The following is a 115,343-nucleotide window of genomic DNA, read 5'->3' as shown; positions in this document are numbered from 1 at the left end:
GAGGCGCCCGCTACCAAACCGGCGATATCAACAAATTCCATCGTGGTCGGTAAAACGCGTTCTGGATTTACTATAGCTGCCAGTTTATCCATACGTGGATCAGGTACGGGAACGATGCCGACATTAGGCTCAATAGTACAAAAAGGATAGTTCTGCGCATCGATACCGGCTTCAGTCAATGCATTAAACAAGGTTGATTTGCCAACATTAGGTAAACCGACGATACCGCACTTAAATCCCATGAGAAATCCTATTGTGAATGTAGCCAGTTCATAGCCTTATCCATATTTCCGGATAACACCTCTGGCAAAATACGTAAAACATTATCGATGGCTTGCTCTATCTGTTGGCGATCGGTCGGTGACGGTTTACTGAGAACATAATCAGAAACCAGCTTGCTATGACCAGGATGTCCTATTCCCAAACGACAGCGCAGAAATTGCTTGCCACCCGTCTGAGCAATAATATCCCTGAGTCCATTATGCCCACCATGACCGCCATCGCGTTTCAGTTTAACGGTTCCGGGAGACAAATCTAATTCATCATGAATAACGAGAATATTCTCTAACGGAATTTTGAAGAAATTCGCTAACAGGGCAACAGACTGACCGCTTCTGTTCATAAAAGTCAGTGGTTTGAGCAAAAAAACTTTATGACCATCCAGAGAGCATTGAACCAGCTCCCCGTGATATCGGTTTTGAACAGTGAAGTTCACCCCGAGCTCACGAGCCAGCTGGTCCAAAAGCCAGAACCCGACGTTATGCCGGGTTCCTTCATACTGGGAGCCGGGATTACCTAAACCGGCAATGATCCAGCTCCCCATCTAAAGATTACTCTTCAGTTGCTTCTTCATCACCCTCTGCGTCTTCAGCTTCATCATCCACTGAATGTACGCGAGGCATATGAATATTGACCACTGCTTGGTCATAAGCAGAACGTTCACCTTCTTCAAGGTGCTCTTCCTGACCGTGTGACAGTGCAGGTAAGCTAACGCCTTTAGGCAGAACAAGTTCTGATAAGTGAATAGCGTGATCTAATTCCAGCTTGCTGATATCTACCTCAATGAACTCTGGCAGATCAGCTGGTAAACAAGCAATTTCAACCTCAGTCATCACGTGAGAAACCACACCACCGGCTTTCACACCTACGGCTTTTTCTTCGCCGATGAAGTGAAGAGGAACAGTCATTGTCATTTCATGTTTTGCATCAACACGCAGGAAATCAGCGTGAATGATTTTGTTGTCATTGGCAGGATGACGTTGCAGGTCTTTTAATACAACTTGCTCTTTTTTCTTGCCAATGTTCAGCGTCAGAATGTGAGCATAAAATGCTTCTTCAGCTAAATGACGAATGAATTGGTTGTGATCTAAAGCGATCGAAACTGGCTCTTTTTCAGCGCCATAAACAACAGCTGGTACTTTACCCGCATGACGAAGGCGGCGGCTCGCACCTTTCCCCTCATCAGTACGCGCTTCAGCTTGTACTTCAAATAAGTTTTCCATTTTTTTCTCCAAAAACAATGGACTTTTGCCCATCAAAAATGCCGCTTTTTAAGCGGCGTAAGCCTCCCCCGCGACCAGGTTCGGCACGTAAAAGTCAGCCGTAGCTAACTAATCCATATACAAGGAGCTGACTGACTCCTCGTTGCTAATTCTGTACATCGCTTCTGCCAGCATTTCTGCAATGCTTAACACGCGAATTTTTTCACATTCCTGCGCATGCGGCTGCAATGGAATGGTATCGGTTACCACTAGTTCATCCAGTACTGAGTTGCTGATATTTTTTATAGCTGGGCCCGATAAAACCGGATGTGTTGTGTAGGCGACCACACGGGTAGCGCCATGTTCTTTTAGTGCAGCAGAGGCCGCACATAATGTACCGGCAGTATCCACCATGTCATCAATCAACACACACACGCGACCATCCACATCACCAATGATATTCATCACTTTGGCTTCATTAGCGCGGGGACGACGTTTATCGATAATGGCTAATTCAACACCGAGATGTTTCGCTAAGGCACGCGCTCTGACTACACCACCCACGTCAGGCGAGACGACCACTAGGTCTTCGTATTTATGCTTCCAGATATCACCCAGTAACACCGGTGAGGCATAAACATTATCAACAGGGCAATCAAAAAAGCCCTGAATTTGATCAGCATGTAAATCGACGGTTAAAACGCGGTCTGCACCAACGCCAGTCAGCATATTCGCTACGACTTTCGCGGTAATCGCTACACGCGCTGAACGAGGACGACGATCTTGTCGTGAATAACCAAAATAAGGCACAACCAGCGTAATACGCTTTGCTGATGCACGACGGATGGCATCGGTCATCACCATCAATTCCATCAGGTGATCATTGGTTGGCATGCAGGTAGGTTGAACGATAAAGACGTCTTTACCACGTACGTTATCAAGGATTTCAACCATGATTTCGCCGTCACTGAATTTTTCCACCGTGGCTTTGCCAAGGGAAATATTGAGGAAATTGGCGATGCTTTGAGCCAGCTTACGATTGGCATTACCAGTGAATACCATCATACGGCTGTCGGCTGTTCGTTGTTGTAACTGGAGAAGTCGGTTTTGTGTCACGGTAGAGGCGCCGAGTTTTCTATCAAAAAAACAAAAGAGTGGCTGGGGTACCAGGATTCGAACCTGGGAATGCTGGGATCAAAACCCAGTGCCTTACCGCTTGGCGATACCCCAACTGACAAAACTCATTCTATCATCTTGCAGTCACATCTGGCTTATTTTTCTGCCAGTGCTCTTGCAGTGAGTGGCGACTGATTACAGCCTTTTGCCACAAAACCCTGCCAGTGTGAAGGCAGTTTATCTATTACGTCTTGTGCTTGTTGCTGACTTTGAAAATCAGCGAAAACACATGCTCCTGTACCAGTCATTCTCGGAGGCGCGTATTGTGCCAACCATTCCAGTGCATTTGCAACTGCCGGATAGTGTTTTATCACTACCGCTTCGCAGACGTTTCTGCCTTCCCCAGAAAGGAAGCGCGGTATTGTGATAGGTTCGCAGTCTCGTGTCAATTCCACCGATGAAAATATTTCTGCAGTAGACACATGACAATCAGGACAAATCACCGCAAACCAAGGTTCTATCGGGGATATTGGCGTTAAGTCTTCGCCGACGCCTTCTGCCCAGGCAGCGTGACCAGCGATAAAAATCGGCACATCTGCCCCCAAACTGAGTCCGATTTGCGCTAATTTTTGCTGTGACAAACCACATTGCCATAGCTTATTCAACGCGACTAATGTTGTAGCGGCATTTGAACTACCGCCTCCTAAACCGCCCCCCATGGGTAAGCGTTTTGTGACGGAAATATCCACCCCATGATGTGTTTCAGTAAAGGGTTTTAATAATGTTGCCGCTTTAACAATCAGATTATCTTCGCTGGGCACACCTGCAAATTCAGTTTGTAGATCGATTTTGCCTGAGTTATTGGTATCAAAAAACAGACTATCGCCAAAATCCAGAAACTGAAATGCGGTCTGAAGGTTGTGATACCCATCTTCCCGCCGTCCGGTGATATGCAAAAATAAATTTAATTTTGCCGGCGCTGGCCATGCTTTCACTCAGCTCGACTCCAATCTGCAATCACTAATCTAATATTCAAATCAGGGTGTTTGATAAAAATTTTAGCGGGTACCACCAAGCCATTAAATGGCACATAGCGCAGATATTCCACCTGCCAACCGGCTTGCTCTAAGGTTTTAAGACGCCCATTTTCATCCAGTTGATACTTATCTACTGCAGCGTCTTTATAAGGCACGCCTCTCACCCAATCACGTAATGCACTAACCGGTAAAAGCCAGCCTAAAGTTTTGGCTAAAAGTTGCTCGGGTGTCTGCGCCGAATATTGCTCACCATTATCCAGCGTTAAGGTAACTTGTTGTGCATCACCCATTAACTCAGCCCCACCTTGGGAAAAAGGGCCTGATAATTTGATATCAAAACCATCACCTTGTTGTTGCCAAGTGATTCCCGCGTTCCAGCCTTCACGACCTTGGGTGATCGCCGTACGACCTCGAAACCGCCAGTCTTTCAGTGACGCTATTTCTTGCTGCTGCTGTTGCCATTTTTGCTCTGGCGACTCAGTAGTCGTTTTTGCTTGCCATAAAGGCGCACAGGCGGTCAGCAACAGACTCAGTGCTGCCAACCAGACTAACCTCATAGGCCAAACCTGCGCATGGTTTCAATTAACAAGGTATTGTCAGGATCTTGCAACAGACCCTTATCCCAGATTTTTTTCGCTTCTTGTTTTTTGCCGCGCTGCCACAGTACTTCACCTAAATGGGCAATGAACTCCGGATCAGGATTGGCTTCCGTCGCTTCCCGCAGGTATTTTTCCGCTTTTTCTAAGTCACCCAGGCGATAATAAACCCAACCCAGACTGTCGAGGTAGAAAGGGTCACCTGGCTTAAGTTCTAAGGCACGTTGAATCAGCTTTAATGCTTCCTGATGACGATCAGTACGGTCCGTCAATGTATAACCCAGTGCATTTAATGCCTGAGAATTATTAGGATCATTGGCCAGAATCTGTCTTAAATCGGCTTCCAGCACATCCAGCTTATCCATCGACTCAGCAATCATCGCTCTGCTATAGAGCGCATCTTCATTTTTTGGGTAATGCTTGATGGCTTTTGTTAATAAGTCAAAAGCCTCTTGTTTCATGCCGTGGTCGCGTAACAAACTGGCTTCGAATAAGTAATACTGCAGGGCTTTATTCGGTAATTGCTGTCTCAACTGTGCCAGATGTTCACGGGCTTTTTCGATGTCATCGCGACCCAGCAATAAATTAATGTAATGGGTCTGCGCCAAATCAAAACGACTGCTTTGCACCGGTACTGAGGCAAACCAAACCAGCGCGGCATCGACATTGGCATTCAATTCTTCAGCAATCCCCATAAAATACGCAGCCTGATTGGTGGGATCACCCAGTCTTAGTAAATCACTGAAATACGATTTGGCTTTCTCGCCATCTTTTTCTTCCAGCGCTAACAAGCCAAGCGCAAAAAGCACATCCCGATTTTCGGGGTTATCCGCCTGAATGGATTCAAAAATAGTGCGTGCTTTGTCCAGTTGGCCGTCATCACCTAATAATTTGCCATAGGTAAAACGCAGTTCATCACTGGCATCCGCTTTTGCTGCAGGTTTGGCTAGCAGTTTCACACCTTCTTTGGTTTTGCCCAATCGCTGTAAGGTATCGGCTTTTAACACGAGATAGCTTTCATTCTCAGGATCGGCTTTTAATAAAGGATCAATTTCAGCCAGTGTTTCTGGGTATTGCTGATAGAAGAACGCTAAGCGAGCATAGGCATAATGTGCATCAGGATGGCCTTGCTTATACAGATCCAGCTTCTTCAATGTGGCAAGCGCTTCTTCCGGTGAAGCCACTTCAGCCAGATTTTCTGTCGCTCTGGCTAAATAAATCTTTTGATTCTCTGGCGCTAAAGATAATGCTTTGTTTATGGCTTGAACCGCGCCGTCATAATCTTTCTCCATCATCAAAAATGGCGCGCGCATCATATAGACATCAGCATTATTAGGATCCACTTCCAACCAGCGATCCAGAGCGTGATTAATTTTTTCTTCGTTTCGGGAAAGTGTCGCCACCTGTGCACTTCGGCCAGCTAGTTTAGGCGACTTGACCATATCCGCAGCACGCTCGTAAAGCTCGACAGCGGCTCCGACTTCACCACGCTGACCCGCCACTTCCGCAGTAAGGATGTAGTACATCAGTTCAGGTGACATTGGCATTGTGACTTCGGGCTTTTTTTCCTCTTTCACTTCCGGTGCAGCTTTGACGACTTTTTGTGCCTCATCAACTGTGGCTTTACTTTGCTGTGCGGGGGTTGCAGCACAGGCAGTAATGAGTGAGGTAAGTCCGATCAGAGCAAAATATTTAGTATGTTGCCCTACATTCATCATGAATGATTTCATTGAATCCATATTAAAACGACCTGAACGTTTGATTTTGATAGAATGGCGAATTGTTTTCACTAATAACAGACGATTGTAATAATGGCTGTAAAGTTTAACAGCATTTAATAACGACTTTTTCTTAATATGCATCTTGTCACCTATGGCATCAACCACAACACCGCTCCGGTTCATATCCGTGAGCTATTTGCGTTTGATGCGAGCATGCTTCCAGCAGCTTTATCCACTTTACATGAAGATGATTCCATACTTGAAGTCGTTATCTTGTCGACGTGCAATCGTACTGAAATCTACTGTTGTGTTGATGCAGAGTCTGACAACCAAATCCTCGCTTGGTTGCATCAGTATCATCAGCAGGAAGATGGCACTATCACCCCTTATCTGTATCACTACCAGCATGCCGACGCCATTCGTCATCTGATGCGCGTGGCCTGTGGGCTGGATTCTATGGTGCTGGGCGAACCCCAGATTCTGGGTCAGCTAAAAGATGCTTATAGCCAATCACTTAATGCTAATACCCTTGGAAAATCACTAGGCCGTTTGTTTCAACACGCATTTGCTGTTGCCAAACAAGTCCGTACGGATACCGCGATTGGAAACAGTCCTGTTTCGGTAGCTTTTGCTGCCGTCAGTCTGGCGAAACAAATTTTTAGCGAGCTGGCTGACTCCACCGCCTTATTAATAGGTGCAGGCGAGACCATTGAACTGGTCGCACGCCATCTCTATGACAATGGTATTAAACGTATCATCATCGCCAACCGCACGATTGAACGGGCACATAATCTCGCCACTCAAGTAGATGGTTATGCCATTAGTCTGAGTGAACTGCCGGCACATTTGGCCGAAGCCGATATTGTGGTCAGCTCAACCGCCAGCCAACTGCCAATTCTCGGTAAAGGTGCTGTTGAAAGAGCCTTAAAAATCCGTAAACGTAAACCAATTTTCATGGTCGATATCGCCGTACCACGCGATATTGAAGCCGAAGTCGGATTATTGGATGATATATACCTTTATTGTGTTGATGATTTGAAAGAAATCATCGAAGAGAACTTACAATCTCGTCGTGATGCCGCCTTACAGGCTGAAGAAATTATCGATACACAAGTGGATCATTTTCAGGCCTGGCTCAGAACCCAAGATGCCGTCCCTGTAATTAGAGCCATACGTGACAATGCTGAAGAGATAAGTAAGCATTCACTGGAAAGAGCAATAAAACAACTTGAGCAAGGTATGCCTGCCGAACAGGCCATGACTGAGCTCGCACGTACATTGACCAACCGTTTACTGCATGAACCGAGTCGCCAGCTCCGTCAATCCGGATTTGATGAAGAAGGCCATTTACTCAGCGCAGCACGGCGTCTGTTTAATATCAAGGATCCCAAGTGAAAGATTCGATCAAACATAAATTAGAATCACTCGTTGATCGTCATGAAGAAATTAGTGGTCTGCTCGCTGATCCTGACACCATGGCCGATCAGAATAAATTCCGATCACTGTCGCAGGAATACGCTCAATTAGAGCCTGTTGTCAGCAATTTCAACGCATATCGCCGCACAATCAGCGCATTAGAAGATGCCAAGCAGATGCTGAATGAAGATGATGCTGACATGCGTGAAATGGCAAAAGAAGAAATTAATGCTGCAGAAGAAAAAATCGAAGAGCTCGAATTAACCCTGCAAAAGTTATTACTGCCTAAAGATCCTAATGATCAACGCAATATTTACCTGGAAATTCGTGCCGGAACCGGTGGTGATGAAGCAGCGATTTTCTCTGGCGATTTATTCCGTATGTACACCAAATATGCCGAGTCTCGTCGCTGGAAAGTCGAAGTGATCAATGCGCAGGAAGGTGAACATGGCGGTTATAAAGAAGTCATCTGCCGCATTGTCGGTGAAGGGGCATATTCACGTCTGAAGTTTGAATCAGGTGCTCACCGTGTTCAACGGGTTCCGGAAACCGAATCACAAGGCCGTATTCATACCTCGGCCTGTACAGTGGCCATTCTGCCGGAAGCGGATGAAATTGATGAAGTCGATATCAACCCGGCCGATTTAAAAGTCGATACCTACCGCTCTCAAGGCGCCGGTGGTCAGCACGTTAACACCACAGATTCTGCGGTGCGTATTACTCACATTCCAACCGGTATCGTCGTCGAATGTCAGGAAGAGCGTTCGCAACATAAAAATCGTGCAAAAGCGATGTCCGTTTTACAAGCGCGCATCATGGCTGCGCAGGTAGAAAAACAAGCGGCCGAAGAAGCTCAAACACGTAAATCACTGGTGGGTTCAGGTGACCGAAGTGAACGTATCCGTACCTATAACTATCCTCAGGGACGTGTTACTGATCACCGTATCAATCTGACCTTATACAAACTGGTTGAGATCATGGAAGGTGAGCTGGAACAAGTGATTGAACCCCTGATCAACGAATATCAGGCGGATCAACTCGCCGCCTTATCCGGCGAATCTTAAATCCAGTCGCGTGGCGGCAGAAAGTCCGTGTATAAACGGGCTTCTGCTGATCCGGCTTCCGGAATCCAGTGATACCGCCATTTCACCAGTGGTGGTAGCGACATCAAAATCGATTCGGTGCGGCCACCCGACTGTAATCCAAACAATGTGCCGCGGTCATACACCAGATTAAACTCAACATAACGTCCACGACGGTATAACTGAAAGTCGCGTTCGCGTTCACCAAACTCGGTGTCCTTACGCTTCTGCACAATCGGGGCATAAGCCTTGATATAACTGTCGCCAACCGATTGCATAAAGGCAAAACAGCGATCAAAGCCCCATTCATTCAGATCATCAAAAAACAAACCACCGACGCCACGGCACTCATCACGATGCTTCAGGTAAAAATACTCATCACACCACTTTTTAAAGCGTGAATACACGTCAGCACCAAAAGGATCACACGCGGCTTTAGCGATGGTATGCCAATGAATCACATCTTCTTCATTACCGTAATAAGGCGTTAAGTCATAGCCACCGCCAAACCACCAGATAGGATCTTCACCGTCTTTTTCAGCAATAAAAAAGCGGACATTGGCATGTGATGTTGGTACGTACGGATTATGAGGATGGATAACGAGTGACACCCCCATGGCGCGAAAACTTCGACCCGCTAACTCAGGGCGGCTGGCCGTTGCTGAAGCCGGTAAATCATCTCCACTGACTTCAGAAAAATTAACACCACCTTGTTCAAAGACGGCACCATTGGTTAAAACTCGAGTACGACCACCACCGCCAGTTTCACGTTTCCAGTCATCAATTTCAAACGATGCTTTACTATCTATTAATTCAAGTTCATTGCAAATACTTTCTTGTAGGCGAAGTAGGTATTCACGAACGGCATCAATATCCGGTCTACTCATCGTAAAATTTCTCCTGTTTGTGCATCTCTGATTTGGCTTGGTTTTTTGGCGCCGCCCAAACTACCCGCTAACACATAATCCAGCTCAGGCAATTGCCAGCGAACCTGATGCACATTCATCGCTGGTCGTAAGCCATTGAGGTTGGCACTGGTAGAGACAATCGCTCCACCAAAGGCTTCACACAAAGCACGGGTTTGTGGGTGCGCCGTCACTCGCACGGCAATGGTATCGTGTAAGCCCGTTAACAACATCGGGACTTCTTCACGCACTGGCAGTAACCACGTTACCGGGCCGGGCCAGGTTTTATTCAGTTCGGCTAACACTTTGGCATCAACGGGTTTAATAAAATCTTGTAACTGATTAAAGTCTGATGCGATGAGGATAAGGCCTTTATGCCAGGGACGTTGTTTCAACTCTAATAAACGCAATAATGCTTGTTCATCCCAGGGATCGCAGCCCACACCAAACACCGCCTCTGTCGGGTAGCCGATAACGCCACCGGCATTCAGGGTTTTTACCGCTTCTCGTAATCGCCAAGTATTTGTCATGTTCTCGCCTCTATTCAGACCACAGTGATTGAATACCCTAATGTCACTCAATAAAAAGGGGTTAACCAGTAACCCCTTTTTTACCTTCTTAAGCCGTCAATTTAGCCCTGCTCACGTGCCACAGCGCGGTAGGCTATATCGGTACGGAAATACGCATCTTTCCACTTAATGTGATCCAATGCCTGATAAGCCGACTTTTGCGCTTCTGCCACGGTATTACCCAGTGCGGTCACACATAACACACGACCGCCAGCCGTAACCACATCATCACCTTGACTCGCTGTGCCAGCATGAAACACTTTGCTGCCATTTTTCTCAGCGTCGGCAATACCAGTAATCACATCACCTTTACGATAACTATCGGGATAACCACCTGCGGCCATCACGACACCGATAGCTGCACGAGGATCCCATTCAGCTTCGACTTCATTCAAGCGTTTATCTAAAGCTGCTTCACATAAGGTGATAAGGTCAGATTGCAAACGCATCAAAATAGGCTGGGTTTCGGGATCACCAAAACGGCAGTTATATTCAACCACACGCGGCGCACCGGCTTCATCAATCATCAAACCGGCATACAAAAAGCCGGTGTAAGGACGACCATCAGCCGCCATGCCTTTAACAGTAGGCTCAATCACTTCGTCCATAATGCGTGTAAACACTTCATCGGTGACCACTGGAGCTGGAGAGTATGCGCCCATACCACCTGTGTTCGGACCTTTATCACCGTCATCACGTGCTTTGTGATCTTGCGAGGTTGCGAGTGGCAGAATATGTTCCCCATCGACCATCACAATAAAGCTGGCTTCTTCGCCTGTCATAAATTCTTCAATGACCACGCGGCTACCGGCGTCGCCAAAGGCATTACCAGACAGCATATCTTCTACCGCAGCAATGGCTTCGGCTTCGGTCATCGCTACAATCACGCCTTTACCCGCAGCTAAACCATCGGCTTTTACCACAATGGGTGCGCCCTGCTCTTGAATGTACGCTTTGGCTTCATCAACCTGAGTAAATACTTGATAAGCCGCGGTTGGAATTTGATGACGAGCCAAAAAGTCTTTGGTGAAACTCTTTGAGGCTTCTAATTGTGCCGCCGCTTTTGATGGACCAAAACAACGTAAACCCGCTGCTTCAAACGCATCGACAACGCCCATGGTTAATGGCACTTCCGGCCCGACCACGGTGAGATCAATCGCATTGTCCTGAGCAAATTTCACCAGCCCGGCGATATCTTCGACTTTGATATCCACATTGCTGATATTGCTTTCACTGGCCGTGCCGGGATTACCGGGTGCGACAAAGACTTGAGAACATTTTGGAGATTGATTCAGTTTCCAGGCGAGTGCATGTTCGCGCCCACCGCTACCGATGACTAATACTTTCATAGATGATTGCCGGAGATGCTTAAAAAAGAGGCTAATAATACCGTAGATAACGGCTTTTCCAAACCATCAAAATCGATGATTTATATAGGCAAAGCGATTCTTTTTCTCCACTCATCAGTCCGTAGCCAGCGCCAGCTTTGATCCAGGTCAAGATCTGTTCGGATATTAAAACAGCACAAATCCTCGCTGGTTATACTTTGCACACATTATTTAGGAACAAAACCATGACTGATGCGATTGAATTTAATGCCGAATTAATCCGCCGTTACGACAAAGCTGGCCCGCGTTATACCTCTTACCCGACGGCAGTCGAATTTCATCATGGTTTTACTGCCGACACTTATGCCCAGCATATTGCCTTATCAAATCAGCGTGGCGGCCCACTGTCTTTATATTTCCATGTGCCATTCTGCGATACGGTTTGTTTCTATTGTGCCTGCAATAAAATCATCACCAAAAACCGCCAGCATGCTCAGCCTTACCTGGAAAATCTCTATGAAGAAATTCGCATGCAGGCTGAGTTGTTTGACACAAACCGTGTGGTAGAACAATTACACTGGGGCGGCGGCACGCCGACGTTTTTAACGCATCAACAAATGCGTGAACTGATGGCGCAGACACGGAAATATTTCACCTTGGCAGATGATGACAAAGGCGAGTTTTCAATTGAAATTGATCCCCGCGAAGCGGATGACGCCACCATCAAACTGTTAAGAGAACTGGGTTTTAACCGCATCAGCCTCGGTTTACAGGACTTCAATCCTAAAGTGCAGAAAGCAGTTAACCGGATTCAAACAGAAGAACAAACATTCTCCATTCTAGACGCCGCCCGTCGTGAAGGTTTTCGTAGCATCAGCCTGGATTTGATCTATGGCCTGCCACATCAGACCGTGGAAAGTTTTAGCGACACCTTAGACAAGGTGATTGCTGCCAGCCCGGATCGTTTATCTGTGTTTAACTACGCACACATGCCTGACTTGTTTAAAACTCAGCGCCAAATCGCCACGGCCGATATCCCACCACCACAAGTGAAGTTACAAATTCTGCATCGCACCATCGATAAACTCACTGCCGCAGGTTATGTATATATAGGTATGGACCATTTCGCCAAACCTGATGATGAACTCACACTAGCCCAACAAAACAAACAGCTCTATCGCAACTTTCAAGGTTACTCGACCCGCGCAGAGTGTGATCTAATTGGTTTGGGTGTGACCTCTATCGGCAAAGTCGGTGATGCCTATGTGCAAAATGTGAAAACACTGCCGGAATACGATGAGGCGATCAAAGCGGGAAAATTGCCGGTATTACGTGGTGTAGAGCTGGATGAGGATGATAAATGTCGTCGCGATATCATCACCCGTCTTATCTGTGATTTTGCCCTGGACATACCCGCCATTGAAAAAGCCTATCAGATCAACTTCAACGACTATTTTTCAGATGCCATTGCCGACCTAGAACAATTTGCCCAAGACGGCCTGTTGCAGTATAAATGGGACTCTATAGAAGTCTTACCCGCTGGCCGCTTGTTAATACGTAATATCTGCATGGTGTTTGATAAATACTGTCAACAAGCAAGGCAGCGATTTTCCAAAGTTATATAGGGAATATGCTGGAAAAAATCCGACAGTACTTTATCTTTGGTCGACTGGGCGTCAAGCTTTATGTGCTTGCGGTCATCACCGGTTTACTGTCGAGTCTGGCCATCATTCTGTTACGCCTGACCATTGATTCTGGTCAGATGCTGCTATTCCCTTCTGGTGAAGTCGATAGTTATGACTCTTTGCCGTGGTACTGGTTACTTGCCATGCCGATTATCGGCGGTTTATTGATTGGTCTATTATTTCGTGGACTGGATGCAGAGCAACGCAATACCGGTATTTTGCATGTGATCGAACGGCTGTCCTCCTATGAAGGCCGGCTTCCCTGGCAAAATGCGGTTCGCCAATTTATCGGCACCAGTATCGCCATTATTACCGGCCACTCTGTGGGTCGTGAAGGTCCGGGGGTTCATCTGGGTGCTGCCAGCGGCAGTTTACTCGCCAGTGGTTTAGAACTCCCCAATAACAGCGTGCGTATTCTGGTGGCCTCAGGCTCTGCCGCCGCCATTGCCGCCTCGTTTAATACCCCCATCGCTGGTGTGATCTTCGCAATGGAAGTCATCATGATGGAATACCATATCGCCAGCTTTATTCCAGTCATTCTGGCAGCCGTCACTGGCGCGGTGGTTTGCCGTCTGACCTTTGGTGATGATACCGTTTTCGTCAATCTCGCTACCCAAATGCAATCGTTATGGGAGCTGCCCTACATTATCTTTCTCGGCATCATTATTGGTGGTTTAGCCACTTTATCGTTAAAAAGTCTGCAATTTTTCTCTGGCACATTCAGTAAACATCCAGCCTGGATACGTCCAACCTACGCGGGCATTTTGATGGGTATTTTTGGCATGGCTGTGCCCGAAGTAATGGGCATGGGGTACGGCATTATTGGCAGTATTTCTGCTAATGAAATCGCGATTGGCAGCCTGGTGATTATTCTGATTCTTAAACTTGTGCTGTCTTCTGCCTGCGTTGGTTTTGGCATTCCCGCCGGCATGGTGGGCCCTACTATGGTCGTTGGTGCATGTGCCGGTGCTATTCTGGGTTATATCGGTAATTTAGTCATGCCGGAATATGCTTCATCCATGACCTTTTATGCGGTTATCGGCATGTGTGCGATGATGTCGGCCACACTTAAAGCCCCGCTTGCTGCGTTGATGGCCATGTTGGAATTAACCGGTAACCCTGAAATCATCCTGCCAGGGATGTTGGCGATTGTATTCTCCAGTCTGATTATTCATGACTACTTTAAGCTCGATGCGCTATTTGTCAGTATTCTGCGTTATCGCGGACTCGATTTTCAAAACGACCCCATTTCACAAGCCTTACGCAAAGTCAGTGTTGGGGCAGCTATGCAGCGTAATTTTGTCACCTTAAATCAAGTGATCAACGCTCAAATGGCGATGCAAACCCTAAAAAACAGTCCTGAATGGATCATCATCACCCGTGATCGCATCCCGGTCGTGATGATGCCTGCCAGTGATCTGGCAAGAGCGGTCAGCGTCAAAGAGATGGGCGAAAATAGCGAAATAGACTTAATGCAGATCCCAGGCACACGTCGGGATGTACACAAAATTTCCTTACATACCAGTCTGTTCGAAGCGTATCAGGCCTTGAATGAACATCATGTAGAGGCCCTTTATGTCAGCCGTCAGAACGCCCCGATGATCGAACGAATTTACGGCATTCTGACCCGCGAAATGATCGAAGCCCACTACCAATTACCCAAATCTGTAACAAAATAGTAAAAAGGGTAGTGAACAAATCGAAAATCTTCGTTATAATGTGCGGCTTGTTGCCCAGGTGGTGAAATTGGTAGACACAAGGGACTTAAAATCCCTCGCCCTAATCCGGCGTGCCGGTTCGATTCCGGCCCTGGGTACCATAAGAATATGAAAGCCTTGATACTGCAAAGTATCGAGGCTTTTTTATTTCTACAACATATTATTTTCTTTCACTGTTTCCCAGCACGATAAACCTAAGCTAGTTTAAAGCGACTGGCTAACTGACTTAAGTGCTGACTTTCATTACCCAAAGCTAAACAAGCTTGTTCGGTTGATTTCGCACTGTCAGCAATACGATCAGAAGCTTGGTAAATAGTCGAAACACTCTCACTTAAATTTTTAACAACGGAAGTTTGCTGTTCCGTGGCAGTGGCAATCTGACTACTCATACCGGCAATTCTGTCGGAGACCTGCAATATATTGTCGAAAGAATTGCCCATATTACGAATCTGGCTGAGACCTGAACGCATCTGTTCCTGACTGCTTTGCATCATATCGGCCGCTTGAGCCGCATTACTCTGAATTGAGGCAATCACATCGGCAATTTCCCCCAAAGATGACTTGGTTTTCGTCGCCAATTTACGCACTTCATCAGCCACCACCGCAAAACCTCTACCCGCTTCACCGGCTCTGGCAGCTTCAATAGCCGCATTTAAGGCAAGTAAGTTTGTCTGCTCTGTAATACCGCTAATCACTTCTGAAATAACACTAATATTGTGACTGTCATATTGTAATTTAGTCACCACTTCAGAGGTATTACTTAACGCCGTCGCCATATCTTCCGTCTGCTGTATCGACTGCTGAATCATCTCGCCACTTTCCTGCGCTTCATGGCTGGCTTTTTCGCTCTGCTGAGAAGCATCCACGGTACGTAGCGCTACCTCTTCAAATCCCACCTGCATTTGCTCAGTCGCTGTGGCGATTTGAGAAATTTCGTTACGCTGTGTCGCCAGATTTAACGTCGTTTCCTGCACTCTATTATTTAACTGTTCACTGGTCACTTCCAATGATTGCACACTGTCGTTGATTTCCTGAGCTAACTGCGCCAGACCACGCTGCATTTGATCAAAATAATAAGCTGCCGATCCCAGCTCATCCTCAGCAAACTCTGAGAGCACTAAGTTTTTGCTCAAATCTCCCTGCTCTACCGCCTGCATTTGTTGGATCAATTTATCGAGAGGCACGGTCACTTTACGTGTGATGAAGAAGATCATCAGCAACACAAAGGCCACAGAAATAATGCCCGTCACAGCACTCTGTATGACCAATGTCTGAATGTGTGCCGCCTCATGTTGTTTGATCTCAATCGCTTCAGCCTGCAAGTCATGTTGTAAATCGCTTAATAACTTAACAATCGCATTAAATGGCGCCAGCATCGGACCCAGCATTTCTTGTCTTGCTTCATCAATTCGGCCTTGATCAATAAGCTCGATATACTTGTTCTGCATGGCAACATAATCAGCTATTTGCTGCTGAAAACTTTCTATATTTTGGCGAATGACAGGCGTATCGGCTAAGGAAAGCATGTGCTTCATAGCTTCAGACATCTTCTGATTGTTGTAATCAATCGTCACCAATATCTTCTGGTGCTCGTCTGCATCATTGGTCAACCCATAATCTAAAGCAAAGCGACGATAAGTAACGGTGTAATAACGTAAATCAGAAATCGTGGTTAATAAGCTGACATTTCGATCCACCACAGAGACAAATTTATTTTGCAGATCATGAATAGCGAATAGAGGATAAATACCCACAGCAATGATAATCGCTATTGATGCGCCGAATGCTAACTGCAGGGCCTTAGGTATAGAAAGTTTCTTAAACATGGCAATTCCCTTATATAGGCAATATGAGCGAAGGGCCGACGCTGACTCACACATTTGCCATGCCCCTGAAATTCAGCCACAGTTTAATTTAGAAGCAATAATTTAATACAACGATTATTTCCTGTTAATTTAATCGTTAAAACAGATTAATAAATTTTGTTAACTGCTTCCAGAAAACACGCTGATTTCTGCCTTTAAGCTCAAATTTGCTGTACCATTTTTTCCGATGTGATGGACCATAAGAGAACGACGTCTGAATGACCGCTTCACCCACTAAAATAAGCTGGCTTTTCCTAGCCCTGGCCGCCCTATTCATTTTTACAGTTCCTCAGGCCGAAGCAGGTTTGATCTCTGGTTTAGCCAAATTAGGCAAAAAAGTGGATGCGCCGGACACACATCACGCCTCATCTTTCCGCTTTGCTGATGAATTAGCTCATTATCCAGAAGGCAGTGTCGCTGAAATTAGCTTCAATCACAGCCAAAACCAGTGGATGGCAAGAACGCCAGATGGCAAAAACGTGCCTGTGCATCAATTCACTGAAAATGCAGTGGATGCAAACAAACAAGCCACCTTATTACTTTCTGAAAGCAATCTCCCCTACTCTCTGGATGCCTTTAATAAACTGCCCGCAGACGTTGCCATCAAACTCAAATCACGGCATGGCAAAACCTATTCCTTAAGCACCAGCCCGACGGCAACCCAACTGATTGATAACCATATCAGTATCAACATTAGCGATATGTCTTCATTAAAAACGGCACTGTGGCAGTTACAACGGCCAGTTACCTCGGCAAATATGCGTTTGATTCAATTAGCCGATAATCCTGATCTGACGCTGCCCAAACAAAGCTACGGCTCAAAAATACTCGTGGATAAAGTCGGAACAAACCAGTTACTAAATGCACTCAAAACAATGCGGCAGCAAAGCTTTGTTATTTCAGCCAAGGTAGAGGATGGCTTTATCATTCAAGGTAAAGAAAAGATCGCTGTAACGGATTTGGAAAAAGTCGCTGCTGATAGAGATATCAGCCTGATCATTCTCGGCTCAGACAAACCCAAAAAAACCTTAGATCAATTGGCTAAAGACTGGCAAAAACGAAAAGATGCTGGCAGTTTAAGTTCATATACCGCTGGTGACTTTTATAATACCTTTGCACCCAAAAACACCTCATCACCTGTCCCGGTAGAGATTGATTCATCAGGGAAATTACGTACTGCCCTGCATTTTGATCATAGCATCTCTGCCACTAAAGCCGTCCAACCGCAAAGCAGCAACCTCGAGCTCGCCTTACTGCCACTCCATGTTTTAACAAAATCCGTCATGCTATTTCAGCCCAATGAGGCTCGAGCGAAAGAACTGGATGATCGCATCCACCCAGCTATCCCGTCATGGGTTCATCTTTCATTAATCGCTTCACTAGTGATTGGCCTGGTCGCCTACAAAACATCCTGGTTCTTATACCTCAAACTCTGGGCCTCACCACTCAGAGTTAATTACCGTCACTGGTTTCCATTCACCCTTCGTTATCTAGTACACCGGCTAAGTTTTGTTCTTTTTTATCTGCCATTACTCGGCTTTATAAGTCCGCTCTATATATTGATAACCTGGACTTACAGAATTATTCACTTTTTACTGATTCGTCCCGCTTATTGGATTTTTAATAAATTAGGTTAGCGTGATTGGTTTGCAAAGCGGACTGTTAAGAAATGTAAGAGATTTTTTACAAAATTAGTTATTATCCGAAAAATACAGAAATAATCATTCTCAATAAGGATATATAACCATGTTCAAACAGACCCTTCTTCTAGCAATTACAATGACTTTGACTACCATTACCCCCGTCGTACATGCAGACTTCATGGATGGTATTCGTGATCTGAAAAATGCGGTTTCCGATGTCAGCAGCAGTTCGAAAGAAGTCAGTTCTCTCGGCAAAACAATGGGGTTTGGTAATAATGAGTCAGAAGATACCAGCGGCGCTCTTGAAGCAGGCGATGTATTAGTTGCTAAAATCAACAAACTGAAAGTCTATAAAGATCCGAGCAAATCATCAGAGACCGTCTCGCTCGTTGATAAAACCAGCAGTCTGGTATTTATGGGTGAACAAGCAAACGGCTTTTATTTTGTCACCACCGATGACGGTGCTGAAGGCTGGGTCCAACAAGCACTAACAGCGAAACAGTAAGAGTAATTGCTTCATCGATATTTTGACTATAAATAAGGGTCAGCCTAATCAAGTTGGCTGACCCATAATTTCCCGATTGTTTCCATTTCTCCCTGATTCATCCTGCTTATTGGGTTTTGAGTAAGTTCAGTTAAATGTTAACGTAGAACTTCACCTGATTAAGCCAGTCATACTGGTGAAATCAAACACTCTGACACTATTGATAAGCCCTCAAAAATATGACTTCAGAAGTCTCGACACTCGACGACCTTGCACAACTCACAAGCTATTCGCTCATGGACTCACTGAATTGTGATCCTGACGCAACCTCAAATGGCGATGACCATTATCCAAGACAAGTTTTCTCGGGGCATTATGTTCCGGTAAAACCGACGCCCATCGAAAACCCCGTTTATGTGACGCACAGTAAAACCTTTTTCGATGAACTGGGTTTCGCAGACAGCCTGGCGACCTCGGAAGACTTCATTCGACTGTTTTCCGGCGATCTCACTTATGTTCCAGAGCCTATCCGTAAAGTCGGTTGGGCGACGGGTTACGCCTTATCTATTTACGGTACGGAATACACACAGCAGTGTCCGTTCCAAACCGGTAATGGCTACGGTGATGGTCGAGCGATTTCCGTATTAGAAGCCGTTATCAAAGGCCAACGCTGGGAAATGCAGTTAAAAGGTGGCGGGCGAACACCCTACTGCCGCGGTGCAGATGGTCGTGCCGTTTTACGATCCAGCATCAGAGAGTTTCTTGCTCAAGAGCACATGCATGCACTCGGTGTGCCCACATCACGTTCATTAAGTTTGTATGCCTCGACAACGGAGCGGGTCAGACGGCCCTGGTATTCGGAGGGTTCAACAGCAGCTGAACCGGATATTATTATCACCGAACCCGTTGCCATCTCAACCCGCGTTGCCCCGTCTTTTATTCGGGTGGGTCAACTTGAGCTATTTGCCCGCCGTGTTGTGAATCATGCACATGAAAATGCCATGGATGAGCTGGAAAAGATCGTCTTGCACGTGATCGATCGAGAATATGCTGACGTTATCGATAACAACCTGAATATCGAACCAAAAGCCATTTCACTTGCCAAGGCGTTTCGTGAACGCCTCACCTCGCTTATCGCTAACTGGATACGCGTCGGTTATTGCCAAGGCAATTTTAACAGTGACAACTGCGCGGTCGGCGGTTTTACACTGGACTATGGTCCTTTTGGCTTCTGTGAAGCGTTTGATCCTCTATACCAGCCATGGATCGGGGGCGGACGTCATTTCTCATTCTTTAACCAACCCGCCGCGGCAGCACGTAACTTCGCCATGTTTTGTAAAGCCTTACAGCCTTTGCTTAAGGGCGATCCGCATTACCTATCAGAGCTTGAAGACGTTCAACACGGTTTTGCTAACGTCATCCAAACGCAATTAGAAAAGATGTGGGCAGCTAAACTCGGGCTTGAAGATTATAACGAAGCATTGTTTAGCGAGCTCATCAGCCTGATGACACTGACACCCGTCGATTACACCATTTTCTTTCGTGAGCTCTCAGAGGTGCCTGACAACATCGAGCCACTGAAAAAAAGCTTTTATGGTGAATTAAATCCTGCTGAAAATGGCATTAACTCAACGTCTCCAAACACTCAGGACATTGAAAAACACTGGTCAGCGTGGTTTGATAAATGGCAAACGCTGCTAGGCATCAGTGATAATAACGATGCAAACTCTACCCGTTCCCGTGAAGCGATTTCTAATCAAATGAAACGGGTTAATCCGAAATATATTTTGCGAGAGTGGCAGCTCGTTGCTGCTTATAAACAAGCCGCCGAAGGTGAATACACACTTCTTCGTGAATTACAGGATGTGATGACACAACCCTACACAGAACAGTCAAAAGACATCGAGGAAAAATACTATCGGCTTATGCCGACGGAGCTGAGTGATATCGGTGGTATATCGCATTATAGTTGCTCGTCATGATTCGAAATCTGACGCTTTTTATTCTTAATTCAAACTAGATTAGAGACTTTAATGCAGACTGAATTTCTAGTACAGGCAACTCTGTTGTTTGAATCCCAAAGGATGCTCTAATCGAGCTACTGATCCTATCTGAGCTGTAACCCATGGCGGTTAGAACATGAGAAGGTTTGTAGCTGTTCGAGGTGCAGGCAGACCCGTTTGATACTGCGATAATTCCTTTAAGTTTTACCATAGCAGCTTCTGAATTCACTCCAGGAATAGAGAAATTCACAATATAAGGCGAGGTATTCTGGCCGTTAATTTCCGCTCCAAGCTTTGTAATCACATCAATAAAACTATGCTTCACTTCTTTCACATGAGACAACCATTGATTTTTATTCTTTGAAGCTAATTCACAAGCCAGCCCAAAGCCTGCAATCAGAGGTGTAGCATGCGTGCCTGGTCGCAAGCCTTTTTCTTGCTCCCCTCCAAAAAAGATTGGTTTCAATGGCGGTTTAAGGAATCCTCTACGGCGCATGATTAATGCACCTATACCTTTAGGTGCATACAACTTATGCCCACTAGCACTTATAAAATCTATTCTGGGACTCTCAAGGTCAAAAGGATATTTACCAAAACTTTGTGCAGCATCAACGTGAAAGTATGCGTCATGTCCCTGCAAAATTTGGCAAATATCAGCAATTGGCTGTATTGCTCCAGTCTCGTTGTTAACATGCATAATAGAAACTAGGACAGTGTCATCACGTAATGCTGATTTAAGTTGAGATATATCAACTTGACCACCAGATGTAACGTCAAGGTAAGTTACATCAAACCCTTGTTCTTCTAAATGAATTACTGGCTCCAATACAGCTTTATGCTCTATTTTGCTCGTAATAATATGTTTTTTTCCATTTTGCTCGGCAAATTCACGCAAACCTAAAATAGCAATATTATTACTTTCAGTAGCACCACTGGTAAAAATAACTTCATTCTTATCAGCTTCAGCTATGTTTGCAACCTGACTTCTTGCAAGTTCAACGGCTCGTTTTGCCGCAACACCATATTCATGTGTTCTACTACCAGCATTACCAAACTCTTTAACCATTAACGTATAAACCAACTCAGCAACTTCAGGAATGACAGGCGTAGTAGCACTAAAATCAAGGTAAGTAGTCATAAAGATTTCTGCCTCTAAATTATGGTGTGGACTAGATATAGGCCAGAACTTAAATAAATGGATATTGCAGGTGTTTGTACATACAAGTTAAAATGATTGTACAAACAAGCTTAAGCTATACAGGTGTTTAACGTGACAATTATAACCTCTGGAACATCATTTCCAGCTATTCGTGGAATCCAAGCAGGTAGTGAATATTATATTGTAATGTGTCCGTTAAAAAGACTGAGAAAGATATTTACATTTGATGAAAGCAGTTTACCAGTTGAAGCAAGAGCACAGCGTATCTTAAACGAAGAACGGATCCCCGAAATTACAAACTATATTCTCTCACAACGTGAAGACTACGCTTTTTCAGCCATCACAGCCTGTATAGAAGGAGACAGTTTTTTTGTACCAATAGGAAAAAATGTCCACGAGGCTCACATTGGAACACTGAATATTGATGCTGACGCGGAAGTTTATATCACTGATGGACAGCATCGAAATGCAGCAATCATGGAAGCTTTAAAAAAAGACCCTACCCTTTCGGAAGAAAGTATTTCTGTAGTGTTTTTTGCCGATAAATCTTTGGAAGAAAGACAGAAAATCTTTAAGGATCTTAACCTCTATCCCAAAAAAGCTGATAGATCACTAGGCATAACTTATGACAATAAACCTTATGCATTGCTTTCAAAAGAACTAATCTATTCCAACCTCGTTTTTCAAAAACTTATCGATCTAGAAAAAAATAACTTAGGCCCTCGATCTAAGAAGCTTCTTACTCATAGCGCATTTAATAAAGCAACACGAGAATTGTTCGATAAAGTCACTATAGATAACTATAAAGAGTTAATTCCTATTGCCGCACAGTATTGGGAAAACGTATATGAAAACCTCAAAGAATGGCAATTTGTATTTCATGACAAAGTCTCTTCAGGCGACACTCGCAAGCACTCTGTAAACGTTCACTCAGTAACATTACAAGCCTTAGGTATTGTTGGAAAACAGTTAATCCAAACCCCAAATTGGGAAAGTAAACTCAAGAGACTCAAAGATATCAACTGGGACAGGAGCAATAAAGCTGATTGGGAAGGTCGGTGCATGATTAATGGAGAGATGAGTAATAACTTAAGTAGAGCCAAAGCAACAGCAATAAAAATTAAAATGTTGCTTGAACTCCCACTAACAGATAAAGAACAGCAACAGGAATTCAAGTTATCAGGTGCAGAAGATGAGCAGTGAAAAACCAATTAAAGTCTACTCAGCCTTTGGCGCCAAAGGCCTGAAGAAAACAATTGAAGATGCCATATCGCAGATTAAACAGTTGTATTTATCTGATGAAATACCTTGGGTAGTAGGATACAGCGGAGGGAAAGATTCCACAGCTATTCTTCAACTTATCTGGTATTCCCTGATTGAATTAAAAGAAGAAAATAAATGCCATAAAGATGTACATGTAATAAGTACGGATACACTGGTAGAAAACCCTTTTGTTGCAATGTGGGTAGAAAAATCACTAGAACGCATGAAGGAAACTACTGAGAAACAGAGTTTACCCATACATCCACATCGCCTTACTCCAGAAGTAAAAGATCGTTTCTGGGTTAACTTAATTGGTAAAGGTTACCCTGCTCCTAGGTATAAATTCCGCTGGTGCACCGATCGATTAAAAATATCACCATCCAATACGTTTATTAAAGGACTAGTCGATAAGCGTGGCGAAGCTATTCTAGTTCTTGGTACACGTAAAGCAGAAAGTGCCTCACGAGCAGCATCTATGGAGCACTATGAAAATATAGAAACCAATACACGTAAAGCAGATGGTTTAACGGCAAATGGCAGTTTAGACCGTGTTTGGGTTTACACTCCCATAGCAGAGTGGACAAATGACGATGTATGGATATACCTGAACTCCGTTGTAAATCCTTGGAATTTCCCGAACCAAGATCTAATGGGTATGTATCAAGGTGCTACTGAAGGTGGCGAATGCCCTTTAGTAGTGGATAAAAGTACTCAAAGTTGTGGTGACAGCCGGTTTGGCTGCTATGTCTGCACGATGGTTTCTGAAGATAAATCCATGTCAGCAATGATTGCTAATGATGAAGACAAAGATTGGATGCTGCCATTGTTAGCACTTCGCAATGAAATAGACGTCAATGATCCTAACCATGATAAAAAACTCGACAAATTGCGTCGTGATAAAGCTCGACGTGATTTCCGCCGAATGAATGGGACTCTGACAGTACATATAACCAAGAATGGTGCTGATATAGTCCCAGGGCCTTACATTCAAAGCTTTCGAGAAGAACTATTACAAAAAGTACTTGAAGCCCAAGTCGCAGTTCAGAAAATGGGGCCAATTGAAGTCAAAAATCTTGAGCTCCTTCCCCTGGAAGAATTAGAAGAAATTCGTCGTATCTGGCTGGAGGAAAAACTTGAGGTTGAAGATAACTTACCAGGCATATATGAAAAAGTGATGGGTAAACATTACCCAGGAGAAAGACGAGCACATCACCCCGTTCTAAATAAACAGGTTTTAAATAAATTAAAAACATACTGTGCTGAACATAACGATGATGAAGGCCTGATGTACCAGCAAGTCCGTGCTGTGATAGCCATTGCAGATAAGCATAAAAATCAGCTGCGCCGAGCAAACTTATCTGCTGAGTTAGATGACAGTCTAGAAAAAGGGGCATTTTCATCACTAGAAGAGGCCAAGATTTTTGCATTAGAACGCAAGCGGCATGAACTGCAAATTCAGCATGACAACTCACCTAACTTGTCAGATAGAGAAAAAAAAGCAATTGCCGAAGAAATCGCCATTATTACCCGTTCAATTAAAGAAAAAGGATACAGCTCATTGCTGATTGAAGCTGAGGAAGTCAGTGATGATATTTAAAAAGTTGCAGATTAAAAACTTTGGTATTTATCAAGGAGAACACAAAATTGATCTCTCAGTAAAAGAGGGAAAGCCAGTCATTTTGATAGGTGCACTAAACGGAGCCGGAAAAACAACCTTTCTTGATGCCATACAGCTCGTGTTGTATGGAAAACATGCAAAATGCTCAAACAGAGCGAGTATTGCCTATAGTAAGTTTTTAGTAAGTTGTAAAAATCGTTTTGCAAAAGAAGATGATGAAGTAATACTAAATCTATCCTTTACACATCGTACAGATAACCTTGATAGAAATTATGAAATTGAACGACGCTGGTTGGTAAATGGTTTAGAAACAAAAGATAAAATCAAAGTATGGGTTGACTCTGTTTATGACCAGCACCTGAGTCAATATTGGGACGATTTTGTAAATGAATTTATTCCACTTAGCTTGTCAGATTTATTCTTTTTTGATGGAGAGAAAATTGAAAACTTTGCCCATTCACAACGCTCTTCAGAGCTTGTAAAAACAGGTATTGAAAACCTGCTAGGACTGGATTTACTATCCCAACTACAAATTGATCTCAGCCAAGTTGACAGAAAACGTCGTTTGCAAAACGTAGATAAAAGCATCTTGATAAAAGTAGAAGCTTGTGAAGAAGAGATAGGGCAACAAAATGTAGTGATGTCAGCTCTGAAAAAAGAACTAGTTGAAATCGAACAGCAAATTGTTGACACCAAGATAGCCATCAACAAAACACGCCAAACAATGCGAAACACGGGCGCGCATCTCATAGAAAAACGTGATGAACTCAAGTTTGAATTAGGCGCCGTTGAGGCTAAGCTAGACCTAAATAAAACTGAACAAGTCAGGCTTGCTGGTGGAGTTGGTCCGCTAGGGTTGGTGAAAGACTTAATTGAGCAAACTAAAGCACAAATACGACTCGAGACTGAGGCAAAACAGGCAAAAATACTAGACGAAGCAATCAGCGCCTACGATGATAAAATTCTCGCCACCCTAAAAACTAGCGCTGCACCGAGCGATACGATATTAAAAGTAAGCCAAACCATGACTGAACAAGCACAAGCTCGCCAACAACTAGCAAGTGTTGAGTGTTATCTAAATACCGACCTTGGTATTTTTAATGGGCTAGATGAGCGTATTATCCAAGAAGAGGAGCAACGAAAACATCTTAAAAATAAACAGGCACAATTACTTGATCAGAAAAATCTAATCCAAAAACAATTAGATAGCATCCCATCCAATGATTCGGTTCAACATTTACTGACCGAACTCACTCAGTATGAAACGATATCTAAAAATCTGCATATTCAGCACAAACAGAAGCAGGTATTACTCGAGCAAGCTACAGTTAAAAATAACTCGTTATCACAACGCTATACCAATCTATTAGCACAACAAAACAAAGATACCTTTGAACAAAAGCGTTCAATGCAAATAAGTGAACACATTAAAAAACTAAAATCCACATTACAGGGTTTTTCTGAACAGCTAATTAGTGAAAATATCGAGCACTTACAAACCTTGGTTAAGGAGAAGTTTGATGCCTTGGGACGAAAATCCCTGCTTCTTAGCGATCTAAAAATCTGCCCCAACAGTTTTGCTATCACTTTGTATGATATTACTGGTAATGCCCTTGAACCAGCCAAACTATCTGCAGGTGAACGTCAGTTACTTGCCATTGCTATATTATGGGGTCTAGCTGAAGCATCAGGTAAAGAACTCCCAACGGTTATTGATACACCTCTTGGCCGATTAGATGGAAAACATAGAAGCAAATTAATCAACAATTACTTCCCTGAGGCAGGACCGCAGGTCATTTTACTATCTACCGATGAGGAAATTATTGGAGACTACTACAAACAGCTAAAACCCTATATTTCTAGAGAGTTCCATATTTTTTACAACGAACAAAGCAAAACATCCATTCTTAATGAAGGTTACTTTTAACAATGCATGGCATCGAAATTATTCGTTTATCAGAAAAGCAAAAGCAGCAGCTGATTATTCTGAAGCGTAAAACCGGTATAGAGAACTGGAACGTTCTATGTCGTTGGGCATTATGTACTTCATTAGCAGATAACAGTCCTCCACCAAAAGAAAATATCCCTTCAGATAGTAATATTGAGATGTCCTGGAAAACATTCTCTGGCGAACACAGCGATCTTTATTTGGCTTTGATTTTGCATTCATACAAGAATTACTCAAACAGAGATTTAGTTAACCTCTATGCATACATAAAATCTCATATAAGCCGTGGAATATCATCTTTGTTAACATCGAATATTTAATTACATCAACGATGAAACCGACGAACAAATGTTACTAAAAATAAACTAGTCAACAATAAACCGGATAAAGATTGACATGAAGCTATTAATTTTCCCAAACCTGTACATGGTGAGAAGTCACCATATCCCAACGTTGAAAAGGTTACTACACTGTAATAAAGTGAATCCCAGAAAGATATTGTTCCACAATGATTATTGTTGTTTATATCGGTAAAAAAATACAAAGCCGCACAGCCGAAAATTAATACAAATGCTGAAAGTAAAACCCTCCAAGGTGATTCACCATAATTTGAAACCCATCCATACAGTTTTCTGAACAATTTTGAAAGACAGTTTGCTTTTCGGGTTATTAGCTCACACTCTTTGATATATACTCGCGACTCGGCTTCACCATTTAATGCAGAACCGTACTGGCTTCTTGCAAGTCTGCATAACTCAACACATTCAGTAAAAATTTTTTGCCTTTCTTCGTTATCTGTTTCTAGTTCTAAGGTTTCAATTTCCAAACGTTCAAGTGCAGACTCATAAAATTGACCAGATTTAGCATGATCATTGTTTAAAGAATAATATTTGGCTGCTTTTTCATGCCACATGTGTGTTTGTTTAATCTTCGCTTTTGAAGAGCTGATTACTACGCTCTCCCACCATTGAGCAATTGTGCTATTTAGTTCCGTATTCTCTTCGTGCCAATTCGCGATTTTTAAAGTTAAATTATAAATTTCTGTAACGTCATCAGTATTTCGATACTTTGATAAAATTTTTTCTAGACTGACAATTTCATCTTCATTCAATACTGCCTTATTCTTTATTTGTACCTCATCCTCAGAAAGTAAATTAAGATTCTCTGGGATTTCCTTTGCTTGCAAATTATTTACCGCAACCTTAGATTGCCATTTATAACGATTTCCAATTTGTACTGTATCTTCAGCATTTTCTTGTAGCCAGAGCTGAAAATCGTCGATGACTTCTCTTACATATGCTTGAACACCGTCAACACCATCTTCTGAATATGTAAAATCATCAACTGGATTATCAATAAAAAAGTCCAATAAAAAAGTATTTCCTTGAATCACACCGGATTTAGATTTGTGTAACTCTGTTTTCAATTGTTCATATGCTGAAGAGTACCACTCTCTATTCATTGGCGAGTCTCCAGTTCAGATATAATTCCACTAAGATTTTGGTATAACTTTATCAACTCTTGTTTATCAATGGTGGTAAGTTTTGTTTGAGAAGATTCAAGATTTTCAATAAATTTTGAAAAGTTCAAAATTACTTTTTTACAAACATCTGGTTTTTCATCTAAAGGTGGTAAGTCTCTAAGCGGTATGCCTTTACTAATTAAATCAATGTGTGTTGGGCTTTCTAGATATTTTTGGAAGAGTCTCGCATCACCAGGATTCTTTATTTCTGCTTCATTACCATTATCTGTGCATAATGCTTTATATAATCTTTTCCTATTATCTGTATTTTCAAATCCTATGTTGTCATTCCATTGCAGCCAACTGCGAGCGACTTTTGAGCCACCTAAAAACTCTAAAAGTAATGCATAGTGATTTGTCACTATTTTAGAGCCAAATTCAGGGTCTTCTTTCATTTGCTTAAAAGCAATATAGCCTCTCCACCGTCTTCCTGCATCCTTGTCAGTAATACCGAGTAACTTACCAATTTCTCCAAGACTCTTTCCTGTAACTTTCATGTCGTAGATTAACTTCGCGCTCTGGAGACCAGCCCATTTTTTAGGTCCAGATACATGTCGGATCCCCATTAATGTGTTCGAATAATCTGTTATTTCTTCTGAGGTACCATCAACACAAATAACTCCTATTGATCTAGACTTCTCAATTAACTCCGAATCCAAATCAACTAAACCGTCCCGATAATCTTCTAATAATCCTTTTAAGGCAGCAGCTCGACGGTTCCCTTCGATGATTAAGTAAAATTTCTTATCTCCTGGAATATTTAATTTTCTAACGACGATACGATCTACCTCTAAGAAACCATTTTCTAAAATTGAATCTCTCAATTCACCGAGGCGCTCTTTTTCTAATCTCTGTAAGGTCTCTCCTTGTAAGATAAGCACTTCATTATCATCGTATTTTTCAGATTCACCATCATAATTTAATCGATAATTCCCAGGATCTAGCATCAACTGGTCAATCGAAACTCTAATGTCAAGCAACTTCACGCTTAGACTCATATTTAATCCTTATTTGGCTTAAAAGGAATGAAATCTTTCCCAAGTGTTGGAATACATGTTCATCTGATTCATTCTGGTACAACAGACCTTGTTAGAACAGGCCACGAGCTTATTCATATCTCAAATTCATGCAAAATCATCGGGTCAGAGTAATTGATTTTCTTTTCAGTCACGATTTCACCAATAGCTTTTAAATTATTTAGCGTCGAGTAAAAATAGACCCTCCATTTTGAAGGGCTTTTAGCCATTAATAGAAACGTATTTACTATAACTCAAAATTCAACCTTTTCTATCAATCGATAACTAGTACTCCGTCCACCGCCTGGGTTTTGTATAAAGAGTTCTCGAGTAACTAAATCCTGAATATCGCGTGATGCTTTATCGTTTGAGCACTTAGCTAACTTGGCATAATATATCAAGGTGTCAGCCAACTTGATAATTAAACCAGAACATCAATAGGGTCAAAGAGTTTGATTTTAAGTTGGATTAGGGGTCTGCTCAATAAAATCAAGTTAGCTGATCACATGATTGTGTAATGGAGTCTGTCGAATCTATTCCTTCCAAGTTCAGGTATGAAGCCCCAGACATCCAAGAGCTGTCCAATAATTGTTGAATTTCTAACGCCATGGCTCCTTCCTTATGGTAATAAGGTTTTGCTAATTAAATTCTCTATCCGAACAAGGACATCTGGTGAGCTTTCACACAAAGCAACATTTCCCCCGCCAGCTCCAGTGAATTTGCCCAGAAATTGTTCAGCCCACCCCCCCATAAAAACCAATTGAGTATCAGTTGCTAATATATTTTGTAGCTTTATATCTTCGATTAAGTATTTCTGGTAACCATATTTTCCATTTTTCAACTCAAACTCTTTTTTTATGAGATATTTACTTTTTGGTGAGATATCATCTTTTCTGACAATCTCACCCCCATCTTTATAATAACCATAACAAATTGATTTATAATGACATTCCTCAACATAATCATAGCCATATTTTTTAATCATATCTACATTAGCGTACCCCATAAAACCTTTGACATTATTTGCAACATGGTAAATTTTTAAGCCACCTTCAGACCCACACATCTGCTTTAACTTATAGCGCCCATACACTGCATCAGCTGTCGGTAATAAAATAGCTATGATGAACATAAGCAATTTAGCCATCATCGATTTTGCCTTTATTAGCAAGAAAACAGTTAAAGCTATATAGAAAACAATAATTAATAATATGCCTAGTCCACCCATGTAAGGCCCTTCCTGAAATTTGTATTAGAATCAATGGGGCAGCCTGTTTGATTCCTCTTTTAAAGTATCCGCTTTCCAATCGCTTTAATTTTTTTGCCAAATTTTTTCGAATCGCCTTTAAGGCATACAACAAAAATGGGGAAATCCAAATTTAAAGCATTTGCTAATTTCTGTGCAGCGTTATCGGTACGAGTAAAGATGCCCTTTGGTGAAAAGGCAATAATATAAACGGGTACAGACGTATCCAGCTTTAAGACTTTTTCGGCTAACCAGACTGAGCCAACATTTTTCTGAGACTTTAATCGCTTCTTCAGATGAGCGAGTGTTTCATCGCCAATTTCTGGCCACTTAAAGTGATCATCGATGGAGATATTTTCTCGCTCTTCATACACTTCTTGGTGAAATTTATATGCATCGGCTGCGTCTTGCCACCACTTTTCAGCTTTCTCCTGTTCGCCTAGTTCTATGAGAAAGGAGTAGCCTAAATTAGCTACTTCCGTTAATAAGTTTGGACTTCTAAAGGCCACTCTTAATTGTGAAAGCCCCTCTGGACGATTGTTATTGAGCAAGTATTTACCAACATAATAAGCGGCACCAATACTGTCAGGATGTCTTTTTTGATAAAGGCTAAACAGTGAATAGGCCGCCTCAGCATCTTCAAACTCGTTCGTGTAACTGGCGTATTCCCATAACTCATCATCGGTTAACTCATCAGGCTGTTTTGTTTTGAAGTCGACAATTGATGCTCTGGCATTTTGTACATAGTCATAGCGGTTTTTCCAAGCCTGACGATTATCCTCATACCATTTCTTATCGAAGTGAGTTAACACCGATTGATAACGATCGCCCAACCAAACTTCAGCGGCATTACGTTTAACTGGCTCGGGTATAACAAATTCACTGGTCAAGGATCTCACCCGGTCATTCAGGCTTGGATGGGTGTCTGAATAATGCGTTTTAACCTCTAATTCTTTTTCAATACGCTTTACAAATTCATCTCGTGCAATTGGGCTATGTTTTAAAAAATTAGCCAAATCTTTAAATGGGGTCTTCGGTGGGCTAGCGCTATCATCGGCACTTTTGATCAATTTACTCCAGTAATCCTGCTCAATATAAGGCGCAGAAACATAGACATTAACTAAGGCTTTTGCAGCCGTTTCTGGTGATGTGAGCTCAGCTGAAATGTCATCTGCCTCATATTCATTATTACGAGCAAGTGCAAATGAATAGGCGGAAAACTTTGGGGCATACCAATCAAAAAACGCTCGCATCATCGAAGCACCAAATGAATCCGTATTTTCATAAGAATTCATGATGCGACTCCATGTAATGCGAACCCGGTAAATCCAGCCTGAAAAACGACTATGATTACCTGATAAATGGCCGAACTCATGAGCAAGCACTGCACGCATCTCTGTGGGGGATAAAGCTAATAACAGGGGAAGACCTAGAATTAAGGTGTTCTGCTGACCACCAAAAATGCCGTATTTAGGGCTTTGTACTACAGCCGCATTTAACTCATCCGTCACTAATACTTGATGAATTTTTAATGACTTCAACGATCGGGTTAACTGATCTATCTCGCTAAAAAGCGCTGGGTACGAATTCCTTTCTAAGCGATAACCCGTAGGTGGTTCAAATTTCACCCACAACGCTTTAAGAAAAACCCAAATTGCCGCGAGAATCATAAAGATCAGTTTCTTCTTAAGTAATAGTAAGAAAATACTACTACTCAACAGCGCGATGCCAACCGTGCCGCCCACCAAAATAATCAACACAAACAGCACTGAAAAAATAACGACATAACCAAGCAATGCAAATAATGCTAATTGAAGCTTGTATTTACCCGGACTCTTAAATGAATCTCGCTCAGCTTTTTGCACCAACTCAATAAACTGCTCTTCACTAAGACGTCCCATTTATCTAATTCCTTTTAGTTAATCATGTCGCGATTTTTGAATACTACAACAAAGCCAAGAATCAAGGGGTCGTAATTTCTTTAATAACAAACCCCACTAATCTATCTCAGCTGTTAGCCTATAACTCGTACTCCGTCCACCGCCTGGGTTTTGTATAAAGAGTTGTCGCGTAACTAAATCTTGAATATCTCGTAATGCCGTGTCGTTTGAGCACTTAGCTAACTTGGCATATTTAGAGGTATTCATGTGTCCCTCAAAATCATCTTCAAGCATACGATTGATAATACGGCGCTGTCGTTCATTAACCGGGTTTTGGTTAACTCTATCCCATAATCTGGCTTTGAATAACACATTACTTAGCGTGTCATTTGCATTGGTAATAGCCCGGCCCAAACAATCTAAAAACCAGCTTAGCCATTCTGTGATATCCGGTGTTGCTCGTTGTTGTTTTTCGAGATGTGCGTAGTACTGTTTTCGTTCACTCTCAATTTGATTAGACAGACTATAAAACCGCTCGGGCATCTTATCTGCTCTCGCCAATGCCATATCGGCAATCGCTCGAGCAATTCGGCCATTGCCATCTTCAAAAGGGTGAATAGTCACAAACCAGAGATGAGCAATGCCAGCTTTTATAACGGGGTCGATATCAGCTTTACTCTCAAACCACTTTATAAACGTACCCATTTCTGCATTCACTTTTTCAGCGGCTGGCGCTTCAAAATGAATCTTTTCTTTTCCGATTGGACCTGAGACGACTTGCATAGGATCATTCTCAACTAAGCGCCAGTCGCCCACTGTGATGTGGTGCATACCGCTTCGCCCAGTCGGGAAAAGTGCGGCGTGCCAATCAAACAAACGTGCTGTTGTTAAAGGTTTGGAGAAGCGTTGTGTCGCATCCAGCATCATTTCGACGATGCCCTCGACATCACGACTAGCTGGAATCAAACCGCCAATATCCATACCCAAGCGACGAGCAATGGAGGAACGTACTTCCTCAGGATTTAGAGTATGGCCCTCGATGGCTGAGGATTTCACCACATCATTAGTTAATGTTCTGAGGCTGGCTTCTCTTCTCAAGTCAAAGCCGATTGCTTCCATTCTGCCAAGTAAACGGCCCTGCTGATGACGAATATCAGCCAGCTTGGCAGCTAGGACGTCTACATTCCACGAAAAGTCAGGCCAGTTCTTGTGTTGGTATATCCACATATTAATCACCGCAAATTATGCAGTGATAATAATCTTTATTCACCGCAAAAACAAATTATTTACCGCATTTTATGCGGTGATTAATCACGTTATTCACCGCAGATAAATAAATACTCGCTCACAAGAGCTCCTTGGGAATCAGAATAAAAAAGGCCAAACAAATCAAATTGTTTGGCCTTTTATGATGGATAGAAAATACGTTCTTAGTGGGATTTCATGCGTTCAATCGTGGTGCTTAGTACACGTTTGATTTTATCGGTGGCTCCGGTAAACGCTTGTTTGACAGAGGCAGCGTCATGGGTGACCACATTGGGTTGATGGCCTTCTATCCGAGCTTCAATCAGGCAGCGAATATCATCCGCTCCGCCTCGATTTTCACTGTTTTGATCACTTAGATGGACTTCGATGCGGGTGACATGTTCATCGAAGCGTTTGAGAGCATGTTGTAATTCTTCACGAATTGAATCAGTGAGCGTGTCATCACCTGGAATATGACGATCGGTATTTACCTGAATTTGCATGTTATCTCCTTGAAAGGTGAATAAACCGCTTTTTATGACAATGTGAATTATTAAACAATTCCAAGGTCATTTTTTATTGATGATAACGTTGATCCATTTCAAGCAATTATCCTTTAACCCAAAGCAAGTCATTGGTATGGTCAATATTGTTAGACTCGAATATTGATTCTTCAAAAATGTAGCTAAGTCTTAGCTTTCACTCAAAGGAGCACACTATGCAGCACCTTTATAAATACAGCGCCGCAATAAGTATTATGGCCCTTAGCCTGAGTGGCTGTGGCGATACGTCTAAAATTGCATCACAAGCGGATTTCGGACCTGCTCCTGTATTGGTCGCACCAGAATCATCGCTCATCCCCACTTTGAACATTGCCCCGGCTGATGGCTGGCCGATTGATGCCAAACCCACGGCTGCTGAAGGACTGATGGTGAATCGATTTGCTGTGGATTTAGATCATCCTCGCTGGTTGTATGTCTTGCCCAACGGTGATGTATTAGTAGCTGAATCAAATGCACCAAAGAGTGAAAGTACAGATTGGAGTATTAGGTCCTGGATTAAAGGCATGGTACTAGAAGATGCCGGTGCGGCAGTACCCAGTGCCGATAGGATTACCTTACTTCGTGACAACGATAATGATGGTGTGGCTGAAACACGGCATGTGTTTTTAGATAATTTGCATTCCCCTTTTGGTATGGAACTGATTGGCAATGACTTTTACGTCGCTAATGCTGATGAGATTGTGCGATTCCCTTATAAAGAAGGACAGACTCAAATCACCGCTAAGCCAGAACATGTGACAGATTTACCGGGAGGACCGATTAACCACCATTGGACCAAGAATATTATTGCAAATAAAGATGGCACAAAGCTTTATGCCACTGTGGGTTCAAACAGTAATGTCGGTGAAAACGGCATGGAAGCAGAAGAAAATCGTGCAGCCATTCTGGAAGTGAACCTGCAAACCGGTGAAAAACGTATATTTGCCTCAGGTTTACGCAACCCTAATGGACTGGCTTGGCAGCCACAGACCGGCGAACTTTGGACCACGGTCAATGAGCGCGATGAAATTGGGAGTGATCTGGTGCCGGATTATATGACCTCAGTGAAAGACGGTGCATTCTATGGCTGGCCTTATAGTTACTACGGACAACACGTAGATACCCGAGTGCAACCGAAACGACCTGAGTTAGTGAAAAAAGCCATCAAACCCGATTATGCATTGGGCGCTCATACTGCATCATTGGGCCTGACGTTTTATGAAGCAGATTTGCTGGCAGAGAAATATCATCATGGCGCGTTTATTGGTCAGCACGGTTCGTGGAACAGAAAACCATTAAGCGGTTATAAAGTGATTTTTGTACCGTTTAAGAATGGTAAGCCTGATGGCCTTCCTCAGGAAATCCTAACCGGATTTGTCAATGAGGATGGTGATGCAAGAGGACGTCCGGTCGGTGTTGTGGTCGATAAAATGGGTGGCTTATTGGTCGCCGATGATGTCGGCAACACAATATGGCGTGTTAGCCCCCAATAACACTTAAGTCACTCACTGCTTGTAGCATTTTATTGTCGGCTGAAGCACAGGTCAGGAAAGATCTGTGCTTTTTGCTGTCTTATCGTTTTAAGATAGCTATCATTAATCAATGAATATCTCGGGAGCGTTTTTCAACGATGAGAAAAAAGCCTATCTCTGTCTTTTTATTACTCACCATTGCGTCGGGTTCTATGCTCTATTCCGGGCTGAGTCAGGCGGACGAATCCGCAAGCAATACAACGGATTGTAAAAATGTGAGTGTGGATTATCTGGATAATCCCGCGTTGACCCGAGCAGAAAAACTGGCGCGTATGGAACAGGCGCTGAGTGATTCTCTCAATCGCTTTGAGTTATGTAATATCTCCATCTCATCCAATTCATCCTCGGCTAATAGTGGTAATGGCTCAGGTGCAGGCGCTGGCTCCGGTTCAGGTGGCGGCGGTGCTGGTGACACCGGCAATGGAAGTTCAGCAGGTGGTGCCAGTGGTACCGAGTCAGTAGCCAGTGACATGATACAAGGGACAGAACAAGCGCCTTCTAACGAAGCTATGGCAGCGACATCAGATACACAAGAATCAACTGAATCGGGTTCAGGTAAGATATCTGCCTCAGGCAATGTCGCTGAGAATGGTAAGATTCCGGAAGATATCCCACCAGCGGATAATGATGATGCCATTGCTGCTCAGATTCGTGTCGCTGCTGAGGCAGAAACCGACCCAGAGATACGCAAAAAGCTCTGGGATGAATACAGAAAATATAAGGGTATGAACGTTGAACATTGATCGTTTTAGAAAACCATCCAAGTTTCTGGTCTACCTGCTGGTCATGCTGCATGTGCTGACAGGCTGTGCTACTACATCCGGATCAGGTGTGAATGTCGGACCGCGATCGTCTTCAAGCTTTAGTGAAGATATGTCGAAAACGGCTTACAGCGGCCCAAAAATGGACGTGGTTATTCCAGTGTTCTCACCCGGTCTTTCTGACAAAGCGGCCAATTATGAAAAAGAAGGTGTATGGCCGGAACTGCGTCGGGCTGAAGCAAATCGTTTCGCCTATAAACTTAAAAAAGCGCTCGATGATACTGGCAAGTTTGGTGCGGTTCGAGTCACACCTGATAAAACCGCTTCGGGTGATCTGTATGTTTTAGGCAATATTGTTGAGTCAAACGGCCTGGAAGTCGAGTTTGATATGCAAGTGGTCGATGCCAGTGGCAAACAGTGGCTGAATGACAATATCGACTACGAGGTGGGAGATGGCTTTTACAAAAACCCCAGAAATACCGATAAAGATCCTTATGATCCGGCATTTGATAAAGCAGCAGCTGATATCGTCAAAGCCTTACTCAAACAAAAACCATCCGACTTAAGCACGGTAAAACATATTGCTGATTTACGCTTCGGTGCCAGCTTTAACGATAAAGCCTTTGATGAATATATGGATACCAGCTCCACGCCAATTAAACTTAAAGGCATGCCGAGTGAAGCGGATCCGCTTTATGAACGGGTGAAAGCGATTCGCGTTAAAGAACAATTATTTGTTGATAACCTGCAACCTAACTACGCCGCTTTTTCACAGAAAATGAATGACAGTTATCTGACCTGGCAAAAAGCCAGTGCGACAGAGCTGAAACTACAGCAGGAAGCTCAGAATAAAAGCCTGATGAAAATTATTGGGGGGGCTTTATTAATTGCTGCGGCGGTGGCGGTAGGTTCAAATGGCAGCCGTTATGACAATAACTTGGGCAGGGATATGGTCACTATCGCCGGAGGGATTGGCGGTGCGGTGTTAATTACCAGTGGTATTACTTCGCGTGAAGAAGCCAAATTCCATCAGGATGCGATCAATGAGCTGGGCCAGTCACTGGATTTGGAAATGTCGCCTCAGGTGGTTGAGTTTGAAAATCAAAGCACCAAGTTGACCGGTAATATGGAGCAGCAGTTCCAGCAATGGCGTGCCTTTATGGCGCGTATGTATGAGCTTGAATCGACACCTGATAAAGCGCTTTAAACGCCGTCATGATCAACGAAGAAATACGCAGAGCCAAGCAGGCGAAACAACAGCGCCTGCTCATTGGCGTGATTATCGTGCTCTCACTTATTCTGGTGACAGGGCTAGTGTTGTTCAGCCTTAATAATGTTCGATTTAACAGTACACCATCGACTGAAGAAACACTGTCAGACACACAAACCGCACCACAAAAAGTCGAAGAACCGAAAAACGAAGAAGATATTGCTGCATTACGCCAAGCCTATCTGGATGCGTTTTCTTTTTATGAAAATACACTGAAACCGCAGCTGGAAAAAATCGATATTGATAGCTGGGATAAAACCCTCGCCGAGACCATAAAAAACCAGGAAAAAACCGCGGTTGATACCTTTGGCACCGGGCAATATGCCAAAGCGAAACAAGCCATTGATACGCTGACGCAAACCGCTGAGAAAACCCTGGCTGACAGCGAAGCGGCTTTTGAAAAAGCCATGCAGGAGGCGCAAAAGGCGTATGACAATTATGATTATCAAACCGCCCGTCTGGCGATAGATAACGCGCTGATTCACAAGGCAGATTCAGCAGATGCTCAGGCCTTGGCCAAAAAAATAGAAAACATCCCCCAAATAGTCGAGCTGAATGAAGCGATTCGTGTCGCTAAAAATGAAAACAATCCGAATAAAGAGCTGTCTCTGATTGAAGAATTACTAAAAATCGAACCCGATCGAGAAGAGATGAAACAGCGCGCCCAGGTGCTGCGCACGCAGCTGGCCGAGTCACGCTTTAACCAAGCCATATCTCAGGCGTATCAAGCCATTGAACAGCAGCAGGTTGAAAAAGCCAGACAGGCACTGAGTCAGGCAGAAAAAATTTACCCTTCCCGACCTGAAAATAAAGAAGTGAAAGCGGCGTTAGCTCAACTGGAGTCACAGTTGCGTTTCAACCAGCATATTGTCGCGGCAGAGAAGGCAAAACAAGCCGATAACTGGGAAACTGCCAAACAGGAATTAAGCGCTGCCCTAAAAGAACGGCCAGCTAATAAAGACCTTATCGACCGCTTAAATCAGGCCAAACGGATTGTGGAGATCGACCAAAATATTCAGGGCTTATTGCAAAACCCTTATCGTCTAAGTAATCCAGCGGTAAAAGCTACGGCTGATATCAATGTGATTCAGGCCGAGTCTTTTGCTGCTCAGAGTCCATCTCTGGCGAAAGCGGCTCAACAGTTGAAGTCCACCATCAATGCCGTGAATACCCCGGTGAACGTGAATGTGATTTCCGATGGTAAAACCTTCGTCTCCGTTCGCGGGGTGGGGAAAGTGGGCGAAACCACAGGTAAAACGATTCAGCTCAAACCTGGCACCTACTCTTTTGAAGGCAAACGCGAGGGTTATCGCTCCAAGCTGATTGAGGTGCAGATCCCTTTGAACCGTAGCGATTATCAAGTCACCGTGATTGCTGATGAGCGAATTTAATCAGGCCATTGAGGCTGCTAAACGTCGGCAGCGGCGTATGCTGTTATGGCTCAGCCTTGGATTTATCGTTGTTGCCTGTATTGTTTTTGCGACACTCATTGCTTCGCGAGCCACCCCCATTCAAGTCTTGCCTGAGGCCATCAGCACTGAAGCGAAGCTGAGCACCAACAGTGGCATCGCTCTGATACTGGATCATCATTTATATAGTTTGTCTGACACCGCTGAGGTAGAAGCCTCTGCGCCTGGCTACCAAACGACAACACAGCTGATTTCTCAATCCGGCTTTGGCAAAGTAACACAAATCACCTTGCAGCCCTTACCTGCTGAAGTCATATTGAAAACCGGGTTGGAAGACAATAAAACCCGCTGGTATATCAATGACAAACTCACCACAGTGGCCAATACGTTTGAACAATCATTTGAGAATGGTGACTACACCATCAAGGCCAGTCACCCTTTTTATGAGCCTGTTACCCGGCAATACAGCTTAGCGCCCGCGCAGAAGATTGAAGAAATAATTAACTTAACCCCCATCATGGGTGAGTTATCACTGAGCAGCACACCCGCTCAGGCAGATGTTTCTATCGATGGAAAAGCACAGGGGCAGACACCTTTAACCTTATCCCTGCCCGGCGGCCCACATCAGCTCGACATCACTAAACCGGGGTTTGAGACCGTCACTGATTCTGTCGAAATCAATCAGACAAGCACACAGATAAACAGGCAATATCGACTGCAGGCAGAGCGTGCAAAGGTCAATCTCACCGCATTACCTGAAGGCGGCACACTGACCGTCAATGGTATTGATACGGCGCTACAAAACATCATCAAAGTGGAACCCAATCAAAATAATGTACTGACGTATAAAAAACCGGGCTATTTCTCCCAGTCCAAGCGCGTTAATCTTAAGCAGGGTGAAACTAGTGAACTGCTGTTCAACTTAGAAAAAGAAATGGGCAAGGTGGTGATAGAGTCCACGCCCCAAGCGAATATCACCATTAATAACAAGCCTGTTGGACAAACGCCATTAAGCTTAACGCTGGATGCGCTGCCACAGACTATCAGGTTTAGTCTGGACGGCTACCGAGCTGAGACTCGCACGATAACACCGACAGCAAAATCGACCAGCAGCGTCTCAGTGAATTTACTGACTGAAAAACAAGCCCGGCTGCAAGAAGCCTCCAGAACCTATAAAACCCGTGTCGGCGGCGAGATGATGTTATTCACCCCAAACGACACCATTATTATGGGCGCTGAACGCAGTGAGCCAGGACAACGGGCCAATGAGTTTATCCGCAAAGTCACCATTAACCGCCCGTTTTACGCTGGGGTGCATGAAGTGACGAATGGCGCCTATGCCCAATTTGATAAAAGCCACAAAGGTGATCCGAATTTGCCGGTCACATCCGTTACCTGGTTAGATGCTGTGCGTTATGCCAACTGGTTGAGTCAGCTTGAAGGCCTAACAGTGGTGTATAAGATCAATGGTAATCAGGTCACGCAAATCAATGATGAAGCTGATGGCTATCGCTTGCTGACAGAAGCGGAATGGGAATGGTTAGCCAGAAAAGCCGGCCGTCCTGCTCAAACGCTTTTTGTCTGGGGTAATGACAAAACCATTCCCCCTAAAGCAGTGAATATAGCGGATGAATCAGCTAAAGGCTCGGTGACTCATTATGTGCCACGCTATAACGACGCTTATGCTGGCATGGCACCGGTGATGTCGATGAACAGAGAGTTATCAGGTTTGTTTGATTTGGGCGGCAATGTCAGTGAATGGACACATGATAATTACTCACTTACTGTACCTAAACCGGGGCTTGTTTATACTCAGACGCTGGATAAATCAGCCGGTGATGAGCATGTTGTGAAAGGCGCTAACTGGCGTTCAGGCACACTCTCAGAATTAAGGGCGTCGTATCGGGATGGCGCCAGTCAGGGCCGCGATGACTTAGGTTTCCGGCTGGGACGTTATGTTTACGGAGGTCATTAATATGGCAACACTTAAAAAATCGTTGGTGATTGTATTATCCATTGCCCTGTTTTTGCTGGCATTGATGATGGTGAAGAATGTCTATGCCGGCAAACCTATTATTAGTCTGAACTCCCCTGTTTCCTTTCCCGTGGATATCTAAACCATGAAAGATATGCTGAAAAGTTTTGCGGCATTACTGATTTCTATCGTTGTCGTGCATTTGTTTTACATTGGTTATGTTCGCCCAGAAGCAGCACAACTGATTGAGTTTGCCGTCAGTCAGGGACAAACCGCACCGCGCGATATTGCCGTGATCATCAAAGATTACGAGCAGGAAATCTGTTTTATTCTGATGTTGTGGGGCTGTTATCTGATCCTCAGTGCCTACCGAAATATTCTCAAAACCAAGTATTTGTTCAGCGTGGATCTGATTAAAGATGCCCATTCACAAGCTGAGGATACTGATGCAAAACATACTCTGGATGTGAATGCGATTATTCATCGGCTGGATACTGAAATCCCAGCGGACTGTATGCAATCACCGCTGGTGCGGACTTTACGCTCTTCTCTGTGGCGCTACAGCTCAACCAATAATGTGCAAAACCTGTCGGATGCGATCGAAAGCAACCTGGAAGCGTTAGCCGTCAAACAAGATTCTGAAAATACCATGATTCGTTATTTGATCTGGGCGATTCCTTCGATTGGTTTTATCGGTACCGTTCGTGGTATCGGTCAGGCTTTATCTCAGGCGGATAAAGCATTGGCAGGCGATATTTCTGGTATGACAGACAGTCTCGGTATCGCTTTTAACTCCACCTTAGTCGCCTTACTGATCAGTATCTTTTTGATGTTTTTATTCCATCAGTTACAACGCCTGCAAGACAGCCAAATCGTCGATACGCAGGATTATTGTGATAAGTTTTTGCTTCGTCGCATTCGGTGATTTTCGTTGGCCCGTAAAAACCGACAAGCTGAAGGATTAAACCTCGCCTTTCTGGATATTATGTCCTGTGGTTTGGGGGCAGTCATCCTGGTTTTTATGCTGGTTAAACAGAATATCGAGTCATCGCCCTCAGAAACGGAGAATCTGAAAAAAGATATCAGCAGTCTGGAACAAGCGCGTGATGACGCTCAGAAAGGCTTGGATGAACTCACCTCGCAACTGAAAAAAGAGAATATCGATTTGGCTGCTTTAAGCCAGAGTCTGCAACAACAGCGAGCCGATCTCAACGATAAAAGCAGTGAAATTCAAACAGCACAGTCCAATCTCGACCAACTCAAGAAAAGTATTACCGAGATCAAAGTGCCGAAAAAAGAAGATCTGGTCGAAACACAGCAGGTTAATGAAGAAAATTATCTGCTCGGTCTGAAAATGGAAGGCAGTAAGATTGCGATCTTAGTCGATGTCAGCGCCTCAATGACCAATGAAAAGCTGCTCGATATCATCAAAACCAAAAGTAGCTCTGATCAGACAAAAGTCTCAGCCGCTAAATGGCAACGCACCAAGCGAGTGGTGGCCTGGTTATTAGCACGTGCGCCGAAAAATAGTCAGATTGCCGTTATCGCCTTTAGTGAAGATGCCAAGCAGTTAGGCGGCACCGGCTGGATGCCCGCCAGCAGTAACAACGTGTCGGGCATTATGAGCAGTTTGAATCAAGTTATTCCTACCGGTGCGACCAATCTGCAGAAAGGCTTAAACACCGTTAACAAACTGTCACCCAGCGATATCTATGTCATCACCGATGGTTTGCCCACCAAAGGCGAATCCAACTATAAGAGTCTGAATCCGTTTTCTGGCTGTAGCTCTTTGACCAGTAATGCCAAAACCATTTCCGGTGAATGTCGAAAACGGCTGTTTCGCCAGACCATTAACGAGAGTGGTCTGACCCAGGCGAAAAAGAATGTGATCCTGCTGCCACTGGAAGGTGATCCGGAAGCAGCTTATGAGTATTGGGCCTGGGCCTCCAGTTCGGATGGTTTATTAATCAGCCCGGCGAGTAACTGGCCATGAGACGTCGCGATAAAGGTATCGACATTTTCAGCCTGTCATTTCTGGACATTATTTCCTGCGGCTTTGGTGCGGTGGTGATGTTGATTCTGATCTCCAAAACCGACGTCGATGTCGCTCCCACTGCTGGCACAGAAGATGTCAGTGCGATGCTCTCGCAGTTAGTCACACTGCAAAATTCTGTCAGCCAGATTCAACAGGAAATGAATCAAAAACTTGAGGTTCTTTCGTCAATTTCTGAGCAAAAACAATCAGCCGCTGCTGCCTCAAAAGCCTTGCAGCAGCAATTAAAAGCATTAAATCAAAAACAAGCTGCTACTGCAGAAAGCATTGCCGGGCTGGGTTTAGTGGAAGAGCGTTTAAAACAAGCCTCATTAAAAACACCGCAAAAGCCCAATAAAACCCGCGATGAAGATGTCGGCGGGATTCCAGTTGATAGTGACTATGTAGTGTTTATCGTCGACACCTCGGGCAGCATGAAAAACATCTGGGGCAAAGTGTCTCAGGAAATCGTCAATGTGCTGAATATTCACCCACAAGTGAAAGGTTTTCAAATTCTTAATGATATGGGGCAGTCGTTGATCTCCGGCTACGATGGTCAATGGATGCCGGATACGCCGGCCAGACGCAAAAGCGTGATCGAATTGTTTAAAAAGTGGAATGCGGTCTCTAACTCCAGCCCGGTAGAAGGCTTAACCGCTGCGTTAAGAAAATATGCCAAAGCTAATATCACCACATCCATTTATGTGTTTGGTGATGATTACACCGGCTCCAGTTATGATCCAGTCATTGATGCCATTACTCAGCAAAACAAAAAACTGCCATCCGGCAGACGGCTGGCAAAAATTCATGCCATTGGTTTTATTTCACCTGGTACAACCGACCGTTTCAGCGTGTTGATGCGTGAAATGACCAAACAAAATGATGGCACGTTTATCGCCCTGCCTCGTTGATGGATTGAATCAAAGCAATCAACGCTTTGTAGAGCGCTAGTTTCGCCTTAATGGCGAGTCAGGGAGATGCTTGCTTATTTTAAATGTAGGTTGGGTTGAACCGGTGAAACCCAACAAATTTTTTCTAGCTTAAGTTAGAGCATTGCCTCAAACACTATTCTATTTTTCACTTCACACGCTGCCGCTGGGGCGTTCATTTAATTGGATTTCGTTCTTCATCTTAAGCTGCTAGCTTTTTTAAAATCTAGTTTCGCCTCAATAGCGAGTCAGGGAAATGCTTACCCATTTCCCTAACAACCCTAGGGCACCCCACAGTGCTGGCCTGCGGCGTCACTCGTCATAACATTGATTCAGGTCGGCTAAAACTCGCTCCGCTCACAAATTTGTCTGGAACAAATTTGGACGCCGAAGGCGACCAAAGGGTGAGTGGCATGGATGCCACGAATCAAACACTAGCCTCCCTCTGACCTGAATAAATGTCACTCCTCGTCAGCACAAACGGGGATAAAAAAGCCCCTCATTGTCCCGTCGATTGAATTTAAACATGACTTCAGACAAGTGTAGCTAGAACAAGCTTATCCCTTAAAGTCTATCCGGTTGTTGGGTTTCGCTAGGGCTCTACCCAACCTACTTAACTTTGTAGTTTGGGCAAAGTGCCAGTTTCGCCTTAGGAGATACTTGCTCATTTTAAATGTAGGTTGGGTTGAACCTGTGAAACCCAACAAACATAGCTTCAATCTTGAATGTTGGGTTTCGTTCCTCTACCCAACCTACTTCACTACTTCACTCTCCCTAATGGTAGAGTGAGAAATATCAGCATGTGGTTGAAACAAAACGTGTCAGAAAAAAAGAAGGAAAAGCTATGACGGAACATCACGGCGCATGTTTATGTGGCAAAGTGACCTTTGAAATCAAAGGCGACTTTGAACATTTTTACCTCTGCCATTGCAGTCATTGTCGAAAAGATACGGGCTCAGCACATGCTTCCAATCTGTTCGCTCAATCTGCCAAACTGATCTGGCTGTCGGGGGAAGAAAACATCCGTACATACACCTTACCAGGCACCCGTCATACAAAAAGATTTTGCAAAAACTGTGGTTCAGCCTTACCGCAGATACAAATGAATGGTCATTTATTAGTGGTGCCTGCCGGTTGTTTAGACAGCAGCTTAGCTATTCAACCCGACGCTCATATCTTTATGGCCAGCAAAGCTGAATGGGACAACACGTCAGATCAATTACCTCAATTTGAGCAGGGGCCAACATAACCAACCGTAGGTTGGGTTGAAGCATGAAACCCAACAAACAGACTAACAATTAGATCATGGCTTAAGCAGCAGCATCATTGCGCCCAAAGAATTAAACTTCAATTCTTCTAGTTTTTTCAACAATGATGGTAGGTATTTAGTGTTATGCGAGATAAACCGCTCATAGCTTTGTATTAATTGCAGAACATGGGCTGTATCAATATTCTGATGATAACTGGCTATTCCTATCAACGTGGTTTGAATATTGGTAAAGCAGGTAATCAATCTAAGGTAACTATCAAATAAACCATGTTGGCTTGATACAGGGAAATCAGAATGGAACAAGTGGGAGATTAAATAATTTTCCAGAAAATAGCCGCGTTCTTGTAAAAAGTCCTGATAATATTTCTGGTCAGCACTTTGATACTTCTCAAGTATCTTATCTATCTCAAACTCATCGTAGTTAATATCCAAGCCCTCATTTAACCAGTCCAGGCATTCTGCCAAACGAGGATTAGCCGCTCTTGGATAATCAGTAAGCAACATTGTAAGAGAGTACTCAAGCTTCAGGCGTGGATTTGAGTTGAATTGTCGATATGGTTTTAATAGTTCGTCTGGGTAGTCAAGCGCCTCGATGAATTCAACGATAGTTTGATTCATCAAAATATAACTGTTTGTTTTTGAACCCGCATCAAGCTTATCTAAGAAGAAACCCAAGAGAAATAAGCGTTCGTCCAGGGTGATTTGTCGCATTTGTATGATGTGGAATGAGACGGTCCTTATCGCTTCATAGGTTTCCTCAGCATTAGCTGGTAGATGTGCGCCTATTTTTAACTCAATTGATTGTAGTCTTTGGCTGTGAACACTGGCCATATCAATATCAATTAGTTGTACAGGAGCTTCAGGTAAAATAGCCAGGCGTGTGACTTCAGGGCAAGCTAAGCTCAGAGCGGAGTGTGACTGATTAAAAACTTTGGTTGGTCTGCGGGGAAAGACTGTGCACGTATCGGACAAGTAAGTTTCACCACATTTTTTATAAATATTACATAACTTGTCTTCATTCAAAAAAGGACACGAGCCATCATCATGTAGCTTGATTTTATATTCTGCGCCGGTGACCTTTTGTCTGTCCGGGCCGATATTATTAAGCACTTCTTTCCGGAATTTTTGATCGGAAATAGTTTTATATTTTCGATATGTTTTTTTATCGATACTGACTTGCCAGCCACTACAACAGGTATCCTCACAATCAGAACCAATGCATTCGAACTTATCGTAGTAGTCCAAAACCTTCATAAGGTAGCCTCTAAAATAAAATCTATTAATCTGTACTGTACAGATTCATCTAAAAATATAAAACTTTAAAAAGCAGCAAACACGGCTAATATCATCATCTCTGACAGTACCTCTATGTATTTCTATGGTGATGATTAATCTCATTCATCAGAACAGTTCATGGCTTGGTAAGGCCTTGATAATGGCTCCCTATAAAATCCAAAGCACCGTTGGGTTTCGCCTAAGCTCTACCGAACCTACGAGTCATACTCAAGCATGAGGCAAGATAATCATCCGTAGCTTGGGTTGAAGCATGAAACCCAACATCAGACTGGAACAATTTAGATTGCGCACAAGTCATTATCTATAATCAATCTAACTCGATGAGGTCATGATGAAAGTCCATACGCTTTTTCTTGCTGTTGTTAGTCTTTTATTTACAACGCTTGTGTATGCCGAAGAACAGAACTATCAACAATGTCTGTTCAATCCAGCTAATGAAACAGCAGCTGAGAAGGCGGGACAATCGACAGCGGTATTTTGTGCATCACGTCATTTTGATACGGCACCAACGGCATTTCAGGCTAAAGTATTAAACCAGGATATCGAAGGATTTAAACAACGTGATCCGAAGTTCAAAGCCTTTTACGACGGTATTCGTCAGCATGGATCAAATGATATCTATACCGATCGACAAATCATTTTAATGTTTATTGATAAACGCGAAGTGAATAAGGATTAATTGACTCAAGGCAATTGTTTCGCTATGTCAGCAGCTAACGTGTCCAGATTCGTCGCTAAGGCTCGGATGAGTACCGGATACCCTTCTGCCGGTAAGTCTTGAGTCAGGCTGAACCGCTGTGTATTGAGTGTTTCTCCAGCCGTATTCATCAATTGCCACTGACCACTGGTCACCGCTTTGCCATCAAAGCGTCCCTGAAATTGGTCAAATTCCAGTTGCAACTGATAGGTGCTTTGTTTTGCGAATGACGGCAGGTTCACAATCCGATAATTTGACTGTGCCGCCTGTAGTCTGTCCCGTAAAGCGCGGCTCAACTGGTCTGTTAACGGCTCAGCCCATTGATGATACTGAGCAGAATGAATGGTGATGTCATCGAGTTGTAAAACGACTCCATTGTTGCTGAGAAAGTCAGCCAGAATAACCGGTTTAATAAAAACCGTTTTATCAGACACCACCTGCTCTGACGCCTGAGTCACAGGCAGAGTATAGAAATTTGTCTGGGTCACAGGCTGGCTGGCACATGCGGTCAGCAATATGAATAACATCCCAATAAAAAATCGTTTCACAACAGACTCCTGAATTTATGGCTGAGCAGCAGGTGGTTGTGGGTCCGTCTGCTCAGTACGATTAAAAATAAGTGCGTTGGGCTGCTCATTCAACGTCCGCACCAAGGGCTGTATGTCATTAATCAAACCTTCCAGGCTCTTAATACTTTGCGATAAGTTCTGATATGCCGGTGCATCGGGTGACAATCCTTTCAGCGTTTCTCTAAGTTCAGTCAGCGTCTGATTAACATTACCCGGAATGGTTTGTGTCTGAGGATTATTCACAAAGTTATCAATACTGACTGCCAGTTTTTGCACTTCTTGCAGCAACGCCTGAGAAGTTTTCAAGTTAGCATTCACTCCATCTAAAACAGGCTGTACATCGATACCATTTAACTTATCGAGTAAATTAGAGACTTTCATTTCCATCTGCGCGAGCTGTGATGACTTGGTCGGAATCACCTGTCGCTCTCTGAACATGGCGGTTTTAATCTCAGGCATGCCGGGTGTTTTGTCGATATTGATATCCACAAACATCGCACCGGTAAGTAAATTACCCGGTTTTAAAGTAGCGACCAGACCACGTTTAATCAGTCGATCAATACGCTCTTTCCACTCTTCAAGCAGACCATCATGGAAATCACCCAGCCGCTGAGGCTCGAGTCTGATAAGCACCGGAATAGCAAAACCATCCTTACCATTTCGCATTCTCGAGTTATATTCCCAAGGCACACTTTGTACTGTACCAATGCGCAGCCCCCTGAACTCTACTGGCGCACCTTCTGCCAAACCACGCACAGTATCCTTCACCATCAACACATATTCGATGTAGTGATCATAGCTCGCTTGTTGGGCTGCGGTCTGATTCGGGTATAGAGTGAACTCATCACCTGACTCCGCCGCTTTGTCATTTTCCATTTCCTGTAAAACACCAAAGCTGACACCACTGCTTAATAAGGTCTCAAGTGACGCCAGGTTGATATTAAAGCCTTTCGAATCAAGGCTGATATTGACACCAGAAGAAGACCAGAAGCGGGTGCTTTTGGTGACCAACACATCATAGGGTGCTTCGATAAATAACTCATGGTGCATATGTTGATCACTGGCCGAGAACTCAGCTTTCTCCACCCGACCAACAATCTGGCCCTGATAACTGACCGGGTCACCGGGATTCAACGAAATTCCCAGAGGGCTGTCGAGACTGATACGAATTCCATCGCCGCTCAGTGACACCGGTGGTTGATCCAATACCTCAAAGTCACGCTTTTCCTGCTTTGACTTACCAGGTTCAAGTTGAATATACGCGCCGGACAGCACGGTATTTAAACCACTGATACCTTCACGTCCAATACGCGGTTTTACCACCCAGAAACGTGTGTCCTCAACCAGGGTTGATGCTGCATCGGGGTCAATCCGGGCTTTGACCACAGCGTATTGCAAATCGTCCGAAAGCTTCACTGATTCAACATGCCCAATTTCCACATTACGTGTTTTAATCAGCGTTTTGCCAGCAGCAATGCCCTCAGCATCACTCATCGTCAGATTAATCAGTGGCCCGGTGCTGAGATAATCATCCACAACCAACCAGGCACCGATTAATACTGCGACAATCGGAAGAATCCAAATCGGTGACCAGCTTGATGCTTTGCTGGCTCGCGCAGTATCTAATTCGTCTGTTGTGTCAGTATTAGAGATATCTTCCGTCATACTTTATTGCCCCGCATAGGTCGTAACTCAGATTGAGGGTTATCCCAAATTAATCGTGAATCAAAGGTGATCGCTGCCAACATGGTTAGTACAACCACACTGGCAAAGGCCAGAGCGGCTGAGCCGGGGGTGACAGAAATTAAGTCACCAGCATGAATCAAGGCCACCAGAATCGACACCACAAACACGTCTACCATAGACCATCGACCGATAAATTCGGTAATCCGATACAATTTCAAACGCGTCATTTGGCTTAGCTGATGAGCATTATTGACGGTCAGGCATAACCACGACAAGACGAGTAATTTGCCTATCGGCACCAAAATACTGGCAATAAAAATCACTAGTGCAATCGGCCAGGATCCATGTTGAATCAGATCAATCCCCCCCCCCATGATGGTACTGTTTTTTTCCTGACCGAAGGTGGTGGTAGTCATAATGGGATAAACATTGGCTGGAATATACAGAATAGTTGCGGTGATGAGTAATGACATCGTTCGTTGCAGACTTTTAGGTGCACGCGCATGAAGAGGCTCACCACAACGGATGCAATGATTATCGCCATTTTCATTAAGCGTATGAATCAAACCACAGGTCGGACAGCCCGTCAGCCCTTGTTCAGAGGCCCCTTGCCCGGTTCTGGTCTGCGCCGGTGCACGCGGTTCGCCAGCAATCGCAAACCACATCCAGTCGGCATCGATAGAACGTGTTGTCATCAATAATAAAAACGCAAACACCGCGTAGGCCCAAAAGGCGATACCCAGCTGAATATCGGCCATGCCAGCAATTTTGAATAAGCTTACCAGTGCACCGATAATAAACACATCGGCCATCATCCAGCTATCCAGATGTTTTAAGGTCCGCGCAATTTGTCGGTGTTTTATTTTTGGTTCTGAAAACAGCAAGACCAGTTGTAACCAGATCACTGAAAAAAGGTACAGCGCAGGAAGAATGATAATGGTCAGTGCCACCACAATGGCAACAATAGGCTGCTCAAAACTCAATAACATCGAAGCGGTTTGTTCAATTTCGATACTGTGGCCAATGCCTTTTATCGAAAAACTGACAAAGGGAAAGCTCACCGCGATCAATAATGCGATGACAGCACTGATGGCTAAAGCCAGACTGCGTTGGGCCGGACGGTAATGGCGTCTGACCAGAATATGTTGGCAACGTGGACACTGTGCGACTTCTCCGGCATGAAGTCGTGGTAAAGCAGACACCCAATCACATTCGTGACACGCCCGTAACCGACGTTGTCCGTTAATGTTCTTATCAAGCTTCTGTAGAGATACCGCTTGTTTCATGGCGTAATAACATCGCGTCTATTTGCTGCGTTAATCGAACCTGCTTACACATATTGCCCTGCACACCAGCCACTTGACCATGCCCATTGGAAATTAAATCCGCCCAACCAGCCAGTCACATCCAGCACTTCACCTATAAAATATAAGTTTTCTGTGGTCTTGGCTTCAAAGGTCTTTGACGAAATGCCGTCCGTATCGACACCACCGCGGGTGACTTCCGCTGTGCGATAACCTTCTGTTCCGGAAGGCTTGATTGTCCAGTGGTGGAAAAACTGTGACAGCTTGTCTATTTCCTGATTTGATAACTGCTTGACCAGTTTATCGCCTAAATCTGCAGCAATCGGTCCTAACCATGTCAGCACAAATCGTTTCGGTAAATAATGCCCCAGCAATGTTTTCAGTGTGGCTTTTTCTCCAGCCGTTTTCCATTGTTCAATTAACTCTGCCACTGATTGCGTTGGTAAGAAATCTATCGTGATCTCATCTGAACTGTACCAGTAGTTTGAGATCTGCAAAATGGCTGGCCCACTTAAGCCTCGATGGGTAAATAACAAGGCTTCATTAAAGGTTTGCTGATGACAAGTTACACTGATATCTATGGATACCCCGGCTAACTCCTGCGCCACGGTTAACCAGGCATCACTTAGCGTAAATGGCACTAAAGCCGGTTCGGTCTCTCTCACTTTCAGGCCAAATTGTCTGGCAATTTTATAACCAAAGCCAGTGGCCCCCATTTTAGGAATAGACAAGCCACCCGTTGCAATCACCAGTGAATGACACTGGTACTCACCTCGTGGCGTATCGATGACAAACGATTGATTGTCTTGTTTGCTGATGGCTGTAATGGCGGTATCAGTTTGAATGGTGACACCGCCCGTTTCACATTCTGCTAATAAAATATTCAGGATATATCTGGCTTTATCATCACAGAATAATTCGCCCGCACCTTTGTCGTGATAGGCCAGCTGATAGCGCGAGACCAGCTCCAGAAAATCATACTGGGTGTAACGACTTAAGGCTGACTTACAAAAATGGGGGTTTGCCGACAGATAATTATCCGGCTCCATGTACAGATTAGTGAAATTACAACGGCCACCACCCGACATTAAAATTTTCTTACCCACCTTATTCGCATGATCTAATACTAATACCCGGCGTCCGCGTTGACCGGCGGTGGCGGCGCACATCAGACCTGCTGCACCGGCACCAATCACAATACAGTCGAAGAATTGAGGACTCGTCAAAACTTACTTCTCTTTATCATCCAGTGACGGCCAGCTAAAGCCCTCAAGATCATTTTTCTTTGGGTGAAATTTCAATTGCAGGCCTTGTAGAAAGTTACGTAACACTTGGTCTTTACAGGCACGGAAATGTTTATGATCCGGCTTTCTGAAAAACGCACTTAACTCATGCTTGCTCAGGCTGAAACCTTCCAGCTGCAATACATCTAATATTTCGTCACTTTGTAAGTTAAAGGCTATCTTCAACTTTCTGAGGATAATATTGTTATTCAGTGATTTTTCCGGCTTCGGTTGCTCGCCTTCTTTTTTACCACGCAGATGGTTAATCAATCCGTTCAGAAAGGTCGCCATCTGTTTGTCATTCAGTGATTGGTATTCAGGATCATCGTCTTTCTTCAACCACTGGCGTACATCGTCACGGCTCACCGTCATATCGGCTTGTTCAAAAATCGAAATCATCGTCGCGTCATTGACGTCGAGGATGTAACGGATTCGTCTTAAAACGTCATTATTCGTCACACATTTTTCCTAAAGGCGGGAGCCAACTAACAGGCTATTAATATCAGTGCATACTTTAACAGGATGCCGTATGAAACGTGGCATAGACATCTTCTAAGTCAGCTTTTAAGCCTGTAAATCGCTGTACAATTCTCGTCTCTGTCGTGTTTGATTTATTGCGAGCGCAAATCAAAGCGCATCACGACTTCATCGTCTTTGGCCTTAATCGCGCTGATAGCATCAGCATGCAGCTGCGCATCACTGAGTTTTGCCTGCTGTTTGATATAGGCCATCACGGCATCTTGTCTGGCTTGTGCGAGCTGCTTCAGATCGGCTTCAGAAACCGTTTTTTTGGCGACTAAAGCGGTTTTGAGTTTGCTGTTATAGGCGAGTAGATCAATAGATGGATCTTGGTCGTCAGCCGCCGTATTTTTAGCCATCACTTCCAGTTTCAGCACCGATAAGTCAGGGCTTATAGCTTGTTCCGTATACAAACGCTCTAATACGGTTTTCCGACGTTCTAATAATTGCTGTTCAGCATCCGTTTGTTTTAAACCTGTATCGATGTCCTGTTCCACCGCTTTTAACTGAAGTTGCTGACGATCAATACTTTCTGCATAGGGGGCAGGAATTTCCAGTGTTAATTGTGGGCGTTGTGCCAGGGCTTCTGTGAGTTTTAATAAGGCTTCTTTTTGTGGGGGTGTCAGCTCCGCTCGTCCGGCAGCAAAACGAATATCAGTCACCGGCTGCTCATCGCCTCCGATCAGGTTAGCCAAGAAACGGAAAGGCGAGGTCACAATATTACGAATCGCATTAAAAATGGCTTTACGTATGGCCGGCCCCATCTCAAACTGAGGATTGTTCACATCCCCGGTCACCGGAATACTTAAATCAATCACTCCATCACTGTTTTTTAATAAGGCCACCGCCAGATCCAGCGGCAAATCCACCGCATTCGGCGATTCCACCCGTTCACCTAAACGAATATCACGAATCACCAGACTGTTAGTGGCATTTAACGATCCATCCTGGATGGCATAATTGAGTTTCACATCCGCACGTCCATCAGCAATTTTTCTACCCGCAAATTTGATGGTGTAGGGACTCATCGCTGGTAAGTCGAGATTGCTAAATGACAGCACCACATTACTTTTCTCCGTAATATTAAACGGTGCCAGACTGCCTTTGATTTCGACCATGCCAAACTCTTGTACCTGACCTTCCAGGTTCAACTCGACGGCTTGGTCGGATTGGGTAGAAAAACCACTGATTTCACCATCCAGCGAACGCATTTGGGTATCAAATACAATCGGTAGACTTTCATCGGTAAAGCGTGAACTGGCATCTTTAATGCTCACCTGTCCAATCGACACTTTGTAAGGGTCATCCTTAGCGTTAGTTTCAGCGGTGGTCGCTGTTGTTTTAGTCGGCTGCTCTTTTAACAACATACGTAAATTAGTCACGCCTTGTTGATTAATAAAGATACGGCTATATAATTTATTGACTTCAATATCTGAAATTGCCAAGTCTTTATTTTTCAGAGAAAAATCGATGGTGTTAACGGATAATTTCTCCAGACTGAACAGTTTCTCTTTCAGGTTTTGATTATCTATCTGCAGTGAGGATAAGGCTAAGTCGCCTTTGACCAATAAAGCATCATCGGTATTACTTTTGAGTGAAGCATTGGCGGATATCTGCCCATCCTGCAGGCTGACATAGGCATATTCATGGATATAAGGCTGCAGCGGTTTCAATGATAGCTGGTCGACTTTCGTGTCTGCGGTCACCGTCAGCACAGGGAATAGCTGCAGCTCACCATCAGCAGATAGCTCACCACCAGAACCGACTTTAATACGGCTGGTAAAGGGCATTTTCTGATTATCTGCCAAACTCAGATTCTTCAGGCTGGCCGCCAGATTTAATGTGATATTTGAGGCTACTTCCGGCTGCTGGTCTTCAATAGACAGAGCAACATCTTTCAGTTCGACTTCAGAAACCGCTAATTTGAATGCGGGTGTCTCTTCTGACGACGCTGTCTCTTCGGTGTCAGATTTGGGCAAGGCTTCGATGAGTTGCAACCAGTTAATCTCGCCCTGTTTGTTATGCAAAGCAGCCAGTTTGGCATTGCTCACCACGACATTATCCATCGTTAATTGATTTTCCGGATATTGATAATGCCCGTTCTCAACGTTTAACTGACCGTCAGTGATTAACGCTTTGGTGATGCCCGGCTGATATACATCCAGCTTAGAAAGCTGAATAGTGGTGTTGTTAATATCGACGTTGGGCTGTTCTCCAGCCAGGTTCAAATCGTAGTCAAGTTTAATATCCACCAGCCCCTGCTTTAACTCAACAGGTAACTGCGCTTTAAAATAACGATACGGTGTCTGCAGGTTAAACTGACTTAAGCTGAGCTGACCCGATAGGCTCAGTGGCGATAAGGAAAAATCACCTGCTATGGTTAAGTTGGCTTTATCTTCAAGCGCAATAGCTAAGCGGGTGTTTGCTGTCTCACCTGCTTTGGTAGAAAAATTCTTTAATTGGAAATTAATGGGTGACAGTTCCGTTTTAAACGTTTCGGCTGGCACATTATCGACATAATGCAGCTGACCCTCTTCAAAACTCAGCGTATCTAAAACGACATTAAATAGCGGCTCACCTTCTTCTGAAACCGCTTGCTCAGTGGAAGTGGGTTCAACATCCGGCTCTGGAGCGGTTTCCTGCCATGTAGTGGCTAACTTTGTCAGCGTATTTTCTGTATCTGAATCACGCTCGAAATAGAGGTTAACGCCATCAATATCAATGTTACGAATAAGAATATTGCGTTTAACTAACTGGCTCGGATCAACATTGATATAAACCGACTCCCATGCTGCAAGCGGCTCATTTTCTTTGGTTTTAATATCCAATCCCGTCACACTTAATTCGAAAGTATAGGGATTAAAACGTATCTCCTGCACTTGAGCCTGCAGGTGTAAGCGTTGAGCTAATGTACTTTTCAACTGCTTTTCAGCCAGCCAGGGCAGCAGATAAAAACCGGCTAGCGTGTAAATCACGCTCAAACTCAGCAGGCTAATAATCAGGCGGCGGTGACGAAACAGAAACGTCTTAACTGATGACATCGGAATCATTCTTTACTTGATGGGATAAATTAATAGTACACAATTCAGTTCGCTGCACCAATTTATCTCTACTTGCCAGGCAAAGCGTATCAGGCATTTCTGAGCCGTTCCCGGGTGTCAGCAGCCCCCATGGCATCAGCCAACATTAAGGCTGTTTTGCCCTCATCCGTCATCATACTGGCATCAGCCCCATGCGTCAGAAGACACTCCACCACCTCGAGTTGGTTAAACATCGCAGCAAACATCAGTGCGGTTTTGCCATCCGGTGTGGTCGCATTGACATTAGCCCCATGCTCAATCAATAACTCAGCAATGTCTTTGTAGCCTTTAAAGGCCACGCCAGCTAACGGTGTTTGCTGACGATCATTGGCAAGTTCTGGGTCGGCGCCATGCGCCAATAATAGTTTTGTCATGTCGTAGTGACCGTTGTAACTGGCTAACATCAACAAACTATCGCCGTTGCCAGTTCGGATATTCACCGGCAAGCCCATTTCCAGTGATTTCTTTAACTCGTCCGCTTTGCCATCGCGCACTAACTGAAACACCAGCTGAGCTAATTCATAGGTTTTTTCATCCATTTGCGGATTTGCATCATTTTCTGCCATCACATCATCCTCTTATTCTGTTGGTGTCAGTCAGTATCACCCTTACATGGCTTTATATACTGGCCCACTACCACCTTCTGGTGGCACCCAGACAATATTCTGGGTTGGATCTTTGATATCACAGGTTTTGCAGTGTATGCAGTTCTGAGCATTGATCTGTAATGAGGGTTCACCTGCCTGCTCGATAATTTCATACACCCCAGCCGGGCAATAACGTTGCTCTGGTGCATCATAGTTAGTGAGGTTAATCGTGATCGGTACCGTTTTGTCTTTTAACTGCAGATGGCAAGGTTGATTATCATCATGAACAATATTGCTTAAGTCGATTGACGACAGCCGATCAAAGGTCAGTTCACCATCCGGTTTCGGGTAGTCAATTTTTTCCGCCTGGCTTTTTGGCTTAAGACTGTCGTGGTCGGCTTGCTGATGGTTTAAGGTCCATGGAAACTTAATATGTAAAGCGCTTAACCACAGCTCAACGCCAGCCAATGCGCCACCTACCAAATTACCAAACCGTGACAATAATGGTTTAAAGTTGCGTACCTTTTCCAGCTCTTTCCAAACCCATGAGTCATTTAACTTAATGGGATATTCCATAAGTAAATGCTTACCACCCTCACTCTCGGCAGCAAAATAATCAAAAGCGGCTTCTGCCGCTAACATGCCTGATTTCATCGCATTATGGCTGCCTTTAATCTTGGCTACATTCACCATACCCGCACTGCAGCCAATAAATGCACCACCCGGAAAAATCAGATCGGGCAGAGATTGCAAACCACCTTCACTAATCGCTCTGGCACCATAACTAAGACGCTTACCACCCGTTAACATCGACCGTATCTCCGGATGAGTTTTAAACCGTTGAAATTCTTCAAAAGGAGACAGGTAAGGGTTGCTGTAATCTAAATGCACCACCATCCCGATAGACACTAATTGCTCACCGTAGTGATACACAAATGCCCCACCGCCGGTATCGTCAGATAATGGCCAACCAAAACTATGACTCACATAACCTGGCTGGTGTTGCTGCTCTGGAATACGCCAGATTTCTTTTATGCCTAAGCCGAACTTGGCTGGTCGGTTTTCATCTCGCAACTTGAAATGTGACTCTAACTGACGGGCCAGCGACCCTCTGGCTCCCTCTGCAATAAAAGTAAAAGGCGCCTGAATTTCAATGCCGGCAACAAACTGTGCTGTTTCTTGACCCTGGGCATCTCTACCCATGTCCCCGGTAATGACGCCAATCAGATTACCTGCCTCATCATATAAGGCTTCTTGTGCAGAAAACCCGGCATAGATTTCCACACCAAGCTGTTCAGCCTGCACGGCTAACCAACTGCATAGTTCACCCAGACTACCAATATAGTTACCATTATTTTTCATCAAGGGCGGCATCAGCCAGTGGGGAATCGTCCAGGCTTTATTGCCCGTCATAAACTGAAACTTATCATCGCTTACTGGTGTTTTTAATGGTGCGCCCTTTTCTTTCCAATCCGGTATCAGCTCATTTAAAGCGATGGGATCAATCACCGCGCCAGACACAATTTGTGCACCGACTTCTGCCGCTTTTTCCAACACACAGACGCTGAGCTCTTTTCCTGCATCATTGGCTAATTGTTTAAACCGGATAGCCGCAGCCAGCCCTGCTGGCCCAGCCCCGACAATCAATAAGTCATAATTCATTACATCGCGTTGCATGATTTATTCCTTAATTATTCGCGTTAAATTAACCTCGTCACTACGAGAGACATCGGCGGTAATCGATTTACATAAAGCCAAAAACTCACGCATGCCGGTGGTCTGATATTTCTGCTTATGCCAGAGAAAATAAAAGTAGCGCCCCAAATCTAAGGCGGGTGTATTCACCGGCACTAAACTGCCACGGCGGAAAGCATCTTTTAATGCCAAACGAGAAATACAGCCGATGCCTAACCCCGATTCAACCGTACGTTTCACCGCTTCGGTATGCTCCAGCTCCAGACGAATATTGAGCTGAGAATGATAATTATGAAAAGCACGATCAAAGGTCTCCCGGGTGCCCGACCCTTTCTCCCGTAAAATCCACGGCTCGGCCAGCAACTGCTGCATAGTCACTTTCTTCTTAGTTGCCAGCGGATGCTGCGGAGCACAAAACACCACTAATTCATCAGCAATCCAGGTTTCCACCTCAATATCCGGATGATGACAGCCGCCTTCGATCAGACCAAGATCAAGTTCATGATTAGCAATCTGTTCAATGATAGTTTTGGTGTTGTGAACCTGCAGCTCAATACGGCTATCGTCATGCTCATGTAAAAACTCAGCGACCAACAACGTCGCCAAATAATTGCCAATGGTCAGTGTCGCGCCGATTTTCATCAGACCGTAACCGGCATGACCTTCCATCAGGTTATGAATCTCCTGGGCGCGGTCTAATAACTCCACGGCATGCGGTAACAATTGCTGACCCGCCTGGTTAATTCGTAAGGACTTACCGACCCGGTCAAACAGTTGCACATTATATTGTTTCTCAAATTCCGCCAGCGCCGTACTTGCTGCAGACTGTGAAAGAAACACGGCCTGAGCCGCTTTGGACACACTGCCTGTTCGACTGACGGCAACAAAAATTTCAAGTTGTCTTAGACTGAATTTCATGTTTTTTCATATCTATTTATTAGATAGATAATATCTAAATAATCAATTTAACAAATATTGTACGCCACTATAAAATGCTCAGCAAACCTTAAGAGGAAATGTGATGAAAATTTTAGTCGCGATAAAACGTGTAGTGGATTACAACATCAAGGTCGGCATCAAAGCCGATGGTTCCAATGTGGATATCGACGGCGTCAAAATGAGTGCCAATCCCTTTGATGAAAATGCGATTGAACAAGCTATTCGCCTGAAAGAACAGGGAAAAGCCACTGAGATTGTTGCTGTATCGATAGGCTCAGCCGCTAATCAGGATGTGCTTCGCCATGCACTGGCGATGGGGGTAGATCGTGCCGTCTTAGTCGAACATGAGACTGAAGTGCAATCGCTGGAAGTCGCCAAACTATTAAAAGGCGTTGTAGAACAGGAACAGCCAGACCTTATTATTCTCGGCAAACAAGCCGTTGACGATGATGCCGGGCAGGCAGGGCAAATGCTTGCCGCATTATTGAATTACCCTCAGGGCACGTTCGCCTCGGCTTTAGACATTGAAGCTAATGAAGCCATCGTCACCCGTGAAGTAGATGGCGGTACGGAAACACTGGCCTTGCAGTTGCCGGCGGTGGTCACTGCTGACTTACGCTTGAATGATCCCCGTTTCGTCAAATTACCGAACCTGATGCAGGCGAGGAAAAAACCCATTGAAACACTCGTGGCAGCAGATCTGGTATCGAATCTCAGCACCAGATTGTCTTTATTACAGGTGGCGGAACCACCCGCACGTAAGCCTGGCGTCAAAGTCGATAGTGTGGATGCTTTATTGCAGCAACTACGCGCAAAAGAAGGAATTGAACTATGAGCACATTAGTCTTAGCAGAACATAATGGTCAGCAACTACATAACGACGTTCGTCATGCTGTGACTGCAGCTCAATCTTGGGGACAGCCGGTTCACCTGTTAGTTTTAGGCCACCAATCTGAAAAGATTGCTGAACAGGCCGCCACGATTCATGGCGTCAGTCGAGTATTACATGTCGATGCGCAGCAGTTTGCCCATCCGATCGCAGAAGATGTCAGCAATCAGATTAACTCGATAATCACTGATTATCAGGTCCTTATTGCTGCCCATTCTTCATTTAGTCGCAATGTTTTACCTCGAGTAGCGGCACTCAATGATGTAGCGATGATATCCGATGTATTGGACATTCAATCTGACAATCGTTACCTGCGTGCTATCTACGCAGGTAATGTACACACCACTATACAAAGTGGTGATACACGCCAAATTCTGACAGTGCGTGGCAGCAAGTTTGCCGCGGCTGAATTAAATGGTCAGGCTGAAATAACGACTATTACAGCAGTAGCGCCTTTCACTAAAACACGCTGGATCAGCGAGTCACGTATTAAGTCAGACAGACCTGCTCTGAACTCTGCCAAAGTGGTGGTATCAGGCGGACGCTCATTAGGCAGTGCAGAAAAATTTGATGCCTTGCTTAATCCATTGGCTGAAAAACTCGGTGCGGCACTGGGCGCAACCAGAGCAGCGGTAGATGCCGGTTATGCACCGAATGAAATTCAGGTCGGTCAAACAGGTGTGACTGTAGCGCCTGAACTGTATTTTGCTGTCGGCGTATCTGGTGCGGTGCAACACACGGCCGGTATGAAAGACAGCCGGATTGTGGTTGCCATCAACCAGGATCCTGACGCACCGATTTTCCAAGTGGCTGACTACGGTTTGGTCGCTGATTTGTTTGATGCCGTGCCGACTTTAACCAATGCCCTTTCATAAAAAGAGATAACGATGAGTACATTTGCAAGCGAACGCGTATTAAGCGTACATCACTGGGATGACAATCTGTTTAGCTTCAAAACTACCCGTGATCCGGGTCTGCGTTTTGAAAATGGTCAATTTGTGATGATTGGCCTTGAGGTCGACAATAAGCCATTAGTCCGTGCTTACAGTATTGCCAGCCCGAATTATGATGAAAATCTAGAATTTTTCAGCATCAAAGTCCCCAACGGACCACTCACCTCACGCCTGCAACATTTAAAGGTCGGTGATGAAGTGCTGGTCAGTAAAAAACCGACCGGCACCTTGGTGATTCATGATCTCAAACCGGGTAAAAACCTGTATTTGTTTTCAACCGGCACCGGACTCGCACCTTTTCTCAGCGTGATTCAGGATATTGAAGCCTATGACCGCTTTGAAAAAATTATTCTGGTACATGGGGTGCGTTATCTTAGTGAGCTGGCCTATGCCGACTTTATTGAAAAAGAATTACCTGAGAATGAATTCTTTGGTGAGCTGGTCAGAGAGAAATTGATCTATTATCCCACCGTGACACGTGAACCCTTCCGAAATGAGGGGCGACTGACGGATCTGATTACCAGTGGCAAACTATTTGAAGATATTGGCTTACCGCCGCTTGATCCTGCCCACGACAGAGCGATGATCTGCGGTAGCCCACAAATGTTAAATGACACTGCGGCATTACTAGATGAAAGAGGATTTGTGGTTTCCCCTCGTATCGGTGTGCCTGGCGACTATGTAATTGAGCGTGCTTTTGTTGAAAAATGATGGGCGGTGAAGCGCATCATTTAACGAAAACCTCATCACCAATCTGGATTACACCGGCTTCAGCAATCACGCCATAAACGCCCAGATTCTGATCAGCCTGCTTCACAATGGTCCGAAGCATGCCAGTATCTATGGGAATATGGCGCTGTTGTCGGGTGATCGCCCCACAACGTGGTGTTGTGCCACAACATTGCACATAAGTCTGACCAATCTGAATCGTTTTATCTAACCAGGCCTGTTCAACCAAGCCTTCCATCCCCGGTAAGGTTTCAATAACAATATTGGGACGAAAGCGTTCCACAGCCCAATCAGACTCTGGCTTAAGCTGTTTCATATAATCCAGTGTGGCCGTAGTGAGCAGATGAAAAGGCGTGACTAAGAAAAATGTGCCGGGCAAGGACACATATTCCTGGGCTTGTTCTGGCAAGTTATCCAAATCTGGTAAAGCTTCTCCCGGCTCTCGATCAAACGTGGCTTTTAACTCTTCCAGCCAGGTGTGATCGTCTTGTTTATAACGTTTGTAGAAATCCTGTTCTTCAATGGGTTTAAGCGGCTGCAGAGTAGAATCAAACCCGGTCAACAGAGTCAGCAACTGATTCACCTGCGGCTCATCACTGCCAATCACTGCGCCGTCAGGAAAAGTAATATCGACCTGATCGTCGGGTCTGGTCGCATCACCACGCCGGCACTTCGCACTGCAACGCAATAATTGAGGCCGAAACTTACAACTTTGAATTTCCTGTCGCTGTGTATCCTGCAATGCCCAGATACGATCACCGGTTAAACCATTTTCGCCTAAATAACCTTGTTCAAGCTGTTCTCCCGCCATCCCTTTGACCGGATACCGCCAGATTTGTTTGACTGTGCCAACCTTGAGCATAAAACCACCCTGTCTTCATCATGCAGAAACTGATGCTCAGCTTAGGGTCTATCTGAATTCATGTATATCAGGAAATTTACGTAGATAATTTTTCTGCAGGCATAAAAAAAGCCCCAACTAGTGGGGCTTTTTTGCTCTCGATTTGAGAAACTATTATCTGTTGCAGATGTACATAGTTACTTCGAAACCGAAACGCATGTCTGAATATTCTGGTTTAGTCCACATGATAATCACCTCGCTTTGTGTTTGTTAGTACGGTTCCTATGTTACGAGCCTGTAACAAATCGCAATAGCGTATTTTTCTTTTGATCACTCAGGATTTTCCTGAGTGCAGATAAAATATCCACCTTTCATTCACGTCGGTAAAAGCAAAGAAGCCAGGCTTAGAAATATCAGAAACCCCAGAGTATCGGTCATTCCGGTGGTAATAATGCTGCTGCCGAGCACCGGATCCTGTTTCAGCTTTTTTAAAATCAATGGAATACTGACCCCAATTAATGCCGCCAACACCATCGTACATGACATCGCTAGCATCATCACAAAAGCTAAACCCAGGTTGTGATACAAAAATAAGGTTAACAATCCGGTCAGACTTCCCCATATCAAACCGTTAACAGCAGCCACGGAAAACTCTTTTATATATAGACGCCGCAGATTATTAGCATCAAGTTGTTTTAATGCCAGACCACGAATCACTAATGCCACCACCTGATTACCCGTATTACCACCAATATTCGCCGTGATTGGCAATAATGCAGCTAGCGCCACCATACTGCTGATGGTGGTCTGGAACTGATCAATCACACGCGAAGCAATCAATACAATCACCAAATTAAGCGCAATCCAGGGCCAACGGTTTTTTGCTGACTTCATCATCGGGTCAAACAGATTTTCTTCTTTCGATAAACCGGCTTGAGCCAGAAACTGACGCTGGGACTGTTCTTCCAGTAAATCCATCAAAGAGCTGACGCGCAATACGCCAACCAGTTTCTGATGCGCATTAATGACCGGAGCAACCAATAATTCATAACGCTCAAAATCACGTGCCGCTTCATCGGCGGAGTCAGTGGTATGGAAAATATGGACCTGTTTCAGCATACTGTCCGCCACCCGCAACTCACCAGATTTGATCAATAAATCCGAGACAAGCAACAATCCCTGAAATAAACCTGCCGAGTTAATCACCAGAATAAAACCCGACTCATCGGGTAACTTCCCTTTCTGCCGTAATTCACGTAACACTTGATCTAAGGTTTGATGATCAAATACCACGGTAAAGTCATATTCCATCCATGCACCGACACTTTCTTCAGGAAAAAGTAAGGTGGACTGGACATTTTCACGCTGCTGTTCTGGTAACGAAGATAAAACACTATGACCGACTTCATCGGGTAATTCTTGCATTAAATCGGCGATTTCATCGGTATCAAGATGTGATGCTGCCCGAATTAAATCCGTCGGGTTTAATTCTGCTAATAATGTTTGCCGTAAACTGTCGGATAACTCGAGCAATACGGCCCCCATATGCTCGCTATCAAGCAGCTGCCATATAAAAGAACGTTGCACAGGCGGTAATTGCTCAAGCAAGTTCGCAATATCGTATGGATGTAAGCGATTTAATAATTGCTGAATTTCACCTTGATATTGCTTTACGGTGAGTAATTCGACCAGAGCTTGTTTGCCTTTATTCTCTTGTCGCATTGTCAGGGTTTCTACTAGTTCCTGACGATTCAGCAAGTCATAAATTAAATGGAATATATGCTCTGTTTGCTTGATTTGTTGCACGCAACACGCCTCATCATGTTTATTTGCCGATCCCTTAGTATGCGTCAGAGATATTTCAATCTGATGATCGTCCTGGCTATGGCAGAGCGGGAAAACCTTCCGTTATTTCAATAAATTATTCTTAAAAAGAGTCAGATGCAGTAAAATTACCGATTGCTTTATTTAACGTTGCCTTACATTGTGAACACAAACCACCCTAACCTATTCACTGCGTTGCTCAGACGAATTAAACACTGTTTTCGATCTTCCAGAGACACGTCAGCCGTGGCGATTCGAACAACAGTTCAGTTGCCGATCATTCTGGCTGATGGCAGTGAAGCAATGGCAGAAATGTATAGTTTTTTAGGTTTAGCAGATGGCAAAGAACATTTTGCGTTAAAACTCGGCAGTCCGGATCCACAGCACCCATTGGTTAGATTACATTCTGAATGCGTCACGGGTGATGCATTAGGTTCCGCACGCTGCGATTGCGGACCACAATTGCAGGAAGCCTTAAGTTTGTTTAATAAAGAAGGTGGTTATTTATTGTATCTGCGTCAGGAAGGCCGTGGCATTGGCCTCTATGAAAAGCTGGATGCCTATCGCTTACAAGAACAGGGGCACGACACCTTTACCGCCAATCTTAAACTCGGCCATAACGTCGATGAACGCGATTATCAGGCGGCGGCCGACATCCTCAATGCCTTAGGTCTTAATCAGATTATGCTCATGACCAATAATCCGGATAAACGCCAGCAACTGGAAAATGCCGGTATTCAGGTGCATGGAACCCGGCCCACCGGTGTCTTTGCTAATCGTCATAACCATCTTTATCTGCAATCTAAAATTCAACGGGCCAATCACCAGATCAATATTGACGAGTTATTAACTAAACCCTAAACAATATCAAGTGACTGAAAATATTGATGAATTTCTTTCAGGTTAGTCTGAATATATTCTAAAAAAGCCTGAGTAACAGGCGTCGCATGTTTGCCTTGCGGTGACACCAGACACCAACTGCGGCGTAATGGAAAACCTTTAATAACCGGGCTCACCAATTGGCCCAGACGCAATTCTGACAGTACACTCAATCTCGGCAATACTGCCACACCTAATCCCGCTAAAACCGCATGTTTCAATGCATCATTAGAGCCAAACTGCATGGTCACATTGAGTGATAAACGCTGCTGCTGACAGTGTTGCTCAAGTGCCAGACGATTGCCCGACCCAGATTCACGACTCAGTAACTTCGCATCAAGAAACTGCTGGGGATGGATATTTTTTTTTGTCGCCAGCGGATGATGAACAGGGACCACGGGTATTAATTCATTATCGAGAAAAGGCAAAGAGGATAACGATCGATCATTAGGGACTAGCCCCATAATCACCAAATCTTCTTTATTGTCATTAAGCCTTTCAATCGCCTGAGTTCGGTTCACAATATTCAGATTGACGTTTACCGATGGATACAGCTGTAAAAAACCGCGTAATAAATGCGGCACCGCGTATTGAGCTGAACTGACCGCACACAGATTTAATTCACCTGACAGTTTCCCCTCAAGCTTATGCAGATCACTTTGCAGACTCGCCACTTGCTCAAAAATGGCTTCAATATGTTCAGCAACCCGCTCCCCCGCACGAGTGCAGTAGAGCTTGCGACCGACATATTCAAATAACGGCTGGCCTAATGCCGACTCGAGCTTTTTGATTTGTGAACTGACGGCTGGCTGAGTCAGGCCTAAACTTTCTGCCCCCTTTCCATAACCTTGTTGTTGGTATACCGCCAGGAATACCTGCATTTGACGGAAAGACAGTCGACTGATTAATTGCTGTAAAGTCAATGACATAAAAATGAAGAAACCTTATACATAAGTAATTACTTATCACTAATCAAAATTATATCAATTTTTCATTATGTATGAATTACTCTAGCCTATTTCCTAGATTCAATCTGGAGTAGCTCATGTTGAAAAAAGTGTTAATCGCCAATCGTGGTGAAATTGCCGTGCGCATTGTCCGCGCATGTGCTGAGATGGGCATCCGTTCAGTTGCTATTTATACCGAACCCGATCGTTATGCCTTACATGTAAAACGTGCAGACGAGTCCTATTCACTCGGCGATGATCCACTGGCGGGTTATCTTGACCCATTGCGTATTGTGAACTTAGCGGTTGAAACGGGCTGCGATGCTATCCATCCAGGCTATGGTTTTTTATCTGAAAATGCCGAATTTGCTCGTTTATGTGAAAAAAATAACATCACTTTCGTTGGGCCGAAATCCAGCGTCATCGAAAAGATGGGTGACAAAACTGCAGCCCGTGACAGCATGCGTGATGCCGGCGTCCCTATTACACCCGGCTCTGACGGCAATTTAGCTGATTTAGACGAAGCGTTAGCCCTCGCTGAAGAAGTGGGGTATCCGGTAATGATCAAAGCCACATCTGGCGGCGGTGGTCGTGGTATTCGCCGTTGTGACAGTGCCAATGAGCTGCGTCAACAATATCCACGTGTCATTTCTGAAGCAACAAAAGCTTTTGGTTCGGCTGAAGTCTTCCTTGAAAAATGTATCGTGAACCCTCGCCATATTGAAGTTCAAATCCTGGCTGATAGCGAAGGCAATGTGGTGCATTTATACGAGCGTGACTGTTCCATTCAACGCCGTAATCAAAAACTGATTGAAATTGCACCCAGTCCGCAGCTCACTCCTGAACAACGTGATTATGTCGGCGGTCTTGCTGTCAAAGCCGCTCAAGCAGTGAATTATGAAAATGCCGGCACCGTCGAGTTTTTACTGACCGGTAATGAAGTGTATTTCATGGAAATGAATACCCGCGTTCAGGTAGAACACACCATTACCGAACAAATTACTGGTATTGATATTGTGCGTGAACAGTTGCGCATCGCATCTGGTCTACCATTAAGCTACCGCCAGCAAGATATCGCCTATCGCGGTTATGCCTTACAGTTCCGGATTAACGCCGAAGATCCAAAAAATGATTTCCTGCCCAGTTTCGGACGTATTACGCATTACTATGCACCAGGTGGTCCGGGTGTACGTGTTGATACAGCAATATATACCGGTTATGAAATTCCACCTTATTTCGACTCCATGTGTCTGAAATTGGTGGTCTGGGCACTGGATTGGGAAGATGCGATTAGTCGTGGTCAACGCGCCTTGGATGATATGCGTTTGCACGGCATTAAAACCACAGAGAATTATTACAAGCAGATTCTCAATCATCCCGATTTCCGCTCTGGTCATTTCGACACAAGTTTTGTGCCTAACCATCCGGAATTACTCAACTATTCGAATAAACGACGTCCCAGCGCAGTGGCGCTGGCTTTGGCCACTGCAATTGCAGCCCATGCAGGCTGGTAAGCCTTAAACACTGCTGGAGATTTTATGAAAAAAATTGAAGTTACTGATGTCATTCTGCGTGATGCTCACCAATCACTTATCGCAACGCGTATGCGCACTGACGATATGCTGCCTATCTGTGACAAACTCGATCAGGTCGGTTATTGGTCACTGGAAGTCTGGGGTGGTGCGACGTTCGATGCCTGTGTTCGTTATTTAAAAGAAGACCCTTGGGAAAGACTCAGACAGTTAAAACAGGCTTTACCTAAAACCCGTTTACAAATGTTATTACGTGGCCAAAACCTGCTGGGTTACCGTCACTACGCTGACGATGTGGTCAGTGCTTTTGTCGAACGTGCGGCTGAAAACGGTATTGATGTATTTCGTATTTTTGATGCGCTGAATGACCTGCGCAATCTGGAAACCGCGATGAAAGCGGTGAAAAAAGCCGGTAAACATGCTCAAGGCACTATCAGCTACACCACCAGCCCGGTTCACACGCCTGAATTGTTCGTAAAACAGGCCAAAGATCTGCAAAACATGGGCGCAGACTCCATTGCCATCAAAGATATGGCCGGTTTATTAGCCCCTTATCCGACCTATGACTTAGTTAAAGCAATTAAATCGGAAGTCGATCTACCGTTAGTCATTCACTCTCACGCCACTTCAGGTCTCGCAGCACAATGTCAGCTGAAAGCAATTGAAGCAGGTGTGGATCGTATCGATACCGCCATTTCGTCATTTGCAGGCGGTACCAGTCATCCAGCCACAGAGTCGCAAGTGGCAGCCTTACGTAATACAGACTGGGATACCGGACTTGATCTTAACCTGTTATCCGAAATTGCTGACTATTTCCGCGAAGTTCGCAAAAAATACCATCAGTTTGAAAGTGAATTCACTGGCGAAGATGTGTCAGTACAGATCAATCAGGTCCCTGGCGGCATGATGTCAAATCTGGCCAACCAGCTAAAAGAACAAAACGCATTGGACCGGATTCGTGATGTATTTGCGGAGATTCCACGTGTCCGTGAAGATTTGGGTTATCCACCATTGGTTACCCCAACCTCACAAATTGTGGGCACTCAAGCGGTATATAATGTGTTAGCCGGTGAGCGTTATAAAACGATCACCAATGAAGTGAAACGTTATTTACAAGGAGGTTACGGTCAGCCACCTGCTCCAGTAAATGCCCAATTACAGAAAAAAGCCATTGGTAACGAAGAAGTCATTGAGTCTCGTCCCGCTGATGCACTATCACCTGAGCTCAATAAGCTGAGAGCCGATATCGGTGACTTAGCGAAATCTGAAGAAGATGTGCTGACTTTTGCCATGTTCCCTGATCTTGGCCGTGAATTCCTGCAACAACGTGCTGAAGGTACCTTGAAACCAGAGCCATTATTACCGGTGACTGAAGCCAGCAATAATAAAGAAGGCATTGCCACGGAATTTAAAGTCGATGTCCATGGTGAAAGCTACGATATCGCCATCACAGGTGTGGGTGACGTCGGTGGCGGTAAACGCAAATTCTACATTTCTATTGATGGCATGCCCGAAGAAGTGACTTTCGAGGCCTTAAACGAGTATGTCAACGATAGCGGTAGTAATGCCGGTGGTCGTAAGAAAGCGACAGATCCTGGACATGTCACGGCACCACTACCAGGCAATGTTGTTGATGTTCTGGTTCAGGAAGGTGACAAAGTGGAAGCAGGCCAAGCCTTGTTAGTCATGGAAGCCATGAAAATGGAAACCGAGTTGCTGGCTAATATCTCTGGCACAGTCAAAGCACTGCATGTGAAAAAAGCCGACCGCGTTACACCCGGTGAAACCTTAATTGAGATTGTCGAATAAGGTTACCAATAGTAACCATCATAATAACGCCATGAAGGGCGTAAGCCTGGCCCGTAATACGGGCCATAGGCGAAGGGGTCATAATAGTACGGATGACCTCGCCAATAAGGATCACGTGAGTAATCATTCTTACTCCAGCGATACAATTGAGTAGCCGTCACTACCGGTAAGCTCATCGATTTTTTATCGATAGTGACTGTCTCTTTGTTTTTAACAATCCCCGCTACCGTGATTAATGTACCGGCTTTATAGATGTAGGGGTCGATAAAGCTATCTGAATGGATTAGAAAGCGGCCCTGACTGACACCATCACTATCGGGTCTTCCAAAACTGTTGAGTGGAAACTGAACGACATGGATGGTGGAGCCGTTATCATTATTCTCCACTTTCACCACTTGTCCTCCCCAGCGAATGCTATCTCCCTTATGCTGTTCTGCTTGCGTAGCCACCTGACTCAATTGCCAATCAGGCGAAGGGGCTTCTTTTATTGCCACAGGCAAATTACTACACGCACTGAGAAGCAACATCACTATTGGAAGCAAAAACCGCATTTTGTTTCACCCTTTTCATTCAAGTTCTGTTGAGACTGAAATTATGATGAGTTAGTTCTGACCAGGCTCTCTTGCTATGAAAAATATATCGTTCTCGATACCGCTAATCATGAACAATAATCGCTGATAGATCTTCTCAAAGTCTTCAACACAAGTTATAGCATCAGACATTTTTTCAGCTAAGGCATACTCTCGCATTTGAGTAGCCAGTGTGTGCCATTCCCGATGTGTTTTCGCAAGTTCATCGAGCCAGGATTCTTCAAATAGATTCTGATTTCTAACACGTTCAATCCATGTACCACAGTGACAGTAATGAATATCCATTATCGGCCATTGTGTTGATATGGCAGAATCAATATTTTGATCAAAATTACTTAAAAATACTTTTCGCCACCGCTCCAGTGTCAGAGATAAAAAACGCAAGGCTTTTTGTCTGGGAGAGAGCAGCAAGTCCACCGCAGCCAGCCACTGAGGATCAGCATGGTAATGTGCTAGCCACGGAAGCACTTCATCACTCGGCATCGGCTTAGCAATGCCATAGCCTTGCGCATTCTCACAGCCGATGAGCAATAGCATCAAGCCATGTTCAACACTTTCTACCCCTTCCGCGATAACCTGTCGATTAAAGGCTTCCGCCAGTCCGGTCACACCATCCACAATGGTGTAATCCTGAGGGTCATCAAGCATGTCACGAATGAAACTCTGATCAATCTTAATGGTATCCGCATTCAAATGACGTAAATGGGTCAGAGAGGAATAACCCGTGCCAAAATCATCTAAAGCGACCGAAACACCAAGAGAGTCTCTGCATTTTCTGATGATCTTGGTGATAGCACCGATATCACCCAATGCCGATGTTTCCACAATTTCCAGCTGTAGGTAGTCTGTGCTGATTTCCGGATACTGATTCAGCATAGCTTCCACATTTTCCACAAAGTAAGCCGACTGCAAGTGGTAAGAAGCAATATTGACACTGATTGAGATGCGATAGCCAGCATGATGTAATAGCTGCAGTTGTTGAAGCGCTTGTTGCAAAACCCACTGCCCCATTTCAATTTCTAATTCACTGTCGGCAATCAGTGGTAAAAACTTCAGCGGCGTTAATAAACCACGCGTTGGATGTTGCCAGCGGATCAAGGCTTCCATACCAAACACCTCGCCAGTCGTCATATTGACTTTAGGCTGGTAAAACAAACGGAATTCATTGCTTTGCAAGCCCTGGCGAATATCATGTAGTAGCTGTTGTTTTTCGATATTCAACTGATTGTCGGCCGGGTTGAATAATTGATAATGATTACGCCCAGATAATTTAGCCTGATACATACTTTGGTCAGCATGACGCAATAAAGTATCAAGATCATCATTTTCCTGAGTGTAAAAACTGACCCCGCTTGATGCACTGATATTCAGGCGTAAATCATCCACGTGGTAGGGTTGAGCAATCGACTGATGAATGCGTTTCAGCATCTCTTCACACTCTTCGACTGACTCAACATCACGAAAAATAATGGCAAATTCATCCCCACCAAATCGTGAAATCGTGTCTTCTTCCCGCACATTGCTTTTTAATCGGTTAGCCACCTCGACCAGCAGTTGGTCACCCACATCATGACCATAAGTATCATTAACGGGTTTAAAGTCATCCAAATCAACAAAACAGATGGCCAGCATGCTGCCAGAGCGTTTGCAGTGTGCCACTGCTTGTGAAAAACGATCAGCAAACAAGACGCGGTTAGGCAGTTTTGTCAGCACATCGTAATGCGCCATCAGCTCAAGAATATCCTGCTGTTCTTTTGCCTGAGTAATATCAGAAAACAACCCGACAAAATGTCGCGTTGTACCGTCATCATCCATTAAGGAAGAGACGGTTAACAGTTCAGCATATAGTTCACCATTTTTTCTACAGTTCCAGACCTCACCCTGCCAATAGCCATGCTCCGTTATTGATTTCCACATGTTCTGAAAAAACTCAGGAGGATGTTTACCGGAACTCAATAAATGAGGTGTATGACCTATTGCCTCTTCACGACTGTAACCTGTGATGTTACAAAACGCCGGATTAACATCGGTAATCACACCTCTGGTATCGGTGATCATGATCGCTTCGTGTGCTTGATTGAATACGCGTGATGAAAACCGTAACTGTTCTTCCGCTTCCTTACGTACAGTGATGTCATATATCACCAGTAACGTTTCATCACCAAAGGTATTTTCAACGACTGAAGAACTAACCAGCACAACACGCGATTTACCTGATTTAGTCTGAATTTCTATCTCAAAGGCATTGCTCATGCTGCTGATATGAGTCATTTCAGTTACGAAATCCTGCTTCAGTTTTTCTCGCTGCTGCTGCACCTGAGCAATTAATTGGCGCCAATTTGGTAGAGACTCAATATCTTCCAGCGAATAACCGAAGGTTTCTTTAAAGGCCTGGTTAATAAACGTCACTCGTTGTTGTTTGTCCATTAACACATAAGGCACTGGTGATGATTGAATCAGATTGCGATATTTATAGTTCGCAATAGATGCCACCAACACAAAGCGAATAATGGCTGCCAACAATAAAAAAACAATGCTAGCAATGCCATAGATCGCTACCACCTGCTGCCAGTAATTTTGGGGTAATCCTGACCAACCACCTTTAGGTTCGGCAGCGAGTATCCACTCTCCCTCTGGCAATTTGAGGGTCTGTATCAGCGTCGGTTGCTGAAACAATGCCGGATCCCCAAAAAACACGGCACCCTGTCTACCAAGGCTGTCTTTACCACGTATTGCCAGTTTAAACGGCATGGGATCCTTCAAACCCACGTGACTAAAAAACTTATCGACATCAATAACTGCTGAAATGAGCCCCCAAAAATATTCTTCACCTGTATTTTCATCGTTTAAGAACACAGGTACACGAGTCACCAACCCTGTTCCTCCCTGCTTTAATTCAAGCGGCCCTGCCAGCACAAGCTCACGCGTGCGTCTGGCCCTGTCAGCAGCCTCAAACTGCTCAGGTTCTTTACGATAATCCAGGCCGATGGCGAGCTCATTGCCTTCCACCGGATACATGTACTTAATGATCATGTCCGGCGCCGCAGCAATGTTGCGAATTTCTGACTCGTTATTCACCAAATAACCGACAGCCTCCGCAAATTGTTTCTGCGTTAAATGCTGATTGACGGCAAACAGGCTTGGTAGACCACGAATAAGTTGAATATGAGTTTGTAGCTCGGTGCTTAGGCGGTTCTGATATTCCGTCAAGAAGTTTTGAGTCTGTGCGTATTGCTCAGAGCGATAATTATCATCTAAACGTTCACTAATAAATGTCGCTACTGAGATGAAGATCACAGCTAGCACAGCCAGTATGCTATAGAATGCCATTCTTGTATAAGTGTTGGTGTACATAACTGGCTATCGCTTTAACGACATGAAATATAAGCTCTTTTCACAAAGAGCGTCCTCGCAATCCTTGGGGAAAAATCGATAGTGACTTATACCACTATCGCTTTTATACACAGGCAAGCTTCTCAACAACACTTGCAACATACGTATTAATGCAACATATTAACGTGTATACGATTGATTCGCATAGCAATATCTATACCCCTAAAAGAGCATAAAGGTATCAGATAATGCGAACTGGTCGGACAAAAGCGAGTAGATTTGAATAACCAGAGCCAATACCGACCCAATATGAAGAAACAAAGCAGTGGAATCCCTCGCTATTTAGCCACTTTCGCTGATCTTATGACTTTGTTACTTTGCTTTTTTGTATTGCTGCTCAGTATGGCTGAAATTGACGCACTTAAATACAAAGTCGTGGTTCGCTCGATGGAGAATGCTTTTGGCGTAAAAAAAGATACGCCCGAAGAGATCGTCAAAGCCACCAGTATCATTAAACAGACCTTCTCCCCATCTCCTACAGATACACCATCACCGCTCTCTAAGATCTTCCAAGAAAGCCTGAACGATGAACGTGTCATCAAAATTCATGATGCCAATTTGTATCAGAGAGCAAAATTGAATAGCCTAATGGCAACGCTACAGAAAAAATTCATCAAAGCGATTACAGCAGGGCAGCTGAGTCTGGAAACTATTGATGACCGGGTCATTATTCGCATTAATGAAAATGCTTCTTTTCCCTCAGGACAAGCAACTTTAAAATCCGGGATATTGCCGGTTATTGCTCATATCTCGGATGTTCTGACGGAACTCAATACTACTTTTGTAGTCGCAGGACATACAGATAACGTCCCACTGAGCAATTTAAATTATCGGTCGAACTGGGAGTTATCCGCAGCGAGGGCAACATCAGTAGTGCATGCATTATTGGGTAATAAAGGCTTACAACCGGAACAATTCAGAGTTGAAGCGTATGCCGATACCAGACCTATTCGGTCAAACCTGACCTCACAAGGGCGTGCGATGAACCGTCGGGTTGAAATTGGCATTATTAACCCATAGCGGTAAGCTGAATTATCACTATATAATCAAGTTAACAGAAAACAGATCGGCCCCCTGAAACCAACGGATAAGGACGCATCATGAAAACATCAGACCTACTCGTCAAAGCACTGGAAAACGAAGGGGTCGAATATATCTTCGGCATTCCCGGCGAAGAAAATCTGGATTTTCTTGATTCATTAAAGCATTCCTCTATCAGGCTGATTATTACTCGCCACGAACAAGGCGCAGGATTCATGGCTGCCAACTACGGGCGGCTAACTGGTAAACCTGGTGTATGTTTATCGACACTTGGGCCTGGCGCAACCAATCTGGTCACCCCTGCCGCTTATGCACAACTAGGTGGTATGCCGATGTTGATCATTACCGGGCAAAAACCCATCAAAGAAAGCAAACAAGCCTTGTTTCAGATTGTGGATGTGGTCAATATGCTGCGCCCGATCACTAAGTTCACCAAACAAGTCGTGCATGGCAGCACTATCGCCGCCACTGTTCGTGAGGCTTTCCGTATCGCCGTCGAAGAACGACCCGGCGCAGTTCATATTGAACTTCCGGAGGACATTGCTGCGGAAGAAGCTCATCAGCGTATATACACGGTTGAAACTATCCGCCGTCCGGACGCCGATAACCGCACGATTCAACATGCTTTGAAAATGATTGAAGAGGCGTCAATGCCTCTACTACTAATCGGTGCCGGAGCCAACCGTAAACGAGCCAGTGCTGCTTTAACAAAATTTGTCGAACATACCGGTATTCCCTTTTTCAACACGCAACTGGGCAAAGGCGTGATTGATGAGCGGCATGATAGCTATCTGGGTACCGCTGCGTTGTCAGAATCGGACTTCTTACACTGTGCTATTGAACGAGCGGATCTGATTATTAATGTGGGTCACGATGAAGTAGAAAAACCGCCTTTCTTCATGAAAGATGGCGGCGCTCAAGTCATTCATATTAATTTCCATGCCGCTGAAATTGATCCTGTCTACTTCCCGCAACTCGATGTAGTCGGTGATATCGCCACCTCCATTAATCGTCTGCGTACGGGTTTAACAGTTCAACCACATTGGGACTTTTCGTATTACTACAGAGTAAAACAAGAAGTAAATGAACGGCTGTCCAAATACAGCGATGATGAACGCTTCCCTATCCTGCCGCAGAGTGCAGTACGCATTATTCGTGAAGCCATGGGTGAAGAAGATATTCTCGCCTTGGATAATGGCGTGTACAAAATCTGGTTTGCTCGAAACTATCCGAGCTATTACTACAATTCACTGCTGCTGGACAACGCCCTCGCCACAATGGGAGCAGGACTATCCACCGCGATGATGGCGAAAATGCTGAATCCGGATCATAAAGTCATGGCTGTCTGTGGTGATGGCGGTTTTATGATGAATTCACAAGAAATGGAAACCGCTGTCAGACTGGGCCTTGATTTGGTCGTGTTGATTTTCAACGACAACGCCTATGGCATGATCAAGTGGAAACAAGAAGGTATGGGCTTTGAAGATTATGGCCTTAACTTTAATAACCCCGATTTTGTCAAATATGCCGATAGCTATGGCGCGATTGGTCACAGACCCACCAGTCATGCCGAGTTCGTCAAAACCCTTGATTACGCTCTCAATGCCAAAGGGGTTCACCTGATTGATCTGGCTGTTGATTACTCGCTGAATTACTCCATCCTTAGTGAAGGCCTGAAACAAAAAATCTGTATTTTATAAGGAGCTTATATAATGACCACGCCCCATTTTCCGTTGAAGATCGCTGGTTTATCAAAAACGGATGCTTCCCGGGCGGAAGTCTTCTCGCCCTTTAATGAACAATTACTCGGCACTGTCGATCAAGCGAATAAAGCGGATATTGATAAAGCCTTAACCACCGCACATTCGCTATTTAAAGACCGATCACAGTGGCTTACGGTTGTTGAACGTATTGCCATTCTCGAAAAAGCCGTTGAGATGATGAAAGCAGAGGCAGACAGTCTCGCTGTCGGTGCGGCTGAAGAAGGTGGTAAACCCCTTATTGATTCTCAGGTCGAAATGAATCGCTGTATTGATAGTATTCGTGCCTGTATTGATGGCTTGCGAAATGATGCACCGCATACGATTCCCATGGGTATTAATCCAGCCTCACAACACCGTTTAACCACAATACGTAAAGAACCGATTGGTGTGGTGGTTGCCATCAGCGCATTTAATCATCCACTTAATCTTATCGCTCATCAGGTCGGTCCGGCGATTGCTACAGGTTGCCCGGTCATTGTAAAACCTGCCGAAAAAACACCTTTATCCTGTTTCCGCCTGGTGGAAATATTCCATAAAGCCGGTTTGCCAGAGGGCTGGTGTCAGGCTTTACTCACCGAAAGCCATGAAGATACAGAACATTTAGTGACGGATGACCGTGTGGCTTTTCTGAGCTTTATTGGTAGCGCTAAAGTGGGCTGGTATTTACGCTCAAAACTCGCCCCGGGCACACGTTGTGCATTGGAGCACGGTGGTGTGGCTCCGGTTATTGTGACTAAAGATGCTGACATTGAAGCGGCTATTCCCGGTCTAAGTAAAGGCAGTTTTTATCATGCAGGCCAGGTATGTGTCTCTGTACAACGGATCTATGCTCATCGCTCTATTGCCAGACAATTGGCAGAAAAATTAGCGGAAGCGGCCAAACAGCTTAAAGTGGGTGATCCGGTATCAGCCGATACGGAAGTGGGCCCAATTATCAAAAAATCTGAGCTAACCCGGATTGATGATTGGGTGAAGGAAGCCATTCGTGCCGGTGCTGAATGTCTGTGTGGCGGGAAAGCATTAGCTGATAACTGTTACGCACCTACGGTGTTATTCAACCCACCAGCGAATGCCAAAGTCACCACATCTGAAGTGTTTGGCCCTGTCGTCAATGTGTATCCATTTGATGATGTTGATGAGGCTCTGGCGGCGGCTAACAGTCTGCCCTTTGCCTTCCAGGCCTCGGTATACAGTCGCGAGTTAAATGCGGCGATGTATGTGGCTGACAAGCTTGATGCGTCGGCTGTGATGATAAATGAACACACCGCATTTCGTGTCGACTGGATGCCTTTTGCCGGTTTAAAACACTCTGGCTTAGGTACAGGCGGTATTCCTTACACGATGGAAGATATGCAGGTTGAAAAGATGATTGTGATGACATCAAAAGGTATTTCTGCCTGAATATGATGAATTTACAGTACAAGGCACTGTTTTTAACAGTGCCTTTTTTCTTGGCCTCTCTGCTAATGTTTGTATCAAAAGCGAATGCTGACACTGACGTTAGAGCCGTAACAAAACCTAGCGTAAATCGTTTTACATCGCTAAATCCTGAAAAATCCTCATCATTGACCCTATCACCCTCGGGCTGCGTCAGAACAACCGAAACAGTGACCTTATCTGGAACGGTGGATAGTCAAGAAAAAAAATGGCTACTCAAGTCTGGTGATGATTGGCTGCCTATAGAAACCATGGCCATTAATAATAAACAGATCTTATTGACGTTACCGGCAACACAGCTTTCAGCAGGTCAGTCTTATCCCTTATTTGCAGTGGAAGGTAAGCATCAAATTGATTCAGGGCTGAGCATCACGATCTGTCCTGCTTTTAGCCAATTACCTTTATTACCCGCCCCTACGCCTAAAACTGATTAATAAATTCAATAATGGTTTGCCTGAGCTTATCATCGCCTCTTAAAGGTTTAGCCAGATGAGAAACCATGGCTACGTGATTTAGCGCTTCAAACTCGACAAGCTGAACCGGACCGTTTTTCCGCTTAATCTCTGCAGCCAGATTAATACTGTTCCTGGGTAACACCGTGTGGTCCTTGTTACCTACCATCAGTAACATTGGCGGGTTTTCACCATCCACAAACTGAATCGGCTGACTTTGCCAGCGCTCTGGTTCAGGGCCAAAGATATGCTTCAAGCGCTGACTCTTTAAAGGCAAGAAATCATAGGGCCCGGCCAAACCAATCATGCCTTGAATATCTGTTGGCTTATAACCGTAGTTAGCCAAATATGATGCATTCAAGCTTAATAATGCTGCAATATGTGCCCCGGCCGAATGCCCGGCAATAAATACCTGTTGTTTGTCACCACCGTAGTCACGAATATGTTCAAACACCCAAGCCATCGACCGTGCGGCATCATCGACAAATTCAGGGAAGACCACTTCAGGATACAAACGATAATCAGGAATGATGACAATATAGCCAGCAGATGTCAGCGCTTCTGCAACAAACTTATAATCAGCTTTATCACCTGAGTCCCAACTGCCACCGTAAAAGAATACGATTGTCTTCAGTGGTTGTTTGAATGTAGCTGCTCCAGGCAGATAAATATCCAGCTTTTGTCTTTGGCTCGTACCATAAGCCTGGTCCGCTATTTTTTGATAACCATCTTCTGGTACCAGTGCATTTAATACCGTCACGGGTGAACAAGCATTACATAGCGATACCATCAGTGCCGTCACTGTCCGTTGAAAAACCTGCCAATAACGCCCTCTGATTAACATCGACAACCCATTTCTGAAAGCCCTACAAATATAAAATAAACCTTTGATTTATATTGTTATTAGGTTCACGTGAAATTCACGTTAAGCGGCAGAGACTCAAGTTAACAATCAACGTCAAAGGTGATGATGATGAAACGTTTTATGATTAAAATCCTTCTGACTTTCTCTCTCATGCCATTCTCTGCTGCCATGGCAAATAAGATAGTCATTAATTATGACTTTGATGCCGTTAGCCCCTTCTATCAAGACACCGCTATTGTTGTACAGAATAAACAAGGCATACCTTATGTTGGTCTTATCAACACGGTTGGTGAATTTATTCTGCCGCCTCAAAAACACACTGAAATAAAAGCGTTTAATGAGGGACTTGCGCCAATCCGCATTGATCAGCGCTGGGGTTTTATTGATACCAGTGGTCAGATAGTCATTCCTGCCATATTTAAGAAACTAACCTCTTTTAATGAAGGCTTAGCAGCTGCATTAGAAGAAGATAAGTGGGGATTCATTAATACAAAAGGTGAGTGGGTGATCTCTACCCGGTTTGATAAAGCTGACATCTTTCAGGAAGGCAAAGCCGCTGTGAAACAATATGGCTCCTGGGGATTTATTGATGAACAAGGCAGATGGGTTGTTCAGGCAAAATTTCGTGACACAAAGCGCTTTAGTGGCGGCCTGGCAGCGGTGAAAACAAATGATGGTTGGGGCTATGTAGACACTCAAGGTCATATGGTGATTACCCCCAAATACGACACTGTTTACTCTTTTAATGAGCAGCGCGCCTTAGTCAGTAACAATCAAAGCTGGAGGTTTATATCTCAAGACGGCACTTTATTAAATGATAAAGAATATGAGCACGCTCAGCCCTTTAGTGAAGGTAAAGCCGTGGTGATGCATAATGGCAAATATGGCTATATTGATATACAAGGAAATGAGCTGGTCAGCCCGGTTTATGATAATGCCTGGTCATATAGAGATGGTCTGGCCAGAGTAGAAAAAGCCGGAAAAGTCGGCTATCTGGATGCAACGGGCAAGCTTGTTATCGAACCTCAATATAAATGGGGCCAGTCTTTTCAGGAAGGGCTGGCAGCCGTCACCTTAGATTACTGGGATTATGGTTATATCAACCAACGTGGTGAGCTGGTCATTCCTCCTCAGTATGATGATGCCAAACCGTTTAATAACGGCTTGGCACCGGTCAAACATGAGGGTAAATGGGGTTATGTCTCTTTTGATTGATTCGCGGCTGCTTCCATCAATTTCACGTCAAATGGTTTACTGGCTTCGCCGAAATAAATCGTACTGTGAGGGAATGGAATTTCAATATTTTTCTCATCAAAGCTCAGCTTGATGCGTCTTAAAAACTCTCGACCAACCGTCCACTGTTGAATGGGCAGCGTTTTGATTCTGCCCTTAATAATCACTGCCGAATTATCGAGTTTATCCACACCAAAAATCTCGGGTGGTTCAAGAATCAAGTTTTTCATATCTTCGTCAGCCATCAGCCCATCAGCGACTTCCCGAATGACTTCTATTACCTCATCGGTATTTTCTTTATACGCCACGCCGATATCAAACACATAAGCTGACCATTCAGTCGTCATATTACTTAGTGTGGTAATCGTGCCATTTGGAAAAAAGTGCACAATACCGGCCAAATCGCGTAATACGGTGGTGCGGAAATTAATGGCCTCTACTAAACCACCGGTACCATTAATCACGGCCACATCACCGACCCGTATCTGATTTTCCAGAATCATAAAAAAGCCTGAAATCACATCCCTCACCAGGTTTTGCGCCCCAAAGCCAATCGCCAAGCCGACAATCCCGGCACTGGCAATAAGCGGTCCGACTTCCACGCCAATTTCTCTTAATATAATCAGGAAAAAAGTAATCCATATTGCCAATAGGCCGGCTTGTTTTAACAATCTGACAATGGTTTCGATGCGCTTTCTGGATTCCAATGAAGACTCGCCCCTCGCGGTCGCCTTCCCGACCAGTCTTACTTCAAAGCGCTGCAGTGCCGATTTCATCAACCACGTCGCCACCCAGGCAATAATAAAGATAAGCACCATTCGCAAGCTGGCAGTAATAATGGCAGACCAGCTGATCTCTTCAATAAAAGTTTTTATTGATTCCATCATTTACTCCGTTAAAAAGGTGAATTCAGACGTCATATCCGAGATAATATTTCACATGTGAATGCGAGTTAACAGCGCTGTTAATACATCGATTCATACTGTAACGACTCAGCAGCCCATCAACGGGTTCCATTCTTTTGTCGTGAGCAATAAATCAGGATTGCTCAATCTCTTATTTTTGACTATCTTTAATCGCAGCCATTACTGGAACGACTATGACCTATTGTATTGCCATATCACTAGATAAAGGATTGGTGCTTACCTCCGACTCAAGAACCAACGCAGGTATTGATCAGGTCAGCACATACAGCAAGATGTTTCGTTTCAGTACAAAGGCTGATCGCTGTATCGCCATTCTAAGCGCGGGTAATCTGGCTACCACGCAATGTGTGATAGAACAGCTCAACCGGGATCTGCGTGAAGATAATGAAACCAGCCTCAATACGACTCATTATCTATCCGATACTGCCGATTATGTAGGGGATGTATTAAGCCAGCGTATCAAACGGTATAGCGAAGACCAGCAGTCCGGCTTTTCACCCGATGCCACTTTATTGATGGCAGGCCAAATCAAAGGCCAACCGCCGCAGGCTTTTTTGATTTATCCCCAAGGCAATCACATCACCACCAGTCGCGAAACACCCTATCTGCAGATTGGTGAAAGCAAATACGGTAAACCCGTGCTGGATCGCTTTCTGACAATGAAAACCTCGTTAACAGATGCCGCCACCTGCTCCTTAATCTCCATGGATTCGACCATGAAGAGTAATGTCAGTGTTGGGCCACCTATTGAAGTATTGATATATGAAACCGATAGCTTAGCGTTTAAACATCACTATCGCTTTGATACGGAAGATGCTTTTCTGATTAATTTACGTCGTGAATGGGGTAATAAACTGAATCAGGCATTTAAAGAAATGCCACGGATTCCCGAGTCTTTTTCAACGGATTCAGCAGCTGATGAATAAATTTCAGTTTTTTTCTCACCGAGGCTGACACGACAAAAGGGTAGGCATCCGTATTACCCACACTTCGGTTTAATGCATTCATTTTCACCACCAGCGACAACCAGTCAGTCATCAATACATCAAAATCACTGGCATAATCAAAATGGTCAATCAGCCCATAAGCCACCGCTGTTTCCATAGTGTCACTCATCATCAGATAATGTGACCACGTTTCTGCCCAGTCTTCCATTGGGTGAGCGCTGGCGTATGCAGACAGATAAAACTCCGGCCAATCCGTCGCCGGCCCATCACTGTAATAGCTATTTAAACTGCTTTGATAATCTTGTTCAGTAAAACCGAATACATCACAGAAAATGGCGTAATGTTCTGTCTCTTTAATCAAGATATCCCAATAGTAGTGGCCAATCTCATGACGAAAATGGCCCAGCAAAGTTCGATAAGATTCATTCATCGCTTCACGGGTGGCTTCCCTGAAGCTACCATCGGCCTCGGCAGCATTGAGCGTAATCACACCTTGGCTATGACCACTCAACACATGTTCAAGGGCTAAGTCAGGATTCGTTCGCTGATCTTCAAGAAAATCAAATACCAGCCCGTGCTCATAACCTTGGTAAAAAGCGTTAATTGGCAAATTTAATCTGAGTAAACCATAAATCATACGGCGTTTGGCTGCTTCCAGCGTCCGCCAACGACGCCAATTATCCGGCTGGGTCAACATCGGTATCGTTCTGGTCAAGGCACAGGAAATACACTGCGTGTTGGGTGAATCAGCCGGGATTAACCAGTTACAAGCCAACTCATGGTCACGGTGAAAACAACTGCGATAACGTTGTAACGGAAAAAGGTCCGTCATCAGCCAGGCATTGTCATCTTCTTGCAGACTGGAGAGTTGTTGCAGCTCAGGAATAAAGCCTAATTGACTGCCACAGACGCCACAGTGCGTGTTTTCAAAAAAGATTTCTTGCCCACACTGGCAAAAGAAACGTCTCATGAGACTGAATAATCCGGATAAAACCAATTACTGGTAATGCTGGTATTCAAACGATTTAACAAAATCTGTAACTCATCCATCATCAGTCGTATGGTTTCCGGTGGATTTTTCTCCGCACTGTAGTCCTGTAATCGTGTCAAAATCTCAATCTGCTGTTCCAGTACTTGTTTTTCACCCGGTAAATACTCCAGGTAATTGCCTATAGAGTTAACCGAAAAACTTAATGAACGAGGGAAGGCTTTATCCTGAATTAAGAACGTGAGTACTTTCTCGCCCTTTAGTGACGAATTATGTGCCTGAATATACATCTGCTGAGCATTTAACACTCTAAGCAAGGTCGCCCACAAAATACCTTCATGCTGCCTTAAAGCATCACTACGATTATCTGACATTAATAAAGTAGCGAGCTCAAGTATTCGGCTTGTCATATCTGCACGCTCAAGATGTTTACCTGCTTGTAGGAAATCATAGGCGTAATTACGGCTCATATGATTAGCAATCATACCCCATATACACTGACAAGACTCCATAATAGTGAGTAATAACTTCTGTCTTCTGCGCCTATTTCCAATAGATGATAATTCGCTTTTCACTAACAGGTGCAGCTCGTTGACTTGCTCCCACACTTCCTCAGGCAGCACATCAAGTGACGTCCGGGCATTTTCTCTGACAGCAGATAAATTATTGATAAGTGAGCCACCATAGCTGGGATCAGACAACAGAAAATGCATGATGTCATATTCATTTTCGCGGGGGTGTTTAGCGTAATAAAGCTGCTCCGCATCAAAAATGGTCACTAAGGTAAACCAGTTCACTTCCATATGTTCCGGTAAGTCCATTAACAATGCGGTATGCACATTAATTAAACGAGCCGTGTTTTCTACACGTTCCAGATAACGTGCTAACCAGTAAACCCTTTCAGCAACACGGGATAACATTAGTCTTCCTCCACAAGCTGGCGGCTTTCATCGACAATCCAGGTATCTTTACTTCCTCCACCCTGAGATGAGTTAACTACTAATGAACCTTTGACCATCGCCACACGGGTTAGCCCGCCAGGTGTGACATAAACATCATCTCCAGAGAGGATGAAAGGCCTCAAATCAACATGACGGGGGGCGATGGTTTCATCACAACAGGTGGGAGATACCGATAAACTCAAGGTGGGCTGAGCAATATAATTTTTTGGATCATTGATTAGTAAATCACGAAACTCTTCCACTTTCTCCGCAGAAGAATGTGGCCCGACCAGCATACCGTAACCACCCGACTCATTCGCAGGCTTGACCACTAACTCAGGAAGGTGTTGAAGCACGTGCTGCAGATCCTCATCATTACGACATAACCAGGTAGGTACATTACTTAAGATAGGCTCTTCATTCAGGTAATAACGGATCATATCGGGCACATAGGCATAAATGACTTTGTCATCAGCCACACCGCAACCAGGCGCATTGGCAATGGCTACCTTACCGGCACGCCATGAACGCATGATGCCCGGTACCCCCAACATCGAATCAGGGCGAAAGACTTCCGGATCAATAAAATCATCATCGATACGGCGGTAAATCACATCAACACGCTCAAGACCATGAATGGTTTTCATATAGACATAGTCGTCATCACCCACCAGCAGATCGGCTCCTTCCAGTAAAATCAAACCTGCCTGCTGAGCCAGAAACGCATGCTCAAAATAGGCAGAGTTGTAGATACCTGGTGTCAACAAAGCCATCGTGGGATTAGATAAATCCGGCCGTAATGAGGCGAGCATTTCAGCTAAGTGCTCGGGATACGCATCAACAGGGCTGATGTTTAATAATTTGAATAACTCGGGGAAAACGCGTTTAGTGGTTTTTCTGTTTTCAAGCATATAAGCCACGCCCGAAGGTACCCGTAAATTATCCTCAAGCACATATAAAGTACCTTCATGATCACGTACCAGATCAGAACCACAGATATTTGCCCAGACTCCATGAGCCGGTGTCATACCATGGCATTCTTTACGGTAGCCTTTTGACTGATACACAACGTCGGCGGGCATAATGCCATCGTTGATAATGTTACCTTCGTTATAAATATCCTGAATGAACTGATTTAAGGCACAAATACGTTGTTTCAGCCCCTTTTCGGTGCGTTCCCACTCAACTTTTGGGATAGCGCGGGGAATAATATCGAACGGCCAAGCCCGGTCTATATTCCCTGCATCACTATATATGGTGAAGGTAATACCACGCTCCAGCATTTCCACTTCTGACTCTTTAACACGCTGCGTAAAGGCTTCTTTTTCCATGCAACGCAAGTATTCAAGTAACTTAAAACTGAATGCTCTGGGCTGATGTTTTGCAAACATGAGTTCATCAAAAAATGATCCCGGATCGTAGTCTTTCCATATGTCCTTCATCAGTCCCCCCATCAGGTTTTAGCAAAAAGAACGTTGTCGTTAATAAAGAGAGCAAAAGTTATACCTGACTTAAAAGCTAGGTTAATTTTCAGCCTCATTTAGGTAATGCTGCTTCAACCATACTGTTGATCAGTTCTGCCGCATTTTCTTCATGTGTACCCCGAAAGGCTGAAACCAGGATTTTTGCTTCATTAAATGCTTGATCTATTTCCCGCCTGAAAAGCTGTTTATAGCGTTCCACGCCTACCAGATAAACACCGCCTGACAAAGTGATTCCCTGCAGTATCTCCTGTTTACTGTCACTCTTTTCCGAAGCGATGAGTTGAGCAACAATCTGACTATAAAGGGGAATTCCCATCACAAAACTTAATAGCTTATTCACTTCTGCAGGATTCCTGTTTTTCCAGTACTGAGCATAGATTGAGATACGTCTTAACCTTAGCCAGTCAATATCAGATATAGCAGCGACGGGACCCGATGGCTGTGCACCGTGAAAGATCAATTCAATATCACTGCAAAACTGATAAAAATCTGGCAGTGACGCTTTACCGAGTTGATCCGCAATAATGGCAATATCGACTTCCAGCGCTTGCATCGCAGTCGGAGCAATATGCTCATAAACAACTTTACTATGGCGCTGTCCATTTTTGTCGGACCAGAACTGGACCGCTCTTGCCAAAGGATGGAATTCAGCAAGCACCGACACAGATGAAAATAATTGTGTATCCGGATTTATCATCTACACACCTCCGGCAAAATAAGCTCAGCTCACTTTTTCAAGCAAAAAAAAGCCCTGTTCAACGTAGTGTTGAACAGGGCTTTGATCGTTACCACACGTCTTAGCTAAGTGCAGATAACGCTTTTTCATAATCAGGTTCATCAGCAATTTCGCTGACTTGTTCTGTGTAAACGACTTTACCGTTTTCATCAATGACCACAACTACGCGTGAACATAGTCCGGCTAACGGTCCGTCTTTCATTAATAAGCCGTAATCCTCAGCAAATGAAGAACGGAAAGCCGAGCCAGTGACTACATTATCAATGCCTTCAGCCCCACAAAAACGAGCCATTGCAAACGGTAAGTCTTTTGAAACACAAACCACAGTGGTGTTATCCAGTGCTGCTGCTTTTGTATTAAATTGTCTGACTGACATCGCACAGGTAGGCGTATCTACCGACGGAAAAACATTTAACACAACGCGGCCAGATAAATCTGCCAGTGTTAATTCAGACAAATCATCTTTTGTCAGGCTAAATTCGGGTGCCTTACTTCCCACAGCCGGTAATTCACCGACAGTCTCAAAAGGTGTACCTTTTAATGTCACCGTAGTCATAAAATCTCCTTTAATTTTAGTTATATAAACAATATAAAACGGGTTTAAAACTATTCTTTTCAAATGGGATGTTGTTGTTTTTCGTAAGACCGTTGTCTGCTTTGTTTGAGTTCACCCAGTGTTTGATAGACTTGGCGGGCATCAGATAAATTCCGCTTAGCAACAGCGACCCGCTTATCTTCAATCATAGCGATCATGGCGATAACACCCACAATACTGATCAGCGTACCAGCAATTCCTCCTGATACCCAAGCCACATAGATTGCCAATAAAATAAGAATGAAGATCTGGATGACCATCCATTGCGACGCCAGTTTCTCTTTTTGGCAGGTCACATACTTCTCATGCCATAAACTCACTAATAAGTTCAGCTCTTCATCACTCAATACGGCCAGATTACTGTAATACTCGAGTCCGATTAATTCATCATTGTAGTTACGGGAGCTCAATTGCGCATCTTCAGCCATTTCCTTTAACGCACTAAATGTATCTTCATCACGCTCAATCATATTCACTCCTTTTGATGCCGCTGTCTCACTATGACTCAGCTCGGCTGACGCTTCCAGAGACAAGATTCCCTAATTTATTTTCTGCGAAGTATCTCTCATTTTCATAAAACTTTAATACTCCAGCCCTATAGTCCACAGCAAATCGCCTTGCTAGACAGAGGCAACTTTGCTTTTTATTTAATCTTAGGTGCTGTCACATGAGTACTAATAACGCTGAAAACATTATTATCTGGCGGCTCACTGATGGAAAACCCGGTCATCAAAGTCAGTCCTTGGGTTTGGTCAATGCTTTGAAACGTAAAATGCCCTGTGAAAGTTTTGATATTCCGGTAAGTGGTCGTCTACAACCTGTGTTTGACTTATTGAGTACGACCTGGCCTGCAGGTCAGGGACTGCCATTACCTGATCTCATCGTCGGAGCAGGTCATCGCACGCATCTTCACATGCTGGCAGCAAAAAAAGTGTATGGCGGGCAAACGATTGTCTTGATGCAGCCCAGCTTACCTGTGTCGTTTTTTGATCTTAGCTTAATACCAGAGCATGACTATTATCAAGGTGGTGGGAATGTGTTGGAAACCCGGGGGGTGCTTAACCCTATCCATGCCGCTGGTGAGCATAAAAAAAACGAAGGTCTGATAATGATTGGTGGCCCATCCAAACACTGTGACTGGAACGAAAGCCAACTTATCTCACAGGTTACTCAGCTTTGTAAACAAAACCCTCGCATTCACTATACGCTGACCACCTCTCCCCGTACACCTGCAAATTTTGCCACTCATATGCTTGGCTTCAAACTGGAGAATCTGACGATTGTGCCGTTTGAAGAAACGGATCGGAATTGGGTCGCACGGCAATTAGCCGCATGTTACAGCGCCTGGATAAGCGAAGACTCTGTCTCAATGGTATATGAGGCACTCACCGCTAAAACGGCCGTCGGTATTCTTAATATGCCTGTTAAACGCGATAATCGTGTGTCGCGAGGACTCAGCAAACTTGTCGGTGATGGCTATGCGGTTCGCTTCGATAGCCTGGGTCATTATAAAAGCCGCCTGCAACCTGTTCCGGGATTTATGGAATCAGAACGCTGTGCTGACTGGATCATGAAAAACTGGTTAGATGCAGCGGTACAACCTCAAACCCTACCTATACCGCAGCTCAGTTAATCCTTAATGACAGAACGTTTAACAGTTGTTCAGGTATTACCTGCGCTTGAATCGGGTGGCGTTGAGCGAGGCACATTGGAAGTCGGACACTATCTGGCAAGCCAAGGCCATCGCTCGCTTGTCATTTCAGCCGGTGGACGCTTAGTTGACACACTCACCAAGCAAGGGAGTGAGCATATCAACTGGAATATTGGCAGAAAATCGCTGGCCACATTCCGTCTTATTCCACGATTGCGCCGCTTTCTGGTGAAAAATCGTGTGGATATTTTGCATGTCCGCTCACGTATGCCAGCATGGGTCTGTTATTTCGCCTGGAAATCTTTACCCAAACAATCACGACCTAAATTCATCACTACTGTTCACGGCACCTATTCTGTCAACGGCTACAGCAGAATCATGACCAAGGGCGAACATGTGTTTGTGGTATCAGAAAAAATTCGCGACTATGTCACCACCCATTACGGGGTCAAAGACAATCTCACCCTCAATTACCGAGGTATAGACAGACGCGATTTTCCTTATGGTTTTGAACCTGATAGCGAATGGCTGAAACATTGGTATCGATGCTTTCCACAAACTCAGGGAAAACTAATAATTACGCTGCCCGGACGTATTACACGCTGGAAGGGCCAGGCGGATTTTATTGAGATTATCGCTGAACTCAAAAAATATTATTCAGATGTTCACGGACTTATCGTGGGTGAAACTAAAAAAGGAAAGTCCGCCTTTTTAGCTGAACTCCAGCAGCGTGCGGCAGAACTTGGTGTAATCAACGATATCAGCTTCATTGGTCACCGTAGTGATCTGAAAGAAATTATGTCTATTTCAAATTTAGTGATGTCACTATCACTGCAGCCTGAAGCCTTTGGACGAGTGACCATTGAAGCATTGAGCCTGGGTGTACCCGTTATTGCCTATGCGCATGGCGGCGTAGAAGAACAACTTTCGATGGTGTTACCGGAAGGCAGAGTGAGAATCGGTGATAAAGCCGCAGTTATCAACTTAGCGACAAAATGGTTACTTGCCCCACCTACGGTGCCGGAATCCCATCCATTCATTTTGCAATCCATGTTAGATACCACTCTATCAGTCTATAAACGCGTTTTACAGCAAAGCGCCGCATCGTGAATATCTGTCAGATCCTATTAAGCAGAGGTGAGGGTGGGCTGGAAAAACATGTTCGCGAACTTTGTATTAGCCTCAATAAAGCCGGGCACACGGTCAGCGTTATTGCTGATCCTCAGTTTTTAGATACCTTACCTGAGCAAATACAGCGTTTTCCGGTAAATGCCCGTCTAAGCCGAAATAATCCATGGCTCTGGTTAAAGGTGCTGTATTTCATCCATCGCTCCCATGCCGATATTGTGCATGCCCAGGCTAATAAAGCCACGGCGGTGTTAAATAAATGTCGCTATTTCCATTCAGCAAAAACGGTGGGAACGCTACACAACATCAAAAGCAAAGTAAAAGATTACGCCAAGCTGGATCAAGCTATCGCGGTTAGTCATACGCTACGCTCTCAGCTGAATACCCCGAATGCAGTGACTGTCTACAATGGCATTTCATCGCCAAAGGTAAAAAAGATTAATCTGTATGAAGAGTTTGGGCTGAATCCTGACTTACCCACATTATGTGCTGTTGGTCGTTTGGTTGAAGCAAAAGGTTTTGATTTATTGCTGGAGGCCATAGACGGCCTGCACTTGAACTTACTCATTATTGGTGAAGGCAAGGAAAGACATCGCCTACAAAAACAAATTCAGGAGCTATCCCCTCATACACACTGTCATCTAACGGGCTACCGACCTGATGTCAGTTCACTGATGCAGTCCTGTGATGGCGTGTTAATCAGTTCCAGACGAGAAGGTTTCTCCTATGTGTGTAGCGAAGCATTACTGTTAAATATGCCAATTTTATCAACAGATGTTCCGGTTGCTAATGAAGTGCTGGATAAAACCTTAATTGTCCCTATCGCTGATAGCAAAGCCTTTCGTCGACGCTTAGAAAGTCTTCTGGAAAACCCAGCTCATTGGCAAAGACTGATGCAGAAGGCGATTGTTTTTGCTCATCAAGCTATGACACTGGAAGCTATGACAGAAAATACGCTTGCTGTTTATCAAGCATTAACCGACGCTTAGCTTATGACGCAGGCTGGCAAATTATTGCTTATCAAACACGGTGCGTTTGGTGATCTTATCCAGGCAGATGGTATCTTCCGTGACATTCGTCAATACTTCAGACAGGCAGAAATTGTTTTATTAACCATGTCTCGGTATGAGTCCTTGATGCAACGTTCACCCTACATTGACCGCATCATCATCGACGACAGACTGCCTCTTAGTCATCTAAAGCAGCAGTGGAGACTTCGTAAGCAACTGATTCATGAGCAATTTAATCTTATTATTGATTTACAAAACTCTGATCGCAGTGCCTTATATCAGCGCTTCTTTTTACCTAAGCTGAGGTGGATAAGTCGACGTACAAAGGCCGCGCCAGAATCAGGACTAAAAGGCTTAGTACAGTTACTCACCGAATCAGACATCCCTCATCATTATGCCTTATCACCAAACGTTAGCTGGATGGTTGAAAAAACATCCGAAACATTGAGCAAATACCCGATTAACAAGCCATATATTGCACTTATTCCCGGTAGCTCGGCTCAGCACAAAGAAAAGCGTTGGCCATACTATCCCGCCTTATCAAAAGCACTTATCGAGCTCGGTTATGGGGTAGTGAATATATTAGGTCCCGATGAATTAGATATGGCAGCGAAGCTGTCCGGTTATAGCCCTAACAGCAAAGACGACTTATTCAATTGGTTTGAACTGGCAGGCATTCTGAAAGAGGCTAGTTATATCATCGGTAATGATACCGGCCCCAGTCATATCGCTTCATGCCTCGGCCGCCCCGGTCTCGCTTTATTCGGACCAACAACCTCTGTGAGCCGCTCTGAAATTGAGCGAGGTCAATTTCAGGCTCTGCAAGTCAACGATTTACATCAGTTAAGCGTTGATCGGGTTCTGAGCTATCTACCGAGGATATAGCTAACACCCAGGCAACCCCTAACCATACCAGTGCCGCCACCCAGTTACTCAGAACGCTGATGCCTCCAGTGAGCGGCCAAAAACTCACCGTTAATACCGAAAAACTCAAAGCGGCCTTTATCCACTGACGCTCAGCCAATAAGGAGCCTAAGACATGTTTGTATAGCAAATACAGCATAAACAAAAATAAACCTAAGCCGATGACACCGGTCTCTGCACCTAACTGCAAATACAAATTATGCGGATGCGTACACATCAAGCCGCTGTCTATGAGTAACTGCTGTTGTTCACATACCGTTTGATAGGTATGTAAACCACTACCCAGCCACCAGTTGTCCCGCCACACCTGCCAGGCTGCCTTAAACACGCTGCCATAATCTGATTCAGCAAATGTTGAGAGCTTTGAACCGATGCTCACGATACTTCTCTCAAACATCTCAGGTGATAAAAATAAGGTGATCATCAATGTGATACCAAGCATAGCCAGCATAAGCAGTAAGCTTTGTTTGTATTGTTTATATTCCAGTAACATGGCGATAAAAACGATGACACAGGCTGAGCTGAACAAGATGAGTGCCATTCTCTCCCCCGTTAGGAAGGTAAAAACAAAACCACTTCCCATCGCCACCATCAGAAACGTTAATTGCCGTAAAACAGACGATTTAAAAAGTGGGATAAAAAAGGCAGCAAATAAGGCGATAAACCACAGTCTCAGTAACATCGTGCCTGGAATAGGACTACGGAATGGACCTGTTAAACGAGTGTCAGAAAAGCGCTCTATACCAAACCAGTCAACATCAAAAAAATATTGCCATAATGTGTCGGCAATAATAAGCAGCATAGTCAGCAATAAACTAATAAGAAAGCGCTGTCTTTTTTTAGCATCATTGAAAACCCAGTATGACAAAGCTACTGCAAATAAAGGCCATCTTATAAAAGTAAGCACATACTTCAAGCTTTCAGATGAATCACTACTCAAAGGCAGATTGACGACAAGAAGGTAAGCATTAAACAGCAAGATTGCTAAAAACCAGGGCTGTTTTACCCAATCCCAATCACATTTTTTAAAACTGAAGATAAGAAAGGCAATCGCTACGAGTACCACAGTTACATCAGCTATTGCCCGCGAAAACAGCAATAACGCAGGTAACAGATAAAGAAACAGGTGTGCAGCAGGAGGAAACCCCAAGGGTCGGTTGATGAGCATGCCTATATTCGCGAAAAACGCTCATCATATTCAACTTATATGACAATTTAATGGCGGTAAGCCAAGCTGCTAATGTCTTGCTTGGCTAAGCCAGCTGGTATCTAACTTATTGTGGTGACTCAGTCGTTTCAGGTTGAGCTACAACAATGGCCGCCTCTGGTGCTTCCACAGACAAACTTTCCATCAGCCTACCCATCGTCTCTGATAACCAGTAACAGGCATAAATATGATCATAATAAGCATTGGTGTAATCGTTTCTGGCCGTCAATAATTCGTTTTCTGTATCCAGTAAATCTAATAATGTTCTTCTGCCTACATTAAACTGTTCGAAATACGCATCCCGCGTTTTTTCTGCAGCAATCTTACGTTGTTCGAGGATAGGTAAACGTCTTGAAAGTGTTTCTACATTAATCCAGGCCAGACGTACATCACGGTCAACATTGCGTTTGATAATCTCCGCATTTTGTTTTGCTTGTTCACTTAGATACTTCGTCTCTTCGATACGCGCTTTGTCGGCACCACCATTGAGCAGGTTGTAATCCATTCGAATCATGGCCTGAGCTTCTTTCTCATGACCACGTGTGCCATCCAGATTATTGTCTGCTCGCGTACTCAGCTCCGCATTCACTTGAGGATGAAACGGCGCTTTAGCCCCTTCTTCCTGAGCTAGTGAGGCCTCATGTTGCGCCATTGCCGCCCACAATGAAGGATGTTGTCTGTAAGCAATTTGTAATGCATCCTCGACAGCAGCGGGCGCAGTATCACAACATGACTTACCGGGATCAGTTAAGGATTCAGGTGCATGACCCACCAAACGCTGATAGCGTGTTTTTGCGTCCTGCAAATTGCCTTCTGTGGAACGTAAATTCGCTTGAGCCAGGGCAGCTCGACCAGTAGTCTGGTCAAGATCAGAACGATTACCCACTCCGGCTTCTGTTCTGAGTTTAATTTTGTCGAAGATTTTTTCGTGCTGCTCCAGACTTTCTTGTGTTTCTTCCAATAACTGTTGGCGTTTAAGTACATCGAGATAACTCTGCACGGTGTTAAGACCGATCGTTTCTGCCATATCTGTGACATCATAACCAGCAGCATCCGCTTGAGCCTGACTTTGCTCTACAGCACTTTTAGTGGCAAATCCATCATAAAGCATCTGCGTTGCTTTAATTTCAGCTTCACCACGATTCAGCGATTCATGATCGGGGCGCGTTGCCGGGTTTTTCGTGCGCTCGTAACCGATGCCCAGCGTTAAATCCACCCGAGGATAATAACCTGCTTTAGCTTGATCAACCGTCTTATCAACACTGTAACGACGATTGGCTTCTGCCAAGACTTCAGGGTTTTGTTTTAGTGTTGCATCCACCGCTTCCTGTATGGTTTCCGCCGCAATATTTGTGCTCGCTATCGCTGCAAGACAGGCAGCAAAAATAGTAGAAAATCGTGATAAGACCATTTTTCTAATTACTCCAGAAATTAACGAACATCAATTTCGACCCGGCGGTTACTCACTTCATCAGTCTCATCAGGTGTAGGCACTTTCAAAACTGTTTCGCCTTTACCTACTGTAGAAATACGAGATTCGTCCACACCAGCGTTGATCAAATCCTGTGCGACTTTTTCAGCACGGCGTTTTGATAATTTATCGTTATATTGTGAAGAAGCGAGTGTATCAGTATAGCCAACGACTTCAATATGACGATTTCTTCTTTCTAAAACCGCTTTATAGATCTTAACGGATTCGCGTAATGAGTCGGGTGTGAAAGTGGTTTTGTCGAGCTCAAAATAGAGCGTTGCGTGATATGGTTCAGGGGTACGAATAACTTTAGGTGTTGTAGTAACCACCATCTCTTCATGACAAAAGGGAGAACCACTATCTGAAATGGTTAGAGGTGCTTGTAATGACTCACGTAAATCTGAGCGGGGAGTATCAGGACCAATAGCATCATGAATCGTGCTACAAGCAGACAGTGCTAAACCCAATAAACTGGTAATAACCAGCCGAAAACCAATAGACATCCTTAACTCCAGCCATCCCTAACGTCATAACAATATTTGCTAATCATAACAACAAAGTATGATTATCACTAATGTAATGATGTCGTTACTGATTTATTTAATAAATACAGGCTACCCAGCAAATGTATGGACTGTTTAATCTTTTTTAACAAGTGACTCGATAGCTTCTACTAGACTGGCATCATCCGGCTCTACAGCACTTGGAAAGTGTTCTAACACATGGCCATCGGCATCGATAATGTATTTGTTAAAATTCCAGTCCGGTGCCTGACTTTGTTTGTTTATCTCCATGAAAATCGGGTTGGCACGCGGACCAGTGACATAGCTAGGTGCCACCATGGTGAAACTTACACCAAAGTTTTCTTTACAGATTCTGGCTGCCTCTTCTTCTGTCTTAGCTTCTTGATCAAAATCGTTACTGGCAAAACCAATAACAAACAGTCCTTTATCCTTATATTGCTCATGTAACTTTTCCAAACCACCAAATTGGCGAGTAAACCCACAATGACTGGCGGTATTTACCACCAATAAGACCTTGTCTTTAGCGATCTCACATAGATTTACGGTGTCATTTGAGTGCAGTTTCGGTAAATCGTAATCAAAATAAGCCGGACAATCTTTAGCATGAACCATAGATGAAAATGCCATTAATAATCCCAGCCACACATATTTTTTCATAATCTCTCTCCTGTTCATTCCAGCCTATTTTCTATATTCGTTATCAAAAAAATGTGATGACCATAATATAACTAGTCTTTTGATAAATTTGGAAATTTAAGACGTTGTTATCAATTAATGAAGCTGTTAAATTTATGTTAGGTATTTCACAATTTTACACAAGGGACGTGTTTTGGAAGCCAGATCATTATCAGAGTGTGGAGTCATCTCAGACTGGGGCATAGTTGAAGTCGAGGAAACCAAAGACAGGCATATTTTTGGTTTCTCCAGCCACTATAATTTCTATGTGATCACTCAAAAAATTATCGACTATCATTATGATGTGAAAACACGGCAAGGATCAGCCCTCACCGAATCAGGTATTCTCTACGCCTTAACCGGCAAACCCGTTTCCTACAGTCCCAACAAGCAGTTACAACTTCAGGAATTCATGGAAAAAAATAACTGTAAGTTAAAGCCTGTGAAAATTGAGCGATTTAATCTCTTTTACTTGAACGCCTTCTTTCAAAAGTTATTATCTATCAATCATTAAGTCTCTGAGACTATCATGCAGCTCACTGCAGTAGTGAAATATCGGCTTGAGTATCAATATCAATGAATATCGACGGCGTATCAATATTCACTGCCTGTACCAGTGTTTCATGAGCTTGGACTATTGTTTTAGCACCTACATCGCCAGTAAGTTGTATCAAATCATCTCGATATTGGTTGGAGAATGCGACTGGGTGCCCTCGTTTGCCATGATAAAAGGGAGCTGATATAGCCGCTCCCTGTTTTAACTCACTAACTAATAATTCCAGTATGTCGGATGTTATCATCGGCATATCTGCCAAACCAATTAACCATCCCTTTGCTTGCTGAGTGGCTTGAATCCCGGCGGCGAGTGAATGCCCCATTCCTAAACCGGACTTATCAGCTTTGATAAAGTTAACCCGGCCTGCCACGGATCGACATACTCCTAATAGCTCTTGGTTATTTATTGGCGTGACGAGGTGAATTTGCTCAAACACCTCTAACCATGGCGCTAAAGCATGCAATATCAGCGGCTGTCTCACACCTTTATATCCAACTTCCGTCAGCAGCTTATCTGCACCAAAGCGCGATGCTTTACCGGCAGCGAGAATAACCGCAGCAATCTCTGCCGTTTCCACCGTTAAACTATCACCTTATCAACGGATGACGTAAGTTGTGGTGTATGTATTCTGTCGCGACGAACGGCAATCAACTCAGCAGAAATCGCTACTGCGATCTCGGCAGGGGTTTTACTGCCTATCTGTAAACCAACCGGACCATGTAAGCGGTCTATTTCTTGTTGGGTGAGATCAAATAATTTCAGTCTTTCCCTGCGTTTATCATTATTGGTTTTGGCTCCTAAAGCACCAACATAAAACGCTGCTGATTTTAGGGCTTCCAACAATGCCATATCGTCTAACTTAGGATCATGTGTTAATGCCACCACCGCGGTATTCAGATCAGGCTGAAGGGACACTACCGCATCATCAGGCATCATGGTGAGTAAAGTGCTCTGTTCATGTTGCCAGGTTTCCTGCATTTCTGGTCTTGGATCGCAGACAAACACCTGGTAATCCAATGCCGTAGCCATATTTGCCAGATAGAATGACGTTTCCGCTGCACCAATAATTAATAGACGTAACCGTGGCCCGTATACAAAAGAGAGTGAGCCTTCCTGCTCGCTGACAACAGGTTCATGACTGATGGCGTGAGCGCATGTGACCTGTAACGAGTCTAACGTGACCTGTCTCTTTATTAACTTCTGAGACTCAATCGCCGTCACCACCGCTTCCAGCCAAGTCCTATCAAGTACAGGCTCAATCAATAATCTGAGCTGACCACCGCAAGGAAGTTTATACCGCAGCTGCTCTTCCTGATTAGCACCATAGATCTTAATCTCGGCAGATGAAGTTGAGAGCTGATGCTGTTTAACTAAAGACACCAGATCATCCTCTATGCAACCACCAGACACTGATCCAAGTAACAAACCATCGCTGCGTAGAGCACACATCGACCCCGGTTGGCGGGGGCTGGAACCATAGGTTCCCACCACCGTAATTAGCCAAACCTTATGCCCCTCTTGCTGCCAGCTCAATAGCTGTCTGAGCACATTCAGATCATGCCCGGTCATACGGCTATGACTCGAGCTGATAACGTATCGGTAACTCACGGATACGTTTACCGGTGGCATTAAAAATCGCATTACATATTGCCGGTGCGACCGGAGGCATGCCCGGCTCACCAACCCCACCTAATGGCTGATTAAAATCTTTTGCCGGTACTAGGTGAACATGGATTTCTTTCGGTGCAGCGTCCATGCGGGTCACCTGATAGCCATCAAAATTGTCCTGAACGGTGACACCATCTTTGAAGGTGATTTCACTTGTCATGGCTAAACTTGCGCCCATAACGCATGCCCCTTCAATCTGAGAGCGGATACGTTCAGGATTCACCTGTGGGCCACAATCAACAGCCACATCGATTCTCGGTATGCTGACCTCACCATCGTCATTAACAACGACCTCCACTACCGTCGCGACATACGTCACGAAACTATAGTGAACGGCTAAACCCTGTCCCGAACCTTTCGGCAAGGTTTTACCCCAATCCGCTTTTTCGGTGACCATATTAATGACGCCTTTCATACGCGCTGTATTGAGAGGGTATACCTCCGGTGACTCACCGTAATTCCAATCATCTTTTAATGACGCCGGATCAATTTCACGATCAGGACCGATCAATGACAGTAAAAAGTCTTTATGATCTTTTTTCTGCTGATGCGCCATCTCAGCGATAAATGACTGAATCGCAAAAGCATGCGGAATATTAGAGACGGAACGGTACCAACCAATACGAGTATGTGCAGCTGCTTCAGGATTTTCAATTTGAATATTCTTCACATCAAATGGAATATTCACAACACCCATGCTTAATTCCATCGGCATTTCATTTTTAGCATCTTTCGCAAAAGTAGAAGCGATAGTTGGTGCAACTGTGCGATGTAACCAGGCCGTTGCATTCCCACTTTCATCAAAACCAGCTTCTAAATGTTCGGCAGAAACGGTGTGGAAATAAGAGTGTTGAATATCATCTTCACGCGTCCATACCGTTTTAACAGCTTGCCCTCCTAAGGCTTTAGAAATTAAAGCGGCTTCGACAAGGTAATCAGGTTTTGATTTGCGGCCAAAACCACCACCAAGCAGAGTCACATTCACCTTAACTTGCTCAGGTTTTACTTCTAACCATTTTGCGACCGTATCGACACCCGCTTGTGGGTTTTGTGTAGCAGTCCAAATCTCACACACATTATCCACAATTCGTGCCGTTGCAGCTGGCGGCTCCATCGGGGCCTGAGCCAGGTGAGGAATATAATAATCCGCAGAGATGGTAGAACTCGCATTCGCTAATTCATTATAGGTTTCACCTTTACTACGAATGACTTTGCCACCTTTCTGTTTGGAAGAAGCCTGTAATGTTTCGCGGAACTTGGCTGAATCATATTCACGGTTAGGACCGGCATTCCACTCAACAGATAATTTTTTTCTGCCTTGAATGGCTGCCCAGGTATTTGAGGCAACTACCACAACCCCACCGAGCGGATTAAATACTGCAGGAGGCGGGCTGCTGGGTAAGGTTAAAACTTTGATCACACCCGGTACTTTCAATGTTTCAGTATCGTCATATGATTTCAGTGTATCGCCATAAGCAGGTGGATGAGCAATGACTGCATAGACCATGTCATCGAGGCGAACATCCATGCCATATGTGGTTTGTCCGGTGGCAATATCGAAACCATCGACTAGCTTATTATCTTTCTTGCCGATGTAATTAAATTCGTCTGCAGACTTATAAATCAGGTTTTGATTTTCAGGCACAGCCATTTCAGCTGCTTTTTGCGCCAACTCGCCAAAACCAAGCGTCTTACCTGTTTTAGCATGAGCAACCTGATGGTTTTTCGCTTTGACTTCTGAAACAGGAACGGCCCACATTGCCGCAGCGGCGGCCTCCAGCATCATTCTGGCTGCAGCACCGACATTACGCATTGGCATAAAGAAATGGCGCATACTACGTGAACCATCTGTGTTTTGGTTGCCGTAGCGCTTTTCATTACCATCGGCTTGAATCACTTTGACTCGCTGCCAATCAGCTTCCATTTCATCAGCAACGACCATCGGCAAGCTTGTTCTAACACCTTGGCCCATTTCAGAACGGTGAGCGACAATCGTCACGGTGCCATCTTCAGCGATGGAAACAAAGACCAAAGGATCATCAACCCAACCATTTGGCATGCCATCACGGCCATACTTTTGCTTTTCATCAGCGGCTAACAACTGAGCCGGCATACCCACCGCCAGAACAAGACCACTTAATGCGAAACCTTTAAGAATACTACGACGGCTAATGTTGGCTATTTGTGGAGCATTATTATCAGTCATTATTTACCCCCCTGCTGCGCTGCTTGTTTGATGGCTGCCCGAATACGTGTGTAGGTACCACAACGACAAATATTTCCACTCATCGCATTATCAATATCTTCATCTGTTGGGTTAGGATTATCGCGAAGCAGTGCTGTAGCAGCAACGATCTGTCCTGACTGACAATAACCGCACTGCGGTACATTGATTGACTGCCAAGCTTCTTGAACAGCCTGGCCGACTTTGTCCTCAGAGACCGCTTCTATGGTTGTGATTTTCTTGTTTTCAGCAGCACTGATCGGCGTAACACAAGAACGAATTGGCTGACCATCCAGCATCACAGTACAGGCACCACATAGCGCCTTACCACAGCCAAACTTTGTCCCCGTCATACCTAGGACATCTCTAAGTGTCCACAGAATGGGGGTATCTGTGGGGACATCAACCTGACGGCTTTCGCCATTAATTGTGAGTTTCATTTGAATAATCCTAATTCTGATACGAGTATGGTTAGTTAATTTCTTCTAACACAGCCACACATAGTTAGCTGGCTAATTATTATTTATTATACATGACTGTTGTTAACAGTATTAGTTCCTATCGATAAACTACTGTGATAAGCGTGATAGCGTCGTCAAGAAAAGGGTTCTCTATTTTTTTAGAGTTGTGGTAATTTTATGCCCTGATAAAAATGTAGGAGCATTTATGAAACCTTTCGCCGTCTTATTATCTATTTGTCTTGTCTTACTTCTGAGTGGTTGTAACACAATGGAAGGTGTTGGCAAGGACGTTGGTGCAGCAGGTGATGCCCTGGAAAAGAGTGCCAGTGATAACAAAGGATATTAATAAAAAAGCCTCAAATTACTGAGGCTTTTTTAGTAACTATTTAGCTTAAAAATTACGTTTCATCAAAATACTGCTTAAAAGCAGACTTGACGATCGTTCTCGCTTCCTGACTGTAGCCAAATATCACACCGGCAGCCAATGTCGTTGCCAGAGACTTTCCCGGATGTTTTTTAATTAAATCCGCAAGCACTGGATCGGAGAGTTTTTCCAGGATCATTTGTAACTCATCGGCTTGTTGAGAACCACTCGTTTGCCCCTCTCTATAACGCAAAGAGGCTTTTTCTGCTGGGCGATTCAATATTTTTGCTACTGCTAAAATCAGTAAGGCCAGCAAAAGGTAAGCAATGGCTGTTAACAGAGCAGCCAACTGTGGCTCAAAGTAGTCGTTAAGAGCGATGTAGGCTGCGACACCAGCAAAACCAAAAGCAAATAACCCCAGAATAATTGCCAGAGCATAAGCTAATGTGGTGATTTGTATTCTTGAAAACAGACTCATTGTTACCTTCTTATCCGCTAGGATGGGTAGCGTTATTTTCTATCCAGTACTTTACCGATCACCAGACCAATACCAAAAGCTACTGCCATACTAGTATAAGGATGCGCTTCAACTTCGCCTTGTGCTTTAGCTAGTGATTCCTTAGCTTGCTGTTGAGCTTGTTGAGCAGCGGCCTTAACTTTATCTTGGCCTTGCTGAGCATATTCTGATGTCAGATTTTTTAGCGTGCTGGTAACCTCTGCAAAATCTTTACGTAATGCATCCAGCTGTTCTTGTAATTCTTGATTTGTCGTTTGTGTAGCCATGTTTATCTCCTGTTGATTTGTTTAAAACGTATCGTCGAGACTATTTTCCGTGGCAACTATTTATCCGTTGCATCTTCAACTTCATCAGCTGAATCTTCAATGGCATCACCAGCATCGTCTGCGGCATCATCAATTGCATCACCGGCATCTTCAACCGTGTTATCAATTTTTTCACCCATTTCTTCTGCTGGACCATCGTTGTCACATGCTGCCAATAAGCCAACTCCGGCAAAAGCAAACATAATAAGTAATGCGCGGCAGATCATTGGAAAAGATTTTGATTCACTCATTGATTTCATACTTACATCTCCATTTAAAGTTAGGTGGAAAATATTGTTTACACCATGATGCTGACAAAAGTTATGCTGCATTTGTTCAACCATAGTGACATTAAAAGCAGTTCATAAGCAAAAAAGTATTTATCGGAAATACTCATTGTTTTGCTGTTTCTTAATCTAAGCTATCGTTGATTTATAATTATCGCCTTAACATATGTTAAAGACGACGCAATGAAATACACATATCGTATTCATTCCCATTCACTATAAAGGAAGATAGATATGTTAAGTTGGGCATTGACGTTTTTAATCATCGGTATTATTGCTGGTGCACTAGGTTTAAGTGGTGTTGCAGGTACTGCAACGAATATTGCTTGGATTCTATTTGTTATCGGTTTAGTGCTTGCTCTTATTTTCTTCATCACTGGTAGACGCCCCCCGATGTAGGCGTATATTCTCACGAAATACAGACATTCTTAATCGGTGATCACTTATTCAAGAAAGTCTCTTTTGAACTACATTATTTAAGTGAGTCTTCATGGAATCTGTTATCAGCGATGCAGACAGTTGTATTGTTCACCAGTTTGAAAAAATGGTTGAATTATCAGAGTCAGAAATAAACCTTCTTGCAGCTCTCGAAAGAGATGCTCGCAAGTTTGACTCTGGTGAGAGATTAGCCTTTGCTGGTGAGTACAGTGATCGTTTTTATACTCTGAGGTCTGGCTGGGCTTGTGCCATAAAAACCATGGCCGATGGTCAACGGCAAATTCTTGATATTTTCTTGCCAGGCCAGATTTTAGGTCTTCGGGAAATTGGTCTCAGTCATTCACTGACTGAGTTCAGGGCTTTAACACCCATTGAAGCCTGCCCGTTCCCAAAACAAAGATTGACAGAAATTTTTGAAAAGTCTCCACGGCTGACAGATTTATTCTTTCTGATCATGGCAAGAGAACAAGCGATGCTGATTGAAAGAATTGTCAATATCGGTAGACGAAATGCTGCTGAGCGTCTGGCTCATTTTATTGTCGAAATGAAGGTGAGACTAAATCAGCGTGCATGTGAATTTCATCTACCCATGAACCAGAGTGTTATTGGAGATACACTTGGTATTTCGTCAGTACACGTCAGTCGAACATTTAAACACCTACGTGATTTAGGTTTAATTGATAATAAAAACGGACAAATCGAAATTAACAATCTGGAAGGTTTAATTGACCTATCTGGTTTTGATAGAACCTACCTTGAAACCTATCCAGACTGGACCAGACTAACTAAACCCTCTAAACGAGGATACTAGGAGATAATTATGAAACTTACAGCTTTATTAATTCCATTAACCTTAACGCTATTTTTATCAGCCTGTAATACGATGGAAGGTGTTGGTAAAGATGTTGAGTCTGCTGGCGATGCTATAGAAGACTCGGCATCAGAAAATAAAAATTATTAATCGCCCTATCCTATTTGTTTTTTACTCTCAGCCCCTCAATTGGGGCTTTTTTTTGCTCAAAAGACTTGGGGCAAAAAAAGCTAGGTAAAAACCTAGCTTAACTAATTAGAAGGAGCAATAAACGTGAGAACTGAAACCAATCACCTCACAATCATGCTAACGTCAAGCTATCAAAAAAGTTAAATTCAAACACGGCAAAGTATGCGCTAGCTCACATTTTCTGATGATTTTTATGGTGCCAAGCGTTGTTTTATCCACTGATTATCAGCGCTTAGTTTATATGAAATGCGATCATGCAAGCGGCTTTGCCTGCCCTGCCAGAACTCCCAATAATCCGGCACCAACCTGTAACCACCCCAATGTTCTGGCCGAGGGGGCGTTAAGCCATACTTCAATGCATATTTGGCTGCTTGTTCTACAATCATTTTTCGATTATCAATCACCTGGCTTTGTGGCGAGGCCCAAGCACCAATCCGATGAGTCAGGGGTCTTGATGCATAATATCGATCCGACTCAACAGGTTCGAGCTTCTCAACCTTGCCCTCAATTCGAATAACGCGTTCTAACTCTGGCCAGAAGAACTGTAATGAAGCAAATGGATTAATGGCTAAATGATGCCCTTTCCGGCTCAGATAATTGGTAAACCACACCAGACCTTTTTCATCAAAGCCTTTAATCAATACTGGTCGACTTGATGGTCGCCCGTGCTCACCGACAGTCGCCAGCGTCATTGCATTGGCTTCATTAACGCCTTTATCTAAAGCCTCAGCTAACCACGCCTTAAACTGACTCAATGGCTCATCTGCACTCTTCTGCTCCTCAAGAGAGCCTTTTTGATAGCTGGTTCTAATATCTGACAAACCCAATTCATCATCCATAAGCACTCTCATACAAGAAATATATTCATACTCTGCCAACCGTTTGTTGGCTTCACAACTACATCTTACTTATAAATGATGATAATCAATATTGCGTGAATTATTTATCAAACATAGAGCAATAAAAAAGCCTTGATACCTGACTGGTAACAAGGCTTTGATTGTATTGGTGGGCCCACTAGGACTTGAACCTAGGACCAATGGATTATGAGTCCACTGCTCTAACCAACTGAGCTATAGGCCCTTTTGACTAGCTTACGAACCTTCTGAATCCAAGAAGCTTCGTAATTGATCAGAACGTGAAGGGTGGCGTAGTTTACGTAATGCTTTCGCTTCAATCTGACGAATACGTTCACGTGTTACATCAAACTGTTTGCCAACTTCTTCCAGCGTATGGTCGGTGTTCATATCAATACCAAAACGCATACGTAATACTTTTGCTTCTCTTTCTGTTAAGCCGTTTAACACGCCTTGAGTCGCTTCACGCAAGCCTTCTATTATCGCAGAATCTGAAGGTGAAATCACATTCACATCTTCAACAAAGTCACCTAAGTGCGAATCTTCGTCATCACCAATCGGTGTTTCCATCGAAATGGGTTCTTTAGAAATTTTCAGCACTTTACGTACTTTATCTTCTGGCATATCAACGCGTTCTGCCAATTCATCAGGAGTAGGTTCACGGCCCATTTCCTGTAGCATTTGGCGTGCAACACGGTTCAATTTGTTAATTGTTTCAATCATGTGCACAGGGATACGAATTGTACGAGCCTGATCCGCAATAGATCGGGTTATCGCCTGACGAATCCACCAGGTAGCATAGGTTGAAAACTTATAACCACGTTGATATTCAAACTTATCAACGGCTTTCATCAAACCGATGTTACCTTCCTGAATTAAGTCCAGGAATTGTAAACCGCGGTTAGTATATTTTTTCGCAATAGAAATAACCAGACGCAGATTCGCCTCAACCATTTCTTTCTTCGCACGACGAGCTTTTGCCTCTGCGATCGACATTTGACGTGAAATTTCTTTTATTTCAGAAATTGACATACCACGACTTTCTGCAATCTCAGCTAAAACTGACTGTGCAGCGATAATTTCATCATGATGTTTCTTGATGGTAGAAGAGTAATGTTTTTTCGCTCTGATATGTTTATCAGCCCAGTTAACATTACTTTCGTTGCCCTGGAATGAATCAATAAAGTCGCGGCGATTCATGCGGGCTTGTTCTACCACGATATCCATAATAATTCTTTCTTGATTACGGATTTCGTTGACGGTTTCGCTCATCAGGTCATTCAGGTAAGCCAATGTTTTTGGAGTAAGTTTAAACTCCATAAACTGTGCACTGGCTTGCTCACGTGATGCCTCAGCCTCTTCACCTTCTGCTTTCAGGTAGGCATTAAAGCTTTCTTTTAATGCTTCAAAGCGAACACGTGCTTCTTCAGGATCAATTTCGCCAGAGTCATCGTCATCACTGACATTATCTACAGAATCATCATCGTCATCATCTGAATCGCTATCAGAATCATCATCTGCGTCATCATCATCTGTATCACTCAGATCATCTTGTTCTTCCACGAGTTCTTCAGCAGAAACAAAGCCTTTTATCAGCTCGTTCAGACGCATTTCACCGGCTTCGACGGCGTCATACAACTCTAAAAAGGATGAAATACAGGCTGGATATGTCGAAAGCATCATCAAGCTTTCACGTAAGCCTGCTTCAATGCGTTTCGCAATGACAATTTCGCCTTCACGGGTCAGTAGTTCTACCGAGCCCATTTCGCGCATGTACATACGTACTGGATCAGTGGTTCGACCAAATTCGCCATCAGAGCTTGCTAGAACAGCAGCAGCTTCTTCATCTGAAACTTCGTCGTTTGACGAAACCGCTTCAGCAAGACGCTCCATTTCATCGGTATCCATGCCATCTTCATGGACCATAATACCGAGGTCACTGAACATGCTGACAATATCTTCGACCTGATCAGCATCTACCAAATCTTCCGGAAGATGATCATTAATCTCACCATAAGTGAGATAACCACGTTCTTTACCTAAGGCGATCAGTTCCTTAACGCGTGATTGTTGATCTTTCATGCAGCCCCTTTAACCCTGTGACGCTATATAGACGTGAACACTTCATTATACTGAAATGACAAATTTATTGCATCAAATTAACATAAACATTTAGCTCTGAGATAACCGTAATTCTGCTTTTTCAGCCTCAGTTAATTCACTGAGCGGCTTTGACTCGAGATAAATTCGTCGTTGTTGTTTTGCCTGTTTTTGCAGTTGCGAAAAAATACCGAGCAACTCGTACTTCAGTTCATCTGCCGATAGACTCAAACTTTGCAGCGCTAGTTTCTGAAGATGCGCACCATTTTCCCTGTTACGCCAACGTTCTAGAAGTGCCGCAGCAGTTAGATGGGGATGCTCATGAAGAGTTTCAAGCAATTCTTTAAGAATATTAACGCCAGGTAAATCAAGTGAACTAATTGACGATGTGTCATCAATTTCACGCGCCAGAATCGGATATTGCAAAAGAATGCTAATAGCCAGCCTGAGTGGCGTCATTGTCGCCATAGTTTGTTTTTTGGCTGGGCGTTGCTGTTTCTGTGCTGGTTTTTCAATATGACGATTTAGCGTTGCCATATTCGTCTGGCTCAATTCCGCTAGGCGTTGCTCCAGCATATCTCTGTAAACCCCCGCCGGAACATGTTTAAGATAAGGCTTTGCTATCTCGACAAGTCTTGCACGCCCATCCATTGATCCCAGCTCGACTTTCTCAGTTAGCCATGCAAAGAAAAAATCAGAATAATTTTGTGCGTGTAAGACTTCTGACTCAAATGCTTCAGCACCGTGTTTTCGTACCATACTATCGGGATCTTCACCATCTGGCAGGAACATAAACTTAAGTTGCTGATTACCTCCTAACATAGGAAGGGCATTTTCGGCCGCTCGCCAGGCCGCTTCTCTGCCTGCACGATCCCCATCAAAGCAAAAAACGACTTCGGGCGCTGTTCGAAGTAACTGTCGCAAGTGATCTGGGGTGGTAGCGGTACCTAATGTTGCAACAGAATTAGTTATGCCGTGTTCGGCTAATGCAATCACATCCATATAGCCTTCTACAATCAGTATGCGTTCGAGTTTACGATTTTGCTTTCTCGCTTGATAGAGACCGTATAACTCAGTGCCCTTATGGAAAATAGGTGTTTCCGGCGAGTTAAGGTATTTTGGCGTTGAGTCATCCAACACCCGACCACCAAAACCGATAACACGACCCCGTCTGTCGCGAATAGGAAACATCAATCGATGACGAAAACGGTCATAGGTCCGCCCAGCATCATTTTTGATTAACAGGCCCGTATCAAGAAGCTGTTTGACCAGTGTCTGAGATGAACCAAATGTCTTTAAAACATTATCCCAACCATCGGGAGCCATACCGATTCCAAAGGTCTCTATGGTGTTTTTGGATAAGCCTCTGGACTTTAAATAATCGACAAAAACCTGTCTGTCTGGATGTGTTTGTAATTGATGGACATAAAACTGACTGACCTTGTCCATCAGGTCATAAAGGTTTTTCTGCTGGGGTGATTGTGAAACATTTTGCGTGGTAGGTACGGTCATGCCAACCTGATCAGCCAATTCCTGAATAGCTTCAGGAAAGCTTAACTGATCATATTCCATCAGAAACCCTATCGCCGTGCCATGGGCTCCACAACCAAAGCAGTGATAGAACTGCTTATCCGGACTGACTGTAAACGAGGGGGTTTTTTCATTATGAAAAGGACAGCAGGCATGCAAATTCTTGCCTGCTTTCTTCAGTGCAACCCGGGTATCAATGATATCGACGATATCGACCCGGGCTAGCAACTCATCAATGAATTGTGGGGGTATTTGACCAGCCATATTAGTTATTATGGCTGAAATTTGCTGTAAATATTAACCATATCTTGATGAGATACGGCAGCGTGGCTGTTTTAATTGCTCAACGCTGATTTAACTTGTCCACTTACTGCGGCCATGTCAGCACGGCCTTGAATTTTTGGTCGCAACACATTCATGACTGCGCCCATGTCTTTAATGCTACTTGCACCCGCTTCATCAATGGCTGATTGAATAGCTTGCGCAATTTCTTCTTCAGAGAGTTGCTCAGGCATAAACTCTTCAATGACCACGAGTTCAGCCTTTTCGATATCCGCCAAATCCGCACGAGAAGCATTTTCGTATTGTTCTAATGCTTCACGACGTTGTTTGATCATTTTGGTCAGGATAACGACAATATCATCGTCAGAAAGGTCAACCCGGTTATCTACTTCAACTTGCTTGATGGCAGCTGAAATTTGACGTAACACTGCAAGACGTTCTTTGTCTTTGGCGCGCATCGCATCTTTGATGCTGTCTTGAATAGTAACTTTTAACGGGCTGGCTTCTGCAGGCATGATATTTAGTTTAGTCTCTGAATATAGCGATTTTAGTAAAGACGGATACGGCTTGCGTTTTCGCGAGACAGTTTCTTCTGGTGACGTTTTACGGCTGCGGCTGCGGCACGTTTACGTACAGTAGTTGGTTTTTCATAAGCTTCACGAGCACGGGCTTCAGCAACTGTGCCAGCTTTCTCACATGCACGTTTAAAACGACGTAGAGCGACGTCAAATGGTTCGTTCTCTTTTACTCTTACTGCAGGCATTCAAAAAACTCCCTAAACAATTCTTGTATGGAAACCCCTAATTGTACGAAATATTCACCAGAAAGCAAACAGTTAAATCACTTTATTTATAAAAAAGGGCATAATAGTCAGGTATTAATGCAGAAGCTTAGGAAAAAAATGCGTGTTTTAGGTATTGAATCTTCATGTGACGAAACCGGTGTCGCTATTTACGACACGGAAAAAGGGTTGCTCGCTCACCGCTTATTTAGTCAGATCGCTATGCATGCTGAGTATGGTGGTGTCGTGCCAGAACTGGCTTCCAGAGATCATATCCGTAAAACATTACCACTTGTTGAAGAAGTATTAAATGCTGCGTCCTTAACCACTGCAGACATTGATGCTGTCGCTTATACAGCAGGACCTGGCCTAGCTGGCGCTCTGTTAGTTGGCGCAGCAATCGGCCGCAGTTTAGCCTGGGCGTTAAATATTCCCGCTTTAGCCGTCAATCACATGGAAGGACATTTGCTGTCACCTTTACTGGAAGAACCTGCACCGGCTTTCCCCTTTGTCTCACTACTGGTGTCCGGCGGCCACACCCAATTGGTGGATGTAAAAGCTATTGGCCAGTACGAATTATTAGGTGAATCGATTGATGATGCGGTAGGTGAGGCTTTTGATAAAACAGCCAAACTTTTAGGCATGGATTATCCAGGCGGCCCATACCTTGCGGCCAAGGCAGAACAAGGTGTCGCCGATCGTTTTGTGTTTCCTCGGCCTATGACTAATCGTCCCGGTTTGGACTTCAGCTTTAGTGGCTTAAAAACATTTGCGATGAATACCTGGATGGAAACAGAGCAATCCGATCAAGATAAAGCCGATATTGCACTGGCTTTTCAAACTGCGGTGGTTGAAACACTGGCAATCAAATGTAAAAGAGCATTGAAACAGACCGGACACAAGCGATTAGTTGTCGCCGGTGGGGTAAGTGCAAATAAAGCATTACGCCAAAAATTAGATTCAATGAAAGGCGTTGACGTTTTTTATCCTCGGCAACAATTTTGCAGTGACAATGGCGCCATGATTGCTTTTGCTGGTGCCATGCGCCATCAAGCAATGAAACATCAGGAAATACCGAGCTTCACTGTCAGACCGCGCTGGCCACTTAACGAACTCAGCCCACCCTAGCTTTAGCCAGACTTTGACTCTTCCTTAGCCAGTAGGCGACGGATATTACCGTGATGACGGGCAATTAATAACAAGGCAGTCAGTAGAATAATCCAACGCGCATTGACACTATCGATAAGCCACAAACTATAAACCGGGGTAAGGGCAGCAGCCACTAAGGCAGATAGAGACGATATACGTGTTACAGCAAACACCACTAACCAAGTGACTAATCCTGCTGCGGCCAGTAGCGGTGAGAGGGCGATAAAGCCACCCAATGCGGTAGCGACCCCTTTGCCACCTTTAAATTCAAAAAAGATCGGAAACAGGTGACCTAAAAAGGCGGCAAATGCTGTTGCGGCGACCCACACCATATCAAGGCCGATGGCATGTGCAATTGCTACCGGGATGACGCCTTTCAAAACATCAAACAGCAAGACAGTTGCTGCCAGTTTTTTACCGCCAAATCGCAGAACGTTAGTTGCACCTGGATTACCTGAGCCCTGAGTTCGTGGGTCCGGCAAGCCTGCCAGCTTACATAAAATGATCGCACTCGATAATGAGCCAAAAAGATAAGCGACCACCAATAAAATGACGGGTAAGGCATAAGTCTCAAGCATGATATGATGCTACCTTTTAAAAACGTTGCGACATTATAGGTCGCGAATCAATGATTGCCACCCTTTGACAGATCGAGACATGGATAAAATTTTTCTTAACGACCTTAAAATCGACACCATTATTGGTATTTACGACTGGGAAAGACACACACAACAAACCCTGACTTTTGATCTCGAAATGGACTGGGATATTCGTCAAGCTGCGGAAACAGACCATATCAGCAACACACTGGACTATGGTGCTATTGCCCAAAAAATAGTTAATTTTGTTAAGGCCAGTGACTATCAGCTTATTGAAACACTGGCTGAAGATCTCGCCCAAATGTTACTCAATGAGTTCTCCATTCCCAAACTCAAACTGACGCTGAGTAAGCCCGTCGCCTTACACGGTCAAAATACGGCTCGAATTGTGATTGAACGTAGCAAATGATGCATAAGGAAAGACACGGCTACCTACTTGGACTGGGCTGCAATATCGATCCGTTTGAAAACTTTTCAAGCATGGTCGCTCTGTTGCTAGCGCATTTTGAGCGTTTTGATATCAGCCGGATTTTGCATATTCCGCCGGTAGGCATGAATAGCCAGCACTTTTTCCTGAACGCCGTCGCTTTTATTGAGACGGATATGCCACAAGACAATCTGAAAGACATCTGTAACGCGATAGAGATGAGACTAGGCCGTGATCGTGAAGATCCTGACCGTAAACACAAAGATCGGCCAGCGGATCTGGATATTCTGTGCTCTCTTACGGTGCCTGACGGTCTGAATACCCCGGCTCGGGAAGTCACAGATGAATATTTTCTGTATCCCTTAATTGATGAATTGTTTAAATTTTTAAGTGATCAACCACTTAACAGCCAAATACAAAATGGCACCAAAATCCAGGTGGGATCTTTATCGTTTGGAGAGTCGGCGACCACCATCCACCGCAATTGAGACACCGGTCAGGAAAGGATTGTCTAACAAACTTTTGACGGCCAGGAAAACAGGCTCTGCACCACCTTCACGTGCTAGTGGTGTTTCAGACATCATCTGCTGACGAACCTCATCAGAATGTGACTCGGTGAACAAGACAGGGCCGGGAGCAACGGCATTGACCTTGATTGCTGGTGCATATTTTTTTGCCAACACCAGCATCATATTATGCAGGCCAGCCTTGGTGGTGCCATAAATATCAAATCGCGGTGTTGGGTTCTCAACATTGATATCGGTGATATGCACAATATCCGCCGGTTTGTCAGCGTCTCCTTTCAGCTTGTTTTTGAGTCCTTCATTAATCAAAAATGGTGCCATCATATGTACATAAAAAAATTGTTCATACTGCTGAGCAGCTTTTTCTAGATCATCATCTGTCGGCGAAAATGAAGAGGCATTATGAATAATCGCTTTTATTGATTCACAACGTTGTTGGCAATCCTCAATAAACGCCATGATAGCTTGTTTGGAGTTAAAGTCTGCCTGAATGGTATGAATACCCATTTCACGCATTTCTTGGACACCATCAGTCTCGGTACGGTAATGTGCAAGCACATTACATCCTTGTTCATGGAATCGCTTAGCCATATGCAAACCGACTCGACGACTGGTGCCTGTCACCAATACAACCTGATGCAATTGCTACTCCTCAACGATGAATAATAAACACACATTATCGACTGTTTCGCCTGAAGCGCAACAACACAGTGATGCTTTAAAAAAATTGATCAAAAAGCAAATACAGTCTGAAGGTGGCTCAATCAGTTTTGCCAAGTATATGCATGCCTGTTTGTACGCGCCAGGTTATGGTTATTACAGTGCTGGCAGCCATAAAATTGGCGAGCAGGGCGATTTCACCACCGCCCCTGAAATCAGCTCTTTTTTTGGTTATAGCATCGCCAACCATATCATCGATGTCTTTGCCCAGAAAACCCAAAAACATATTCTTGAATTTGGTGCTGGCAGTGGGCAACTCGCCATAGACATCATGACCTATCTGGAAAAAAGCCATGAGCTGCCTGAGTTTTATTACATTCTGGAAATCAGTGCTGATTTACGCCAACGCCAGCAACAGTATATTCGACAACTTTTACCCGAACACATAGATCGGTTTGTTTGGTTAGATGAATTACCTGAACAGTTTGAAGGTGTCATTCTAGCCAATGAAGTATGTGATGCCATGCCCGTTAACCTCATCAAAATAAAAGATCATCAGCTATATGAACGTCATGTATGTCTAAACAATAACTATTTTGCCTGGCGAGATATGCCTGTGACTGATGATGAACTCAAGCAGCAGAGCACTCGCCTTCAAACACATATTTCAACAGATATTTACGAAACCGAAATCCATTTAGCCACACAGCAATGGTTACGTACAGTTGCCCAGTCACTAAAAAAAGGCGCTTTTTTCATAATTGATTATGGCTATAGCTTTAACACGTTTTATAACGACGAAAGAAAGCAGGGGACCTTATGCTGCTACTATCGCCATCAGCTGAATGATGATCCCTTTTATTTGCCTGGTTTGCAGGACATTACCGCTCACACGGAATTCACCACACTGGCAGATATCGCCTTTGAACAAGGGCTTCATGTGGCGGGGTTCCATGAGCAAAGCGACTTTCTGATGGCAGGCGGCATTACCGATATTGCTGCAGCGTTTCACACCGACATGCCTTCTGCTGACTGGTTACAACAGAGTGCAGGATTGAAGCAGTTATTAATGCCAAGCCAGATGGGCCAGCAGTTTAAAGTGTTGAGTCTAACTAAAAACCTTGAATTGTTAGCGCGGCTTTCAATAAACGACCGCCGCTATCAACTCTGAATGACAGCAACAAAAAAGGGGCTGAAAGCCCCTTTAATGTTTGAATAAATGCCTGGAATTATTTCTTCAACGCTTCCAGTTCTTTTTGTAATTTATCCATTTTTTCGCTCATATCAAATAAGACTTCTTTGATATTTGCCATGTCATCACGAAGATTGCTGGTTTCTTGCTTATTACGTGCAATATCTTCTTTCAACTCAGGACTGATAAGCGCATCTTTTGAATCAGCTTGACGTTCAGCAATGGTTTGTAAAACCGTCGGAATATCAATCTCAATCCAGTCTGTTCTCTCTTTACCTGTTTCAGGATCAATGTGATACGACATACCATTATCAAGCGCCACTCTTACAGCGGGTTCAGAATCAAACTTTCTGGTACCCGGTAACAGTGGGTTAACGCGGCGGTCAATTTCCTGACCGGTGTATTGGTCTTTGTCACGATAATCTTCGTGTAACAAACCGAAGATAATGTTCAAGCGACCACCACTCATGAAAACACGACCGCTATCACTTTGACGCTCTTTGGCAATCATGCCCTGATGCACACCCAATGTAACGAAGGTAACATCTTCATTTGGCTGAGCACGGCCTAAACCATTCGCTAAACCATTACTTAGAATCTGTAACTCTGCAGGTGAAAATAGCGGATTTTGACGCTGATTAAACAACACCTTTTCATTCACATAAAGCGATTCTAAAACTGAACGCATCGTGTCTGGTGAAATTGAGTAGGGGTGATCATTTGCCACACCCGGAACATCGCGATCAACAATTTTGACGTACTGCAAACCTGTTTCAAATAAGGTTTTACCTTCTGTAGAAATTTCTACATCATCAGACTTTTTCAGTGGGTTACCACAACCACTCAGCCCCAGGCTCAGGGCTAAAGCAACGGTCACTGCCGTGCTGTACTTCACAATGCCTCGCATAGATTCTTCCTCGTTTTAGTTAACCCGTTTAATTAACGGGAGGTGTGAGTTCTGCTTTTTGTTCCCTGCATAATAATGCCTGAACGGATTCTCGTGGATCGTACCCTTCAAACAAAATTTTGCATACTTGCTCCACAATGGGCATTTCAATGTCAGCCTGATGGGCTCTCAACATGACTTCACGTGCAGCATGCATTCCTTCTACTGTTTTACCGACAAACTTAACAGCATCATCAACGCTGAGTCCGCGTCCAATCACCAAACCTAATTGACGATTGCGACTTTGATCATCGGTGCAGGTTAAAATCAAATCACCAATACCAGACAAGCCGAACAAGGTTTCAGTTTCCGCACCCAGTGCTGCCGCTAAGCGTCTTATTTCGGCCATACCCCGCGTAATCAATGCAGCCCGGGCATTCGCTCCATAGCCTAAACCATCAGAAATACCCGCACTAATCGCCAACACATTTTTGACTGTGCCGCCAATCTGCACACCTAACACATCATAAGTTGTGTAGACACGCAGTGTTGGGCTATGAAACAAACCCGCCAGTTGTTTGGCAAAATCACCATCTTCCGATGCTACTGTAAATGCCGTCGGTAAATTAGCCGCGACTTCTGCGGCAAATGAAGGGCCGGAAATCACCGCTAATGGGTGACTTTCACCCAAGACTGAACGAGCCACATCATAAAGCAGCTCACCGGTATCAGGAGCCAAACCTTTTGTTGCCCAACTCACGGGCGTTGTAGCTGCAAGTTCTGGCTTTATCATTTGCAAGCTTTCTACAAAGGCTTTACTGGGAACTGAAATCAACACATGACCACAATTTTGTAGGGCTTTATGCACATCATCCACTACCGATAAAGCATCAGGGAACGCTATACCAGGCAAGTATTTCGCATTTTCACGCGATGTTTGCATCTCTGCGCAATGTAGTTTGTCTCTTCCCCATAACCATGTCTCATGACCATTTCTGGCCATCGCCATGGCAAGCGCAGTTCCCCACGCCCCAGCGCCCAACACCAGTGTTGGTAATAAATTGGCTTGTTCAGACACCGCCGTTTCCTGGATATTAATGCGTCGTTTTTGCTCTTGCTTCTTGAGCTTGTCTCTCAACTTGCTCTTTTTGATGGAGATACATCGCATCAAAATTGACGGGGGCCAATACAAGTTGCGGGAAGCCGCCTTTAGTCACCAGATCAGACACCA

At 44.2% G+C, this 115,343-nt stretch carries 110 protein-coding genes and 3 tRNA genes (2 of these 113 running past the window's edge); 48 read left to right on the top strand and 65 right to left on the bottom strand.

Features of this window, described 5'->3' with window-relative positions; all coding sequences use genetic code 11:
• The 8 genes from ychF to AC13DA_RS03690 form a co-directional block, all read right to left on the bottom strand.
• Positions 1-242 carry the beginning of a redox-regulated ATPase YchF gene (ychF, locus tag AC13DA_RS03725; RefSeq protein ID WP_007144389.1) on the bottom strand. 850 nt of this gene lie to the left of the window's left edge, so only the first 242 of its 1,092 coding nucleotides appear in the window; the start codon lies at positions 240-242; the stop codon falls past the left edge of the window.
• Between the two features lie 8 nt (positions 243-250).
• Positions 251-823 (bottom strand): aminoacyl-tRNA hydrolase, encoded by a 573-nt coding sequence (gene pth / locus AC13DA_RS03720; protein WP_284450857.1) that lies wholly within the window; start codon positions 821-823, stop codon positions 251-253.
• Between the two features lie 7 nt (positions 824-830).
• Positions 831-1,502, bottom strand: a complete 672-nt coding sequence (locus tag AC13DA_RS03715) for a 50S ribosomal protein L25/general stress protein Ctc (protein ID WP_040576141.1) — start codon at positions 1,500-1,502, stop codon at positions 831-833.
• Positions 1,503-1,610: 108 nt separating this feature from the next.
• Positions 1,611-2,546, bottom strand: a complete 936-nt coding sequence (locus AC13DA_RS03710) for a ribose-phosphate diphosphokinase (protein ID WP_177207333.1) — start codon at positions 2,544-2,546, stop codon at positions 1,611-1,613.
• A 90-nt stretch (positions 2,547-2,636) separates the two neighbouring features.
• Positions 2,637-2,711 (bottom strand) — tRNA-Gln (locus AC13DA_RS03705).
• 41 nt (positions 2,712-2,752) lie between these two features.
• Positions 2,753-3,592, bottom strand: a complete 840-nt coding sequence (gene ispE / locus AC13DA_RS03700; RefSeq protein ID WP_273182951.1) for a 4-(cytidine 5'-diphospho)-2-C-methyl-D-erythritol kinase — start codon at positions 3,590-3,592, stop codon at positions 2,753-2,755.
• The gene (lolB, locus tag AC13DA_RS03695) at positions 3,589-4,191 is read right to left on the bottom strand and encodes a lipoprotein insertase outer membrane protein LolB (RefSeq protein WP_284450856.1); all 603 of its coding nucleotides are present in this window, start codon (positions 4,189-4,191) and stop codon (positions 3,589-3,591) included. The genes ispE and lolB overlap by 4 nt, the downstream gene beginning before the upstream one ends.
• The gene (locus tag AC13DA_RS03690) at positions 4,188-6,092 is read right to left on the bottom strand and encodes a tetratricopeptide repeat protein (RefSeq protein WP_284450855.1); all 1,905 of its coding nucleotides are present in this window, start codon (positions 6,090-6,092) and stop codon (positions 4,188-4,190) included. The genes lolB and AC13DA_RS03690 overlap by 4 nt, the downstream gene beginning before the upstream one ends.
• Between AC13DA_RS03690 and hemA the strand changes: the two genes are divergently transcribed.
• Positions 6,087-7,346, top strand: a complete 1,260-nt coding sequence (gene hemA / locus AC13DA_RS03685) for a glutamyl-tRNA reductase (protein ID WP_284450854.1) — start codon at positions 6,087-6,089, stop codon at positions 7,344-7,346. The two genes, AC13DA_RS03690 and hemA, sit on opposite strands and share 6 nt — an antisense overlap.
• Positions 7,343-8,431, top strand: a complete 1,089-nt coding sequence (gene prfA / locus AC13DA_RS03680) for a peptide chain release factor 1 (protein WP_007144381.1) — start codon at positions 7,343-7,345, stop codon at positions 8,429-8,431. The genes hemA and prfA overlap by 4 nt, the downstream gene beginning before the upstream one ends.
• Here prfA and hemF read toward each other — a convergent pair.
• From hemF to purD, 3 genes are all read right to left on the bottom strand, one after another.
• Positions 8,428-9,336, bottom strand: a complete 909-nt coding sequence (gene hemF / locus AC13DA_RS03675) for an oxygen-dependent coproporphyrinogen oxidase (RefSeq protein WP_284450853.1) — start codon at positions 9,334-9,336, stop codon at positions 8,428-8,430. The genes prfA and hemF overlap by 4 nt on opposite strands.
• Complete coding sequence (tsaC, locus tag AC13DA_RS03670; RefSeq protein ID WP_284450852.1) at positions 9,333-9,884, bottom strand: L-threonylcarbamoyladenylate synthase type 1 TsaC; 552 nt, start codon at positions 9,882-9,884, stop codon at positions 9,333-9,335. The genes hemF and tsaC overlap by 4 nt, the downstream gene beginning before the upstream one ends.
• 101 nt (positions 9,885-9,985) lie before the next feature.
• A complete protein-coding gene (purD, locus tag AC13DA_RS03665) occupies positions 9,986-11,272 on the bottom strand; it encodes a phosphoribosylamine--glycine ligase (RefSeq protein WP_284450851.1) in 1,287 nt (428 codons plus the stop codon).
• A 224-nt stretch (positions 11,273-11,496) separates the two neighbouring features.
• Here purD and hemN point away from each other — a divergent pair, with 224 nt between their 5' ends.
• The 3 genes from hemN to AC13DA_RS03650 all read left to right on the top strand — a co-directional run bounded on the left by hemN (position 11,497) and on the right by AC13DA_RS03650 (position 14,755).
• Positions 11,497-12,876: an oxygen-independent coproporphyrinogen III oxidase gene (hemN, locus tag AC13DA_RS03660; protein ID WP_284450850.1), complete on the top strand. Its 1,380-nt coding sequence runs from the start codon at positions 11,497-11,499 to the stop codon at positions 12,874-12,876.
• A 5-nt stretch (positions 12,877-12,881) separates the two neighbouring features.
• Positions 12,882-14,615 (top strand): chloride channel protein, encoded by a 1,734-nt coding sequence (locus AC13DA_RS03655; protein WP_284450849.1) that lies wholly within the window; start codon positions 12,882-12,884, stop codon positions 14,613-14,615.
• A gap of 52 nt (positions 14,616-14,667) precedes the next feature.
• Positions 14,668-14,755: transfer RNA gene (locus AC13DA_RS03650), tRNA-Leu, on the top strand.
• A 93-nt stretch (positions 14,756-14,848) separates the two neighbouring features.
• Here the strand turns inward: AC13DA_RS03650 and AC13DA_RS03645 are convergent.
• Complete coding sequence (locus AC13DA_RS03645) at positions 14,849-16,480, bottom strand: methyl-accepting chemotaxis protein (protein ID WP_284450848.1); 1,632 nt, start codon at positions 16,478-16,480, stop codon at positions 14,849-14,851.
• A gap of 257 nt (positions 16,481-16,737) precedes the next feature.
• Here AC13DA_RS03645 and AC13DA_RS03640 point away from each other — a divergent pair, with 257 nt between their 5' ends.
• The 3 genes from AC13DA_RS03640 to AC13DA_RS03630 all read left to right on the top strand — a co-directional run bounded on the left by AC13DA_RS03640 (position 16,738) and on the right by AC13DA_RS03630 (position 20,628).
• Positions 16,738-18,156, top strand: a complete 1,419-nt coding sequence (locus AC13DA_RS03640; protein ID WP_284450847.1) for a hypothetical protein — start codon at positions 16,738-16,740, stop codon at positions 18,154-18,156.
• Between the two features lie 109 nt (positions 18,157-18,265).
• Positions 18,266-18,667, top strand: coding sequence for an SH3 domain-containing protein (locus tag AC13DA_RS03635; RefSeq protein WP_284450846.1), 402 nt, complete (start codon positions 18,266-18,268; stop codon positions 18,665-18,667).
• Positions 18,668-18,885: 218 nt separating this feature from the next.
• Positions 18,886-20,628, top strand: a complete 1,743-nt coding sequence (locus tag AC13DA_RS03630) for a protein adenylyltransferase SelO (protein ID WP_284450845.1) — start codon at positions 18,886-18,888, stop codon at positions 20,626-20,628.
• A gap of 34 nt (positions 20,629-20,662) precedes the next feature.
• On the opposite strand, the gene dndA is transcribed toward AC13DA_RS03630, so the two are convergent.
• The gene (dndA, locus tag AC13DA_RS03625) at positions 20,663-21,787 is read right to left on the bottom strand and encodes a cysteine desulfurase DndA (protein WP_284450844.1); all 1,125 of its coding nucleotides are present in this window, start codon (positions 21,785-21,787) and stop codon (positions 20,663-20,665) included.
• Positions 21,788-21,919: 132 nt separating this feature from the next.
• Here dndA and dndB point away from each other — a divergent pair, with 132 nt between their 5' ends.
• Genes dndB through dndE form a run of 4 tightly spaced genes read left to right on the top strand, consistent with a single transcriptional unit; the run spans position 21,920 to position 26,957 of the window.
• Entirely contained in the window at positions 21,920-23,011 is a 1,092-nt protein-coding gene (gene dndB / locus AC13DA_RS03620; RefSeq protein WP_284450843.1) for a DNA sulfur modification protein DndB, read from the top strand.
• Entirely contained in the window at positions 23,001-24,668 is a 1,668-nt protein-coding gene (dndC, locus tag AC13DA_RS03615) for a DNA phosphorothioation system sulfurtransferase DndC (protein ID WP_284450842.1), read from the top strand. Before dndB ends, dndC begins: the two co-directional genes overlap by 11 nt.
• Entirely contained in the window at positions 24,658-26,616 is a 1,959-nt protein-coding gene (gene dndD / locus AC13DA_RS03610; protein WP_284450841.1) for a DNA sulfur modification protein DndD, read from the top strand. Before dndC ends, dndD begins: the two co-directional genes overlap by 11 nt.
• A 2-nt stretch (positions 26,617-26,618) precedes the next feature.
• A complete protein-coding gene (gene dndE, locus AC13DA_RS03605; protein ID WP_284450840.1) occupies positions 26,619-26,957 on the top strand; it encodes a DNA sulfur modification protein DndE in 339 nt (112 codons plus the stop codon).
• Positions 26,958-26,962: 5 nt separating this feature from the next.
• Here the strand turns inward: dndE and AC13DA_RS03600 are convergent, their stop codons facing one another.
• The 6 genes from AC13DA_RS03600 to AC13DA_RS03575 all read right to left on the bottom strand — a co-directional run bounded on the left by AC13DA_RS03600 (position 26,963) and on the right by AC13DA_RS03575 (position 34,049).
• Positions 26,963-28,099 carry a potassium channel family protein gene (locus tag AC13DA_RS03600; protein WP_284450839.1) on the bottom strand — a complete coding sequence of 379 codons (1,137 nt, stop codon included), beginning with the start codon at positions 28,097-28,099 and terminating at the stop codon, positions 26,963-26,965.
• Positions 28,096-29,157, bottom strand: a complete 1,062-nt coding sequence (locus AC13DA_RS03595; RefSeq protein WP_284450838.1) for a ParB/Srx family N-terminal domain-containing protein — start codon at positions 29,155-29,157, stop codon at positions 28,096-28,098. Before AC13DA_RS03595 ends, AC13DA_RS03600 begins: the two co-directional genes overlap by 4 nt.
• A gap of 637 nt (positions 29,158-29,794) precedes the next feature.
• Positions 29,795-30,403, bottom strand: coding sequence for a hypothetical protein (locus AC13DA_RS03590; protein WP_284450837.1), 609 nt, complete (start codon positions 30,401-30,403; stop codon positions 29,795-29,797).
• Positions 30,404-30,462: 59 nt separating this feature from the next.
• Positions 30,463-32,322: a M48 family metalloprotease gene (locus AC13DA_RS03585; protein ID WP_284450836.1), complete on the bottom strand. Its 1,860-nt coding sequence runs from the start codon at positions 32,320-32,322 to the stop codon at positions 30,463-30,465.
• A gap of 96 nt (positions 32,323-32,418) precedes the next feature.
• Positions 32,419-33,528, bottom strand: coding sequence for a Fic family protein (locus AC13DA_RS03580; protein ID WP_284450835.1), 1,110 nt, complete (start codon positions 33,526-33,528; stop codon positions 32,419-32,421).
• 203 nt (positions 33,529-33,731) lie between these two features.
• On the bottom strand, positions 33,732-34,049 hold the full coding sequence (locus tag AC13DA_RS03575) for an HPF/RaiA family ribosome-associated protein (RefSeq protein WP_284450833.1): 318 nt from the start codon (positions 34,047-34,049) through the stop codon (positions 33,732-33,734).
• A gap of 215 nt (positions 34,050-34,264) precedes the next feature.
• On the opposite strand from AC13DA_RS03575, the gene AC13DA_RS03570 reads away from it, so the two are divergent.
• The 10 genes from AC13DA_RS03570 (at position 34,265) to AC13DA_RS03525 (ending at position 45,245) form a co-directional block, all read left to right on the top strand.
• Positions 34,265-35,581, top strand: coding sequence for a PQQ-dependent sugar dehydrogenase (locus tag AC13DA_RS03570; RefSeq protein WP_482945850.1), 1,317 nt, complete (start codon positions 34,265-34,267; stop codon positions 35,579-35,581).
• Between the two features lie 137 nt (positions 35,582-35,718).
• On the top strand, positions 35,719-36,363 hold the full coding sequence (locus AC13DA_RS03565; protein WP_284450831.1) for a hypothetical protein: 645 nt from the start codon (positions 35,719-35,721) through the stop codon (positions 36,361-36,363).
• Complete coding sequence (locus tag AC13DA_RS03560; protein ID WP_284450830.1) at positions 36,353-37,588, top strand: hypothetical protein; 1,236 nt, start codon at positions 36,353-36,355, stop codon at positions 37,586-37,588. The genes AC13DA_RS03565 and AC13DA_RS03560 overlap by 11 nt, the downstream gene beginning before the upstream one ends.
• A gap of 8 nt (positions 37,589-37,596) precedes the next feature.
• Positions 37,597-39,042 carry a coiled-coil domain-containing protein gene (locus AC13DA_RS03555; RefSeq protein ID WP_284450829.1) on the top strand — a complete coding sequence of 482 codons (1,446 nt, stop codon included), beginning with the start codon at positions 37,597-37,599 and terminating at the stop codon, positions 39,040-39,042.
• Positions 39,029-41,035, top strand: a complete 2,007-nt coding sequence (locus AC13DA_RS03550; protein ID WP_284450828.1) for a PEGA domain-containing protein — start codon at positions 39,029-39,031, stop codon at positions 41,033-41,035. The genes AC13DA_RS03555 and AC13DA_RS03550 overlap by 14 nt, the downstream gene beginning before the upstream one ends.
• A gap of 1 nt (position 41,036) precedes the next feature.
• Positions 41,037-41,177, top strand: coding sequence for a hypothetical protein (locus AC13DA_RS03545; protein ID WP_007144349.1), 141 nt, complete (start codon positions 41,037-41,039; stop codon positions 41,175-41,177).
• A 3-nt stretch (positions 41,178-41,180) separates the two neighbouring features.
• Positions 41,181-41,960, top strand: a complete 780-nt coding sequence (locus AC13DA_RS03540; RefSeq protein WP_007144348.1) for a MotA/TolQ/ExbB proton channel family protein — start codon at positions 41,181-41,183, stop codon at positions 41,958-41,960.
• A 6-nt stretch (positions 41,961-41,966) separates the two neighbouring features.
• Complete coding sequence (locus AC13DA_RS03535; RefSeq protein ID WP_284450827.1) at positions 41,967-43,028, top strand: VWA domain-containing protein; 1,062 nt, start codon at positions 41,967-41,969, stop codon at positions 43,026-43,028.
• A complete protein-coding gene (locus AC13DA_RS03530) occupies positions 43,025-43,978 on the top strand; it encodes a hypothetical protein (RefSeq protein WP_284450826.1) in 954 nt (317 codons plus the stop codon). Before AC13DA_RS03535 ends, AC13DA_RS03530 begins: the two co-directional genes overlap by 4 nt.
• 862 nt (positions 43,979-44,840) lie before the next feature.
• Complete coding sequence (locus tag AC13DA_RS03525) at positions 44,841-45,245, top strand: GFA family protein (protein ID WP_284451310.1); 405 nt, start codon at positions 44,841-44,843, stop codon at positions 45,243-45,245.
• Between the two features lie 54 nt (positions 45,246-45,299).
• On the opposite strand, the gene fliB is transcribed toward AC13DA_RS03525, so the two are convergent.
• A complete protein-coding gene (fliB, locus tag AC13DA_RS03520; protein WP_273179013.1) occupies positions 45,300-46,520 on the bottom strand; it encodes a flagellin lysine-N-methylase in 1,221 nt (406 codons plus the stop codon).
• A gap of 373 nt (positions 46,521-46,893) precedes the next feature.
• Between fliB and AC13DA_RS03515 the strand changes: the two genes are divergently transcribed.
• Positions 46,894-47,241, top strand: a complete 348-nt coding sequence (locus tag AC13DA_RS03515) for a hypothetical protein (RefSeq protein ID WP_284451311.1) — start codon at positions 46,894-46,896, stop codon at positions 47,239-47,241.
• A 5-nt stretch (positions 47,242-47,246) separates the two neighbouring features.
• Here AC13DA_RS03515 and AC13DA_RS03510 read toward each other — a convergent pair whose 3' ends face one another.
• The 9 genes from AC13DA_RS03510 to AC13DA_RS03470 form a co-directional block, all read right to left on the bottom strand.
• Entirely contained in the window at positions 47,247-47,807 is a 561-nt protein-coding gene (locus AC13DA_RS03510) for a PqiC family protein (RefSeq protein WP_284451312.1), read from the bottom strand.
• A gap of 15 nt (positions 47,808-47,822) precedes the next feature.
• Positions 47,823-49,493, bottom strand: a complete 1,671-nt coding sequence (pqiB, locus tag AC13DA_RS03505; RefSeq protein ID WP_284451313.1) for an intermembrane transport protein PqiB — start codon at positions 49,491-49,493, stop codon at positions 47,823-47,825.
• The gene (locus AC13DA_RS03500) at positions 49,490-50,800 is read right to left on the bottom strand and encodes a paraquat-inducible protein A (protein WP_284451314.1); all 1,311 of its coding nucleotides are present in this window, start codon (positions 50,798-50,800) and stop codon (positions 49,490-49,492) included. The genes pqiB and AC13DA_RS03500 overlap by 4 nt, the downstream gene beginning before the upstream one ends.
• Before the next feature lie 44 nt (positions 50,801-50,844).
• Positions 50,845-52,044, bottom strand: coding sequence for a BaiN/RdsA family NAD(P)/FAD-dependent oxidoreductase (locus AC13DA_RS03495; protein WP_284451315.1), 1,200 nt, complete (start codon positions 52,042-52,044; stop codon positions 50,845-50,847).
• Positions 52,045-52,047: 3 nt separating this feature from the next.
• Complete coding sequence (locus AC13DA_RS03490; protein WP_007144338.1) at positions 52,048-52,560, bottom strand: YehS family protein; 513 nt, start codon at positions 52,558-52,560, stop codon at positions 52,048-52,050.
• Between the two features lie 152 nt (positions 52,561-52,712).
• Entirely contained in the window at positions 52,713-55,661 is a 2,949-nt protein-coding gene (locus AC13DA_RS03485) for a DUF748 domain-containing protein (RefSeq protein WP_284451316.1), read from the bottom strand.
• A gap of 89 nt (positions 55,662-55,750) precedes the next feature.
• Positions 55,751-56,266, bottom strand: coding sequence for an ankyrin repeat domain-containing protein (locus AC13DA_RS03480; RefSeq protein WP_284451317.1), 516 nt, complete (start codon positions 56,264-56,266; stop codon positions 55,751-55,753).
• A 42-nt stretch (positions 56,267-56,308) separates the two neighbouring features.
• A complete protein-coding gene (locus tag AC13DA_RS03475) occupies positions 56,309-57,964 on the bottom strand; it encodes an electron transfer flavoprotein-ubiquinone oxidoreductase (RefSeq protein ID WP_284451318.1) in 1,656 nt (551 codons plus the stop codon).
• A gap of 3 nt (positions 57,965-57,967) precedes the next feature.
• The gene (locus AC13DA_RS03470) at positions 57,968-58,900 is read right to left on the bottom strand and encodes a LysR family transcriptional regulator (RefSeq protein WP_007144334.1); all 933 of its coding nucleotides are present in this window, start codon (positions 58,898-58,900) and stop codon (positions 57,968-57,970) included.
• A 103-nt stretch (positions 58,901-59,003) separates the two neighbouring features.
• Between AC13DA_RS03470 and AC13DA_RS03465 the strand changes: the two genes are divergently transcribed.
• Genes AC13DA_RS03465 through AC13DA_RS03455 form a run of 3 tightly spaced genes read left to right on the top strand, consistent with a single transcriptional unit; the run spans position 59,004 to position 61,474 of the window.
• Positions 59,004-59,756, top strand: a complete 753-nt coding sequence (locus AC13DA_RS03465) for an electron transfer flavoprotein subunit beta/FixA family protein (protein ID WP_284451319.1) — start codon at positions 59,004-59,006, stop codon at positions 59,754-59,756.
• Positions 59,753-60,685 (top strand): electron transfer flavoprotein subunit alpha/FixB family protein, encoded by a 933-nt coding sequence (locus AC13DA_RS03460; RefSeq protein ID WP_284451320.1) that lies wholly within the window; start codon positions 59,753-59,755, stop codon positions 60,683-60,685. Before AC13DA_RS03465 ends, AC13DA_RS03460 begins: the two co-directional genes overlap by 4 nt.
• Positions 60,686-60,697: 12 nt before the next feature.
• Positions 60,698-61,474 (top strand): ferredoxin--NADP reductase, encoded by a 777-nt coding sequence (locus AC13DA_RS03455; RefSeq protein WP_284451321.1) that lies wholly within the window; start codon positions 60,698-60,700, stop codon positions 61,472-61,474.
• 16 nt (positions 61,475-61,490) lie between these two features.
• Here the strand turns inward: AC13DA_RS03455 and AC13DA_RS03450 are convergent, their stop codons facing one another.
• From AC13DA_RS03450 to mgtE, 3 genes are all read right to left on the bottom strand, one after another.
• Complete coding sequence (locus tag AC13DA_RS03450) at positions 61,491-62,354, bottom strand: MOSC domain-containing protein (RefSeq protein WP_284451322.1); 864 nt, start codon at positions 62,352-62,354, stop codon at positions 61,491-61,493.
• A 153-nt stretch (positions 62,355-62,507) separates the two neighbouring features.
• A complete protein-coding gene (pqqA, locus tag AC13DA_RS03445; protein ID WP_081443609.1) occupies positions 62,508-62,579 on the bottom strand; it encodes a pyrroloquinoline quinone precursor peptide PqqA in 72 nt (23 codons plus the stop codon).
• Positions 62,580-62,708: 129 nt separating this feature from the next.
• Positions 62,709-64,139, bottom strand: a complete 1,431-nt coding sequence (gene mgtE, locus AC13DA_RS03440) for a magnesium transporter (protein ID WP_284451323.1) — start codon at positions 64,137-64,139, stop codon at positions 62,709-62,711.
• Positions 64,140-64,403: 264 nt separating this feature from the next.
• Between mgtE and AC13DA_RS03435 the strand changes: the two genes are divergently transcribed.
• Positions 64,404-65,018 carry a GTP cyclohydrolase II gene (locus AC13DA_RS03435; protein ID WP_284451324.1) on the top strand — a complete coding sequence of 205 codons (615 nt, stop codon included), beginning with the start codon at positions 64,404-64,406 and terminating at the stop codon, positions 65,016-65,018.
• Here the strand turns inward: AC13DA_RS03435 and AC13DA_RS03430 are convergent.
• Positions 65,015-65,965, bottom strand: a complete 951-nt coding sequence (locus tag AC13DA_RS03430) for a LysR family transcriptional regulator (RefSeq protein ID WP_284451325.1) — start codon at positions 65,963-65,965, stop codon at positions 65,015-65,017. The two genes, AC13DA_RS03435 and AC13DA_RS03430, sit on opposite strands and share 4 nt — an antisense overlap.
• Positions 65,966-66,081: 116 nt before the next feature.
• On the opposite strand from AC13DA_RS03430, the gene AC13DA_RS03425 reads away from it, so the two are divergent.
• Together AC13DA_RS03425 and oadA are read left to right on the top strand one after the other, a co-directional pair.
• A complete protein-coding gene (locus tag AC13DA_RS03425; protein WP_007144326.1) occupies positions 66,082-67,497 on the top strand; it encodes an acetyl-CoA carboxylase biotin carboxylase subunit in 1,416 nt (471 codons plus the stop codon).
• A gap of 24 nt (positions 67,498-67,521) precedes the next feature.
• Positions 67,522-69,324 carry a sodium-extruding oxaloacetate decarboxylase subunit alpha gene (gene oadA / locus AC13DA_RS03420; protein ID WP_284451326.1) on the top strand — a complete coding sequence of 601 codons (1,803 nt, stop codon included), beginning with the start codon at positions 67,522-67,524 and terminating at the stop codon, positions 69,322-69,324.
• 2 nt (positions 69,325-69,326) lie between these two features.
• On the opposite strand, the gene AC13DA_RS03415 is transcribed toward oadA, so the two are convergent.
• Both AC13DA_RS03415 and AC13DA_RS03410 read right to left on the bottom strand, forming a co-directional pair.
• On the bottom strand, positions 69,327-69,875 hold the full coding sequence (locus tag AC13DA_RS03415) for a Slp family lipoprotein (RefSeq protein ID WP_284451327.1): 549 nt from the start codon (positions 69,873-69,875) through the stop codon (positions 69,327-69,329).
• Positions 69,876-69,926: 51 nt separating this feature from the next.
• Positions 69,927-73,268 (bottom strand): EAL domain-containing protein, encoded by a 3,342-nt coding sequence (locus AC13DA_RS03410; protein ID WP_284451328.1) that lies wholly within the window; start codon positions 73,266-73,268, stop codon positions 69,927-69,929.
• Positions 73,269-73,556: 288 nt separating this feature from the next.
• On the opposite strand from AC13DA_RS03410, the gene AC13DA_RS03405 reads away from it, so the two are divergent.
• The 4 genes from AC13DA_RS03405 to AC13DA_RS03390 all read left to right on the top strand — a co-directional run bounded on the left by AC13DA_RS03405 (position 73,557) and on the right by AC13DA_RS03390 (position 77,982).
• Positions 73,557-74,327, top strand: coding sequence for a flagellar motor protein MotB (locus AC13DA_RS03405; protein WP_007144322.1), 771 nt, complete (start codon positions 73,557-73,559; stop codon positions 74,325-74,327).
• Positions 74,328-74,407: 80 nt separating this feature from the next.
• Positions 74,408-76,048 carry an acetolactate synthase large subunit gene (locus AC13DA_RS03400; RefSeq protein ID WP_007144321.1) on the top strand — a complete coding sequence of 547 codons (1,641 nt, stop codon included), beginning with the start codon at positions 74,408-74,410 and terminating at the stop codon, positions 76,046-76,048.
• A 12-nt stretch (positions 76,049-76,060) separates the two neighbouring features.
• Positions 76,061-77,512, top strand: coding sequence for an aldehyde dehydrogenase family protein (locus AC13DA_RS03395; protein ID WP_284451329.1), 1,452 nt, complete (start codon positions 76,061-76,063; stop codon positions 77,510-77,512).
• Between the two features lie 2 nt (positions 77,513-77,514).
• A complete protein-coding gene (locus tag AC13DA_RS03390) occupies positions 77,515-77,982 on the top strand; it encodes a hypothetical protein (protein ID WP_284451330.1) in 468 nt (155 codons plus the stop codon).
• Here AC13DA_RS03390 and AC13DA_RS03385 read toward each other — a convergent pair.
• Complete coding sequence (locus tag AC13DA_RS03385; RefSeq protein ID WP_007144318.1) at positions 77,969-78,844, bottom strand: alpha/beta hydrolase; 876 nt, start codon at positions 78,842-78,844, stop codon at positions 77,969-77,971. The two genes, AC13DA_RS03390 and AC13DA_RS03385, sit on opposite strands and share 14 nt — an antisense overlap.
• A 141-nt stretch (positions 78,845-78,985) precedes the next feature.
• Here AC13DA_RS03385 and AC13DA_RS03380 point away from each other — a divergent pair, with 141 nt between their 5' ends.
• Positions 78,986-80,080, top strand: a complete 1,095-nt coding sequence (locus AC13DA_RS03380) for a WG repeat-containing protein (RefSeq protein WP_284451331.1) — start codon at positions 78,986-78,988, stop codon at positions 80,078-80,080.
• On the opposite strand, the gene AC13DA_RS03375 is transcribed toward AC13DA_RS03380, so the two are convergent.
• Complete coding sequence (locus AC13DA_RS03375) at positions 80,062-80,982, bottom strand: mechanosensitive ion channel family protein (RefSeq protein ID WP_273179084.1); 921 nt, start codon at positions 80,980-80,982, stop codon at positions 80,062-80,064. The genes AC13DA_RS03380 and AC13DA_RS03375 overlap by 19 nt on opposite strands.
• A gap of 215 nt (positions 80,983-81,197) precedes the next feature.
• Between AC13DA_RS03375 and AC13DA_RS03370 the strand changes: the two genes are divergently transcribed.
• Positions 81,198-81,950: a proteasome-type protease gene (locus tag AC13DA_RS03370; protein ID WP_040576138.1), complete on the top strand. Its 753-nt coding sequence runs from the start codon at positions 81,198-81,200 to the stop codon at positions 81,948-81,950.
• On the opposite strand, the gene AC13DA_RS03365 is transcribed toward AC13DA_RS03370, so the two are convergent.
• The 6 genes from AC13DA_RS03365 to AC13DA_RS03340 all read right to left on the bottom strand — a co-directional run bounded on the left by AC13DA_RS03365 (position 81,892) and on the right by AC13DA_RS03340 (position 87,185).
• Positions 81,892-82,941 carry a zinc-binding metallopeptidase family protein gene (locus AC13DA_RS03365; protein WP_273179089.1) on the bottom strand — a complete coding sequence of 350 codons (1,050 nt, stop codon included), beginning with the start codon at positions 82,939-82,941 and terminating at the stop codon, positions 81,892-81,894. The two genes, AC13DA_RS03370 and AC13DA_RS03365, sit on opposite strands and share 59 nt — an antisense overlap.
• Positions 82,938-83,879, bottom strand: coding sequence for an alpha-E domain-containing protein (locus AC13DA_RS03360; protein ID WP_273179092.1), 942 nt, complete (start codon positions 83,877-83,879; stop codon positions 82,938-82,940). Before AC13DA_RS03360 ends, AC13DA_RS03365 begins: the two co-directional genes overlap by 4 nt.
• On the bottom strand, positions 83,879-85,342 hold the full coding sequence (locus AC13DA_RS03355; RefSeq protein WP_284451333.1) for a circularly permuted type 2 ATP-grasp protein: 1,464 nt from the start codon (positions 85,340-85,342) through the stop codon (positions 83,879-83,881). The genes AC13DA_RS03360 and AC13DA_RS03355 overlap by 1 nt, the downstream gene beginning before the upstream one ends.
• 94 nt (positions 85,343-85,436) lie before the next feature.
• Positions 85,437-86,081 (bottom strand): hypothetical protein, encoded by a 645-nt coding sequence (locus tag AC13DA_RS03350; RefSeq protein ID WP_284451335.1) that lies wholly within the window; start codon positions 86,079-86,081, stop codon positions 85,437-85,439.
• A 100-nt stretch (positions 86,082-86,181) separates the two neighbouring features.
• Positions 86,182-86,676 carry a thiol peroxidase gene (gene tpx, locus AC13DA_RS03345; RefSeq protein WP_284451337.1) on the bottom strand — a complete coding sequence of 165 codons (495 nt, stop codon included), beginning with the start codon at positions 86,674-86,676 and terminating at the stop codon, positions 86,182-86,184.
• A 59-nt stretch (positions 86,677-86,735) separates the two neighbouring features.
• The gene (locus AC13DA_RS03340) at positions 86,736-87,185 is read right to left on the bottom strand and encodes a hypothetical protein (protein ID WP_273179102.1); all 450 of its coding nucleotides are present in this window, start codon (positions 87,183-87,185) and stop codon (positions 86,736-86,738) included.
• Between the two features lie 197 nt (positions 87,186-87,382).
• On the opposite strand from AC13DA_RS03340, the gene AC13DA_RS03335 reads away from it, so the two are divergent.
• The 4 genes from AC13DA_RS03335 to AC13DA_RS03320 are packed head-to-tail and all read left to right on the top strand — an operon-like array spanning position 87,383 to position 91,389.
• Positions 87,383-88,348 (top strand): mitochondrial fission ELM1 family protein, encoded by a 966-nt coding sequence (locus AC13DA_RS03335; protein WP_284451338.1) that lies wholly within the window; start codon positions 87,383-87,385, stop codon positions 88,346-88,348.
• 6 nt (positions 88,349-88,354) lie between these two features.
• Positions 88,355-89,476, top strand: a complete 1,122-nt coding sequence (locus AC13DA_RS03330) for a glycosyltransferase family 4 protein (protein ID WP_284451340.1) — start codon at positions 88,355-88,357, stop codon at positions 89,474-89,476.
• Positions 89,473-90,483 carry a glycosyltransferase gene (locus AC13DA_RS03325; RefSeq protein ID WP_284451341.1) on the top strand — a complete coding sequence of 337 codons (1,011 nt, stop codon included), beginning with the start codon at positions 89,473-89,475 and terminating at the stop codon, positions 90,481-90,483. The genes AC13DA_RS03330 and AC13DA_RS03325 overlap by 4 nt, the downstream gene beginning before the upstream one ends.
• Before the next feature lie 3 nt (positions 90,484-90,486).
• The gene (locus AC13DA_RS03320) at positions 90,487-91,389 is read left to right on the top strand and encodes a glycosyltransferase family 9 protein (RefSeq protein WP_284451343.1); all 903 of its coding nucleotides are present in this window, start codon (positions 90,487-90,489) and stop codon (positions 91,387-91,389) included.
• On the opposite strand, the gene AC13DA_RS03315 is transcribed toward AC13DA_RS03320, so the two are convergent.
• The 4 genes from AC13DA_RS03315 to AC13DA_RS03300 all read right to left on the bottom strand — a co-directional run bounded on the left by AC13DA_RS03315 (position 91,331) and on the right by AC13DA_RS03300 (position 95,287).
• Positions 91,331-92,596, bottom strand: coding sequence for an O-antigen ligase family protein (locus AC13DA_RS03315; protein ID WP_284451345.1), 1,266 nt, complete (start codon positions 92,594-92,596; stop codon positions 91,331-91,333). The genes AC13DA_RS03320 and AC13DA_RS03315 overlap by 59 nt on opposite strands.
• Positions 92,597-92,702: 106 nt before the next feature.
• Positions 92,703-94,046: a TolC family outer membrane protein gene (locus AC13DA_RS03310; RefSeq protein ID WP_284451347.1), complete on the bottom strand. Its 1,344-nt coding sequence runs from the start codon at positions 94,044-94,046 to the stop codon at positions 92,703-92,705.
• A gap of 20 nt (positions 94,047-94,066) precedes the next feature.
• Positions 94,067-94,609: an OmpA family protein gene (locus tag AC13DA_RS03305; protein WP_284451348.1), complete on the bottom strand. Its 543-nt coding sequence runs from the start codon at positions 94,607-94,609 to the stop codon at positions 94,067-94,069.
• Between the two features lie 135 nt (positions 94,610-94,744).
• Entirely contained in the window at positions 94,745-95,287 is a 543-nt protein-coding gene (locus tag AC13DA_RS03300) for a glutathione peroxidase (RefSeq protein ID WP_284451349.1), read from the bottom strand.
• Positions 95,288-95,459: 172 nt separating this feature from the next.
• On the opposite strand from AC13DA_RS03300, the gene AC13DA_RS03295 reads away from it, so the two are divergent.
• The gene (locus AC13DA_RS03295; RefSeq protein WP_273179125.1) at positions 95,460-95,819 is read left to right on the top strand and encodes a hypothetical protein; all 360 of its coding nucleotides are present in this window, start codon (positions 95,460-95,462) and stop codon (positions 95,817-95,819) included.
• 22 nt (positions 95,820-95,841) lie between these two features.
• On the opposite strand, the gene AC13DA_RS03290 is transcribed toward AC13DA_RS03295, so the two are convergent.
• Genes AC13DA_RS03290 through AC13DA_RS03275 form a run of 4 tightly spaced genes read right to left on the bottom strand, consistent with a single transcriptional unit; the run spans position 95,842 to position 100,193 of the window.
• On the bottom strand, positions 95,842-96,438 hold the full coding sequence (locus AC13DA_RS03290) for a nucleotidyltransferase family protein (protein ID WP_273179128.1): 597 nt from the start codon (positions 96,436-96,438) through the stop codon (positions 95,842-95,844).
• A 2-nt stretch (positions 96,439-96,440) separates the two neighbouring features.
• Entirely contained in the window at positions 96,441-97,469 is a 1,029-nt protein-coding gene (locus AC13DA_RS03285; RefSeq protein ID WP_284451350.1) for an XdhC family protein, read from the bottom strand.
• A complete protein-coding gene (locus AC13DA_RS03280; protein ID WP_482945849.1) occupies positions 97,435-99,735 on the bottom strand; it encodes a xanthine dehydrogenase family protein molybdopterin-binding subunit in 2,301 nt (766 codons plus the stop codon). Before AC13DA_RS03280 ends, AC13DA_RS03285 begins: the two co-directional genes overlap by 35 nt.
• Positions 99,735-100,193 (bottom strand): (2Fe-2S)-binding protein, encoded by a 459-nt coding sequence (locus tag AC13DA_RS03275; protein ID WP_007144296.1) that lies wholly within the window; start codon positions 100,191-100,193, stop codon positions 99,735-99,737. The genes AC13DA_RS03280 and AC13DA_RS03275 overlap by 1 nt, the downstream gene beginning before the upstream one ends.
• Before the next feature lie 226 nt (positions 100,194-100,419).
• Here AC13DA_RS03275 and AC13DA_RS03270 point away from each other — a divergent pair, with 226 nt between their 5' ends.
• Positions 100,420-100,560, top strand: a complete 141-nt coding sequence (locus AC13DA_RS03270; RefSeq protein WP_284451353.1) for an entericidin A/B family lipoprotein — start codon at positions 100,420-100,422, stop codon at positions 100,558-100,560.
• Between the two features lie 52 nt (positions 100,561-100,612).
• On the opposite strand, the gene AC13DA_RS03265 is transcribed toward AC13DA_RS03270, so the two are convergent.
• Genes AC13DA_RS03265 through AC13DA_RS03255 form a run of 3 tightly spaced genes read right to left on the bottom strand, consistent with a single transcriptional unit; the run spans position 100,613 to position 101,660 of the window.
• Positions 100,613-101,056 carry a hypothetical protein gene (locus tag AC13DA_RS03265; protein WP_284451355.1) on the bottom strand — a complete coding sequence of 148 codons (444 nt, stop codon included), beginning with the start codon at positions 101,054-101,056 and terminating at the stop codon, positions 100,613-100,615.
• 32 nt (positions 101,057-101,088) lie between these two features.
• Positions 101,089-101,361, bottom strand: a complete 273-nt coding sequence (locus AC13DA_RS03260) for a DUF883 family protein (RefSeq protein ID WP_007144293.1) — start codon at positions 101,359-101,361, stop codon at positions 101,089-101,091.
• 56 nt (positions 101,362-101,417) lie between these two features.
• A complete protein-coding gene (locus tag AC13DA_RS03255; RefSeq protein WP_284451356.1) occupies positions 101,418-101,660 on the bottom strand; it encodes a hypothetical protein in 243 nt (80 codons plus the stop codon).
• A 261-nt stretch (positions 101,661-101,921) separates the two neighbouring features.
• Here AC13DA_RS03255 and AC13DA_RS03250 point away from each other — a divergent pair, with 261 nt between their 5' ends.
• The 3 genes from AC13DA_RS03250 to AC13DA_RS03240 all read left to right on the top strand — a co-directional run bounded on the left by AC13DA_RS03250 (position 101,922) and on the right by AC13DA_RS03240 (position 103,086).
• Positions 101,922-102,086, top strand: coding sequence for a DUF1328 domain-containing protein (locus AC13DA_RS03250; protein WP_007144291.1), 165 nt, complete (start codon positions 101,922-101,924; stop codon positions 102,084-102,086).
• A 91-nt stretch (positions 102,087-102,177) separates the two neighbouring features.
• The gene (locus tag AC13DA_RS03245) at positions 102,178-102,936 is read left to right on the top strand and encodes a Crp/Fnr family transcriptional regulator (protein WP_007144290.1); all 759 of its coding nucleotides are present in this window, start codon (positions 102,178-102,180) and stop codon (positions 102,934-102,936) included.
• Positions 102,937-102,945: 9 nt separating this feature from the next.
• Positions 102,946-103,086: an entericidin A/B family lipoprotein gene (locus AC13DA_RS03240; RefSeq protein ID WP_007144289.1), complete on the top strand. Its 141-nt coding sequence runs from the start codon at positions 102,946-102,948 to the stop codon at positions 103,084-103,086.
• A gap of 230 nt (positions 103,087-103,316) precedes the next feature.
• Here the strand turns inward: AC13DA_RS03240 and pdxH are convergent, their stop codons facing one another.
• The 6 genes from pdxH to rpsU form a co-directional block, all read right to left on the bottom strand.
• The gene (gene pdxH / locus AC13DA_RS03235; RefSeq protein WP_284451357.1) at positions 103,317-103,964 is read right to left on the bottom strand and encodes a pyridoxamine 5'-phosphate oxidase; all 648 of its coding nucleotides are present in this window, start codon (positions 103,962-103,964) and stop codon (positions 103,317-103,319) included.
• A gap of 167 nt (positions 103,965-104,131) precedes the next feature.
• Positions 104,132-104,208, bottom strand: a tRNA-Ile gene (locus AC13DA_RS03230).
• Positions 104,209-104,219: 11 nt separating this feature from the next.
• On the bottom strand, positions 104,220-106,064 hold the full coding sequence (rpoD, locus tag AC13DA_RS03225; RefSeq protein ID WP_284451358.1) for an RNA polymerase sigma factor RpoD: 1,845 nt from the start codon (positions 106,062-106,064) through the stop codon (positions 104,220-104,222).
• Between the two features lie 90 nt (positions 106,065-106,154).
• Positions 106,155-107,876: a DNA primase gene (dnaG, locus tag AC13DA_RS03220; RefSeq protein WP_284451359.1), complete on the bottom strand. Its 1,722-nt coding sequence runs from the start codon at positions 107,874-107,876 to the stop codon at positions 106,155-106,157.
• A gap of 71 nt (positions 107,877-107,947) precedes the next feature.
• Positions 107,948-108,409: a GatB/YqeY domain-containing protein gene (locus AC13DA_RS03215; protein ID WP_007144285.1), complete on the bottom strand. Its 462-nt coding sequence runs from the start codon at positions 108,407-108,409 to the stop codon at positions 107,948-107,950.
• Positions 108,410-108,441: 32 nt separating this feature from the next.
• Positions 108,442-108,657, bottom strand: a complete 216-nt coding sequence (rpsU, locus tag AC13DA_RS03210) for a 30S ribosomal protein S21 (RefSeq protein ID WP_007144284.1) — start codon at positions 108,655-108,657, stop codon at positions 108,442-108,444.
• A 138-nt stretch (positions 108,658-108,795) separates the two neighbouring features.
• Here rpsU and tsaD point away from each other — a divergent pair, with 138 nt between their 5' ends.
• Positions 108,796-109,803, top strand: coding sequence for a tRNA (adenosine(37)-N6)-threonylcarbamoyltransferase complex transferase subunit TsaD (gene tsaD, locus AC13DA_RS03205; RefSeq protein ID WP_284451360.1), 1,008 nt, complete (start codon positions 108,796-108,798; stop codon positions 109,801-109,803).
• Between the two features lie 2 nt (positions 109,804-109,805).
• Here tsaD and plsY read toward each other — a convergent pair whose 3' ends face one another.
• Positions 109,806-110,402, bottom strand: coding sequence for a glycerol-3-phosphate 1-O-acyltransferase PlsY (gene plsY, locus AC13DA_RS03200; RefSeq protein ID WP_284451361.1), 597 nt, complete (start codon positions 110,400-110,402; stop codon positions 109,806-109,808).
• Between the two features lie 79 nt (positions 110,403-110,481).
• Between plsY and folB the strand changes: the two genes are divergently transcribed.
• Positions 110,482-110,832, top strand: a complete 351-nt coding sequence (gene folB, locus AC13DA_RS03195) for a dihydroneopterin aldolase (RefSeq protein ID WP_273179158.1) — start codon at positions 110,482-110,484, stop codon at positions 110,830-110,832.
• On the top strand, positions 110,829-111,338 hold the full coding sequence (folK, locus tag AC13DA_RS03190) for a 2-amino-4-hydroxy-6-hydroxymethyldihydropteridine diphosphokinase (protein ID WP_482945848.1): 510 nt from the start codon (positions 110,829-110,831) through the stop codon (positions 111,336-111,338). Before folB ends, folK begins: the two co-directional genes overlap by 4 nt.
• Here the strand turns inward: folK and AC13DA_RS03185 are convergent.
• On the bottom strand, positions 111,297-112,016 hold the full coding sequence (locus AC13DA_RS03185) for an SDR family NAD(P)-dependent oxidoreductase (protein ID WP_284451362.1): 720 nt from the start codon (positions 112,014-112,016) through the stop codon (positions 111,297-111,299). The genes folK and AC13DA_RS03185 overlap by 42 nt on opposite strands.
• Before the next feature lie 16 nt (positions 112,017-112,032).
• On the opposite strand from AC13DA_RS03185, the gene AC13DA_RS03180 reads away from it, so the two are divergent.
• Positions 112,033-113,205, top strand: coding sequence for a class I SAM-dependent methyltransferase (locus AC13DA_RS03180; RefSeq protein ID WP_284451363.1), 1,173 nt, complete (start codon positions 112,033-112,035; stop codon positions 113,203-113,205).
• A gap of 58 nt (positions 113,206-113,263) precedes the next feature.
• On the opposite strand, the gene AC13DA_RS03175 is transcribed toward AC13DA_RS03180, so the two are convergent.
• The 3 genes in view from AC13DA_RS03175 to secB are tightly spaced (at most 28 nt apart) and all read right to left on the bottom strand, a layout consistent with a single transcriptional unit that may run on beyond the window.
• Positions 113,264-114,133: a hypothetical protein gene (locus AC13DA_RS03175; RefSeq protein ID WP_007144277.1), complete on the bottom strand. Its 870-nt coding sequence runs from the start codon at positions 114,131-114,133 to the stop codon at positions 113,264-113,266.
• Positions 114,134-114,161: 28 nt separating this feature from the next.
• A complete protein-coding gene (locus AC13DA_RS03170) occupies positions 114,162-115,250 on the bottom strand; it encodes an NAD(P)H-dependent glycerol-3-phosphate dehydrogenase (protein ID WP_482945847.1) in 1,089 nt (362 codons plus the stop codon).
• Positions 115,207-115,343, bottom strand: the 3' end of a protein-coding gene (secB, locus tag AC13DA_RS03165) for a protein-export chaperone SecB (RefSeq protein ID WP_007144275.1). The gene runs 355 nt beyond the window's last position; the window shows 137 of its 492 coding nt (coding positions 356-492); its start codon lies beyond the right edge, outside the window — the gene reads right to left on this strand; its stop codon occupies positions 115,207-115,209. Before secB ends, AC13DA_RS03170 begins: the two co-directional genes overlap by 44 nt.

Source organism: Methylophaga sp. F-2 (genome assembly GCF_056859315.1).
The sequence above is the reverse complement of the archived record's forward strand: the minus strand, read 5'-3'. Positions and strand labels throughout refer to the sequence as shown.

What these genes read in the sequence shown, in the direction of transcription:
- AC13DA_RS03430 (WP_284451325.1), bottom strand. Translation starts at nt 65,965, where the DNA reads ATGTCATTGACTTTACAGCAATTAATCAGTCGACTGTCTTTCCGTCAA.
- AC13DA_RS03215 (WP_007144285.1), bottom strand. Translation starts at nt 108,409, where the DNA reads ATGCCTGCAGAAGCCAGCCCGTTAAAAGTTACTATTCAAGACAGCATC.
- plsY (WP_284451361.1), bottom strand. Translation starts at nt 110,402, where the DNA reads ATGCTTGAGACTTATGCCTTACCCGTCATTTTATTGGTGGTCGCTTAT.
- AC13DA_RS03400 (WP_007144321.1), top strand. Translation starts at nt 74,408, where the DNA reads ATGAAAACATCAGACCTACTCGTCAAAGCACTGGAAAACGAAGGGGTC.
- AC13DA_RS03240 (WP_007144289.1), top strand. Translation starts at nt 102,946, where the DNA reads ATGAAACTTACAGCTTTATTAATTCCATTAACCTTAACGCTATTTTTA.
- AC13DA_RS03715 (WP_040576141.1), bottom strand. Translation starts at nt 1,502, where the DNA reads ATGGAAAACTTATTTGAAGTACAAGCTGAAGCGCGTACTGATGAGGGG.
- AC13DA_RS03265 (WP_284451355.1), bottom strand. Translation starts at nt 101,056, where the DNA reads ATGAGTCTGTTTTCAAGAATACAAATCACCACATTAGCTTATGCTCTG.
- AC13DA_RS03175 (WP_007144277.1), bottom strand. Translation starts at nt 114,133, where the DNA reads ATGCGAGGCATTGTGAAGTACAGCACGGCAGTGACCGTTGCTTTAGCC.
- AC13DA_RS03370 (WP_040576138.1), top strand. Translation starts at nt 81,198, where the DNA reads ATGACCTATTGTATTGCCATATCACTAGATAAAGGATTGGTGCTTACC.
- AC13DA_RS03315 (WP_284451345.1), bottom strand. Translation starts at nt 92,596, where the DNA reads ATGCTCATCAACCGACCCTTGGGGTTTCCTCCTGCTGCACACCTGTTT.
- tsaD (WP_284451360.1), top strand. Translation starts at nt 108,796, where the DNA reads ATGCGTGTTTTAGGTATTGAATCTTCATGTGACGAAACCGGTGTCGCT.
- AC13DA_RS03515 (WP_284451311.1), top strand. Translation starts at nt 46,894, where the DNA reads ATGAAAGTCCATACGCTTTTTCTTGCTGTTGTTAGTCTTTTATTTACA.
- dndE (WP_284450840.1), top strand. Translation starts at nt 26,619, where the DNA reads ATGCATGGCATCGAAATTATTCGTTTATCAGAAAAGCAAAAGCAGCAG.
- AC13DA_RS03405 (WP_007144322.1), top strand. Translation starts at nt 73,557, where the DNA reads ATGAAGAAACAAAGCAGTGGAATCCCTCGCTATTTAGCCACTTTCGCT.
- AC13DA_RS03710 (WP_177207333.1), bottom strand. Translation starts at nt 2,546, where the DNA reads ATGATGGTATTCACTGGTAATGCCAATCGTAAGCTGGCTCAAAGCATC.
- AC13DA_RS03595 (WP_284450838.1), bottom strand. Translation starts at nt 29,157, where the DNA reads ATGAGTCTAAGCGTGAAGTTGCTTGACATTAGAGTTTCGATTGACCAG.
- pqiB (WP_284451313.1), bottom strand. Translation starts at nt 49,493, where the DNA reads ATGACGGAAGATATCTCTAATACTGACACAACAGACGAATTAGATACT.
- tsaC (WP_284450852.1), bottom strand. Translation starts at nt 9,884, where the DNA reads ATGACAAATACTTGGCGATTACGAGAAGCGGTAAAAACCCTGAATGCC.
- rpoD (WP_284451358.1), bottom strand. Translation starts at nt 106,064, where the DNA reads ATGAAAGATCAACAATCACGCGTTAAGGAACTGATCGCCTTAGGTAAA.
- AC13DA_RS03340 (WP_273179102.1), bottom strand. Translation starts at nt 87,185, where the DNA reads ATGATTGAGCGTGATGAAGATACATTTAGTGCGTTAAAGGAAATGGCT.
- AC13DA_RS03415 (WP_284451327.1), bottom strand. Translation starts at nt 69,875, where the DNA reads ATGCGGTTTTTGCTTCCAATAGTGATGTTGCTTCTCAGTGCGTGTAGT.
- AC13DA_RS03480 (WP_284451317.1), bottom strand. Translation starts at nt 56,266, where the DNA reads ATGGCAGAAAATGATGCAAATCCGCAAATGGATGAAAAAACCTATGAA.
- AC13DA_RS03555 (WP_284450829.1), top strand. Translation starts at nt 37,597, where the DNA reads ATGATCAACGAAGAAATACGCAGAGCCAAGCAGGCGAAACAACAGCGC.
- fliB (WP_273179013.1), bottom strand. Translation starts at nt 46,520, where the DNA reads ATGAAGGTTTTGGACTACTACGATAAGTTCGAATGCATTGGTTCTGAT.
- AC13DA_RS03390 (WP_284451330.1), top strand. Translation starts at nt 77,515, where the DNA reads ATGATGAATTTACAGTACAAGGCACTGTTTTTAACAGTGCCTTTTTTC.
- hemN (WP_284450850.1), top strand. Translation starts at nt 11,497, where the DNA reads ATGACTGATGCGATTGAATTTAATGCCGAATTAATCCGCCGTTACGAC.
- AC13DA_RS03385 (WP_007144318.1), bottom strand. Translation starts at nt 78,844, where the DNA reads ATGTTAATCAGAGGGCGTTATTGGCAGGTTTTTCAACGGACAGTGACG.
- hemF (WP_284450853.1), bottom strand. Translation starts at nt 9,336, where the DNA reads ATGAGTAGACCGGATATTGATGCCGTTCGTGAATACCTACTTCGCCTA.
- AC13DA_RS03585 (WP_284450836.1), bottom strand. Translation starts at nt 32,322, where the DNA reads ATGGGACGTCTTAGTGAAGAGCAGTTTATTGAGTTGGTGCAAAAAGCT.
- AC13DA_RS03590 (WP_284450837.1), bottom strand. Translation starts at nt 30,403, where the DNA reads ATGGGTGGACTAGGCATATTATTAATTATTGTTTTCTATATAGCTTTA.
- AC13DA_RS03350 (WP_284451335.1), bottom strand. Translation starts at nt 86,081, where the DNA reads ATGATAAATCCGGATACACAATTATTTTCATCTGTGTCGGTGCTTGCT.
- folK (WP_482945848.1), top strand. Translation starts at nt 110,829, where the DNA reads ATGATGCATAAGGAAAGACACGGCTACCTACTTGGACTGGGCTGCAAT.
- rpsU (WP_007144284.1), bottom strand. Translation starts at nt 108,657, where the DNA reads ATGCCTGCAGTAAGAGTAAAAGAGAACGAACCATTTGACGTCGCTCTA.
- dndD (WP_284450841.1), top strand. Translation starts at nt 24,658, where the DNA reads ATGATATTTAAAAAGTTGCAGATTAAAAACTTTGGTATTTATCAAGGA.
- AC13DA_RS03305 (WP_284451348.1), bottom strand. Translation starts at nt 94,609, where the DNA reads ATGTCTATTGGTTTTCGGCTGGTTATTACCAGTTTATTGGGTTTAGCA.
- AC13DA_RS03540 (WP_007144348.1), top strand. Translation starts at nt 41,181, where the DNA reads ATGAAAGATATGCTGAAAAGTTTTGCGGCATTACTGATTTCTATCGTT.
- AC13DA_RS03330 (WP_284451340.1), top strand. Translation starts at nt 88,355, where the DNA reads ATGACAGAACGTTTAACAGTTGTTCAGGTATTACCTGCGCTTGAATCG.
- AC13DA_RS03395 (WP_284451329.1), top strand. Translation starts at nt 76,061, where the DNA reads ATGACCACGCCCCATTTTCCGTTGAAGATCGCTGGTTTATCAAAAACG.
- AC13DA_RS03320 (WP_284451343.1), top strand. Translation starts at nt 90,487, where the DNA reads ATGACGCAGGCTGGCAAATTATTGCTTATCAAACACGGTGCGTTTGGT.
- AC13DA_RS03550 (WP_284450828.1), top strand. Translation starts at nt 39,029, where the DNA reads ATGAGCGAATTTAATCAGGCCATTGAGGCTGCTAAACGTCGGCAGCGG.
- AC13DA_RS03355 (WP_284451333.1), bottom strand. Translation starts at nt 85,342, where the DNA reads ATGAAGGACATATGGAAAGACTACGATCCGGGATCATTTTTTGATGAA.
- AC13DA_RS03335 (WP_284451338.1), top strand. Translation starts at nt 87,383, where the DNA reads ATGAGTACTAATAACGCTGAAAACATTATTATCTGGCGGCTCACTGAT.
- AC13DA_RS03655 (WP_284450849.1), top strand. Translation starts at nt 12,882, where the DNA reads ATGCTGGAAAAAATCCGACAGTACTTTATCTTTGGTCGACTGGGCGTC.
- AC13DA_RS03460 (WP_284451320.1), top strand. Translation starts at nt 59,753, where the DNA reads ATGAGCACATTAGTCTTAGCAGAACATAATGGTCAGCAACTACATAAC.
- AC13DA_RS03180 (WP_284451363.1), top strand. Translation starts at nt 112,033, where the DNA reads ATGAATAATAAACACACATTATCGACTGTTTCGCCTGAAGCGCAACAA.
- purD (WP_284450851.1), bottom strand. Translation starts at nt 11,272, where the DNA reads ATGAAAGTATTAGTCATCGGTAGCGGTGGGCGCGAACATGCACTCGCC.
- AC13DA_RS03470 (WP_007144334.1), bottom strand. Translation starts at nt 58,900, where the DNA reads ATGAAATTCAGTCTAAGACAACTTGAAATTTTTGTTGCCGTCAGTCGA.
- AC13DA_RS03260 (WP_007144293.1), bottom strand. Translation starts at nt 101,361, where the DNA reads ATGGCTACACAAACGACAAATCAAGAATTACAAGAACAGCTGGATGCA.
- lolB (WP_284450856.1), bottom strand. Translation starts at nt 4,191, where the DNA reads ATGAGGTTAGTCTGGTTGGCAGCACTGAGTCTGTTGCTGACCGCCTGT.
- AC13DA_RS03500 (WP_284451314.1), bottom strand. Translation starts at nt 50,800, where the DNA reads ATGAAACAAGCGGTATCTCTACAGAAGCTTGATAAGAACATTAACGGA.
- AC13DA_RS03690 (WP_284450855.1), bottom strand. Translation starts at nt 6,092, where the DNA reads ATGCATATTAAGAAAAAGTCGTTATTAAATGCTGTTAAACTTTACAGC.
- AC13DA_RS03640 (WP_284450847.1), top strand. Translation starts at nt 16,738, where the DNA reads ATGACCGCTTCACCCACTAAAATAAGCTGGCTTTTCCTAGCCCTGGCC.
- AC13DA_RS03645 (WP_284450848.1), bottom strand. Translation starts at nt 16,480, where the DNA reads ATGTTTAAGAAACTTTCTATACCTAAGGCCCTGCAGTTAGCATTCGGC.
- AC13DA_RS03375 (WP_273179084.1), bottom strand. Translation starts at nt 80,982, where the DNA reads ATGGAATCAATAAAAACTTTTATTGAAGAGATCAGCTGGTCTGCCATT.
- AC13DA_RS03245 (WP_007144290.1), top strand. Translation starts at nt 102,178, where the DNA reads ATGGAATCTGTTATCAGCGATGCAGACAGTTGTATTGTTCACCAGTTT.
- AC13DA_RS03270 (WP_284451353.1), top strand. Translation starts at nt 100,420, where the DNA reads ATGAAACCTTTCGCCGTCTTATTATCTATTTGTCTTGTCTTACTTCTG.
- AC13DA_RS03380 (WP_284451331.1), top strand. Translation starts at nt 78,986, where the DNA reads ATGATTAAAATCCTTCTGACTTTCTCTCTCATGCCATTCTCTGCTGCC.
- AC13DA_RS03570 (WP_482945850.1), top strand. Translation starts at nt 34,265, where the DNA reads ATGCAGCACCTTTATAAATACAGCGCCGCAATAAGTATTATGGCCCTT.
- folB (WP_273179158.1), top strand. Translation starts at nt 110,482, where the DNA reads ATGGATAAAATTTTTCTTAACGACCTTAAAATCGACACCATTATTGGT.
- AC13DA_RS03250 (WP_007144291.1), top strand. Translation starts at nt 101,922, where the DNA reads ATGTTAAGTTGGGCATTGACGTTTTTAATCATCGGTATTATTGCTGGT.
- AC13DA_RS03450 (WP_284451322.1), bottom strand. Translation starts at nt 62,354, where the DNA reads ATGCTCAAGGTTGGCACAGTCAAACAAATCTGGCGGTATCCGGTCAAA.
- oadA (WP_284451326.1), top strand. Translation starts at nt 67,522, where the DNA reads ATGAAAAAAATTGAAGTTACTGATGTCATTCTGCGTGATGCTCACCAA.
- AC13DA_RS03565 (WP_284450831.1), top strand. Translation starts at nt 35,719, where the DNA reads ATGAGAAAAAAGCCTATCTCTGTCTTTTTATTACTCACCATTGCGTCG.
- AC13DA_RS03255 (WP_284451356.1), bottom strand. Translation starts at nt 101,660, where the DNA reads ATGAAATCAATGAGTGAATCAAAATCTTTTCCAATGATCTGCCGCGCA.
- AC13DA_RS03580 (WP_284450835.1), bottom strand. Translation starts at nt 33,528, where the DNA reads ATGTGGATATACCAACACAAGAACTGGCCTGACTTTTCGTGGAATGTA.
- hemA (WP_284450854.1), top strand. Translation starts at nt 6,087, where the DNA reads ATGCATCTTGTCACCTATGGCATCAACCACAACACCGCTCCGGTTCAT.
- AC13DA_RS03575 (WP_284450833.1), bottom strand. Translation starts at nt 34,049, where the DNA reads ATGCAAATTCAGGTAAATACCGATCGTCATATTCCAGGTGATGACACG.
- AC13DA_RS03630 (WP_284450845.1), top strand. Translation starts at nt 18,886, where the DNA reads ATGACTTCAGAAGTCTCGACACTCGACGACCTTGCACAACTCACAAGC.
- AC13DA_RS03425 (WP_007144326.1), top strand. Translation starts at nt 66,082, where the DNA reads ATGTTGAAAAAAGTGTTAATCGCCAATCGTGGTGAAATTGCCGTGCGC.
- AC13DA_RS03275 (WP_007144296.1), bottom strand. Translation starts at nt 100,193, where the DNA reads ATGAAACTCACAATTAATGGCGAAAGCCGTCAGGTTGATGTCCCCACA.
- AC13DA_RS03465 (WP_284451319.1), top strand. Translation starts at nt 59,004, where the DNA reads ATGAAAATTTTAGTCGCGATAAAACGTGTAGTGGATTACAACATCAAG.
- AC13DA_RS03635 (WP_284450846.1), top strand. Translation starts at nt 18,266, where the DNA reads ATGTTCAAACAGACCCTTCTTCTAGCAATTACAATGACTTTGACTACC.
- AC13DA_RS03455 (WP_284451321.1), top strand. Translation starts at nt 60,698, where the DNA reads ATGAGTACATTTGCAAGCGAACGCGTATTAAGCGTACATCACTGGGAT.
- AC13DA_RS03545 (WP_007144349.1), top strand. Translation starts at nt 41,037, where the DNA reads ATGGCAACACTTAAAAAATCGTTGGTGATTGTATTATCCATTGCCCTG.
- AC13DA_RS03360 (WP_273179092.1), bottom strand. Translation starts at nt 83,879, where the DNA reads ATGTTATCCCGTGTTGCTGAAAGGGTTTACTGGTTAGCACGTTATCTG.
- pth (WP_284450857.1), bottom strand. Translation starts at nt 823, where the DNA reads ATGGGGAGCTGGATCATTGCCGGTTTAGGTAATCCCGGCTCCCAGTAT.
- dndA (WP_284450844.1), bottom strand. Translation starts at nt 21,787, where the DNA reads ATGACTACTTACCTTGATTTTAGTGCTACTACGCCTGTCATTCCTGAA.
- pdxH (WP_284451357.1), bottom strand. Translation starts at nt 103,964, where the DNA reads ATGGATGATGAATTGGGTTTGTCAGATATTAGAACCAGCTATCAAAAA.
- AC13DA_RS03310 (WP_284451347.1), bottom strand. Translation starts at nt 94,046, where the DNA reads ATGGTCTTATCACGATTTTCTACTATTTTTGCTGCCTGTCTTGCAGCG.
- AC13DA_RS03300 (WP_284451349.1), bottom strand. Translation starts at nt 95,287, where the DNA reads ATGAAAAAATATGTGTGGCTGGGATTATTAATGGCATTTTCATCTATG.
- AC13DA_RS03525 (WP_284451310.1), top strand. Translation starts at nt 44,841, where the DNA reads ATGACGGAACATCACGGCGCATGTTTATGTGGCAAAGTGACCTTTGAA.
- AC13DA_RS03475 (WP_284451318.1), bottom strand. Translation starts at nt 57,964, where the DNA reads ATGCAACGCGATGTAATGAATTATGACTTATTGATTGTCGGGGCTGGG.
- AC13DA_RS03365 (WP_273179089.1), bottom strand. Translation starts at nt 82,941, where the DNA reads ATGAGACGTTTCTTTTGCCAGTGTGGGCAAGAAATCTTTTTTGAAAAC.
- tpx (WP_284451337.1), bottom strand. Translation starts at nt 86,676, where the DNA reads ATGACTACGGTGACATTAAAAGGTACACCTTTTGAGACTGTCGGTGAA.
- AC13DA_RS03410 (WP_284451328.1), bottom strand. Translation starts at nt 73,268, where the DNA reads ATGTACACCAACACTTATACAAGAATGGCATTCTATAGCATACTGGCT.
- dndC (WP_284450842.1), top strand. Translation starts at nt 23,001, where the DNA reads ATGAGCAGTGAAAAACCAATTAAAGTCTACTCAGCCTTTGGCGCCAAA.
- AC13DA_RS03280 (WP_482945849.1), bottom strand. Translation starts at nt 99,735, where the DNA reads ATGACTGATAATAATGCTCCACAAATAGCCAACATTAGCCGTCGTAGT.
- AC13DA_RS03600 (WP_284450839.1), bottom strand. Translation starts at nt 28,099, where the DNA reads ATGAATAGAGAGTGGTACTCTTCAGCATATGAACAATTGAAAACAGAG.
- AC13DA_RS03530 (WP_284450826.1), top strand. Translation starts at nt 43,025, where the DNA reads ATGAGACGTCGCGATAAAGGTATCGACATTTTCAGCCTGTCATTTCTG.
- dnaG (WP_284451359.1), bottom strand. Translation starts at nt 107,876, where the DNA reads ATGGCTGGTCAAATACCCCCACAATTCATTGATGAGTTGCTAGCCCGG.
- AC13DA_RS03485 (WP_284451316.1), bottom strand. Translation starts at nt 55,661, where the DNA reads ATGTCATCAGTTAAGACGTTTCTGTTTCGTCACCGCCGCCTGATTATT.